This is a genomic window from Porphyromonas sp. COT-239 OH1446, from assembly GCF_000768875.1.
GTDB lineage: Bacteria > Bacteroidota > Bacteroidia > Bacteroidales > Porphyromonadaceae > Porphyromonas.
Genome location: NZ_JRAO01000027.1, coordinates 1 through 115,343 on the forward strand (window position 1 = coordinate 1; position 115,343 = coordinate 115,343).

Sequence of the window (115,343 nt, forward strand, 5' to 3'; positions counted from 1 at the left end):
AAGATACGAAAACTTGCAGATTTGGCAAAGGATTTAACCGTTTATATCACTGAATAACAAACGATAAACGACTATTTAAGGGACGACTATTTAAGGGACGACTCGGTAACGTATGCCCTAAGCAGCAAAATGCCTGCTATCCATCCCTATCGGGATGTGAATAGCAGGCACGATCTGCAGATAGATGTCCCTTCTATGGGCCGCCAAACCTGAGGGGGCTGTGCACAGCCCAAACAGGGCACAGAGGATAGCCTCTCGGCGGGAGAGCCTATTACTTGCTGAACTTCTTCAGATTGTCGAAGCCCTCCCCATAGACCCCTCGCACGACCCCATGGGAGACAAAGGCTTTAGGGTCGATCTCCTCGATGATGCGAGAGATCCCAACGGACTGACTCTTGCGCACCACGACGAGCAGCACCTTGGCAGGCTGACCTGTATAGCCACCCGTTGCCTCAAGGATCGTACAACCACGCCTAAGACGCTGCACAATGGCATCGTTGATCTCCTGATACCTATTGCTGAAGATCATAAACTGAACCGACTGACGATTGCTATTGATATACCAGTCGAGTGTCATCGAGACGAGGACGACCTGGATGAAGGAGTAGATCACTTTCTCAAAAGCTTCAGCAGGCTGCATCTTATTGACTGCCAGGTAGACATTGACAAAGTACGAAGCCAGTACGATCGTCCCATCGACGATCATGAAGATACGCCCAAAGGAGAGGTTCTTGTACTTACTAATAATCGCCACTACGATATCCGTCCCCCCCGTACTACCATTGACCGAGAAGACAAGCCCAAGACCTAGCCCGATCATTAATGAACCGAGGATCAAGGCCACTAGAGGATCATTGCCCAAGATCATGAGACGAAAGAGCTCTTCCTTGCTTTGGTCAGGCACGGCCATGTGCGTGAAAAAGGAGATACTAAAGCCTAAGAAAGTAATCCCGATAAGAGTCTTGATGAGGAAATTCTTATCTAGGAAAAAGAATGCCAGCACAAAAAGACCTACGTTGATGATATTGTAGGGGATATCGATCCCCTTCCCCGTTGTGAGCATGATGAGGTTACAGAAGCCCGACAACCCACCCGTAGTGATACGCTGAGGAAAGATGAAGAAGCTAAAACCAATCATGTAAACCAAGATACCCAAGCCTACGACGAGCATATCCTTCCAAAAATAGCGAGAGACAATCTGCTGACGAAGCTCACTGCCGAGCTCGACAAACTTATCAGCTGTCAGACGAAAGAAATTGACCTTCTGAGACATAGTCAAAGACGAATAGTTTGTTGTGTGAATGTAGGTTATAAGACGATATTAACGATACGACGGGGGACGACAATCACCTTCTTAGGGGTCTTGCCCTCCAACCAGCGAGCAGCTTCGCTCGAGGAGAGCACAGCCGCTTCGACTTCCCCAGGAGTAAGTGAGGCCGAGAGCTCCAGCGTGAAACGCATCTTACCATTGAAGCTCACTGGATAGGTAAAACTATCCTCGACGAGGTAACTCTCCTCATATTCAGGCCAACGAGCCAAGATGACAGAGCCTTCACTTCCTGTAGCATGCCACAGCTCCTCAGCAATATGAGGGGCGAATGGGCTTAGCAGCACTAAAAGTGGGCGTAGCACCTCGAGCGAGTGGGTTTTGAGACCTTGAAGCTCATTGACACAGATCATAAAGGCAGAGACGGCCGTGTTGAAAGAGAACTGTTCGATATCATGCCCCACCTTCTTGATGAGCTTATGCAGCGCCTTGAGCTCTTGACGGCTGGCAGGTGCTTCAGAGGCACGTAGCTGCTCGCCCTCCCAGTAGAGCCCCCAGAGTTTCTTGAGGAAGCGATGCACCCCGTCGATACCGTTCGTATCCCAGGGCTTACTCTGCTCAAGCGGCCCGAGAAACATCTCGTACAGGCGCAGCGTATCGGCCCCGTAACGCTCGATGATGGTGTCGGGATTGACGACGTTGTGGAAGGACTTACTCATCTTCTCCACAGCCCAGCCGCAGAGATATTGACCCTCCTCAAGAATGAACTCCGCCGAAGCAAAATCGGGCTGCCAAGCACGGAAGGCCTCTAGATCCAGCCTATCGTTGTGCACGATATTGACATCGACGTGGATCTCGGTCGTCTCGTATTCATCCTTCAGCCCTACCGAGACAAAGGTATTGGTGTTCTTGATGCGATAGACGAAGTTGCTTCTTCCCTGGATCATCCCCTGATTGACCAACTTACCAAAAGGCTCGTCGCAACAGGCGACACCTAAGTCATAGAGGAATTTATTCCAGAAACGACTATAGATCAGATGCCCTGTGGCATGCTCTGTCCCCCCAACGTAGAGGTCTACCTGTCGCCAATAAGCATTAGCCTCTGCTCCCACTAGAGCCTGGTCATTGTGAGGATCCATATAGCGCAGATAATAGGCACTGCTGCCCGCAAAGCCAGGCATTGTGCTCAGCTCATAGGGATAGCCCTCTACGGTGTGCCATCCCTCGGCTCTGCCTAGAGGAGGCTCTCCGCTCTCGGTAGGCAGATACTTGTCAATCTCAGGGAGACAGAGAGGCAGCTGGCCCTCATCTAGAGGATAGGGGATACCATCTTTGTAATAGATAGGGAAGGGTTCTCCCCAGTATCGTTGACGGCTGAAGATAGCATCACGCAGGCGATAATTCACCTTCGTGCGACCGAGGCCCTCAGCCTCGATATAGGCTTTGATCTCGTTCGCAGCCTCCTGGACGCTGAGACCATCCAGGAGAGGAGAGTGGATGAGCTGCCCAGCCTTGCTGTCTAGACTATCGCTCCAGGATGCAGGGTCAGAGGGCTCGCTACCCTTGGGGACAACCACCTGCACAATGGGCAGAGAGAAGTGTCGGGCGAAAGCAAAGTCTCGGCTGTCATGCGCTGGGACAGCCATAATAGCCCCAGTGCCGTAGCCTGCGAGGACGTAGTCGCTGATCCATACAGGGATTCGATCCTGAGTAATTGGATTGATGGCATACGAGCCACTAAAGACACCACTAACACGACGCTCGGCAATGCGCTCACGCTCGGTCTTGCGTTTGGTGGCCTCGAGGTATTCGGCGACCTTGGACTCCTGCTCAGGGGTAACCAAAGTTGCAACGTATTCGCTCTCGGGGGCTAGTACCATGAAGCTCACACCATAGATCGTATCGGGACGGGTAGTGAAGACAGTGATATAAGGAAGGCCTTCTATCCCCTCGATGGGGAAGCGGATCTCAGCTCCCTCACTACGCCCGATCCAGTTGCGCTGCGTTTCTTTCAGAGCTTCACTCCATTCGAGGCTATCAAGAGAGGCCAAGAGACGCTCAGCATAGGCACTCACTCTCAAGCACCATTGACGCATCAGACGCTGCTCTACGGGGTGGCCGCCTCGTATGCTCAGCCCTTCGCTCACCTCATCATTGGCAAGGACCGTCCCAAGGGCAGGACACCAATTGACCATGCTGTCGCCGAGATAAGCGAGGCGATAGTTCATCAGAGTCTCTTCCTGCTGTGCATGGCTCATTCCTCGCCAAGTCTCGGCACTCAGGTGTAGCTCTTCTCCCGAGGCTGCGTTGAGGCCCTCAGTCCCCCGAGTCTCGAGATGGAGGATGAGGTCCTCGATGGGGCGAGCCTGAGCAGCCGTTCGGTCGTAATAAGAACCGAAGAGGCGCAGGAAGACCCACTGTGTCCACTTATAATATTCAGGGTCGGAAGTCTTAAACTCTCGAGACCAGTCATAGGAGAAGCCGATCTTGTCCAGCTGCTCTCGATAGCGATTGGTATTGATCCGAGTGGTCTCGGCAGGGTGCTGCCCTGTCTGTATGGCATACTGCTCGGCAGGCAACCCGAAGGCATCATAGCCCATAGGGTGCAGGACGTTGAAGCCCCTGAGACGCTTGTAGCGAGAGAAAATATCCGAGGCAATATAACCCAGCGGATGCCCCACATGCAGTCCTGCCCCCGAGGGGTAAGGGAACATATCCAGCACATAATATGGAGGCTTAGTCGAGTCTTCGGTTACGCGATAAACCTCATGCTCTCGCCAATAACTTTGCCAGCGGCCTTCGAGCTCTCTGAAGTTGTATTCCATAAATATATCGTCGATGTCTAATAATATTTCTATGAGCGAATTGAGCTACAAATGTACACACTCCTCAGCGAACACCCACATGAGCCTGGAAAATTTATCCTCCATCGAGCAATCCTCTAGAGACCTTCAGGTCGAGGCATACGCTTACGCAACCAGAGCAGGGAGAGCAAGGCGGCCAATCCCTTGAGCATCGAGGAGAGGCTGATGGCCCACCAAACACCCTCGAGCCCCCAGCCCCAGGACAGGAAGAGCAGAACGAGAGGGATGCGCAAATAGTTGCCCGCAATGCTGATGACAGCAGGTAGACTAGAGCGTCCCATACCATAAAAGAGCCCTTGAGTCGTGATCTCAGCCATCATGAAAATCTGTGAATAACCACTGATACGCAGATAAATCCCTCCCGAATAATAAGCCTCGGGCTCGGGAACAATGAGAGAAAAGAAAGCCTCGCCCCAGAAGATGAAGAACAAGCCTCCCAAAAGCCCTAGAGTAAGTGTAAAGCCTAGAGCCCGACGGTAGGCTTGCCACACACGTTCGAGGCGACCTGCAGCCCAATTCTGCCCGACAATGGTGCAGAGGGCCGTCGTTATACCCTGAGAGGTATTCCAGGTCAAGGCCTCGAGCTGCCCCCCAGTGGTCAGCGTCGCCACCCCGATATGTCCACCGACACTCGAAGCCATACGCCCCATATAGATCGCTAGAGCAGCGAAGAGGACGTTGAGAGCAGCTACAGGAGTACCAATCTTGAGGATGCGCCACACCCACTGCCACCTCAGACGCACCAGCCAGGGGAAGTCGTCGAATAACCGATCTCGATAGCGCAGCTGGTAGAGGAAGATGAGCGAGACAACGACCTCGCTGATGACCGTCGCCCAAGCTGCACCAGCCACTCCCCAGCCAGCCACATGGATGAGCAGTGGGTCTAGGATCATATTGAGCAAGAGCCCTAGACCCAGCGTGCGGAAGGGGACGGAGCTGTGTCCCACGGCATTGTATAGGCCGAAGAGCATCGAGCTGAGAAACATGATCGGATACCCCAGGAGGGTAATGTACATGTAAACCAAGGCCTCGGCATGGACATCCGCCTCGACACGATAGAGATCGATCAGGTCGTTGGCGAAGAGGCCGAAGAAGAGGGCCACAACAAAGCCCAGCAGGATGGAGATCGTCGAGCAATGAGAGGCAAAGTGCCTCGCCTCGTCGCTCTTGCCCGCCCCAATGCTCTGCGAGATGGTTACCTCAGCCCCCGTCTTGGTTAGGGCCGCGATCGAGTGAGCAATCCACATGAAGACAGAGATCGTCCCCACGGCAGCCACAGACTTGCTGCTCAGCCTTCCCAGCCAAGCCATATCAGTGAAGCTGTAGGCCATGTGGATGAACGAGGTGCCCATGATCGGCAGGGCTATCGTATAGAGGTGTCGGGTAATGCTGCCGACAGTCAGATCTTTGGCTTGTCTCAAGGGTATAAGTGTTGAGCAAAGGGCCGAGGGGAGGGGGGCTATGGACGATCGTCACTGGGGCTCATCGTGCAGCTTCGGATCTTGGTCTAGACCTCTAGCCTTGCCTCCTCTATATTATGGTAGTTAAAGGGTGTCGAGGCAAAGGCCTCAGATTATCCGCACAAAGATATATCAATACTCAAGAATTCGAAAAGCATGTTTCGATAGAAACTCAGGAGAGACTCAGATAGAAGCTCCTACGAGATATAGATAGGATCACAAGTGAGACTCAGATAGGAGCTCCATCGAGGTATAAGTAGGATCGCAGGTGAGATGTAGGTAGGAACTCCATCGAGATATAGGATAGGAGCGCAGGCGAGGCTCAAATAGAACTCGAGCGAGGTCTCTCGAGACGAGCTGCTGAGGATCTCCCGAGAGCTGACAAAAAGTCTAGGGGCTGTGCCGAAACGATGGTTTCTGCACAGCCCCTAGACGTATGAACTTGGCCTTGGGGAGTCTAACACCCCACAGAGGCTATTCTTCGATACGTATCGAGCGAGAGCCTCGGGTCTTGTACACCTCCTGGTTGTGGTGGAACTTAGGGTAGCTCTTCGTGGGCATGACCTTATTCCTACGCCACAGGATGCCATCTGTACTGATGGCAAAGAGCAATGGTGTATCAAAGGTCATAAAGACATTGTCCTCTATCGTAATACCCTCGCCTCCATCTCCGTAGAAGGGACGCTTCTGAGCATCGAGATTGGGGATGATGGGAAAGATGGAAATCACAGCTTCAGTGAACTGATAGAGGCTCGTCAACACATCTATGAAGTAATTACCTCGGATCTTGAGATTCTTCGTCTGCCCTGATTCATACCAAAAGTTACAGTCCGTGCTGACAAGAATACCTGCGCCAGAGACATGGTCAAAGAGGTTATTCTCTACAATTACCTGCTGTGGCGTGTTGAAGAGCGTTCCTCGGGCACGATTGTGACGAATGGTATTGCCAACAAAGTTGACCGCTGGGGTACGAGTATAATTCTCCATCCCAATAGAGTTGTCAGGCACAACTTCCTTGGGCAAACGACGATCGAAACGGATCTCAAACTCCTTCGCTCCGAGGGTTTCGGTCGTGTCATGTGGGCGAATTCTCTTGATCTTGTAGCGACCTGGAAGCATATCGAAGGTTTTGCTTTGGATGAATTGAACCTCCTCGCCAGGCTTGGCCCACTCCATGCCCCAGGCCTGCACATGCATATAGCGGCCTACGAGCGTGTAGTCATCGAGACGCTTAGTAAGCTTGAGATAAACACCATGTACATTGATGGCATCGTCCATCATGGCTTCGAAAAGGCCATTACGTACATCGATTAATCCACTACAACCTGAGAAATGCGTCGCATCGGCTTGTGTAGTGAAGTAGCGAGGGTCGCTTGCCCCTCTGAGACGCACATCGAAGCCATCGAGTGAGATGTCGTGAGTTGCCTGTGCTAGTACCCCCATCCCCTCGGCATAATGCACGACGATGCGGTGCAGCGAGATCGAGCGGCTATCGGCTACGAAGATACCAGGGTTAGGACGCTTGTAGGTGCGCAGGGCGACGATCGTCCCAGGCACAAGGCGCTTGTCCTTCCAATGAGGAGCTAAGAGAGCTCCAGATGGCAGCACCGTGAGCTCCTTCGTCGGACAAGGGATATCGGCCGTACGGTAGAGCATCCGACGAGTATGTCCCTCGAAGGCAATACCTGCCACAGGCGTGTGATGCCAATTGTCTCCATAGGCCTCGAAAGCTCCTTGTTCGGAGCGTCTACTACGTACCCAAGGGGCTGGTTCGAAGGTTAAACCCCGATCGTCATTGGCAACAACCCGTATCTGAGCAATGTGAGGATTATCATAATCGATCGAGAGCTGGTGAAGCCGAACATTACTACAGCCTAGGATGGCCACAGGGAGCATTCTCTCGGTACAGATGAGCTCCGAGCCCATCCCCTCGAGGGTGATATTGCTTAGCCCCTCGAGTAGGAGACCGATGGGGCGAGGGCCTGTCTGGTCGTGGTTCGAGATATAAACCTGTCTCTCGTCAGCCCCTTGACTGCTGATCAGGTAGCGGCCTGGTGCTAGGACGAGGGTCAGCGTGTCTAGGCCTTGCTCTCGGCGGATCTCCTGGAGAGCCTTGGAGAGCAGAGGGGCTACGTTCGCCTTCGTGTTGGGCTCTATGCCATAGTTGATTAGATGGATTGTACGCTGACGAGCCTGGAGAGAGAAGCCTGTCGAGACGAGGACTAGGGCGGCAAGGCTCAGTCGAATAAGATGTTTCAGTCGGTTCATGGAAAGAGTGAATGTATAGAATGTGATACGTCTGCGAAAGTTATTCGGTGCTCAGGACTAGCCCCATGAATACGCAAGGCTACCTTGTGCTCGGGGGTCGGGTAACCCTTGTTTCGCTCCCAGCCGTAGAGTGGATAGCGGACGGCCATCGTCTGCATATATTCGTCTCGGTGGGTCTTGGCTAGGATCGAGGCCGCTGCAATCGCACGAAACTTCGCATCTCCCTTGACAATGCAGTGGTGCTCTAGCCCCTCGATCGGGGTGAAGCGATTGCCATCGATGAGGAGTCGCTCGGGCCTAAGGCTGAGAGCCTCAACGGCTCGGCGCATAGCCAGATGCGAGGCTTTAAGGATGTTGATCCGATCAATCTCCTCAGCCGTACACACCCCGACAGCCCAGGCCAGGGCCTCGGCCTCGATAATAGGGCGTAGCTCTCGTCGTCGATGCTCACTGAGCTGCTTCGAGTCATTGAGCCAAGGATGCTCGAAGCCCTCGGGCAGTACAACTGCTGCGGCAAAGACAGGCCCAGCGAGACAACCACGACCAGCCTCATCGCATCCGCACTCGATGCGTTCGTCCTCGATCAGTCTAGCCTGTAGCATCAGAGCATCCCGACGACACGATGGAGAGCATCGAAGAAGCGATCTACCTCTTCTCGAGTATTATACATTCCCCAAGAGGCTCGAGCGATGGCCGTATGGCCATAGCGATCGAGCAGGGGTTCGGCACAGTGATGGCCTGTGCGGATAGCGACACCCAACTGATCGAGCAATGTCCCCAGGTCAAAGGGATGGATCTCTCCGATGCCGAAGGACATGATAGCACTCTTATGCTCAGCCTGGCCCAGGATATAGCTTCCCTCGAACTCTGAGAGCAGTCGCCCACTAGCATAGCTCAGGAGCTCAGCCTCATGCTGGGCAATGGCCTCGAGGCCGATCTCTTCGACAAAATCCAAGGCTCGGGAGAGGGCATAAGTACCGATATAGTCGGGAGTCCCAGCCTCGTACTTGAAGGGTAGGACGTTGTAGGTTGTATGCTCAAAGGTTACCTTGGCGATCATCTCCCCCCCCCCCATATAGGGCGGCATGGCCTCGAGCAGCTCTCTCTTGCCGTAGAGCACACCAATACCTGTAGGGCCATAGATCTTGTGCGAGCTGAAGGCATAGAAGTCCACATCTAGCTCCTGCACATCGACCCGACTATGAGCGATGGCCTGAGCCCCATCGAGCAGTACAGGGATGCCTCGCTCATGGGCCTGGGCAATGATCTGCTTCACAGGATTTATTGTCCCAAGGACGTTGCTGGCATGGCTTATGGCGACGATCTTCGTGCGCTCGCTGAGCAGCGAGGCATAGTGGTCGAGGTCAAGCTCTCCAGACTCATTGACCCGTACCACACGCAGCTGAGCCCCCTTGCGCTGGCAGAGCATTTGCCAGGGGACAATGTTGGCGTGGTGCTCCATCGTGCTGATGACGATCTCGTCGCCAGAGCGGACAAAGGCCTCCCCGAAGCAAAAGGCTACGAGGTTAATCGCCTCAGTCGCCCCTCGGGTGAAGATGACCTCCTCATCACTGGGGGCATGAATGAAGCGGGCGACACGACGCCGAGCTCCCTCATGCAGGTCTGTTGCCCGCTGGCTGAGGTAGTGCACCCCTCGGTGCACATTCGCATTGCTTGTGCTATAGGCCTCTTGGATGGCATCGAGGACGCACTGAGGCTTCTGCGTCGTGGCTGCATTGTCTAGGTAGATGAGAGGGTGCTTGTGCACCTGGGTATGAAGGATGGGGAAAGCCCCACGGATTTGCTCTATTGGGTACATGAGTATAGTGAAGATGTTTGATGCGCCTACCAAGGCTCGAGAGGTCCAGCGACGCTCGCCCAAAGTTAGACAATCTTCGCCATAGAGCTGACCTCGACCGAGAATTGCCTCAGGGCTTCTCCCGAGGGCGAAGCCACAGATCGGCCAGCACGGGCAGGTGGTCGCTATAGCCCCCGAGGTAATGGTCGCCAGCATAGGTAGCCCGAGGGCGAAGCCTACCCAAGCGATCGGGGGCGAGGAGCTCAGGGCCAGCATAGATCCGAGCACTACCCTCTCGGTAACGCAAGCAGGAGGAGGGGGAGAGGAGGCTCTCGGAGATGATGATTTGGTCGAAGAGATACCACACTCCCGAGAAGAAGTGAGTCCCTCTAGGGCCTGCCTCGGGGGCTTGAGAGAGGAGATTATAGAGCCGAGGTCCAGTGGTCGAGAGCGAGTCCTTCAACATGAGAGGGGGCTCAAGACTAGAGCCTAACACCTCTCGAAGCTCCACCTCCCTAGCCGTAGCATTGAGGTCTCCCATGAGCACAAAATGCTGCTCCTGACCCTTCCAAGCCTGATGGAGGCTATCGCAGAGCTCCCTAGTCCTAAGGGCTGCTGCCCTGCGCCTTGAGGCTGTGGCCCTACGTCCCCCACGCCTGGAGGGCCAATGCATCGCAAAGACGTGCAAGATAGGCCCAGAGGACAAGGCGAAGGAAACCCGAAGGATATTGCGCGTCGGAGCTTCGCCTCGAGGCAAAGGGATCTCGTGCTCACTGCGCTCAAGCAAGCGAAGCAAAGGCTCTCGATAGAGCAGGGCAACGTCGATCCCTCGGGCGTCCGCCGAATGGGTCATCGTATAGCTATACCCCTGTCGCCCTAGGGCTGTGAAGGCTAGGAGATCATCGAGGCAACGCTCGCCCTCGACCTCCACGAGGCAGATGAGCCCAGGCCAATACTCCTGCGAGGCACGAGCGATCGTCTGGGCGATCTGACCGAGCTTGCGCCGATAGCGGGCGGAGGTCCACTGCTTACGGCCCTCGGGGGTGAACTCCTCGTCCCTCGTCTCAGGGTCGTCCTCTGTATCAAAAAGGTTCTCCACATTGTATGAGATGAGCCTCAGGAGGGAGAGCGAGTCCCGAACCTCAGCCCGAGCCTCGACGAGGGGGAGGAAGAGCAAGAGGAGAATCGCCTGGCGCAGCATACAACAAACCAATAAGGCGGAGGATCGCCTACCGATGACGAAGCATATCCGTCTACGATAGGCGATCTCTCGCTTGTGAAATGCTCCTAGAGCTGGGTCTCTCAGCCTAGAGGTTGGGATTTACGGTCTTCCAGTCTGCTACGGCGGGGATGATGCCCATCGAGATCACCTCGTCGCGCATGTGCACCAGGTGATCATAGCTCTTCTTCAAGGCAACCAGTTCCTCCTGAGTACCCTTGAGGTCAGAGCTGTAGTGTACCCCATCCTTGTCGATGATGGTCTCCATACCCATGACCACATTGTCCATGCCTGGCAGCTGTACCATACAGCCTGCAGGCCAGTGGAAGGGCTTGCCTCCCATAGCTGCAGCAATCATCTCGATAGAGACATACGAAGGACTCTGGAAGGAAGAGCGTCCACGCAGCTTGATGATATTTGCCCCACCTTGAGTAACACGCTTCTTGAGAGCCTCCCACTCCTCTGTGGGCAGCTTATCTGTACCGATCAATTTGCTCAAAGGCTCTCCGGAGATCGTAGCCGTACTGGCGAAGACTGCCATAGCCTCACCATGACCGCCATAGGTGCGAGCCCCTACGACCTGGCTCTGCTGCACACCGAAGTGCTTGGCCAGCTCGCTCTGTAGGCGAGTAGAATCGAGGGCCGCGAGGGTAGTGAGCTGCGAAGGCTTAAGGCCTGAGTGGATCAGCGCAACAAGACCAGTAATGTCTGCAGGGTTGAAGATGATCACCACGTGCTTGACATCGGGGCAATAGGTCTTAATGTCCTTACCGAGCTGAGCGGCGATCTCGCAATTGCCCTTGAGTAGATCCTCACGGGTCATCCCCTCCTTGCGAGGTGCACCACCAGAGGAGACGATGTACTTAGCCCCTGTCAGGGCCTCTTTGATGCAAGAGGTGAAGGTGAGGTTTAGGCCCTCGAAACCGCAATGGCGGATTTCTTCAGCCACCCCTTCGAGCCCCTGCAAGAAGGGGTCATAGAGACAGATGTTAGGGGTGAGACGCATCATGGCAGCAGTCTGTGCCATGTTAGAGCCGATCATACCGCCGGCACCGACGATTGTCAGCTTGTCTTGAGAGATAAAGCTCATAATACTATATAGGTTATTGAGTGAATGTATCCAACCTGTAGCTTCGGGCTTGATAGGGCGCGGAGCGACACACAAATATACCCTTTTTCTAGCCAAAGTGTACAGCTAGCATGGCAAAGCATGCAACGACACACTCGATCCTGGTACAAAAAGATTACTCTCGAGTCTCTAGCAATGCCCTAGGGATACAAAGATAAGGCCCATGATAGAGCGACCGTGTCCTTTAGTTGTATTTGCTAGGCCCATAACAGCTCTACAGAGACGAATAAGAACAAGAGGGGAAGAGGGGGATAAAGGAAGAGGCACAATGCGTATGCACTGCGCCTCTTGTGGTACCACCAGGATTCGAACCGGGGACACACGGATTTTCAGTCCGTTGCTCTACCAACTGAGCTATGGTACCTTGACCGTAAAGCGGAAGCGACGAGATTCGAACTCGTGGTACGGTTACCCGTACGGCAGTTTAGCAAACTGCTGGTTTCAGCCACTCACCCACACTTCCGAGCTAGTCAGCTTCTTTGACTTAACGAGTGCAAAGATAGGCATTATTTTGATACCTGCAATAGGCGGACGGTATTTTTATTATTTGACAAGAAAGAAGCCTGAGAGCTCGTAAGCGAGTTCCCCTGCCCTACCTCTAGAGAGGCGGAGCAGGGGAGACTCATCAAACGACTGATCTATCAGCCTAAGACAGGGGGCTTAGTAGCCCTTGTTTTGCTGACCAGCGAGGTTAGGATTGGTCTGCATATCTCTGTGAGGGATAGGCCAAGTAAAGCCGAAGTGGTCTGCAGGAATCTCTAGAGTTAGGCCAACCTGGCTAAGGAATGGCTTGCTAGCCTCCTGAGGGGCCGTTCTCTTCATAGGCATCTCCCAACGCTTGAGATCCCAGAGACGAGCTCCTTCGAAGGCGAACTCACGAGTACGCTCATCCTTGATCTGAGTAAAGAGGGCATCGCCAGAGCCATCTACAGGATCAAGGCCACGAGAGGCCCTAAAGGTATTCAGATACTGCTTGGCGGCAGCCTCATTATTCGTTTTGTAAGCGGCCTCGGCAGCGATCATGTAAGCCTCAGCGATACGAAGTACGAGAGGATAGTTACGAGCATCAGGTTTAGCTCCCCAAAGAGGGTCAGCAGTCGTTGCTGCCAAAGCTAAGTTACCTCGGTACTTGGATACAATCACAACCTCTCCAGCGGGGAATACGTTGGGGCTCACATGCACCTTCTCACTCTTATTGAAATAGACCCACTTGCGCAAATCCTTGTCCTCGAAGAGATCGATTATGCCCTTTGTAGGGAACCAGTCTGGCTGACAGGCTCGGTAAGCTGCATCACCCTTACCAAGGGTAATAGCAACGAAGTAGCTACCAACACCAGGAGGAAGCTCCTTCTCATCATCCTTGTTTACATACAAGCGCAGGATATCCTCAGTACTTTTATCAGAGAACCACATTCCCTCGAAACTGCTCTCAGCAGGAGCAACGAGAGGATAACGCCCACTCTTGATCAATGCCTCAGCTGCCTGAAGAGCCTTGGGATAATCACGCATCTGCAGGTAAACACGGGCCTCAAGAGCCGCCAGAGCATCTCCATTCATAGTCATAGAGCCAGGCTTACCAACAGGCTTTCCAGCCTTAGCAAACAGAGCCTTAGCCTCGGCAATATCCTTAAAGATCTGCTCATAAACCTGCTGCTGTGTCGCACGAGAAGGACGATCGTCGACGTTATAGGTCAACACCAAGGGCACACAGAGCTCCGTAGCCGCTGTGGCTGGGTTGTACAGAGGGGCGAAGCGCTTAGCCAGCTCGGCATAGTAGTAGGCTCTCACAAAATGAGCATCGGCAACATAGCTGGCCAGAGCCTTCTCCGCAGCCTCTCCATTAGCCTTAATTGAGGAGATCAACGTAAGGAATTCGTTGACATTCTTCAAATTACTGTAGTAAGAGGCATATATATCGCTCACCTCTCTAGTATCAGACTTAACTCCCCAGGTGTACAACACACCATCCCTATTACCAAAGGTTGAAGAGGGAGAGACCATATCAGCCTGATAGTCGCTAAGCCTGATGAAAGAGCCATAAACAGCACCTCGAAGCTGAGCTCGAATATTGGCATTCCAGTAGCGAGCATCCTCTACAGAAGTAAGGGATTTTTCCTTAGCAATACTCTTGTGAGGGAATCTATCAAGATTACAAGAGGCTACACCCAGGAGAAGAGCCGCCGCAACGGGCAATATCTTTATTCTTTTCATTTCCTTGAATTTATATGGGTAAGAAACTTAGAGGCCAAGCTCTAGACCGACAGACATCTGCTTAGTATTGGGGTTACCACCAATAACTAGGTTTGAGTTAGGTTCGGGGTCAGAGCCACTAAACTTCGTAAAGGTCAAGAGATTTCGACCAGTAACATATACCTTGACAGACTTGAAGAAGTTCTGCTTAGCCAGCACAGACTTAGGCATCTGATATCCGATAGTCAAGTTCTTCAAACGCATGAAGGATGCATCCTCAAGCATACGGGTATCAAACTCCATGAAGCGATTTCTTCCGAGCTTAACGATAGCTTCAACTGAGGGGAGCTGCACGATATCGCCCTTTTTCTTCCAGAAGTTTGCAGCGGCACGAGACACGTTACCATCATTGGCGAATAGCAGAGCATTCTCAGAGAAGAAGCGGTCATTGTTGATTAGGTGCTTACCCAAAGCGAAGGTAAAGTCAGCATTGAGATAGAGCCCCTTGTAGTCAAGATTGAAGCCCCAACCGCCAGTTACAGGAGCATAACGAGCAACACCAGTATTTTGGTTAAGGTTAGGACTCATATTGCTAGTAATCCTATTTGGATCCTTAGTGGTGATGTCTACATTATCTCCAGGGAGATACCACTCTGGATAACCTGTCTCTGGATTCACCTGCTTGAAGATTGGGTAGTAGAACATCAGAGGCTTACCCACCACATAGGCAACACCGGTATTGGCAATCTCCCAGCGATCACGCCCCTGGAAGAGGGAGAGTACCTTGTCCTTGTTGTAGTTGAAATTGAAGTAAGCAGCCATGTTGAGGCCATCCTTACTCTTGAGGATATTAGCATCCAACCTCAAGTCTATACCACGATTCTGATAAGAACCTACGTTAGACATCACAGTAGATACCCCTGTTGTGTAGGGGACAGGAACGTCCATAAGCATATCCGTAGTTACTCGGTTATAGAGCTCGAGGTTCACACCGAGGAAGTCAAGCATACGGAGACTGATCCCTAGAGTAGTCTTGGCCTGATTCTCCCAAGTCAGTTTTTGGTTACCGGAATTACCGATTCCCCAACCCGTTACACCACCATACTGAGTAGAAGCTACAGATGTAGCGATGTAGTCATATGGGCCTACACCGGCGTTACCCGAAGTACCGTGAGAGAGCTTAAGGGTTGCATCATCCAACCAGCTCGCATCCTTGAGGAAGTTTTCCTGCTTCATCTTCCACATCAGACCGACAGACCAGAACTGTCCGTTGCGCACGTCTGGATGGAAGCGAGAGGAGGCATCGTTACGCAGGGTAACGTCGAGGAAGTAACGATTCAAGTAGTCATAGGAGAAGCGTCCAAAGAAAGATAGGAAGGCATACTCCGACTTACTCTCATTAAGGTTCTTCTCCTTCGTTACAGCGGAGAGCATCAGGATACGGTCGTCAACGATACCGATCCCTGAGGCTGAGAAGCCCTGGTCATTGGACTCGATGTACTCATGAGCAGCAAGTAGGGTGAAGTTATGCTTGTCAGCAAGAGAGAACTTGTACTCAGCAGTGTTGGAGAAAGTCCAGTTAGCAGAGCGTCCGAAGCTCAAGCTTCTACTACCATTACCTTTTGCCTGAAAATGAGAAGGCTTACGAGAAGCATCCGCAAGATCATCCGACAAGTCCATCCCTGCGGTGGCACTCAAAGTGAGGTTTTTGATGGGCTTGAGGATAACGTTAGCCACAGAGCTCACATTGAGAGACGTCGAGCGACTAGGCAGCATATCAGCCACATAGTTAATGTCAGCGATACCTACATTGGGGATAACCTCTCCGTAGTAAGGATTGCCATCCTTATCATAGGGGGTATAGTAAGGCAGAGTCGTATGCCCCAGCCCCCCATAGAGGCTATTACGGTTACCGAAGGTTGAGCGGCTGATATCGTAGGTAACAGAGGTCTTGAGACCGAAAGAGATGTAATCGTTGAGCGAAGAATTCAGATTGACTCTCATGTTGAACCTATCATACGAAGAGCGTGGACGCAGACCTGCAGAGGAGTGAAGCCCCCCAGAGATGTAATAGTTAGTACGACCACCACCTCCAGAGATTGCCACGTCTGCATCATAAGTGGGAGCAGAATCTCGGTAGAAATACTTGTACCACTTAAAGTCATGAGGGAAAGCCTTACGATGCTTGGCCAAATCTTCTTCTGTGGCGAAGCCCTTCAGCCCCATAGAGAAGTACAGCTGACGAAGTTCCTCAGCATTCATCATGCTCTCGAAGTAGTCTGTATTGGCCAGACTAGAGGCTCCATACTTACCTCGCACGGTGATGGAGGCACGCTCCCCAACGGCACCCTTCTTCGTGGTGATGTAGATCACCCCATTGGCTGCGCGAGCACCGTAGATCGAGGTAGCGGAGGCGTCCTTGAGCACCTGTACGTTCTCGAAGTCGTTCTGGTTCATGCCCATAACAGTCCCTGCACTTACGGGGATACCATCGAGGATGTAGAGCGGAGCACTAGAAAGGCTAGAGAGCGTACCAGTACCATGCAGCTGAACAGATGAGAGCTGAGATGGTTCCCCAGATCCAGTGAATACCTGTAGACCAGCTACCTTACCCTGTAGAGCATCGAAGACGTTGGGCACAGGCTTGTCCTGAATGGTCTTGCTACTCACCTTGACGATCGAGGCCGTGGTATTGGCAATGGATTTTGCACTACCGTAGCCACTGATCACCAGCTCAACCAGTTCTGAGGTATCGCCCAGCAAGATGATACGCATCTCAGGCTTGATGGGGACTTCCTGGGTCTTGAAGCCGACGAAAGAGACCACGAGGGTTTTGGCATTGGTGGGCACATTCTTGAAGAGGAAACGCCCCTCAAGGTCTGTACTCATACCGAGCGTAGTGCCCTTGACTCGGACAGACGCACCGATTACGGGCTGATTGTCATCGGCAGAAATGACCACACCACGCACAGTCCGCTGCGCCAAGGCAACCCCTACCGTTAGGATAAGGCTCGCCATAAAGAGTGTAAATCTTCTCATTCTCTTAATAATTTAGTGAATTAATGAATAGCTTATACTTCTTTTCGTTACTTAACCCGAGGCACTGCCCCTGCTCATTCCCCAAGGCTAGGACACTCAACCCACACAATGCAATGTTAAGAGTCGCATGCCACTAATTTAGGTGTCTAAATGAGGATAGAGAGGCCAAGAAATAAAGTTCAAATAGAATATATCCTGCACCAAAGATAGAGGGTTATATTTAGAAAAACAACTCCGAGGCTATTTTTTTATCCCAAAGACTTCTTAATAGAGCTAAGACGGGCGAGGGTAAATAAATCTTAGGAGTAATAAAAGCCTTATAAGAGCAAAAGGAGGGATAAAAGGTCTGTTTTCTGCAAAGAAAGATAATATATCGTCCTCCCACAGAGCTTTCCTTCGGCTCAAAAAGTATAGTCCTATCGTCCGGGCAGACATCCATCCTTAATCGAGGTTGATCAGGCAGAGGATAGCTACAGGGGACAAAGAAGGTCTCTGGCACTCAACACCCCCTCAAAAAAGGTCTCACGAGGAGACAAAAAAAGATCCTAATAGGATCTCGAGTGAGGCCCTACTTATACCTCGAGTGAGGTCCTATCTAAGCCTCAAGAGAGATGGTATCGAGACCTCAAGCGGGGTCGTAGATAGCGTTTCGATCGAAATCCGACTGAGAGCACAACCAAACAACTAAGAGGATCATGACCGAGAAACAACACCAAGACGAAGGGAGCAACAAGGTCAAATCGTTATCTTTGTCCCAAGCGTTCCCCCTGCCACTAGACATAAGAGATGGAGAGGAGAGCCATAACGATCATAAGCGAGAGACAATGAAAAGAATAATCATCATGGGTGCGAGCTCGGGCATCGGGCTCGAGGTAGCTCGTCTGTACATAGAGCGAGGCTACTGCGTCGGGGTATGTGCACGCCGACTAGAACCCCTCGAGCAGCTACGCAGCCTAGCCCCCGAGCGTGTGTACATACGACATATAGACGTCTGCTCGGACAATGCCCCCCAAGAGCTCGGACAACTGATAGAGGAGATGGGTGGGCTAGACATCTACCTGCACAGCTCAGGGGTCGGCTGGCAAAGCCTCAGCCTCTCGGAGGAGACCTCTCGAGAGACCCTCGAGGTCAATGCCGTGGGCTTCACCCGTATGATAGACTATGTCTTCGAATATTTTGCTCGTCGAGGAAGGGGGCAGCTCTGCGCCATTACCTCCATCGCTGGCACTCGAGGCCTAGGCCCTGCTGCGGTCTACTCAGCCAGCAAGGCCTACCAGGCCTGCTACCTACAGGCTCTGAGCCAACTGCTTCGGATCAGAGAGCTCCCGGAGGTGCAGATCACAGAGATACGCCCTGGCTTCGTAGACACACCACTACTGAGTGGAGGGGGGCATTACCCGATGCTCATGCGAGCAGAGGTTGTTGCCCAAACAATCGTGCAGGCCATCAATCGAGGCGAGCGTGTCCGCACGATTGACTGGCGATACCGCATCTTGGTAGGCCTATGGAGGCTCGTACCTCGAGTGCTTTGGGAGCGTATCGCCCTCTCCTTTTGACCCGGAAGCACACGTCCGATCTCTTAGCATGCATGATATGATACAAAGACTTCGCCTCAGCTCATTGTGGTGGTTACTCCTACTGCTGCTCTGCCCTAGGCCTGCTGATGCCCAATATAGGATACACCGCCCTCTCGATCTCTCCCGAGAGACTCTGCTCGAGCTTGAGCAGGTAGCAGTACGAGGACAGGCGACGCTCCGCCTTGCCCCTGTGGGTATCGCCGAGGCTGAACGTATAGAGCGCAGTGTACCCAGCTCGCTACGCCTACTCCCCTTCGCCATACCTCGCAAGCTAGAGCTCTCGCCCACCAGTAGTGGCGTTTGGAGCGATGTCCAAGGGCAGGGCCAACTATGGCAACTGGAGATCATCAGCCCAGGGGCTCGCAGCATCGGCCTGCGCCTCGAGCAATACCACCTGCCCGAGGGCAGTGCGCTCTACCTACAGGGGGAGGACGGACGCATAAGAGGGGCATTCACCCACTACAACAATAGCCCTGATGGACTGCTACACCTAGCCCCCGTGAGAGGCGAGCGACTGCGCCTACTCTATCTAGCTCCTTCGGGGCAGGAGGGGCAAGAGCCCTTCGTCATCACTGAGCTCTATCATGCCTACAGAGACCTAGGGCAGATCCGAAGCACAGGCCTGCCTCAGAAGCCTGGAGAGCCGCCCTTCCACACTGAGCGAGTGAAAGGAGACTACAACTGTGCCCCCAATATCCTCCTACATCCTGAGGTGAAGGCACAGAGCCGCAGCGTCGTCCTATGCATCGTCCGAGGGATCTACCTCTGCTCGGGGGCACTCATCAACAATACTCGACAGGATGGCACCCCATATATCCTCTCCGCCCTACATACCTTCAACAACAATTATGACCCAGATATCGAGCTCGAGGGTATCAAAGCGCGTGTAGCCTCGACAGTCTTCTTCTTCGGCTTCGAGAGCCCCTATCCACTAGGGAATATCCATGCCAGCGAAGAGCACTCGCTCAGTGGAGGAGAGCTCACGGCCTACAACCCCGAGAGTGATATGTGCCTCATCCGCATCACGGGTCTACCAACGGGGTCTGATGGACGACCAGTCCCCATCCCCGCCGCCTACAATGCCTACTTCGCAGGCTGGAGTCTATCACCCCAGCCCTCGGGGCCTTTTTATGGGATTCATCATCCGAGAGGTCTACCCAAACGCTATTCGCAGACAGAAGACAAACGACTGGAGATCAAAGACTACACCATAGATCTAGTGCATGCCTGGCAAGGAAAGCATTGGCAGATCCGTCGCTGGGCTATCGGGACGACCGCCGCAGGCAGCTCGGGCTCGCCCCTCTTCGATGCCCGAGGACGCATCATCGGAGCTCTAACGGGCGGACGCTCCTTCTGCGATTATCCTTCGGATGACTACTACTTCGCCCTGCACACCGCTTGGCGAGGGGGCGAGGCAGAGGGCCCTGTCAGCAGCCTAGCTCCCTGGCTAGATCCCAATGCCTCGGGAGAGCTTGAGTGCCCAGGATTAGACCCACACGAGGACAGACGGATACAGCGTATCAGCGGCCTCTATGGCTCGCTCGGGACTGAGGGTCTCGGCAGCCTCTCGAGCGATAGCAGAGTCAATGGCGTTGGCAATACAATTCGCCTAAGCTCAGGAGAATATGAGCTGCTAGGAGCCTACATCGTCTTTGAGGGGAGGAAGGACTTAGAGCAAGGCATCCCGCCGCTGGAGATCGGACTCTCGAAGTATCGAGCTGATGGCAGCCTCGAGCCCGCACAATGGCAGACGCAACTACATCGCCCCACCTTCCCACAGTACCAAAGGGATCAGGGAGGCTTCAAACCAGAACCTCGTAGTCTGAGTACTGACACCCTAGAGGTATTCGTCCCCGCTCTAGCTGTGGATGGAGATCCCGAGCGAAATATTCTTAGAGAAGAGGGTACATATCTGCTCTATTGCCACCGCATAGACCAAAAAGCCATAGACCTCCCACTCCTCATGGGCCGACACCGAGCGACCTCGCCTCGTAGCTGGCGTGGGATGACGAGAGCCCCCTGGGGCACATGGGAGCCACAGAGAAAGGGGTATTACTGGATCGACCTGCTCGTGCGCAGCCGAGACAACGCTCTGGAGGCTGAGGTCGAGGAACAGCAAGGCGACGCCATTCAGCACTATTACTACTCGGGTCGGATCTATGTTTACCTCGGGGACGAGCAGCCCGAGGGCTGCCGCCTTAGGGTCTACGGCATGGACGGACGACTGATGCACACAGCCCCACTGAGCCGAGGTCAGAGCGTCGTAGAGCTGCCCTCGATACTGGCTGCTGGGGCGTATATCGCTGAGATCGTGGGCGCAAGGCGAAAGAGTGCCTTCAAGTTCATCCTATAAGCACAGTTTTTAGTACCTTTGTGCGGCTTGTTTCTCCTCGAGGCTAGGGAGAGAGGGCGCAATCTGCACAGTATGATAGAGACCATCCTCAAGGGCATCATTATCGGCATCTTCGTCTCTGCTCCTATGGGGCCGGTGGGTTTGCTGTGCCTCAGAGAGACGATGTACAATGGTCGGCGTGATGGTCTCTTGACAGGCATAGGGGCGACGATCAGCGACTTACTATACGCTCTGATGGCCTACTGGGGTGTAAGCCTAGTACTAGACTTTGTTTCGAAGTATGATGCTGTGCTGCGCCTCGTGGGCGGGGTGATCATTGTGATCTTTGGCTATGTACTCTTCCTCAACTCAGGTGCTCCGATCAAGCGTGCGGCGAGCCGTCGCCTAGGCAAGCTGCATGGGCTGCGCAAGGTCGTCATCGCCTTCTTCGTTACCCTATCGAACCCTTTCATCTTGCTGCTTTTCCTCCCCCTGTATACTCGCTTTGACTTCGTCCAATCGGCAGAGTCTTCCCCCCTAGGTATTTTGGGGGCTATGACGAGCATCGTAGCTGGATGTCTCATTTGGTGGCTGGGGCTTACCTATGCAGTCTCGCACATCGCCACACGGATGGGGCAAACGCCAGTTAAATGGATCGCACGCACCATCGCCATCGTGCTGATGGTCATTGGACTATATGGTCTAGCCTCAGGCATCCAATACTACCTCTAGAGTCCAACGCAACCCCTCGACTTCGAGAGGTCAACCAATACGAACAATATGAAACGAACGACCATCCCCTACATTCCCCACGAACAATTAGACTGGCAAAGCCTTGCCTTGCAGCTTGAAACCCAAGGGGTTCGCCTACATATCGACACACTCAATTGGGCAGAGGCCTATCCCTATCACCCCATTGTCCTAGTTGACCTAGCCTACACCAGTAAGGGCATTGCCTTGAGCTACTTCGTTCGAGGCTTGGAGCTACGCACGCTCTCCGAGGGGGATGGGCATTATGTGCATGAGGACAGCTGCGTAGAGTTTTTCATGCAGCCCTCCCGAGGCGAGGCCTATATCAACTTCGAGTTCAATGCAGCCGGGGTGTGCTATGCTTCACACCACAGCAGCCCAAAGGAGAGCGTTCGTTTCTCAGCCGAAGAATACGCTATGATCCTGCGCCAAAGCACCCACCAGGGGCAGCGGCTCAACCTCGAGGAGGGGTTACACAGCTGGCAGCTACAGGCCTTCATCCCTTGGAGGACTATGGGCTATGCCGAGGGGGAGATCCCCAAGCGTCTGTGGGCGAACTTCTACAAGTGTGCCGATGGGACGAAGCACCCCCATTACCTGAGCTGGGCTCCGATCGAGGAGGCCGAGCCAGCCTTCCACCGTCCTCAATTCTTCGGAGAGCTCACCCTCGGCCCTAGGTAAACGAAGAGCTCTAGCATACAAAGCCCCCTCACCCGAGCTGCTCCCGACAGAGAGCTCTCGAGTGAGGGGGCTGTACATTGTGCCCTCTACCACTTGAGTGGCTAACGGGCACACACTGCCGTCCCCGAGCAGGTAACCATGAGCATGCTACTCCCGATAGCTGAATAGGAGAAAGAGACCCCAATGACTGCATCCGCCCCCAAGAGGTGGGCACGCTGAGCCATCTCGGCCTTAGCCGTCTCTTGCGCCTCACGGATCACGCTCTCATACGAGCTCGAGCGTCCGCCGATGAAGTCTCGGATGCCAGCTGCGATGTCTCGCAAAAAATTTGCTCCGATGATAGTCTCCCCATGCACAATGGTGATGTACTGCTCGATGCGATAGCCCTCAAGGGTGTGGGTAGTAGATAAAATCATATGTTCGTTTGTATTGATTGAGTGGGAGCAAAAGTAAATAAAAACTCCCGAGACCTCACTCTTGGAGATCTCGGGAGTTGCGAAGCTCTTCCTCTTGGACTTGAACCAAGGACCCTCTGATTAACAGTCAGATGCTCTAACCGACTGAGCTAAGGAAGAATGAATAAGCCTTGAGGGAGCTCTTCCTCTTGGACTTGAACCAAGGACCCTCTGATTAACAGTCAGATGCTCTAACCGACTGAGCTAAGGAAGAGTGTTACTCTGCTTATTGCGCTTGCAAAGGTAGTAAGTTTTTTTGAAACTGCGAAATCTCCCCACGAATTATCTTCGTCCTATCGACTAGGGAAACTCTACACACTCTCTAGAGGCTATGTCCTAAGCACTTGGAGGGCGAGAAGCAACAGGGGTGCGATCAGCCTATGCTGACCACACCCCTGCGATATGGGTCGATGAGGCTCGAGGCCGAGCCTGGAGGCCTAGTGTCTACTTCTTGGCTCTATTACCATAGCGGCTCATGAACTTGTCTACGCGACCAGCAGTATCCACGAGCTTAGCCTTACCAGTGAAGAAGGGGTGAGAGGTGCTAGAGATCTCGACCTTGATCAGCGGATAAGTAACACCATCGATCTCGATGGTTTCCTTGGCGGGCATAGTCGAACGTGTAATGAACACATCTTCGTTGGACATGTCCTTGAACACTACAGGACGATAATTCTCAGGATGGATTCCTTTTTTCATTATGCTTTATTTTAATAACTTATTATTCTGCTAACTAACTCTACGTGCTTGGTAACCGTATATATCATGAGCCTAATGGACTGCAAATGTAGTGATAAAAATCTATACCATCAAACCTACTGCGAGCCTCTTAAGTCCAACAAAGTCCTCCGAGAGCTTGCCCTGGCCACTGTGGCAGGGGGCTACTTGGGGTCTTTTGCCTATCTTTGTAGCATCATACACAATCACTATAAAACATAGGTATTTAGTCTTATGATGGATCACCCTTTGCATATTTACAATACGCTCAGCCGCACCAAAGAGGTCTTCGTCCCTGCCCAAGCCCCCAACGTCGGACTCTATGTCTGTGGCCCTACGGTCTATGGCGACGCCCATCTGGGGCATGCACGCCCAGCCATCACTTTCGACCTACTCTTTCGCTATCTGACTCACCTGGGCTACAAGGTGCGCTATGTGCGCAACATCACCGACGTAGGACACCTCGAGCAGGATGCAGACGAGGGCGAAGACAAGATCGCCAAAAAGGCTCGCCTCGAGCAGCTCGAGCCCATGGAGGTTGTCCAGCATTACCTCGTACGCTACCACAAGGCTATGGAGATGCTCGGCGTCCTACCCCCCAGCATCGAACCGATGGCCTCGGGACATATCATCGAGCAGATCGAGCTCACCAAGCGGATCATCGAAGCTGGTTACGCCTACGAGAGCAATGGCTCGGTCTACTTCGACGTGCGCCGCTACGACGCCGACTATGGCTACGGACGCCTCAGCGGACGCAACCTAGAGGACATGCAGCACACCACCCGAGAGCTAGATGGGCAGAGTGAGAAGCGATTTGCCCTAGACTTCGCCCTGTGGAAGAAAGCTCAGCCCGAGCACATCATGCGCTGGCCTAGCCCCTGGGGTGAGGGCTTCCCTGGCTGGCACTGCGAGTGCACGGCCATGGGACGCAAATATCTAGGGGAGCAGTTTGACATCCACGGCGGGGGGATGGATCTCGTCTTCCCTCATCACGAGTGTGAGATCGCCCAGGCTGTAGCCTCCCAAAAGGGGCAGCAGATGGTACGATACTGGATGCACAACAATATGATCACCATCGGGGGGCAAAAGATGGGTAAGAGCCTTGGGAACTTCATCACCCTCGAGGAGTTCTTCACCGGAGAGCATCGTCTGCTCGAGCAGGCCTTTGACCCTATGACCATCCGCTTCTTCATCCTCAGTGCGCACTATCGAGGCACAGTGGACTTCAGCAATGATGCCCTAGTGGCTGCCGAGAAAGGCCTCTGCCGACTGCTCGATGCCGCAGCATTGCTCGAGGGGCTCAGGGCCTCGACCGAGACCAGCGTTGCCGTGTCTGGGCTACGAGAGCGTTGCTATGCAGCCCTCAATGACGACCTCAATAGCCCTACGGTCATCGCCGAGCTCTTCGACGCTGCCCGAGCCATCAACACCGTCCACAACGGTCAGGGAACGATCAGTGAAAGCGATCTAGAAGAGCTCAAGAGCACCTACCGCCTCTTCTTACATGACCTGCTGGGGCTAGTCGATCGGCGCACCGCAGAGGGTGGAGCTCATGAGGCCTTCGCAGGGGCAATGGACCTACTCCTATCGCTCAGAGCCCAGGCCAAAAGCAACAAAGACTGGACTACTAGCGACCGCATCCGAGACGAACTGACAGCCCTCGGCTTCGTTATCAAAGACACCAAGGAGGGCTCGGAGTGGAAACTCAAGTAACCCCATAGCCCCCAATGGCCATGAAGCTGAGCATCATCGTCCCTGTCTACAACCGCCCCGACGAAGTGCGGGAGCTACTCGAGAGCCTTAGGGCTCAGAGAGAAGTAGACTACGAACTGATCATCGTCGAGGATGGGTCTGAGAGGACCTGCAAGCAAGAGGTAGAGCTCATGCGCCCTAACCTCAAACACATCATCTACATGGCTATCCCCAATGCAGGGCCTTCAGGAGCGCGCAACTTTGGTTCTCGGGCAGCGACAGGAGACTACCTCATCTTCCTTGACTCGGACGTTACCTTACCTGAGGGCTATCTCAAGGAGGTAGAGCATGGCATTTGCCTCGATGGCCTAGATGCTTTTGGAGGGCCAGATGCTGCATCCAAAGACTTCACCCCGATGCAGCAGGCGATCAACTATGCCATGACCTCACCACTGACCACAGGTGGCATCCGAGGAGGGAGAGCCTCGGGGATGGAGCAGTTCAAACCTCGTTCATTCAACCTCGGGTGCAGACGCAGCCTCTTCCAAAGGCTAGGGGGCTTCGACGAGGGGATGCGCTTCGGCGAGGACATAGACTTTAGCCTCCGACTGATCGCCTCGGGAGCTCGTGTGGGGCTGATCCCCAAGGCCTTCGTCTACCATAAGCGCAGGGTCGATCTAGGGAAGTTCTTCAAGCAGGTGCACAACTCAGGCATTGCACGCATCCACATAGAGACGAGGCATCCAGGCTCGACCCGCCTGGTACACTGGCTGCCTGCCCTCTTCACCCTCCTCTCTGCCCTGTGCATCCTCTCGGGACTGGGCAGTACCCTACTTCTGCTTTTGGGTATTATCCTCTTCTTCCATGCCCTAGGCTCGGGGCTAGAACCTCGGGTGGCAGGCCTCGCCGTCGTCGCCTCATTCGTGCAGCTCTGGGGCTATGGCACGGGCTTCATTCGGGCCTGGTGGGGCAAGCATGTGATGAAGGAGGGGGAGTTCACAGCCTTCAAGGACAACTTCTACCAATAACCCCTCTAGAGAAAGGACAAGAACCCCTCCCCCGAGCTGCTGATCCAAGCAATTCATGGGAGAGGCCCTTTTACACAGAGGCCTTCGGGTCTTGGGCCCAGCAAGGGAGGGCTAACGCATCTTGAGCGTTACAACCGTTAGCACGGCAAGCATGATGCCGATAAGCAGGAAGCGCATCGTGATCTTCGCCTCGGGGATCGACCGAGCAGGACGATTAAAGAGGCAAGCAATACCATCCCTTGAGTCCTTCTGGAAGTGATGATGCAGCGGGGACATCCTCAAGATGCGCCTACCCTCGCCCGTACGACGCTTCGTGTACTTGAAGTAGGCTACCTGTAGGATCACCGAGATCCCCTCGGCGATGAAGATCCCACAGAGGATCGGTAGCAGCAGCTCCTTGCGGATGATGATCGCAAAGACCCCGATAATCCCCCCGAGGGCCAGGCTACCCGTATCTCCCATAAAGACCTGAGCGGGATAGCTATTGTACCACAGGAAGCCAAACGTCGCCCCCACAAAGGCAGCCGCGAAGATCACCAGCTCCTCAGCCCCAGGGATGAACATGATATTCAGATACCCCGCCATCTCGAAGTGCGAGGACACATAGGCCAGAATCCCCAGCGCAACGCCCACAATGGCCGAAGAGCCCGAGGCCAAGCCGTCGATCCCATCCGTTAGATTGACACAATTAGAGAGCATGGTTACGACGAAGACCGTCATAATCACAAAGAGGGTCCAGCCTACAACTCGCTTGGCAGGCCCATCTATGGGCAGTACCTCAGCATAGTCGAAGTTGTTGTTCTTAACGAAAGGGATGGTTGTCTGCGTGGACTTCCTCTCCGTTTTCTCGAAGCGCACCTCTCGAACATTACCATCGCGCACGATCTCGCTATTCTCCTTGATCACCACAGCTGGACTCATATAGAGAGTGAATCCCACAATCAGTCCAAGGAGTACCTGTCCGAGGATCTTGTATCGACCTGCAAGGCCCTCCTTATTCTTGCGAAAGACCTTAATGTAGTCATCAATAAAGCCCAGTAAACCCATCAAGATCGTTGTTAGGATCATCAGGAGGATGTAGATATTATCTAGTCGAGCAAGCAGCAGTACTGGAATGAGGATAGCCAAGATAATGATTACCCCACCCATCGTAGGAGTACCACGCTTGGAGAGCTGTCCCTCGAGACCGAGATCTCGTATGCTCTCGCCTATCTGCTTACTCTGCAAGAGAGCTATAATCCTTGACCCCAAAACCGTAGAGATAAGCAGAGCAAGCAAGATAGCCAACCCTACACGAAACGAAACATACATGAACAGGCGGCTGCCTGGCACACCCCAGTCCTGGAGCAGATCGAATAAATGATATAGCATGATGATAGTCTGATGTCTTCGTTGAGATATTACTGAGATTGTACCTCGATTAGGATAAGGCCGCCCCCTCGGCCTCAATGAAGGAACGCACGACCTCTCGATCGTCGAAGGGGTGCTTCACCCCCTTAATCTCCTGATAGGTCTCATGTCCCTTGCCAGCGACGAGGATCATATCGCCTCGCTCGGCCAGCATACAAGCTGTACGGATCGCCTCGCTCCTATCGAGGATCGAGAGCACCCTCGCAGCAGCCTCGGGGGGAATTCCTCCTCGCATCTCCTGAATGATTGCAACTGGATCTTCACTTCGAGGATTATCTGAGGTCAAGATCACCCGATCGGCCAATCGAGCAGCCTCGGCCGCCATAATGGGCCTCTTGCCTCGGTCTCGATCGCCCCCACAGCCAACGACACAGACGAGGCGATGCTGGTGCCCGATAAGCGAGCGACAGGTCTGTAACACATTGACCAAAGCATCTGGCGTATGGGCATAGTCTACGACAGCAGTATAGCCTCTAGCGGAGGAGGTGAAAGTTTCGAAGCGGCCATCAACTGAGCCAAGGCGAGAGAGCAGCACAAGAGTCTCTTGACTGGGCAAGCCCAGCAAACAGGCTGCACCATAGACAGCCAAGAAGTTGTAGGCATTGAACTCCCCGATTAGTCTCGTTGTAACCTCCTGGCCATTGACCTGAAGGAGCATGGCATTGGGATAACGCTCTAGGATAGAACCCTTATAATCGGCCATGCTATGTAGGGCATAGGTGTACTTATGGGCTTGAGTGTTTTGCAGCATTACCATACCACTCTTCTCATCGAGATTGGTCAAGGCAAAGGCCGAGGCACTGAGGCCATCGAAAAAGCGTTTCTTAGCGTTGAGATAGTTAAGCACACTGTGATGATAGTCCAAGTGATCTCGGGTAAGATTGCTAAAGATCCCCCCCCTAAAGTCGACTCCTGCGATGCGCCGCTGCTCAGCGGCATGAGAGCTCACCTCCATGAAGACATGGCTACAGCCTGACTGGCGCATACGATCGAGTAGGGCTTGCAGTTCTAGAGCCCCAGGGGTTGTGTGGGTCGAGGGGATCACCTCGTCATCGATATAGTTGCAGACCGTACTCAAGAGGCCGACGCTGTAGCCCGCAGAGCGGAAGAGGCGATAGAGCAGGGTCGCAATAGTCGTCTTGCCATTAGTCCCAGTTACTCCTACAATGCTAAGGTCTCGACTGGGGTAATCGTACCAAGCCGAGGCCAAGCGTCCGAGAGCCTCTCGACTATCTGCGACGGTGATGTAGCAGTGCTGGCTCGAGGGTGAGCTCGGAAGCTCCTCGCAGAGGATGGCGGCAGCCCCTGCCTCGAGGGCCTTATCGATGTAGATATGCCCATCCTGCACCGCTCCACGGACGGCGACGAAGAGGCTCCCTGGGCGCACACGCCGAGAGTCGTCGGTGATACTAAGGATCTCGGGGTCGTAGCCTGGAGAGGAGTTCTGATGCGGCAAGCCGAGCAATAGGCGACTAAGTAGTTGGCTCATAGATCAAGCAGAGGGAGGGGATGATGATGACTATTGGAGTTGTAGACGGATCTTCGTGCCGCTGCGAGCCTTCGTCCCTGGAGCAAGAGACTGGGCTACGACCAAACCCGAACCCTCGAGCGAGCAGACATAGCCGAGCGACATTAGGCGATAAATGGCATCGGTAGCGGTCATGCCGACGACGCTGGGGATGATGCCTCGGCTCAGCTCGGGCAGTCGAGCTTCAGATCCTGAGCTCTCGATACGAACAAATTCGTCGGGGGCAATGGTCGGATCGCCCTTGTAGGAGGGTTGCAAGCGAGCGGCCACGGACTGACTCTCACCCTTGCGCCCCGTGATGGGACGGAAGCGGTGGGCCTCGAGGTTCGGCTCGGGTAAGAGGTTATCCACTGGGATGGGGGCTTCGAGAGCTAGGAGGGCCTCGGCCAGGTCTCGCACCACAGGGCCAGCCATGCTTCCCCCACTAGGCCGAAACTCTTTGGCAGGCTCTCGGATCACGACGATGCACGAGTACTTGGGGGCTTCGCTCGGGAAGTAAGCGCAGAAGGAGGCCTCATGCTTCTTGTCCGTATTCTTGTCCTTATACCCTTGTTTACCTTGAGAGATCTGTGCCGTACCGCTCTTGCCGCTGATGGCTACGAGGTCGGAGCGTAACTTGCGCCCCGTCCCCTCGAGGACGACCTGGCGCAGCATCCCCTGGATGGAGTGCAGGGTAGCGGGCGAGCAGATCGACTCGATCATGACCCGAGGCTGGATGTAGCCCATGCTATCCTTCTGCGGGTGATAGATCGAGTCCACGAGATAGGGACGCATGAAGCGGCCTGCGTTGGCGATCGCATTGTAGAAGGCCAGCGTATAGATCGGGGGGATTTGGGTCTCATAACCATGGCTCATCCAGGGCAGGGTCGTAGCAAACCAGTTCTTGGGGTTGTCAGAGCGTTTGCGAATAGATGCCCGAGCATAGCCTGGGATCTCGAGGTCGAGGTCGAGGCCGAAGCCCAGGTCTCGCACCTTCTGCACATAGTCGTCGGGGCGGGAGGCATAGCCTCGGGAGATGATCTTGGCCACCCCCACGTTGCTCGAGCGAGCAATGATCTCCCCAGGGGTAAGCTGGCGGTGGATCGAGCCGCCAGCCCCTTCATCACGAACGACAGCCCCAGCCACAGGCCAGAGGCCATTGCCCACATCAATGAGGTCTGTCTCGTGGACAATGCCATCCTCGAGGGCCACCATCATCGAAGCTACCTTGAAGGTAGAGCCTGGATCGACCAATGCCGAGACGGCATAGTTCGTCCCCTCCTCATAACGTCCATTCTTCTTTCGCTCCAAGTTCGTCAGTCCGAGGATGCGCCCCGTCTGCACCTCCATCAGAATCGCAGAGCCTCGCTCGGCTCTGAGCTCCACGAGGCGTTGGCGCAGCACTCCCTCGAGAATGTTCTGCTTGTTCATGTCGAGGGTGGTGTAGAGGTCTACGCCGTTGATGGGGGGTGTGGTCTGATCGACCACTGTACGTCCCCCATGATAGCGCGAGAGGCCCTGGCCATCTTGGCCTCGGAGCAGGCGGTCGTAGTGCAGCTCGAGACCACTACTTCCCCAGGTCAAGTCGGGCCGCTGTATAGGATATACCCCCCCGATAGTTCGCTGGGCTAGCGAGCCGAAGGGGACAATGCGCCTGAGGCGATCTGTCCGAGAGATCATCTTCAGGAGCAAGCCGCTACGATACTTCTTCTCCTTCGGATCCCAAATGCGCAGTGGGGCTCGGTTCTTGAGCCGCTGATATTCCAAAAAAGATATTTCGTTGATGAGGAGGCTACCACGCTTCCTGCGTCTCCAATCCTTGTGCCAACGGTCGAGTAACTCTCGACGGTTCAGAGCTTTTTGTCCTGGGGCAACAGTAACCTCCTCGATGAGAGCATCGGCCAGTAGGGCGAGATGCTTCTTGAGTGTATCGGCGAGCTCCTGGCTCTTCTTAGCGAGCTTGGGGTTGGCGTTTTTGACCGTATCGTCGATGTAGAGGGGGGCAAGAATATCGGCCTGGAAGTCCAACTCGAGCTTATGATGCGGGGCCATGACAGCGATAGGTCGGGCATCGCTCGAGTAGATTGTACCCCGATGGGCAGGGATCACGACCTCAGTGGGTAAGCGTAGCTGATTGCCGACCTCACGCCAGCGACGACCTTCAGAGCCGAACATCACGACCAGAATCCGAAGTAGGATGTAGAGCAGGAGGGCAAAGAAGATGCCACCCAGGAGCGTGTATCGTCCTAGGGAGTCGAGGCTGAGGCCTGAGAAGCAATGCTTGAACTTGTCGAAGAGTTTCATCGTCGTAGGGGCTTGGAGGCTAAGGAGTGGGCTATTCCCCTCTCTCGGGCTGAGGGCTCAGGAGGTAGGGAGGGCGGGTCGATCGCTCGAGGCCTAAGCCAAGTGAAGCGACCTGCTCCTCAATACTGGAGAGACGCTCCAGGCGGATACGCTCGGCAGCTGAGAAGAAGCTCTTCTTGCGCAGGAGCTCAACCTCCTCCTCGAGCTTGGCTACGACAAGGTGCTTGTCGGAGATGGTGTAGGGCCAAAGGACGGCGAAGATCCCCAAGGCGAGGAGGTAGGAGGCAAAGGGCAAGTGCCGACGCAGCCCACGGGGATCAATACCCTCGCTCCGTCCCCGCCCCCAAAGGCTAAAGGACTCCTGCTCCTCACCCACTAGGCGGGCACGGCGGCGTTGGATCTCTAGGAGCTCACGCTCGGTATCGTCCTGCTCGAGTATGGGCTCAGCGAGCTCGCTCGAGGATAGAGGCGAAGCGGGCCGAGGATCGGGGTTGGGAAAGTTTTGCTTCATAGCGGTACCATGGGACTTAGGGGGCTACGCTCAGCCAATCAGTCGGGCGATGCGCAGCTTGGCACTGCGGGCTCGGGGATTGTGGGCAACCTCCTCCGCACTTGGGGTAATAGGCTTGCGAGAGACCATCTGCCACAGCGGCGTCTCTCGCCCATAGATCTGCGCCTCGGGGCTGGTGTCAGCTCTGCCCGAGCGCAGGAAGTTCTTGACCAGTCGATCCTCTAGCGAGTGATAGGTCATCACCACGAGCAGGCCTCCGGGGCGCAGGACGAGGCGGGTGGCCTCGAGCATCTCACGCAGGGCTCCGAGCTCGTCATTGACCTCGATGCGCAGGGCCTGGAAGATGCAGCTCAGCTCCTTCTTCTCCTGCTTCGGATGAACGAGAGGACGCACCACAGCGAGCAAATCTCCGATGGTACACAGCTCTCGTGCACTGCGCGCCTCGCAGATACGTCGGGCGATCTGTCGGCTCTGGCGCAGCTCTCCATACTCATAGAGCAAGTTAGCCAAACGCTCCTCCTCGTAGGTATTGATTACCTCTCGAGCCGAGATCCCGCTGCGAGTATTCATCCGCATATCCAGCAGCGGGGCTTCGTCCCTAAAGCTAAAGCCTCGGGAGGCATCGTCGAAGTGGTGCGAAGAAACTCCGAGGTCAGCGAGGATGGCATCGACTGCTCCGAGCTCACCGTAGTAGTCCATGAAGCGAGCTAGGTGACGAAAGTTCGCCGCCACGAAGGTGAACTGCTCGCTCGGACGAATATTGGCCATCGCATCGGGGTCTTGGTCAAAGGAATAGAGCCGCCCACCCTCGCCCAAATGGGAGAGAATGGCGGCCGAATGTCCGCCACCACCGAAGGTTACATCCACATAGCACCCCTCGGGGTCTATGCACATCGCCTCGATACACTCCGAGAGCATAACAGGGATGTGATATGTCTGATCTGTAGGCATATTCACTCTGAGAAGAGGGGCGTTATAAAATACTAAATACTGAGATGGACAAAGTTAAGATATAATCACTATACCGCCAACCACGGACAAGGAGATTATTTCGTCCCCAGGGGCTGAGCTCGACGAAACGGATGCCGCAGCCCTCGAGGGGGCGATGGGGAAACTCTACTTGGGGGAAAATGATACTTGGATAGAAGCTTGACGGAGATCTCAGTAAGAGCTCCATAGAGGCCCAAGTAGGCACTCGATAGAGATATAAGTAGGAGCTCCGCAGAGACCCAAGTAGGCACTCGATAGAGATATAAGTAGGAGCTCCACAGAGACCCAAGTAGGCACTCGATAGAGATACAAGTAGGAGCTCCGCAGAGACCCAAGTAGGCACTCGATAGAGATACAAGTAGGAACTAGGAGGGAGGGGGGCTATAGAGACATAGAAAAAAGAGCGGGAGCGGCGAAGCCTATTGCTTCGTCGCCCCCGCTTAGGTTATTGTGGTATCGAGGGAGGTGCACCTGCCCCTACCTCATCGGCAGGAGGGCAGGGGCTAGGCCCATCGAATGCTCTGTCTACTGGGCAGCGTCTACACGCTCACCTGTCGAAGAGACGGCCACCACCTTGTACTTATCTTTCGACCACTGAATCGAATCGGGAAGATAGAGCTTAGGTTTATCTGAGGCCTCGAGGATACCATCGCCAACATAGACGACCTTACCACTATCCTTTTCAATCACCTCAAAGACAACAACATTCTTCCATCCAGTAAGGGTAACGACACCATTATCAACGGTGTATTTACCAGCAACCACCTTGGGATTGGTCTTGAAGAGCGGATAGTTCACGTCGGTGATGTACTCGATGGGAATATTTCCGAGCTTAGGTAGCTTGAGATCTGCAATGCGCTTCTTCACCTCAGCAACACGAGCCTCGGAGACCTCAAGTCTTCCCTCTCCATAGTCGTTGACAACCTTATTCACAGGGCGCAGGAAGCCCCACTTAACGAAGAAGTCGGTCATATCGTAGCCCGAGATGAGAGACACCGCATAGGCGAACTCCGTCTGGTGATGACCATGCTGAGGTCGGGGAGCACTATCGTGCGTGCGGAAGTATTCGTAGAGGTCAGGGTAGAAGCCACCCTTGTCGCCACCAGGCTGGAGCGAGGGCGTACGTCCGAGTACCTTACCGAAGTAGAGCTCGAGCTGCCAGAAGGGGATCAGCTGAACGAATACATCCGACTTGCGCAAGTTCTGTCCCGAAGTCTTGTCATCATCAGGGCCGTAAGAGTGTGGCAACTCGGGGATGATGATCTCATTCCAAGCCTTAGTGTAACGGTTGTGCGGACGAGCAGAGTTCATATTCTCTACCTGTACACGACAGGGGTGATTGAAGACCGTTGTCTGTACATAGGCGGACTTGATGTTCACCGTACACTCGGTCATCCCGATCCACATCATTCCTGGACGTGTCTGATTCATATGGCCGATCTCATGGGCTGGCCCCCAGATACTCACACCCTCGATGGAGAGTACCTCCTTGGCCGTAGTAACGTTGTAGCCCGTGTGATAAGAAGTAGCATACATATACTGATGATACATTACATGCATGTACATACGATTGGCAAAGGGTCTGCGACCCTTCTGATAGAGCCCCAACAGATGCATCTCAGCATCGACGACTGCATCATATTTCTTAGCTAGAGCCTCTCCACTGGGGACAAACTCCTTATACGAACTGGTTGGGAAAGTCAGGTGTACGAACTTACCCAGCACATCGAAGTAGGGATCAACAGCCTTGTCCAGGAGCTCCTTCCAGCGACCCTTATGCTCTGGCTTCTCGTTGTCGTAGTAGCCATTGACACGACCACTGGCAAAGTGCATCTTGATGGGTTTGGCCGTCTCTGCTGCCTCGAGTGTGCTGGTGTGATACATCACATAAACGAGACCAGGTCTGGTCATGCGAATCTTATTCACCCCCTTGTGTAGCGGATAGGTGATACCATCGCCGAAACCATCACCACCAGGCTTGTTGAGATTTTGCACACGGATTGCAAGGCGATCATGACCGTGAGTTTCACCGACGAAAATTACCAGATCTTCATTCTCCTTGACCGAGATCCCTGTAGGATTGTCTAGGAGCGAATAGGGATTCGTCTTATGCGTGGCCGACATGATCCGAGGATCGGCCCAAGCCTTGAACTCTGCCACACGAAACTCTCGATCGTACCTATCCTTGAGCATATGATAGGCCAAATTGCGATAGAAAGGGTACTTGCACGCCTTCACATCCTCCTCCGTAATGCCAGGTTTGAGGTCTGTACAAAGCTCATCAGTGAAGAGGCTCTTGTAATCGAAGGCATCTGGACGCTTGGCGTAAAACTCCATCTCCGAGCAGGCTGCAAAGCCTTGACCATCTCCAGAACCACTCTTGACAACAAAACGGAAATGTTTGGCACGTATAGGCCCCCCTGCAAACTCTACTCGCGCAGGCTCTTTCGTTCCACCGAAATCCCTCTCAACAAGATCCTTATACTCGACACCATCGAGACTATAGGCAATAGCTACTCGGCGAAAGTTACCATTATCATTGCCCTTCTTACGAGGATGATAGATCAGATAATCTACCTCCGACTCATTCTCCAACGTATAGGTCAGGGTAATAGGGAAATAACCCTCCCCACCATTGCTCCAATTAGAGTGATAAATCGTCTCGTAGTTGTTGTCGAAGGAGTTCTCGATCTCTCCTCCATTGGACTGATAAGAGGTTGCAGTACCACGCACTACCTTGAGCTTGAGATCGCCCTTGATGTCGTCTGCATTAGAGGGGTCATAGTTAGAGATACCCTTCTGTGTCACAGCAATACGGACTGTCGTAGGGGCAGTCTGACCCTCAGATAGAGTGCTCGAAATTACCTCGATATTCTCCGTCCGAGGCTGATCTGATGGGTTAGGCTCAGCTACATAGTCAAACTTTAGCTTCTTCAGCTCCGCAGAGCGAGATTCGGAGGGCTTCACAATCCAGGAAGGGAGCTTGAGAGTAACATCAACATTGGTCGTAACGACAAAGTCAAGCCCGCCACCAGCTGCACTAACCATGAGGATCTGACGGTCTACAAGAATAGTAGGTTCACTACCCAACTGGCGAACTGTAATCGTCTTAACAATCTCTCCGAAGGTTAGAGTAATCTTGGCCTGACGGATCTTGAAGTCTGTGCTCCGATCTAACTGGATGTGGAGCACCTTGCCCGAGCGACGAACGTGGCACCATGATTCACTACTCTTAGCCGTCCAGTAATCTACATTGGTGCGGATAGATATCGAGCGAGGGCTCGTCTCGTCGCTCTTGAAGTCTATGACATCCTTCGGGATCTCAACATAGGGAGCGTCGGGCTTGCTGCCCCCGCCATTATCCTTCTTGCAAGAGTAGAGAATACCAGCTGTCAGGACGAGCGAGAGGGTAACAAAAAGAGAAATAAAATACTTGTTCATGAGTTGCTTGATTTAGACAAGGCGAAGGCCAGAGTAGCCCTAAGTCCGGGGCTTACCTTGACCTTCGCCTTACATATTATATACCAGGCACAGAGGAGCTCGTCCTCCGATCAATAGAGAGACCTAGATCTCTACCGTCTCACCTGTCTCAGGGTCGAAGCTATTGAGCTTATAAGTCCAAGCTCTCAGCTCTGCGAGTGTAGGCCAGTTCTTACCGCTATGTAGGGTATGGATCTCAATCCATACGTAAACAAAGGGCTCATCGAGCTGTACCACAGGGCTATTCCACTCTGAACCATTCGTGTTAGCAGGGCCACTGGCATACTCAGCTACCTTGACGGCATTGTGCTGGCTAGGATTCTTCACATTTTCTTCGCTGAATGTATTGCTGACGAGGAAATTGAAGGTCTTAGGAGCATCAGCAGCCTTATTGTGGCGAGCCTTCATGAAGATCTTAAAGGCACGAGTAGGTTGCTCGAGCTTAAGCACAATGTAGTGAGGCATCGGGCCATTACCACCATTGTACCACTGCCCGTGGTAGTAGGTGTTGGGGTTGCCATCGAAGAGCTCTGCCAGAGAACCCTCACCCACCTGCAGGGTAGATACCCAAACAGACTTACCCTCACCATCGGCTACGAAAGTCTGAGCCTTCTCGCTCTGAAGGTTTACCTTAATTGTCTTGGGTAGAGGCTGAGCTGCTGCGCTCACCGTGTGAGACTTACCCTCTACTCCAGTCTTGCTTACAGGCGTTAGTGTGAAGGCGATCTCACCATAACGACCGAGCAGACCATCGATGAGGATATAGTCAGCATGAATACTGGCTAGACGAACGATCTGCTTCTTGGTCTCAGGATGGATGAATGTAACACGCACATACTTGTGGTTGGCGTTAGCAGGGTTAGTCCAAGAGATCTTCACTGCACCTGGAGAGCTCTCGGTAGTAAAGCTAGAGGCTTCGATAGCAGTAGGAGCTGGCCCCTTGTCATCATCCTTACAGCTAGTCAGAGACGTAAGCCCTAGGACGCCCACGAGGGCATACATAAATATCTTTTTCATAATCTATTTGATGTACTTTGATAGTTTAACTAGTTACCTCATCCTCATTCCTCGAGTGGGAGACAGTATCGCCACCCACTCAAGGACGAAGACGAGAGCTAAATTAGTAACCAGGGTTATTTACAAGCTTAGGCACCTTATTAATATCCTCCAGAGGGATAGGCAAGAGGTAGTGAGCCTTCTTGTCGAACGCACGCTCCACATCGATTGTGGTGAGCTTGAAGAATTCATCTTCCGTTACACCAAGGATATTCATACCTTCGGGCTTCTTATCAAAGGCATCCCCAGCCAAAAGCCAACGACGCATATCCCAGAAGTTCTGGTTCTCAAGATAGAACTCGACCTGACGCTCCTGGCGCACGATCTGACGAAGCTTGTTCTGGTCAAGGGCTACACCAGCTAGAGCCCAAGAATCCTCTACAGTAGGAATACCTGCACGAGTACGCACACGATTGAGGTAGCTCTTAGCCTCGCCAAGCTCGTTGGTCTCTACAGCAGCCTCAGCATAGAGGAGATAGAGATCAGCCAAGCGCATTACAGACCAAGGGAATCGCTCATGGGGAGGGTACTCTCTGTCCTTAACGATGGCAGGAGAGCAAGCCTTCTTGTTGAGGTAGCCACCAGGAGTATAGTTATTAGGTCTAGGAGAGGTCCCATGAGCCTGACGACCCTGATTGCCTCTAAAGGTGAAGTCCATAATCACTCGACCATTCTCTCCTGGGTTACGATACCCTCTAGCAGGGTTATACACCTGGTCATTGAGAGCCTTGATCTCATAGTAACCTCCCTGGAAGGCAATCCATGCACGGAAACGAGGCTCACGATCGAGGTTGAAGCGTATCGTCTTCTTACCCTTAACAGCCTGGTCTGCATATTCATCCCCAATGGCTACAATCTCAAACTTGTCGAGGTTCTTGAATTCGGGGTCTTCATCCCAAGGAAGTCCATTCTTGGTGTAGAAGCGATTGAGCATTGCCCAAGTAGGACAGATACCCGTAGATCCAGCCTCAGCCTGGTCTCCAGAGCGAGGGGTAGACTTGAAGGGCACGTCATAGAAGCCAGGGCCACGAGTGTCGGCGAAGATCACCTCAGTGTGAGGAGTATCCCAGTCTACAAGCAGGGTGCGCACACGACGCTCAGGGCCCTTAAGGGGCCACTTATTGTCAGCGATCTTCCAGTCGTCGGTCATGTAGAGGGCATAGCCAGCAGCTTCGGCAGCATCGATGGCCTCCTTAACAGCCACCTTGGCTCTTACCCACTTCTGAGGGTCATAGCTCATGGGCATGAGCTGATTTCCTTCCTTATCTTTGAAGTCAGCATACATGGGGTTACCATTGAAGAGAGGCGAAGCAGCGTAAACGAGGAGCTTGGCTTTGAAGGCCTTAGCAGCAGTAGAGGTAGCTAGACCAAAGTGCTTACGCTCAGAGAGAGGACGATTCGTATCTCCCGTACCATCTCGGCGAGCGGGCAGCCCCTTAGCAGCTTCGTCGAACTGCTCCACGACCCAATTAACACACTCATCGTAGGGAGAGCGACCAGGATAATCACCTGGCTTCATGTTGATGTTAGGGGTCTCCTTTACGAGAGTTACAGGGCCATAAGAGCGGATCAGCTCATAGTGGTAATAAGCGATCAGGAAGCGAACCTGAGCCTTATAGTCTGCCTTCTCAGCCTCGGTCGTCTCGTCTGGATTGATCTTATCGATTACATCAAGGAACATATAGCACTGACGAATACCACGGAAGAGGCTATTCCAGTATGAGATGACCGTATTGGAGGAAGTGTACTTCCCCTTAGGGAATCCAGCGAAAGTCTCATGTTCAAAAGGAGTTACGACCTCATCTCCAGTCAACAAGTCAAGCCCACCAGGGGTACTAGCCGCATTGGGTAGGTAAGCATAGCAAGAGTAGAGGTAACGGATCGCCTTATCACGGTCCGCATAGGTATCCTCCTCCTTGGTGCGCTCATCGGGCACCACATCAAGGAAACTGTTACAGGAGGTAAATCCTGATACGAGTACTAGCGTAAGGGCTAGTGCCTTATATATTGCTTTCATTGTGATAATCTCTATTTAAGCTGATTACTTGAGGGTCATCTGCAGACCGAAGTTAATCGTACGCTGCAATGGATAGCTCATACCACGACCACCGCCCAACTCGGGATCCCAAAGCTTGAAGGGAGAGAAGGTCAGCAGATTGGTTGCGTTCACATATATGCGAGCAAACTTGAAGCTGTACCCAACCTCTGCATTCTTGAAGCGCAGGAAGGAAGCATCACGCAGCCAGAAGGTGGAGGGCTGCATGTTGTGGTTGTTATTGAGCAGCGTCAGACGAGGGTGTTTAGCGTTTACATTCTGGTTATCCACACTCCAGTGGTCATCAGCGATCCATTGAAGTACCTGACGACGGTTTTGTGATCCGAAAGGAGCGAAACCGCTCATCATCAAGGACACATTGGCCTGACCTTGGAAGAAGACAGAGAAGTCAAACTGCTTCCACGAAGCCGAAGCTCCGAAGCCATAAACGATCTCAGGAGTGTGAGGATAACCCATTAGGACACGGTCGTCAGAGGATATCGCTCCGTCATACTTCCCATCCTTGTCGGGCTGGTCAACGTACTTGATGTCACCTGGAGCAATAGCGATATTACCGAGTTTGCTCTTTGCATGGGCTTCGATATCAGCCTTGTCGATATAGAGGCCATCGGCTACATACATACTGTATATATTCACACTCTTACCGATACGGCTAAGGGCAGGGCGAGTACCGGGGGCCTCATCGAGCTCAAGCATGGTGTTGCGAGCGAAGGTGAAGTTACCACGGGCAGAGATAGAGAAGTCCTTGTTGACCTGCTTACCATATTCGGCCGAGAGCTCAAAGCCTTCGTTGCGCTGCTTGGCAAGGTTACCCCAAATAGTGGTACCGTCAGCACCCAGGAGCTTGGGGATAGTCTGCTTCTGCTGGAAGATGTTGGAGCGAATATCATGGAAGTATTCAGCCACGATATTGAGGCTCTTGAAGAGCTGGATCTCAGCTCCGATGTTAGACTTCGTAACCACTTCCCAAGTGATGTCATCGTTGCGCAAACGAGAGAAAGTAGGACCATTAAGATCCACTACAGCCGACCCGAAGCCTGTTCTAAAGCTTGGGTTCTGGTTGAGGTTAACTACAGGCAGGTAGACAAAGCGGTCGCCACCAATGTTATCGTTACCCACGAGACCATAAGAGGCGCGTAGCTTGAGGTTAGAGATCACGGGTTTGAGGGGCTGCCAAAACTTCTCCTGGCTGATGTTCCAACCAGCAGAGATAGAGGGGAAGACACCGAAGCGGTGTCCAGCAGCAAAGTTTTCAGAACCAGAGTAACCCAAGTTAAACTCAAGCATATACTTGCGTGCATAGTCATAAGAGGCACGGAAAGCCATGCTCACACGACGCTTGGGCAGAGAGTTAATTAGCTGAGCTGCACTATTAGCCCCACCGATAGTATTGCGATTGTACTCATTGATTTCGGCAACAGCTAGGGCTCCCACATTATGCTCTCGGAAGCTACGATCGTAGAGGAGGTTAGCACGGAAGGTATATGAACGGTCTCCGTTATTGCCAGTAGCTGTACCAAGCACAGGGTTCACGAGGGTAGAGACGTTGCTCTGCTCATAGACCTTCTTCCCATCAACCTCCTTGACGCCTGTGAGCTCGTAACTGTTATAGGCCTGATGGCGCACAACGGTCGTGGTACTCCAGTTCTTGAATGAGAAGAGAGCCTTGAAGCTAAGTCCCTTGGTCAAGAAGTCTAGCTTCTGATCGAAGTTCAGATTAGCCACCACTGTGCTCTCAAAATTATCCTTGAAACCAGAGGTTGCCACAGCCATAGGGTTAGCGATAGGAGAAGAACCTACGACAGCACCTCCCCAGTGGATCCACTTATCATCACCCTTAGGATAGAAAATGGGGAAGTCTACGGGGTTCACATCCATGATCGCACCAAACATACTATTGATCCCACCAGAGCCATTGGCTGTGGTCGAGGGACCGCGATAGTTATTGAGCTGCACATTCAGGTGCAGAGCAATCTTAGAGGCCTTGGAGAGGTTAAAGTCGATGTTGTTCTGGAAGGCATACTTCATGTAATCGATATTGTTATCGAAAGAGAAGAAGTCTTTGCTTCGTCCCTTGAGCATACCAGTTTCATGGTTTACGCTCAGGTTCATGAAGTAGGTGATCTTTTCTGTACCTCCACGAATGTTCATGTTGGCTTTTTGGTTCCAGGTAACGTCTCTAAACATCTCCTTGTACCAGTCCACGTTGGGGTAAAGATAGGGATCATCGCCACGCAGCGTACCCTGGATCTTGTCCTGAGAGTAAGGCAGTGCACCACCCGCCGAGCTGTTGGCAACGGCTTCGTTGTAGAGGCGCATGAAGTCTACTGCACCGACCGTCTTGGGGACCTTAGTTGGAGTGTTCATGTAGGTCTCTAGACGCAGACCGATGATAGGACGGTCAGAGGCAAGACCGCTCTTGGTCTGGATGATAAGTACTCCATTAGCACCACGAGCACCGTAGAGTGCAGTAGTAGAAGCGTCCTTGAGCACGGAGAAGCTCTCGATCACTTCGGGGTCGAGGGCGTTGAGGTCTCCAGCAGACACTGCTACACCGTCGAGCAGGATCAGAGGTTCCTGCAAACCATTCATAGAAGCAGCACCACGCACAAAGAAGTTAGCCTTGTTGCTACCAGGCTCACCACTACGCTGATAGGCGATCATACCACCCACACGCCCAGCAAAGGCAGAGGAGAGGTTAGAGGCTGGCACCTTGAGGTCTCCAGGACGTACCGTTTGGATAGCACCTGTTACAGTCTCTTTCTTCTGTCCCGTACCATACGCTGATATCACAAGCTCTCCGAGCTGGCTAGCATCTTCGCTGAGCTTGATCTGCAGCACACGTTGATTCCCCACCTTGATGGTCTTGGACGTGTAACCGAGGAAGCTCACCTCGAGCTCATCCTTGGGGCTCAGATCGAGCTCGAACTTACCGTCCAAATCCGTCTGAACACCTCGGGTAGTTCCCTTGATGCGGACTGCAGCCCCGATCAGAGGCTCGCCAGTAACGCCATCCACGACGACACCCACGATTTTGTTTTTCTTCGTACTACTCTGAGCAAGTGAGCTCACAGAGGCCGTACGTTCCTTTGCGATCTCGTCTCGACTAGAAGCATCTAGCGATAGAGGCAAAGAAAGCACAGAGAGGACACAAAGAGTCTTGGCTACTCCTCGTGTCGTCCTGGCTACTGAGTAATGTTGTTTTGCCATGAAACTACGTTGAATTTAAGTTATCAATCCTATTTATTTAGTGTCTCGATAGAACACGAACAGGGCGGCAGAGCCTATTCGTGGCTGCAAATATATAACTAATCCACAATAAGACAACAGACTGTGTCGTATCTAAAGCCAGACAAATTAAATTTATTAACAAAACAGCAATCCACAGACAATACATCATAAATAAAGAAAAATCAAAGGATACACTTCAAGAAAAACACAGAATGACCAAAGAGGAGAACAAAATAAGGGTAGAGGAGGATAAAAAAAACATCACCTCTCCAACAAAGGAATAAACCAAAGAAGCACACCAGTAGGGCAAGGACAGTTTTGGTTATACTATATCATTGGGGACTCATAGGATAAAAAAAACAAAAAGGGACAGCCATAAGGATAATAGATTCATTAAGGAGAAAATTTTATCAGCAGGAGGGGATTTTATTTGGCATACAATCGAAATTTTATCGCATCGCTCAAAGAAAACACAGGATAGAGGGATAGAGTATGGGTGAAAAATCATAGAGAAAGACCCTCTTTGTCCCGAAGTAGTGTACGGACATTCTTCTACAAGAGCACAAATAGAAGCATAACTATACCTCTCGACACAACTACTAAGTAGTGAAAGACAGAGATAGAGTTATATACCACATCTATAAAGTACGCGCGCGTGCGCACACGAGAGATAGAGATCCTCCCAGACAATCCACACACCACCACCCAAAAGACTCAAATAGGATCTCAAGTGAGCTCCTACTTAAGCCTCACCTGCGATCCTATCTGAGCCTCCGTAGAGATCCAAGTAGGATCTTTACGGAGCGTCTAGACGAGACCTCGATCAAGCCTCCTACGAGACCTCAGTTGAACTCCCAAGAGCTTTTCGCTCGAGACACAAGAGGGCGATCAGACAAGGGGGACAAAAGACTGGGGGTACGATGAGGCCACAGCCCCAGCGCACCCCCAACCCGAAATGGGTAGAAAGCCCCGATTACTTCTCCTCAAGAGCTGCGATCACACGCCGCAGCTGAGCTCCCAGGCCAATCGTATAGCCCTGAGAAACGAAGACAATGCGATTGAAGGTATCAGCGATGATGAAGACGGGCAGGTTGCCACTGGGCAGCTTCATCTCCTCTCGTAGGCTGCGCAGCAGCTCACCCGAGCGATCCACCCCATAGACTGCCGTACTGGGAAGACCGGGGAATTCCTCTGGACGGAAACGCCTGCGCCCAGCCTCATCAGCAAAGACGAGCACCAGGCTACGCCCCCATCGCTCGAGATCCTCCTTCACGGCGGCAATGTCTCTTAGGGCGTGATTGGTGGGTTCACCTCCAGCCCCGAGGATCCCGAGGACATAGTAACCTCGGCCCGTCGTCGAGAGCAGGGAGCGATCGACCCCTTGAGCCCGAGCCAAGGACTCAGCACTCATGAGCGAAGTAGCCGAACCTAAATACTCATAGAGGCTCTCACTATTGAAGCTACCGAGCACTGCTACCTGAGCCGTATCTCGGCGCATCACGAGCTCAATGGTCTTATGCTCTTGAGGCTTTACCCAGAAGGACTTCATATCCACCAGCACACTCCCATTAGCCAGGCGGGAGCCCGAGGTCAGGATGTACTGCCCAGCATCCACCGATGTCCCCGAGGCAAAGACACCAGACCAAGTAGCCCCCTGCTCGAGGCCCTTATCGTCCGTGTCATAGCTCAGGAGATGCCATCGGCCAGCATCCGTGAGCCGAGAGAGTGTAAACTGGTGATAGTACTTGGGATTGTCGATGATACCATTGGAGGTATAGCCCAAGCGGAGCATACCCTGCTCGGGGTTACGCTCTGCTCCCTCCCCAGCCTTGGGCAGATCTACCCAAGAACCTGCCTGATAACGCTGTAGGCGTCCCGAGGCAGAGCTCTTGCGAATACACTCGGCCTTGCCTAGGGGTACGCTAACCCAACGATCAGCAGAGAAATACTGCGCCCGACCCGTTACCTCATCAATGCGGGCGGCCCAACCCATCGTGCGAGCTAGAGCCACGAAGAAGATAGCAGCCGAATGGCGATCTGCCACACGACTACGCCAAACACCTGTGGGCGAGGTAGCATAGAGCAGTGCATTGTGCGTATCATCTATGTGCAAATGCTCGAGACACCAGCGATAGATCTCCTCAGGCGAGCGGGAGAGACGCTCCTCAAGGCCTGCCTGCTTGACGGCCTGACGCAGAGCCTGCTTATAGGGTGTGAGCAACTCATTAGCCACACGGGGATTGTACACATAAGGCATCACGAGGGTCGAGTGCTCAGCTGCCAAGAGCTTATTCACACGAGTATGCACGAGGTGGTCGGTCAGCACCTCTAGGGGGACGTCTCGCCTGTCCTTGGCCGAGATCACCCCCAGTAGGGCCTTCGCCTGCTCGGGGTCGGCTGCGCCCTCGACGAAGCGGCGTAGGGTGCGCCAATTACCTCGTGCGTCGAGCCCAGGCATTTGCTCGGTAAGGAAAGTAGCTACATAGGCATTGCGGATCGAGTCCTCCTGTCTCATGCGTCGATCATTCTCTGCCCTCATCTCAGGGGTAACCTCTGGATAGACGGCCCGCTCACGTGGGGGCGTGATGATCAGCTGAGCGGCAATAGGATCCTTGCCGAGCATCTTGTCCAGGCGCAGCTCGACCTGAGTGTCTCGCCCGAAGCGCACCTGCCTTAGGGCATAGAGCTGCTGTGCTTGAGAGCCTTGCTTCACGGCCCTCGAGCCTCGGGTCGCAGAGGCCCAAAGCAGGACATCGCCATGCCCAGCCGTGAGCTGCACACGACCCTTGAGATCCGACACGAGGCGAGCGATGCTGTAGAACTCACCATAGTTGTACAGCTTAAACTCCACCTCCACACCGGCCATCGGGCGACCGCCCTCGTCTACGACCTTGACCTCCATCGTGCTGGCCTCCGCATAGTTGCGGATCACATTGATCTCGGTATAGTTGGCCGTTCGGCTCATGACCTCCTCAGGCCCTGTATAATAGCCAAAGGCCTTCGTATGCACGAGCATAGCTCGAGAGACAGGGGCATTGAACCAGCCAAGGTTCAGCACTGGCTCAGGCTCACAAGCTCCGAGGAACATCCATCGACCATCGACCCAGGCCTCTACCCAAGCATGATTATCATCCGTGTGTGCCCATCGAGGTGTATAGACCTGTCGGGCAGGGATGCCTACCGAGCGCAGCGCAGAGACCAATAGAGTAGACTCCTCTCCACAACGACCATAAGCCGAGCGAATAGTCGCCAACGGAGACGAGGTGCGAGCATCACTGGGGGTGTAGACCACATGCTCGTGACACCAATGATTGACCTCCAGGACAGCATCGTAGAGCGAGAGGCCACGCACCCGATCCCGAAGCTCGTGATAGAACACCCTGCGGGCCGAGTCGAGATCCTCGTTATTGACACGAGGGGGGAGGACGAAGTGGCGAAACTCTCGCTCAGGTACACGCCTCCCCCAAGGCATCTCTCGGCGAGCCTCGAGGGCGAGCCTCACATGCTCGAGGAAGTATTCCCCCGATCTATCCACTAGATCGTTGGCGGGCATATAGGCATAGAGGAAGGTCATCAGATCCCGCTCCTCCTGGCTCATCTGGGCCGTCTTGAAGATGCGGAAGAGATCCCCACGGGGGAAGGCCTTGCGCTTGAGCTCAAAGCTCTGCTGGGTCGAGTGTTCACTCATTACCTCACCTCGCTGCATGAGAGGGCCTAGCCCCTGAGAGACTTTGTCTCGAGGCCGAGCCTTGAGGGAGCTCCCTGACACGAGGGGAATAGCTAGGATTAGGGCTAATAGTCGTGCATTCATAAGTTATTCGTTTGGGATCATTTCGTTCTTGGTATAGGCTTTACTCCTCGAGAGAGGCGAGGAGGTGGAGGACGGAGGCGATCTTGTCGGGGTCGGTCAGCTCACGAGAGTATTCGTCGAGGTGTACTACCCCACCCATTGACACTCCCTCGTGCCTGTAGCGCATAGGGCTCGGGTAGCTCGAGCGAGCCGAGAGGTGATACTCTCGAGCCTGGGTACGGTGCACAAGGGTTTGGATATTGGAGGCATTCACCCCACAGCCTGGCATGACGACGATGCGGCCCTGAGCTTGGTCGACAAGGCGAGCCAACTCGTCTGCCCCTTCGAGAGCAGTCGCTGCCCCGCCCGAGGTCAGCACCCGATCGCAGCCCAGCTCTATAAGTGTCTCAAGGGCAGAGACACGGTCTCGGCACATGTCAAAAGCCCTGTGGCAGGTAACCGAAAGCCCTTCGGCCGCCTCGATGAGGCGGCGCATGAGGGGTACATCCAGCTCACCCTCTGGGGTAAGGCAGCCGATGACGACTCCATCGACACCCAGCTCTCGGGCCATGCGAATATCCTCGAGCATGATCCGAGCCTCGGTCTCGTCATAGAGGAAGTCGCCACCTCGGGGGCGAATGATCACGTGTAGCTTGATCGTGAGGAGCTCACGAGCGAGCTTGATCTCCCCGAACGAAGGGGTCGTCCCGCCCTCGGGCATCCCAGCACAGAGCTCAATGCGCGAGGCTCCTGCCTCCTGGGCTCTGAGGGCACTCAGGGCACTATTGGCACAATTCTCTACGAGGAACATTACCTAAGGGTTACTTCGACAACAAAATCAATGGGATTGGCCTCGCTGGGGGCTTGGTCGAAGGTCATCGTAAGCCCATGGGCCGTTTGGGAGAAGGGCACTCGACGGCCATTCTCGAAGACCCGGACAGACTTCGCTCGCTCGACGAGGGGGATGGAGAGCATACGGCTCTTCCACTCTAGAATATGGAGGTAGAGGGTCTTACCTCGCTGAGTCGTTACGCCCCACTCCTGTGGGGGAATAAGGCCTGCACGCACGCCATCCTTGACCGTAGGGGCGAAGGTCTTGAGCCACTGTCCCATCTCGGAGAGGCGTTCGACAGCTACGGCAGGGAGTTCTCCATCGGGCTGTGGGCCTACGTTGAGCAGGAGATTGGCATTGCGCCCTGCGCTGGCTACGAGCAGGCGAATGAGCGTTGCTGTCGTCTTGTAACGCTGGTCAATGATCTTGTAGCCCCACATCCCATTCATCGTCTCGCAAGTCTCGAGGGGAAGGGAGCTGATGGCCTGGCCCGAAAGACCAGCGGTATTAGCTCCTGGGACATCACGCTCAAACATCTGAAAGTCCTCTCCCTCGATCGGGGTCTCGTGGTGATTGTTGCCGATGAGGCACGAGGGCTTGAGGCGGTGAATGCCCGAATACATACGGGGATAATTCCAGTCGAAGCCAGGGTTCTGATCTTGATCCCAATGTCCATCGAGCCAAATGGCATCGGCATCGTAGATAGAGACGAGCTCAGCGAGCTGATTGTTCATGAAATCCTCGTAGCTCTTCCAGTTACCGTGCTGCTTGCGCCCCGTGCCACGACCTGTCCGCCCAAGTGGATAATAGTCCTCCCGAGTCCAGTCTAGGAGCGAATAATAGATATGAAAGCCTATGCCCTGACGGCGACACTCATCTCTGAGTTCGGCCAAGACATCACGGCCGAAAGGTGTTGCCTTGACAATATTGTAGTCGCTGTACTTCGTATTCCAAAGGGAGAAGCTATCATGGTGGCGTGAAGTAATGGTTAGATACCCAGCCCCCGAGGCCTTGATGGCGGCAACCCAGCGGGCAGCATCGAATTTGGCCGGATAGAAGCCCCCTGCCGCCTTGGCATACTCGGCGTGATCCAAGTTGGCATTGTGCATGTACCATTCACCCTGGGCATACATACTATAGATGCCCCAATGCAGGAAGACTCCGAAGCCTTTGTCTCGGAAAGCCTCCCGAGCCTTGAGGTTGTCTGCCGAGGGCTGATAACCAGGCTGCGCTGCGACGGGTTGCCAAGAGCCAAGGGTCAGCAGAAGGCCCAGGCAGGCACACGCAAAGGAATAGATTCTGTTCATAACGTTGTGGTTTGAGGTAAATAATTGTCCTTGCGCTGTAAAGGTAATACTTTGCCCCCAATTGGTCAGTCCTCTACAGGGGCTGCTTGCCCCCGAGGAGAGGGCGAGGGGGCGGAGGTGGATCATGCCTCGGCTCTAAGCTCAAGGATCACGGACGGAAATCATGACGAGCCTCTGTATCGAGATCCTAATGGGAGGAGAGATGAGGTCTCGTCTAGATGCCCCATCGAGATCCAAGTAGGATCTCCATCGAGATATAAGTAGGATCGCACTTGAGGTCTAAGTAGGAGCTCCACCGAGATATAAGTAGGATCGCAAGAGAGGTCAGATAGAGCGGGGATGAGATCCGCAGCAAAAACGAAGAGGGGAGGGGTTGAGGGGGTGTTCCCCCTCAACCCCTCCCCACAAGAGAGAACAAGAGCGGCGAAGCCACAAGGACTTCACCGCTACATGACCCATTACTTCCTCTTGGCTGGAAGGTGTACGGCCAAGCCTAGGGCATCGGCGATCGCCTCATACAGAGCCTCCGAATAGGTAGGATGCCCGTAGATCGTAGCTAGTACCTCCTCGGCCGTGGCCTCAATCTCCATCACCAGCGAAGCCTGACTGATCATCTCTGCCGCCATCGAACCAATGATGTGGATCCCCAGGATCTCTCCATACTTATTGTCCAGGATCACCTTGACGAAGCCATGCGTCTCACCAGAGGCCAGGGCACGACCATTGGCCACGAAGGGGAACTTACCCACACGCACCTCTCCATAGTGCTCACGAGCCTGATCCTCCGTGAGCCCTACCATGGCGACCTCAGGACGGGTATAGACCACCGAGGGGGCAGAGAGGAGCTTAAGCTCCTGCTTGTTGCCATGCAGAGCATTCTCGGCAGCGATCTCCGCCATGCGGAAGGCCGTATGGGCGAGCATCTTGATGCCATTGACATCGCCTGGGGCATAAACCCCCTTGACGCTGGTCTCCATATACTTGTCCACCTTGATGCGTCCACGCTCGATCTCTAGATCCAGTTCACCAACACCCTCTAGATCAGGTACACGTCCGATCGAGAGCAGGGCCTTCTCGGCCTCAATCACACGGCCGTCCTTGAGCACAGCAGCTAGGCGACCCGAGCGATCCTCGATGCGTTCGATCCCTGCCCCAGTAAGGATAGTGCAGCCACGCTTCTCAAGGTCGGCACGCAACGTCTGCGAGACCTCCTTGTCGAGGGCGGGGATGATGTAGTCAGCCATCTCGACGATGGTAACCTTCGTGCCTAGTGAGCCAAGAGCCTCGGCCATCTCGACCCCGATCACGCCACCGCCGATTACCACGAGGCTCTCGGGGAGCTCCTGTAGCGAGAGGATGTCATCGCTAGTCAGCACCGCAGGGTGCTCGATGCCGGGGATGGGGATACGAGCTACCTTGGATCCGCCCGCCAGGATAATCTTGTCAGCCTTGAGAATCTTCGAGCCATCGACCACGACGTCCTTGTCCTTATTGATCTTGGCCACGCCCTTGAAGACCTCTACCCCATTGCTCTTGAGTAGGGCAAAGACGCCGCCCGTGAGCTTCTTCACCACGCTATCCTTGTAGGAGACGAGCTTCTTCATATCCACCGAGAAGGCCATATCCTTGAAGTGTAGGCCTCGCTCGGCCGCCTGAGCGACCCCGTCGAGGATCTCCGCATTGCGCAGGAAGGTCTTCGTGGGGATGCAGCCCTTGTTGAGGCAAGTCCCTCCGAACTCATTCTTCTCCACAATAGCGACCTTCGCCCCAAGCTGAGCAGCCTTGATCGCAGCCACATAGCCCGCAGGGCCACCCCCGATCACCACCAGGTGATACGAGCCTTCCTGACGGATCAGAGGCAGAGCCCCCGTCGTATCGCTGGGTGCAGGAGCAGGCGGATCGGGCATGATCTCCTCCTTGGTGCGTACCGTCTCTAGGCTCTCGCCTGCCGCCCCGATGTAACCGATTACCTCGGCGATGGGCACCGTAGTGCCGTCTCCGTGGAGGATCTTCAGCAGCACGCCCGAGGCCTCAGCCTCGATCTCCATGCTGGTCTTGTCGGTCATGATCTCTAGGATCACCTCCCCTTCGCTGACGCTGTCCCCTTCTTTCTTGATCCAGCGCACGATCTCGCCCTCGGTCATGTCGAGACCTGCCTTGGGCATGATAATTTCTGTTGCCATATCTTGTGATATTATCTTATTCTTTAGTTCAGTAGCCCTCGATTAGACGAGTAGCGGCAGGGGCTGCTCGAGGGCCGCCTTGAGCTCCTGCATAAACTTGGCTGCGGCCAGCCCATTGATCACCCTGTGGTCGCTCGTCAGGCTCATCTTCATGATCGGACGAATCACGACCTCTCCATTGCGCACGACAGGCATGTCCTTCGTCCCTGCAATGGAGAGGATCGCCGAGTTGGGCTGGTTGATGATCGAGGTGAAGCTCTCCACACCATACATCCCGAGGTTCGAGATCGTGAAGGTGCTACCCTCCTGGTCGGCAGGGGTGAGCTTCTTGCCCACGGCCCGCTCGGTGATATCCTTCAGGCGAAGCATCAGCTCGGTGAGGCCCATCCGCTCAGCCCCATGAACTACAGGCACGAGCAGCCCCTCATCCATCCCCACTGCCATGGCTAGATTGACGTAGTTATGCAGCTCGATCTGAGAGCCATCGGCCGAAAGCGAGGCATTGATATAGGGGTGATTCATCAGCGTACGCACTACGGCTAGCGAGATGATGTCAGTAACGGTGAGCTTCTTGCCCGTCTTCTGCTTGATAGGCTCCATCAGCTGGGCACGCAGCTTGGTGGCCTCACCCATATCGACCTCGTAATTGAGCACGAAGGTAGGAGCGGAGAAATAGCTATCACTCATGCGCTTGGCAATGACCCGACGCATCATATTCATTGGTACGATCTCGACCGCCCCGTAGGGCGAGGTCGTTGTAGCCTTAGGAGCTGAGGCTGCCTGGGGCATCACCTCGGCCTTGGGCGCAGAGGCAGCTACCTTAGGCGCAGCCGAGGGCTGCTTGATCGAGAAGGAGTCGAGGATGCCCTCGAGGTTGATCTCCTTATCTGCCTCGATGAGCATCATCACATCGCGGCGAGTAACCTTGCCTCGAAGCCCAGTGCCCTGGATCGTCTCCACATCCAGGCCATGTGCTTGGGCAATCTTGAGAGCCAAAGGGGTAATCCCACCAGGCTGGTCATAAGTAAATCCAGCCACATCTTCTCGGTGGATACGCCCCTTGTAGCCACTCCCCACGATGCGATCCAGCGCAATGCCCATGCGGTGGGCCAGGGATCGAGCCGCAGGTGTAGCTCTTAGTTTATCGTTTCCCATTATCTTCAGTAGTTTGTTATTTCTTAGAGGGATATGAGGGCAGAGGTGGGCCTTGCCCAACCTCTGGCTCCGGTCTTATCGCTTCTCGGCTAGACGTTCGATGTACTTGAGGATGCGCTCCACACTGGGGTACATGGCCTCCTCGAGGCCCTTGTTGTAAGGGATGGGTACATCCTCGGCTGCTAGGCGCAGGATGCGGTTGTCGAGATAGTCAAAGGCATCGCTCTCAGCGATCATCGCAGCCACCTCGCCGATGAAGCCCCCAGTCTTGTGGGCATCATTGACCAGGAGCACACGGCCCGTCTTCTTCACCGACTCGAGGATAGCATCCTTGTCGAGGGGAATGAGGGTAACCAGGTCTACGACCTCTACCTCGATACCCTTCTCACGGGCCATATCGGCCGCCTCTAGGACGCGGCGCAGCATGCGACCATAGGTGATGACTGTAACATCCTTACCCACACGCTTGAGGTCTGCCTTACCGATCGGTAGCACGAAGTCAGGGGATACAGGCACTTCGCCCTTGACATTGTAGTCGGACTTATACTCGAGGAAGATCACGGGGTTATTGTCTCGGACAGCAGCCTTGAGGATTCCCTTGACATCGGCAGGGGTGCCTGGGGCTACGACCTTGAGGCCAGGGATATGACAAAACCAAGACTCTAGGCTCTGCGAATGCTGAGCAGCTGAGCAGATCCCCGCCCCCGCAGCACAGCGGAAGACTACGGGTACCTGTCCCTTACCCCCATACATATAGCGAGTCTTGGCAGCCTGATTGACGATGTTATCCATCATATAAACCACGAAGTCCATGAAGGTTACGTCTACGATTGGGCGCATCCCAGTCAGGGCAGCCCCCACGGCACAGCCCGAGATCGCATTCTCGGAGATAGGGGTGTCTCGCACACGCTCCTTGCCGAACTCCTCGAGCATCCCTACAGAGGTCCCGAAGTCGCCACCATAGATCCCTACGTCCTCACCAATGAGGAATACATTCTCGTCTCGTCTCATCTCCTCGCTCATGGCTTGGATGATGGCATCACGCACAGACATGACTTTGGTTTCTTGTCCTTCTATCATGATTTTATTCTTTTGTCTAGGTTGATAACTGATCGATAGCTTACTCTGCGAATACGTCTTCGAAGGCTGACTCTGGGCTGGGCTCTGGGCCTGACATGCCGTACTTAACTGACTCCTCAACGGCCTCGTGCGAGGCTTCGGCGATAGCATCTAGCTCCTCAGCCTTGGCCACACCCTGTTCGATGAGATAATCACGAAATCGAGCGATGGGATCCTTGGCCTTCCAGGCGTCTACCTCCTCCTTGGTGCGATACTTACCAGGGTCACTGGTAGAATGGCCGAACCAACGATAGCTCACAGCCTCGACAAGCACTGGACCCTTGCCTGAGCGGACGTACTCGACTGCTTCATCGAGGACCTTGCGCACGGCTAGGAGATCGTTGCCATCCTCAACGAAAAGACCTGGGATGTCGTAGGCTACGGCACGCTGATGGACATGCTTGACCTTCATCACGCTCTTGATAGGGGTGGAAATGCCATAGCCATTGTTGATGCAGTAGAAGATCACGGGTAAGTTCCAGATCGAGGCCATGTTGAGCGTCTCGTGGAAGGTTCCCTCGTTCGTTGCCCCGTCTCCGAAGCAGCACATAACGATCTTGCCTGTGTTTTTCATCTTTTGAGTCAGAGCTGCCCCGATAGCGATGCCCATCCCTCCTCCGACGATGCCGTTAGCCCCAAGGTTGCCTGCATCGAGGTCTGCGATGTGCATAGAGCCCCCCTTACCCTTGCAAGAGCCGTTGGAGCGTCCCATGATCTCGGCCATCATCTCGTTGAGGTCGATCCCCATAGCGATGCTCTGCCCGTGTCCACGGTGATTAGAGGTAATGAGATCGCCGGGCGAGAGGGCGGAGATCGCCCCAACGTTGGCGGCCTCCTCACCGACGGAGAAGTGCGTCATGCCTGGGACGAGCCCTCGGCGCACCATCTGATTGACCTTCATGTCGAAGTTTCGGATGTCTTCCATCTGGCGAAACATCTTCAAGAGTTCTTCCTTATTCATTTTTGTCATAACTACGATTGGTTTTACATCATATACTTGCTCCAAAGAAACTACTATCCTGCGAATATTGTTCGCAGGAGACAGCTGTATATCACCCAGTTAATAAGGAATGTATTCCTTATACGAGCCCAAGTCCTTATCTAACCGAGGCTCTATAAAGGCATTAGATTTTAAGATCTCTCGCTTGTGAGCGAGAAAATACCTATCTATAGGTATGCTATCGGAGCTCGTTCTGTAGGTAATGATCTATCGTAGGAGCAAAGAAGCGATGCTCGAGATGATGGATGCGCTCGGCCAAAGTCTCGGGGGTATCGTGGGCATGGACTGGACAAGTAGCCTGTAAGAGATGCCTGCCATGGTCATAGAGCTCATCTACTAGATGGATGGTGATCCCACTAAGAGACTCCCCCTGGGCAATAACAGCACGGTGAACGTGCACCCCATACATGCCCTTACCACCAAAGCGAGGTAGGAGAGCTGGATGGATATTGATAATGCGCTGAGGGAAGGCCTCTATGTACACAGGGGTAATGAGGCAGAGATAGCCCGCCAGGACGATGAGCTCGACCCCGAGCTCTCGTAGCAGGGCGAGGGGCTTCTCTCCCTCTCGCATAGTACTATTGTCGAAGTAATAGCAGGGGATGCCCAGGCGTTTGGCTCGGTCGATGACCCCAGCGTCGGCCTTATTGGTCAGGATGCAGCCTACCGAGACATCGGGACGCTCGGAGAAGTAGGAGACAATAGCCTCGGCATTAGAACCACTGCCCGAGGCGAATATTGCTATTGTATTCATAAAAAGTACTATCTTTGTGCACAAATCTCCTCGCTCTGTGCATCTGAACACCTCTCCAAAGAGAGGATCGAGGACGCAGACGAGGGTATGCAAAGATAACTTTTTAGATATTCATATTAAACAATTCAAGACTATGTCACAGATTGAAGAAAAGGTAAGAGAAATCATCGTAGACAAGCTCAACTGCGAAGCCTCTGAAGTAACTCGTGAAGCTAACTTCGCCAGCGATCTCGGTGCAGACTCTCTCGACACTGTAGAGCTGATCATGGATTTCGAGAAGGAGTTCGACACTCAGATCCCCGACCAGGACGCTCAGCAGATCAAGACTGTAGGCGACGCTATCGACTACATCGAGAGCAAGCTCAACGCTTAATTCCTCCCTCATATTCTCTGTCATGGAACTGAAGAGAGTTGTAATCACCGGTATCGGTGCTATTACCCCACTGGGCAATACGGCCCCTGAGACATGGGAAGCCCTCAAGGCGGGGAAGAGTGGAGCAGGTCCTATTACGCTCTTCGACGCTTCCAAGCACAAGACACACTTTGCGTGCGAGGTCAAGGACTTCAAGGTCGGCGACTTCATGGATCGTAAGGAGGCTCGCAAGCTAGACCGCTTCGCCCAGTTCGCCATGGTTGCAGCTGACGAATCTCTCGTAGACTCGAAGCTGGATTTGGAGACTGTAGACAAGTGCCGTGTCGGTGTGATCGTAGCCTCGGGCATCGGGGGTCTGACGACCTTCGAGGAGGAGGTGATGGGGTATGACAAGGAGAGAGGCCCACGCTTCAACCCTTTCTTCATCCCCAAGATGATCTCGGACATTGCTGCGGGTCATATCTCGATCAAGTACGGCTTCCACGGCCCTAACTACTCCACAGCCTCGGCCTGTGCATCATCGACCAATGCGCTGATCGATGCCTGCCACCTGATCCGCCTCGGCAAGGCCGATGTAATCATCGCTGGTGGAGCAGAGGCCTCGATCTGTGCGGCTGGCGTGGGTGGCTTCAATATGATGAACGCCCTCTCCACACGCAACGAAGAGCCCGAGCGAGCTTCACGCCCCTTCAGCGCAAGCCGTGATGGCTTCGTAATGGGCGAGGGTGCTGCCTGCCTCATCGTCGAGGAGATGGAGCATGCTATCGCTCGTGGGGCCCATATCTACGCTGAGCTCGTCGGCACAGGCCTCTCGGCCGATGCCCATCACCTGACCGCCACACACCCTGAGGGGCTAGGGGCTAAGCTGGTGATGAAGAATGCCCTCGAGGATGCTGGCATGAGCGTGGAGGACATCGACTACATCAATGTGCATGGTACCTCTACGCCTGTGGGCGACATCTCGGAGGCCAAGGCGATCAAGGATCTATTCGGCGATGCCGCCTACAAGCTCAACATCAGCTCGACCAAGTCCATGACTGGACACCTGCTCGGCGCTGCTGGGGCGATCGAGGCCATGGCCACGCTCAAGGCTGTCGAGGAAGACATCGTACCTCCTACGATCAACCACGACCCTGAGGATCGTGATCCCGAGATCGACTATGAGCTGAACTTCACGTTCAACGAGGCTCAGCGTCGTCCCGTACGTGCAGCCCTGTCCAATACCTTTGGCTTCGGCGGGCACAATGCGAGTGTGATCTTCAAGAAGTTCGTACGCTAAGCACGATCTCCTAGCTACGAAGTCCCTGCTCTAAGCAAGAGAAGACTATCTATGCTGAGACAACTCATTCAAAAAGTCAAAAGGCTCTTCGGGTTCAGACCCGTAGAGCCTTTGGCTTATCTAAACCAGGTGCTCGGATTCGCCCCAACTGACCCTAAGCTCTACGAGCTGGCCATGAGCCACAGCTCCTGCGGCTTCGTGGACGAAGCGGGGCATAAGGTCAATAACGAGCGGCTCGAATTCCTCGGCGACTCTGTCCTGGCGACTGCTGTCAGCCATTACCTCTACCGAGAGCACCCTCTCTGGGACGAAGGGCAGATGAGCAAGCGTCGAGGAACCCTAGTCAAGCGATCGGTCAATAACGCTGTCGCCCGACGCATGGGTCTTGCCAAACTGCTGCAACTCAGCCGCACAGGCCCGAGCAATCGGCACAGTCCCGATGTCTATGGCAATGCTCTAGAGGCCCTTATCGGGGCGATCTTCCTCGACAAGGGTTACCTCGTAGCCGAAGAGTTTGTCATCATGCGGGTCATGCCCCTCTTCCGAGAGCTCGAGGAGAGCCTCGTCGAGCAGACGACGAACTACAAGTCCCTCCTGCTGGAGTGGGCACAGAGGCATCATCTGAGCTTCGACTTCCGCATGCTCCAGGAGCCCAAACGCAACGGAGGGGTCTTCGTCTGCGCCGTCTTCATCAACGACAAGCGGATCGGCACGGGCCGAGGCAACAACAAGAAGGAGGCCCATCAGGAGGCCGCCCACGAAGCTCTGAACGCCCTCTGCAAGGCAGATCCCAGCCTACGGGACGAGCTCGGCCTCTAACCCCTCTCATTAACACATCCCCCAGGCGTCCCGAGATCGGACTGGCAGGGAGCATCTATCCCGAGGAGTAGGGTTACTCCTCGGGATAGATATTTTCAGGGTCTACGAAATGCGAAGTGAGTAGCAAGGGTGTTTATTGCTTATTCACAATTCGGTTCAACTCCTCCTCTACCTCCTTGATGCTGGGGAGGGTAGAGCGCAGGTTGTTGGGGCTAATCTTGGTGAGTAGGCAGTCGCTAACGTCTATAGGCTGATTTTCCCAAACATTGAATTAGCGCAACAGGCTATTGCGTAATTTCAAAGAATTGATTTTCTGCATTTTGACATTAGTGCAAGAGGCTCTTGCGCCAAGGTTCGGTGGAGCTCTCGATAGGGCCTCAGATGCATGCTCCCTAGAGAGACGTATGCACCCTCGGGGGAGGCTCGATGGAGGCCTAAGTAGGAGCGCACTTGAGACTCAAATAGGACTTCACTCGAGCTCCTATCTGAGCCTCGATCGAAGTCCTACTTATATCTCCACAGGGGTATTCACTAGGCCTCGGGAGAAGCCTCCACCTCCATGCAGGACGAGTGCCCCATGATATATAGCTGAAATAGTGAAAGATAAAAAACTTACTTCAGAATACCCACAAAAAACTTGCTTATTTGATTTTTCATTATATCTTCGCTACGCATGCATGCCAACAATACAACAAACTAACATTTCAAAATTATGAGAAAACTATTTTTTGTCCTGATCACAGGAAGAGATAACTGATGCTCTCGTTCAAAACAGACACAATATGAATACTTTGGAGATTTGGGGATGCCCCTATGTGATCGCCTTTGCGGCAGTTCTTTTCGTCGTATATGCCCTGGCCTTTTGGCTCGAGCGCAATGGCTCTAGGTTGCAGTATGCACGCAATGCTTTCATCGGCTTTCTCTTCTTTGCCGTAGGGCTGGCGACCACCTATGCGGGGTGGCTGGGCCTGCTCCTCGGCGCAGTAGTCGCCATCCTCCTGATGATCACGATGAATAGCCTCGTGGTCGGGGGGAGGAAGCTGGAGGCGGAGGGAGTTCACCTCTCCCGTACCATAGCCCTCCTCGTGGGCTTCGTCCTGGGTCGGGCCTTCGACCTCTCGTTCGTGCCCTGGATCGTGATCGGTGTGGTCATCCTAGAGCGGGCCTTCTACTACCTCAAGCTCCGTCGCTAGGGGCAGAGCCCTCCGAGAAGGTCGGGCAAAGCGTAAGCCTCGAAGCACCCTCTCGTAGGGGAGGTCAGCGAAGTCGTAGGCAACCCTTCACTACGCCTCATCCATCTGTCGAGGAGGGTCCTCGGGCTCTCCTCGACACTTTTATTCTCCTAGAAACAAGAGAGATAGTCGGATGCAAAGAAATAAGGAGCAACGATTTTTGCCCCAATCACTTGTTTTTCACAAAAAACCGCATTACCTTTGCAGACGATTTGCAGTGGAGGGGTCTTCACAACATACGCAAGTATTGACTCTGTAGCTCAGTTGGTAGAGCAAATGACTCTTAATCATTGGGTCGTGAGTTCGAGCCTCACCGGGGTCACAGAAGGGACACCAAAGACCTTCGAGGGACTTCCCCCGCAAATCGAATGACTCTGTAGCTCAGTTGGTAGAGCAAATGACTCTTAATCATTGGGTCGTGAGTTCGAGCCTCACCGGGGTCACTTAGACAAGCGACGAAGCCTGACCAGATGGTCAGGCTTCGTCCGTATATAGCTCTCGGAGAGGCAGCATCCTCCCCGAGCCCTCGTCCGAGGGGGCAATTAGTCCAAATGCTCGAAGGTACGGCGGCGCAGGGTGAAGTCCTTACCCAGGTATTTCTCTCGCACGATCTCGTTCTCGGCCAGCTGCTCGGCAGTACCCTCGAAGAGCACCTTACCCTCGAAGAGCAGATAGGCCCTATCCGTGATGCTGAGCGTCTCGTACACATTGTGGTCGGTGATCAGGATGCCGATATTCTTCTGCTTGAGCTTGGCCACGATCATCTGAATATCCTGCACGGCGATGGGGTCTACCCCAGCGAAAGGTTCGTCAAGCATGATAAACTTCGGGTCGATCGCCAGGCAACGGGCGATCTCTGCTCGGCGACGCTCGCCCCCAGAGAGGCGGTTCCCGTGGTTACGGCGCACCTTCTCGAGGCGAAACTCTGCGATCAGCTCCTCGAGTCTCTGCTCCTGCTCAGCTTTGGAGCGAGCAGTGAACTCAAGGGCCGAGAGGATATTGTCCTCGACACTCATCTTGCGGTAGATCGAGGCCTCCTGAGCCAAGTAGCCGATCCCCGCACGGGCACGCTTGTAGACGGGCTGGCGGGTAATATCCTCGTCATCGAGGAAGATCCGCCCCTCATTGGGCACGACAAGCCCGACAGTCATGTAGAAGGTGGTCGTCTTGCCTGCCCCATTAGGGCCGAGCAGGCCTACGATCTCCCCCTGCCCCACCTCGATGGAGACATGATTGACGACGGTGCGGCTGCGGTAACGCTTGACTAGATTGTCCGTTCTGAGTATCATTGCGATTGAAGTGCTGAGACGACTGCAAAGATAGTGCTATCTTTGTAGAGATAATTATACAGATCATTAAATGAATATTAAAGCCTTAAAGCAATTAGGCGAATATACGCTGCTCATGCAGCGCACCTTCACATGGCCAGGGCGGTGGCGGATGTTTTACCGCAGCCTCGTGCGGGAAGTTTATGACCTCGGGGTGGGGTCGCTGGGGATTGTCTTCATCATCTCCTTCTTCATCGGGGCGGTGATCACCATTCAGCTCTCGATCAATATCACCAGCCCACTGATCCCCAAGTTCACCATCGGATACTCGGCCCGAGAGATGGTACTGCTTGAGTTCTCCTCGACTCTGATGTGCCTCATCCTGGCGGGGAAGATCGGCTCGAGCATCGCCTCCGAGCTCGGGAGCATGCGAGTAACCGAACAGATTGACGCCCTGGAGATCATGGGGGTCAATAGTGCCAACTTCCTCATCCTGCCCAAGGTCGTCGGGCTGATGCTCTTCGTCCCCATCCTCTCGATCTTCTCCATGGTCATGGGTATCGGTGGGGGCTATCTAGCGACCTTCATCACCGACACCATCCCCACCAAGGACTTCGAGTACGGGCTACAGCTCTTCTTCTCCCCGATCTACATCCTGCACTCGATCATCAAGTCGCTGGTCTATGCCTTTCTGATCGCCTCAGTCTCGTCCTACTACGGCTATTCGGTCAAGGGTGGGGCTCTACAGGTCGGTTCGGCCAGTACCAATGCGGTCGTGCAGAGCAGCGTGCTGATCCTCGTCTTCGACCTCTTACTGACCAATCTGCTGCTGACCTAGAGGCCCAGCGACCCGATCCCCTCTACACGAGAACTACTATTATGATAGAAGTCAAATCACTATACAAATCCTTCGGGGACAAAGAGGTGCTCAAGGGCATTGATGCCACCTTCGAGCCCGGCAAGACGAACCTCATCATTGGCCGTAGCGGCGCAGGCAAGTCCGTCTTCGTCAAGTGTATGATCGGCCTCATCCCCCCAACCAGTGGACAAATCCTCTACCATGGGCGAGACATCGCAGCCATGGACAAGCGAGAGCTCCTTGGCCTCAGACGAGAGATGGGGATGCTCTTCCAGGGCTCAGCCCTCTTCGACAGTATGACCGTGCTGGAGAACGTGATGTTCCCCCTCGAGATGTTCTCCACCGATAGCTACAACGTCTACCGCCAACGTGCCAAGGATTATCTCGAGCGAGTAGGCCTTACCGAGGCCGCACACCGCTACCCTAGCGAGATCAGCGGAGGGATGATGAAGCGCACTGCCATTGCCCGAGCTATCGCCCTGGGGCCCAAATACCTCTTCTGCGACGAACCCAATTCGGGCCTAGACCCCAAGACCTCCAAACTCATTGACCAGCTCATCCAAGAGCTCACCCGAGAGTACAATATCACAACCATCGTCAATACCCACGATATGAACACCGTGCGCAGCATCGGCGACAAGATCATCTACGTGCACCAGGGGCGCAAGGAGTGGGAGGGTAGCAGTGAAACCATCGAGATGACAGGAACCGAACGCCTGCGCCACTTCATCGATGCAGGCCTGGACAACCAACCCGATACTAGCGAATAAGGGAGACCCCCAATATCCTCACAGCAAATATGAAAAAGAACTCTATACTCTTCAACCTCCTCCTCATGCTCCTGCTCTCCAGCGTTCTGCTCTGGGGCATCATTTGGGGGCTCAAGGTCTACACCAAACACCATATCAACATCCCTATCCCAGAGGTTAGGGGCAAGACCCTAGAGCAGACGAGCTTGATCCTCTCGAGCAGTAACCTCTTCTACGAAGTGGTAGACTCGGTTTACTCCCGAGAGGCCGTCCCAGGCACAGTCTTCGACGTTATCCCCGCCCCGGGGCACGAGGTCAAGCCTGGACGCACCATCTTCGTCAAGATCTACTCCAGCCAGCAGAGACGTGTGGCCCTACCCTACGTCAAGGACATGTCTGCCCGACAGGCCCTTGCATTGCTCCGAGGCCTCGGCTTCGAGCGAGTAGACCAACGCATCGTCTCAGGCCCTTACATCAACCTGGCTCAGGGCTTTGAGCTGCGCAACGGACAGCCCCTCAAGGCAGGCGATATGCTCAGTATCGACACCCCTATCGTCCTCCTGGTCGTGGGCAATGTGGCCGATACCCTCCCCCCTGTAGAGGGACTAATCGAGGACGAAAATGCCACTTGGACACCCGAGGAGACACCGACGAAGAAAGCCGAAGAAGAACCCGAACCAAATGAGTGGTGGTAGTATGACTGGCGAACCTATAGAGGCTGACTGGCTCGAGGAGCTAGAGGCAGAGGTAGACGACGAATTGGAGCTCGACGAAACTGATCAAACCCTAGGCGAAGAGGCCGAGGGACAGCTCTATGAGCACTACCGCATCGTCGCTGATGCAGGGCAGGGATTGCTCCGAGTGGACAAGTTTCTCGCTATCCACATGACTCGCACTACTCGCAGCCGCATTCAGCAGGCTGCAGAGGCAGGTTACATCTTCGCCAACGGGCAACCCGTGCGCAGCAACTATCGAGTCAAACCCCTCGATGTCATTACCCTACAGCTCAGACGCCCTCGCAGAGAGATTGAGATCATCCCTGAGGATATCCCCCTCAATATTGTCTACGAAGACGACCATCTGCTCGTCGTCAATAAGCCTGCGGGCTTAGTCGTCCATCCAGGCCACGGCAACTATACCGGGACGCTACTCAACGCTCTAGCTTACTATCTCAAGGATGACCCTCTCTACGACCCTAGCGACCCACGCCTAGGGCTGGTACACCGTATTGATAAGGACACCAGTGGACTCTTGGTCATTGCCAAGCGGGCTGAGGCGAAGGCACATCTGAACAAGCAATTCTTCGACAAGACAACCCACCGCTCCTATCGAGCCCTCGTATGGGGTCGCTTCAAAGAGCCCCGAGGAACTATTGTCGGTAATATTGGCCGCGACGAGCGAGACCGCCTACAGATGGCCGTCTACCCCGAGGATAGCGAGCGCGGTAAACACGCTGTAACGCATTACGAGGTCCTAGAGGAACTCGCCTATGTGAGCTGGATAGAGTGCCGTCTAGAAACGGGGCGAACGCATCAGATCCGAGCACATATGAAGCACATCGGGCATACCCTCTTCGCAGACGAACGTTATGGGGGGGATAAGATCTTGTGGGGCAATCAATTCTCTCGCTACAAGCAGTTCGTCTCGAATTGCTTGAAGATCTGCCCTCGACAGGCATTGCATGCTAAGACCCTCGGCTTTGAGCATCCAGCCACAGGCGAATGGATGGTCTTCGACTCGGAACTTCCCGAGGATCTCTCGACCCTACTCGACCGCTGGCGCACGTATGCGGCCCAGGTGGATGAGCAGTAGCGGCCGAAGCCTCTGAGTAGCAGAGGGTTAGTCCTCTGAGCGATCGACTAGGCGAGCCCTGAGTACCTCTCGCTTGCCTCGAGGCCCAGGCAGACGCTCGACGAGGAAGCCTGATCGCTGTAGGCGTCGCCTCACCTCCCCCTTGGCGCAGTAAGTGGCGAGGATCGCCCCAGGGGCTGAGGCCTCGGCCAGTCGGGCAAAGACCTCCTCGGCCCATAGCTCTGGCTGTGCCTCGGGCGAGAAAGCGTCGAAGTAAATGAGGTCGTACCCCTGCCCCAGCTCTACCGAGAGCAGATCTGCTCGACGCTTGTGGAGCGTCATCCATTCGTCAAGGGGATAGGGCTCGTCCCAAGGGGCTTGGTGCAGACGAAGGAGGAGCTCTGCCGCCTCGGCCCTGGGCTCGAGGTCGAAGTTCAGAAGCCGATAGACCTCCGGCTCGATGGGATAGAGCTCCAGCGTCGTGTAATCAATAGGAGCACCACAGCGGGCCGCCTCGAGGCGAGTGAGCAAGGCATTGAGGCCCGTACCGAAGCCAACCTCAAGCACCCTCAGAGGCTCTCGACGAGGCTCAGAGAGCGCAGGCAGGAGGCCATAGCCGATGAAGATATGACGGCTCTCCTGCAGAGCCCCATGGGTCGAATGGTAGTGTTCCCCCAGGGCCTCATGGTAGAGCGTAGGACTACCATCCTCGGTCATACGTAGCAGCGGCTTATGCTTCATCGTCAGGATCTCGATCTAATCAACAGAAACACCCCAGCCCTAGATCTGCCCGAGCCAAGGGCGAACGATCTGCCAAAGGGCTACTCCAGTGGCGACAGACACGTTGAGCGAATGCTTCGTACCCAGCTGAGGGATCTCGAGGCAGCCATGGCAGCGATCTAAGGCCTGCTGCGCCACGCCATGCACCTCATTCCCAATGACTAGAGCATACCGCTTGGACAGATCTGCCTCGAAGGCCTCGAGGCTCTGGCTACCGTGTGCCTGCTCGAGGGCATAGACCTCATAGCCCTCAGTGCGAAGGGCCTCGACGGCTTCGAGGGCTGTAGGGGCATAGCTCCAGGGGACGCTATCCTCCGCCCCAAGGGCTGTCTTGTGGATGTCGGGGTGAGGCGGGCGGGCGGTGATGCCGCAGAGGACTAGTCCCTCGAGGCGAAAGGCGTCTGCCGTGCGGAAAACCGAGCCCACATTGTTCATACTGCGCACACTGTCGAGGACGACGACCACAGGGATCTTCGTACTCTGAACGTAGGCCTCGGGGGCGAGGCGTTGCATCTCGGTGATCTTGAGCTTCCTCATGGCTTAGTCTAGGGGAAGGAAGAGCTCCTCGGGATAATCTACCCTCTCGAGATAGAGGGCATGGGCGGGGGCAGAAGAGCCTGCCAAAGATCGATCCTCAGCCTCGATGACACGGGAGAAGTCCTCAGGGCTCATGCGCCCCTTACCGACCTGAAAGAGCGTGCCGACGATGGCACGCACCATATTGCGCAGGAAGCGGTCTGCCGTGATCGTAAAGACCAGCATACCCGTCTCGGGATCACGCCGCCAATAGGCCTCCTGCACGTGGCAGATATTGGTCTTGACGTCGGTGTGCAGCTTGCTGAAGCTGGTGAAGTCGGTGAAGTGGGGCAGGAGCGAGGCAGCCTCATTCATCCGCTCTATATCGAGGTCGAAGTACATGCGCAGGACGAGGTCTTGGGCGAAGGGCATCTTCTCTCGAGAGACATAATAACGGTAGGTGCGTCCCACAGCCGAGAAGCGTGCATGTGCCTCTGGTACAACGGGGACGATGCGGCTCAGAGCAATATCCTTGGGCAGCAGCCTATCGGCTCGGAAGATCAGATGGCGAGCCTCCTCGAGGTCGAGGGGGAGGTCTATGTGTGCGACCATCTCTCGGGCATGCACTCCAGCATCCGTTCGCCCTGCGCCGAGGATGGCGGTGGGCTGCTGTAGGATGGTCGAGAGGGCTCGCTCGATGGTCTCCTGCACACTGGGGGCATTGGGCTGGGTCTGCCAGCCGCTGTAGGCTGTACCGTTGTAGCTGAGGTAGATGAAGTAGCGCATCGCTTAGGCCTTGCTCTTGGCTCGTCTAGGGGTCTTGGAGCGAGGGGTACTGGCCGAGGCTGTCTTGGCCGCTCTACCCTTGCGGGCCGAAGGGGCGGGGGCAGCCTGGATGAGCCTCATGCAGTCCTCATAACTCAGCGAGGTGGCCTCCACCTCCTTGGGGATCTTGTAGTTTGCCCCTTGGTACTTGATATAAGGGCCGAAGCGACCGCTGCGTACCTGTAGGTCGGCATCCTCGTCGTAGGCCCGCAGGAGGCTCTTGCGCTCGGCCTCCTGCTTCGCCTCCATCAGCTCGATGGCCTCAGCGAGGGTGATAGTCATCGGATCGGCCTCCTTGGGCAGGCTGGCGAACTTACCATCGTGGCGCACATAAGGGCCGAAGCGACCAATGGCCACGGTTACGACCTTGTCTTGGTAGAGGCCCAGCTGACGAGGCAGCTCAAAGAGCTTGAGAGCCTCGGAGAGGGTGATCGTATCGAGCTGCTGACCAGTGCGTAGGGAGGCGAAGCGAGGCTTGTCCTCATCCTCGGCCGAGCCAATCATCACCATCGCTCCATAGCGGCCGATGGTGGCCGAGACGGGCTTACCTGTCGCAGGGTCTGTGCCTAGGAGACGAGTGCCCACACGCTGCTCGCCCTCGTGGCGTTCGGAGGCCTGCTCGACGGCTGGGTGGAAGTCTTGATAGAATTCGTCGATCAGATCCTGCCAGCGCATCGCTCCCTCGGCTACCTGGTCGAAGCCCTCCTCGACACGTGCCGTGAAATTGTAGTCTACAATACGGGGGAATTGCTCCACGAGGAAGTCATTAACCACGATGCCGATGTCAGTGGGGATGAGCTTACCCTTGTCTGCACCATAGAGCTCGGTGCGCTCCGAGCGACGTATTTGCCCCTCTTCGAGCCTAAGCTCAACGAAGCGACGCTCCCTCCCCTCTCGATCCGCCCGCTCGACATAGCCACGAGCCTGGATGGTTTGGATCGTGGGGGCATAAGTAGAGGGTCGGCCAATGCCCAGCTCCTCGAGCTTGCTCACCATCGAGGCCTCTGTATAGCGTGCAGGACGCTGGGCAAAGCGTTCGACAGCATCAAGTTGAGAGAGTGTGAGAGCCTGGTCCTCGCTGAGGGGGGGCAGGAGCTTGGCGGCACTGGTAGCCACGGGCTCGTCCTCGCCCGAGGACTCCATGTAGAGCTCGAGGAAGCCCTTGAAGATGACCACCTCGCCCTGTGCTACGAAGCTATGAGGTGAGCCCGAGACGGGGATGCTGACAGTCGTACGCTCGAGCTCGGCATCGGCCATCTGCGAGGCAAGGGTGCGGCGACGAATGAGCTGATAGAGTCGTTGCTCCTGCGGTGTGCCGCTGATCGCCTCCTTGTCCATGTAGGTGGGACGGATGGCCTCGTGGGCCTCCTGAGCCCCCTTGCTCTTGGTCTGATACTTGCGGGCCTGATAGTAACGCTCGCCATAGGTCGTCTTGACAACCTCGGCGATAGCCCCCATCGCCATCGACGAGAGGGAGACCGAGTCGGTACGCATATAGGTGATATGCCCCGACTCGTAGAGGCTTTGGGCCAGGCGCATGGTCTGCGTTACGGAGTAGCCAAACTTATGCGCAGCCTCTTGCTGTAACGTAGAGGTGGTGAAGGGGGCTGCGGGCGATCGCTTGCCCGAGCGACGGTTGATCGACCCAATGGAGAAGGCTTGCCCCGAGCACAGGGATAGGAAAGTCGAGGCCTCAGCCTCCTCCTCGAAGCGATGATTGAGCTCTGCTGAGAGCGAAGCCCCACCCTCGAGGGCAAACTCTGCCTGAACCCTAAAGCTCGAACTCGACACGAAGGCATTGATCTCCCGCTCACGATCGACGACTAGACGTGCAGCCACTGACTGCACACGCCCAGCCGAGAGGGAGCGGCGAATGCGCCGCCAAAGCACGGGCGAGAGCTCGAAGCCCACGATACGATCTAGGACACGCCTAGCCTGCTGGGCATCGACCAAATCCTGGTCGATCGAGCGAGGATGCTCGAGGGCGTGTAGGAAGGCCTCGGAAGTGATCTCATGGAAGACAATGCGTCTCGTCTTGGCCGGATCAAGATCCAAGGCTTGGCTCAGATGCCAAGCGATGGCCTCCCCCTCACGGTCTTCATCGGAAGCGAGGAAGACGAGGTCGGCACGCTTAGCTGCGGCCTTGAGCGAACGCACCAGCGCACGCTTGTCCTCAGAGATCTCGTACTCGGGGGCATAGTCATTGGCTAGATCGACGCTGAAGGCCTTCTGCTTGAGGTCTCGCACATGGCCTGCACTGGCCATAACGGTGTAGCCGGTGAGTTTTTTCTTGTTGAGGAAGCCTTGGATGAGCTCTGCCTTCTTGGGCGACTCGACGATGACTAGATTGTTTTGCATTCGTTCCAGCTGTATAATGGATTCGACGGCAAAGGTAATGAGAATAAACAAAATGACTGACGAGCGTACACTTCGCTGTGCAGGGCAGGTCCGCTTGGGCTCTCCCAGCCTCCGAGATCGCAGCCCGATCCGTAGCCCAGCCTCCCTCTCTCGGGACTCTAGCGTAGGGTACAGAAGAGGCAGCGGCGGATCGGGCGGATAGATCCAAGTAGGATCTCACCATCGATCCTATTAGGATCGATGGTGAGACTCAGATAGGAGCTCGGGTGAAGTCCTACTTAGATCTCTACAGAGGCCTCGGAAGGCTCGCAGTCGAAGCCCTCCCCAGCACGCACCTGAGCTCTCGATAGGCTCTCCGATGAGGGGAGCTAGAGGGACACATCCCAAAGTAAATCTCCCACCCCAGCACAGGCCGAGGTGGGAGATCATCTACGAGGGTATAGCCTCCAGGGGAGGACTACTTGAGGGGCTTAATATCCAGCTTCACGGGGTGGATCATATTCTCGGGCGAGAGGATCGTGTCGAGATCCTTCTTCGAGAGGATGCCATGCTCGAGCACCAATTCGTATACACCACGACCCGTTTCCATGGCTTCCTTGGCGATCTTGGTCGAGTTCTTGTAACCGATAATGGGGTTCAGGGCGGTAACGATCCCGATGCTCTGCTCGATGTAGGCACGGCAGGTCTCTTCATTGGGCGTAATGCCGTCGATACAGAGCGTACGCAGGGTATCGAAGCCGTTCATCAAGAGTTCGGCAGACTCGAGGCAGCACTGAGCCATCACGGGCTCCATCGCATTGAGCTCCATCTGTGCAGCATCGCCAGCTAGGGTTACGCAGAGGTCGTTGCCCATCACCTTATAGCACACTTGGCTCATCACCTCGGGGATGACGGGGTTTACCTTCCCGGGCATGATGGACGAGCCTGGCTGCATCGCAGGGATATTGATCTCACCCAAGCCGCAGCGAGGGCCACTCGAGATGAGACGAATGTCGTTGGAGATCTTGTTCACTTTGACCGCCACACGCTTCATCGCCGAGCTGTAGCCGATCATCTCGCTGGTATCGCTTGTCGAGCCTACCATATCTGCAGCCTTGCGGATAGGCCAGCCCGTGATCTGTGCCAGGGCAGCCGTGCAGAGATCAGCATAGCCAGGCTCGGAGCAGATCCCCGTACCGATGGCCGTAGCACCCATGTTCACCGTGAGGAATTGCTCAGCAGCATGATCGAGGTTGATGAGTTCATGCTCGAGGATAGAGGCAAAGCCCCCGAAGGTCTGACCCAGCGACATGGGTACTGCGTCCTGTAGCTGCGTGCGGCCCATCTTCAAGATGTGTGCCATCTCTTGGCTCTTGGCCCTGAGGGAGGCAATGAGCTGCTCTAGATGCTTGCGCAGCTCGAGGTGCGTGGCATAGAGAGCCATGTGGATGGCCGTAGGATAGGCATCGTTGGTAGACTGAGAGCAATTGACATGATCGTTGGGCGAGAGGTACTGAAACTCCCCAGCCTCATGCCCCATGATCTGTAGCGCACGGTTACAGATCACTTCGTTGGCATTCATGTTGGTCGTCGTCCCTGCCCCACCCTGGATCAGATCCACGGGGAAGTCCTCATGGTGCTTGCCATCCAGCAGCTCATGGCAAGCCTTGATGATCGCCTGCGCCTGCTCCTCTGTCAGCAGACCAAGCTGACGATTGGCCATAGCTGCTGCCTCCTTGGTGAAGGCAAGCCCTCGGATGAAGAGCGGATAATCGCTGAGTAGGAAGCGGCTGATCTTAAAGTTCTCCATGCCTCTGAGCGTCTGTACGCCATAGAGGCGATCAGCTGGTAGCTGACGCTCGCCCAGGAGGTCGCTCTCTAGGCGAAAGTGTTTGTCTGTTGCATTCATAAGACAACGGATTTGAGGGGTATGCGGAATATGAAATTAAGTCATAGCACAAAGGTAGACCTTTTTTCTACCTCAACCAATCTTTATTCGGTCTATTGTTCCCTCCTCCAGTAGAGCGAGAGGGCCGTAGCGACAGAGGGCAGGGCATCGACCACATAGATCGCTGCACTGCCCTCTAGAATACCTAATACAGAGCCTCTAATACTGGATGAGCTCTGTGATGGGCTTGCCGATACAACCGCTAGGCAACTGAGTACTTAGCATAAAGGCCAGCGTAGGGGCAATATCTGTCATATAGACCTCACGATAGAGATGCCCAGGCTTCACCCCATGACCCATGAAAATCAATGGGATATGTGTGTCATAGGGAGACCAAACAGAGTGGTCTGTACCACGAGGATTCTCCGAGCTATTCAAAGCCCAACCTGGATGCAAGATGATAAAGATCTGGCCACTACGATGGCGATTATAACCATTGATCACCCTCATGCGTAGCTCCTCGGGCAGAGCATATTCGTTCACTCGCTCCGAGGGTACTGCATAGGCAACACCTGGGACAGCGACTAGATGCTCACACAAGAGATCAATCAGCTCGCGACGCTCCTTAGCCTTGAGCCTAGAGAGCTTGCCCTCATCAAGTACTAACTGATAGTTAGACACCCCCTTGACGATGGAGCTATCCACATCGAGAAATTCTCTAGCCAAGCTATCCAGCTGCTTCACCACAGTAGAGGCTTTAAACGAGCGACCTGGCAGACGATGGTGCTTAAGGAAGGTAATGTTGTGTCCCGCAGCATGGTCAGCAGTAATGAAGAAGAGATAGCCATCCCGACCATAAGTCCTATCGAGATAGGAGAAGAAGTCTGCCAGCTCCTTGTCTAGGCGTAAATAGGTATCCTCCGTCTCGATCGCAAAGGTTCCGTAGCGATGCCCAATGTAGTCCGTAGACGAGAGACTAACGGCCAAGAAGTCTGTATGACCCCGAGTCATGCCCAGCTTCTCTCCCTCGATCGCAGCCCGAGCCATCTCGAGGGTAAGAGTATTACCCATGGGAGTGGTGCGGATTACCCCTATACCCCTGTCCTGAGCAAGAGCCTTAGTATCGAGAGGAAGGGTAGGCTTACCGTCCTTCGTCCAGGGAGACTCGAAGGGAGTATCGTCTGCCGTGCTCTCCAGGTAAGTGGAGATTGGATATAGGGTCCTCCACCCATCACGCAAGAGCCTCTCTGCTCGCCTCTGCTCGTTGAAGCGGCGAGCCCATCGAGGCAGCTCACTCATGTAATACGTGCTCGAGATGAAGTTACCTGAGGCATCATCGAACCAGTAGGCCGCATGGGCACTATGGCCTGCGGGCAGGATCGAACCTCTATCCTTGAGGGCTACGCCAACGACCTTGGTGCGGAAGTTCGTCGCTATGCGCAGCTCGTCCGTGATGGTAGTGGCCAGCATGTTGCGCGGAGACATCTGTCCGCTGCGACCGTTATCGGCCCCGACGGTCTGTACCGAGTTGTCCTGCGTACAATAGACAGGCTGCCCATTGATGCGGAAGTTATTGCCTGCGATGCCGTGGATCGAGGGAACAGAGCCCGTATAGACCGTAGCATGCCCGATGGCCGTTACGGCAGGCAGGTAGTTGATCCGTGCATTGTGGCAATTGAAGCCCTCGCCTAGAAGACGGCGAAAGCCCCCCTCACCGAAGCGATCGTTGTAGCGGTAGAGATAATCCCAACACATCTGGTCTACCACCATGCCCACGACGATACGAGGACGTTCGGGGCGAGATTGGGCCTCAAGGGGAAAGGCTGTCAAGAGCAGCACGAGGCAGAGCCCAAGACGGCGAAAAAGATTTGTTTGCATACGAAGTGTCGATTTAGGTTGTCAATAGGGTTTATAGGTTCATTTGCTCCTTGGTCGAGAGCATCCCGCAGGCAGCGGAGATGTCCTCCCCTCTGGAGGTGCGTATCGTCGTAACATACCCCCGCTGCTCGAGTAGAGCCTTGAAGGCCTCCATACGCTCGGCCGAGACGGGCCTTAGGGGGACATTGGGGATCTGATGGAAGGGGATCAGATTGATGCGGCAGGGGATGCCTCTGAGGATGCGAGCTAGCTCTGCCGCATGAGCAGGGCTGTCATTGACCCCGTCGAAGACGATGTACTCGAAGGACACTCGCCTTTGGCCACTGAAGTCTACTTGGCGAATCATTTCCAAGGTCTCCTCGAGGCTAGTACCTCGCTCGGCAGGCATGATCTGCAGGCGACCCTCAGCGAAGGGGTTGTGCAGGCTCACGGCTAGATGACACTTGGTCTCCCGAAGAAATCGCTCGAGCCCTCGCCTCACCCCTACGGTCGAGAGGGTGAGCCGCTTGGGGCTCCAACCCAACCCCCACTCGGCGGTCATGACCTCGATACTAGAGAGGACATTGTCGGGGTTGTCCAATGGCTCTCCCATGCCCATGTAGACGATGTTGGTGAGACGCTCGCTCTCCTCGACCGAGAGGACTTGGTTGATGATCTCACCGACCGAGAGGTGGGCCTTGAAGCCTTGCTTGCCTGTCATACAGAAGAGACAGTTCATCTTGCACCCTACCTGCGAGGAGATGCAGAGCGTAGCTCGGTCGCCTTCGGGAATAAATACCGACTCGACGAGCCCTCCGTTGCTCACTCGAAAGAGATACTTACGCGTCCCATCGATCGACAGCTGCGAGGTTACGGGTTGGGAGCGACCGACCTCGAAGTGCTCGGCCAGGAGGGCTCGATTGGCCTTGGAGATATTACTCATCTCGTCGATGGTGGTAGCCCTCTTGTGGTAGAGCCACTGAGCTATCTGCTTACCCGTAAATCGGGGCATCCCGAGGGCGATGACCTCTTGAGTCAGCTGATCCAGGGTGAGGCCCAACAGTGGGCGTTTGGTTGTTATAATTTCGTTCATGTTAGGATGATCTACCCAGCCTCAAGGGCCTAATGAGGGCAAAGTTACCAAAAAATCAAGGCCATGAGAGGCAGCTTCCCCTCATGGCCTTGCTCTCTGTTTAAGAAATCTTCTTTAGAAGAAGCGAGCCCTATTGTCCGTAATCTTAAGCGACTGAACTAGGTCGAAGAAGGCACGGCGAGAGATCTGACTGCTCGTAGCACTCTGCTGCTGCTCGGCCTGGCTCTGTGCTACCTCTTTGGCTAGAGGCTCTGCCGAGATAGGACGCACGACCATGACCTCGGTGCGAGCGACGAAGGGTTTGGAGAGCGAGCCCAGGGCGGTGGTCATCGCCTTGGCGTTGAAAGCTGCCCCCTCAGAGCCACGCACGATATAGTTGACTCCCACAAGGGTATCTACCTGGGTGGAGAGCTCGGCTGCATAGGCCTCGAGGCTTGAGAGGCCCTTGGCAGAGAGGCTCTCGGCGAGTGCTTCGGTGCGCTTGGCGGCCTCGACCTCGGCGATCACCTGCTCACGCACCATAGACAGAGGAGCGAAGCCTGCGGCGATATGCCTATTCACCTGAGCGATGACCAGGTGGTCGTTGGAGCAGCGGAAGATCTTGTCCGTTACCTCGCCCTCATCGGCATTCAAGGCCCAAGAAACGATCTGGCGAGAACTGGGGATGAAAGAGAGCTGAGGGCTCTCTGCTGCTACAGCGACATCACGAGAGACGTTGAAGCCCTCCTTGACAGCCTTCTGCTCCATGGCATCGAAGCCTCCACCCTCGTTGAGGATGGTATTGAGAGCGTTGTAACGCTCGTCGAAGGTCTTGTCGGAGAACTCTACTGGGATCGAAACGAAAGCCACCTGGTACTTGTCCACCACGGGCTTGGGATTAACAGCCTTGACGAGGAATTTATTCTGTCCACGATCTATCGTGATCACTTGACCGATGGGGGCTTTGTAGAGCGTATCAAGGCCCATCTGTGCTGCACCGAACTCGGTGATCGCACTGTCGAGCATCCCATACTGACCAGGGAAGGTGATCAGACCGCCATTGGCAGCCGTAGAGGTATCGACGCTGAGCTCCTGAGCCAGGGCGGCAAAGTCGCGACCCGAAGCCAGGAGTCTCTGGATGCTGTCTACCTGTGTTGAGCGCAGGCTATCGAGGGCAATCAGACGCACGTTGATGCTCTCTACACCACGCTTCTTATCGACGAGCTTGATGAGGTTGTAACGGTCGCTCACGAGCTGAGGAGCATTGACCTGACCAATCTGAGCAGCCTTAGCAAAGGCGATCTCATCATTGCTCACCCCTACCTGAGCGAGCATATCTAGCTCCGAACCAATGAGGTAAGTGGGGCGGAAGAACTTGTTGCCATGGTGGGCACGTAGAGCCTCCTCGACATCCTTGCGTGTGCTGGCGGCCAAGAGGGCACTCATCACCTCGTCCTTGGTGGTCTCGGCGGCACGATAGTCATCGGCCGAGGGGACTACCTGCACACTGATAAAGCTCAGCTCCGTCGAGGGAGACTGCATACGGAAGTAGTTCTTGTGCTCGTCATAGTATTTCTTGATCTCCTCGTCTGTAGCACGATGGGTGCTGTCGGTGATGAGCGAGGGTGTCGTACGCACGAGGGCGACAGTGCGAGAGCCATCGGAGAGAGCAATCTCACGATCTAGATCGGTGAGCTTGTAGGTGCGACGCAAGAGGGCCTCGAGCTTCTGCTGTAGGCGAGTATTGACGATGGCCTTCTGCACACCGATCCAGCGAGACTGTAGCATGCGCATCTGCTCCTGAAACTCCTGTGGCTGTGCCTCGATCTGACGATCGCTCATCTGAGCGATGAAGTCATTGACCATCTTGCTATCCGAGGCATCGATCCCCATGCTAGAGAAGAATTGGCTGGCCACGGGCGAGGGTGCGACTCCCTTGCCCCCGATGAGCAGGGCATAGAATTCATCCGCCGTAACCTTCAGACCTAGATCCGAGGCGATCTTATTGAGGGCATAATCCGTGATGTACTCCTGTGAGAGCTGGTTGTTGATCATCATACGCTGCTCATCGGTGGGCTGTGCACCGATACGCTCCTGAGCCATGCGCTCCATATCCTGCAGGCGGGCCTGGTAGTCGTGTATCGACACATCCTCTCCGTCGATAGAGAGGACAATCTGCTGGTTACGCTGCCAGATGCTAGTACCCTGCTGCAGGGCATCTCCTACGATGAAGGCGAGCAGGGCGATAGCGATAACGACCACGATCAGCACTGCGCTGTTTCTGATTTTCTCTAAAACTGCCATTGTATTATTTGATTATTGTATTCCTACATTTATCGGAGGGCAAAGATACAAACTGTACGTGATATAACAGTGATTTTACAGCAAGTGCCTTCCCCATCGGGGGGCTTCGTCCGAGCCTTAGGGCACAGAGGCAGAGCGGTGAGGTCAAGATAGGCCTATGGATGAACCCTCGGGAGAGAGTCTGATGAGCTCTCGGGGAGAGCTGCGTGGAGACTCAAGTAGGAGCTCAATGGAGATCCAAATAGGACTTCACTCGAGATCCTAATAGGATCGAAACTGAGGCTCAAATAGGAGCTCAATAAGGCAGTAGACGATGTCTATATCTAACTTATAATAAGCAATATACAAAAAAGACTCAGGAGAGTCTAAAAGAGTGGTTCTCATCCCCTACCGAGGGGCTACATGCCCAGCTCTCGGGCATAGAGGCGGGCATAGTCCTCGGCCATACGCCGATAGTCGTAACGCTCGGCCCAGAGGCGCAGCAGCTGGGCTCGTAGAGGGTCTTCGGCAAAGTCGCCCAAGGCCTCAGAGACTCGCTCAGCCATCGCCTCCGGCTCGAGCGAGGAGAAGTAGTACGCAGCCTCGCCACCGATCTCGGGCAACGAAGTCGCAGGGTTGAGCAGTACGGGACGGCCCATAGCCATCGCCTCCACAGGTGGGATGCCGAAGCCCTCCGCCAGCGAGGGATGTAACAACATCTGGCAATGCCCCAGGAGATAGGCCTTGGCCTCGGAGCTGACCCGGTGGAGCAGATGCACCCGAGCCTCAAGCCCAAGGCGGTGGATCGTCTCTCGGAGCTGACCAAGGTACTCCGCCCTCGAAGCCGAGTAGACGAGCACCAACTCCAACTCTCGAGGCAAGTGGGGCAACATCTGTACGAGCAGGTGCTGCTGCTTCTTGGGCGAGAGCACCCCGATCGAGAGGAGGTAAGGTCGCTGCCCCAGGCTCTGTATCGAGGCCTCGGCCGCCCCGAGGCTAGAGGGCGGCTCTGTGGATAACAGAATACCATTGTGGATAACCTCGAGACTTATACTCGGCTTGAGGTCGAAGAGCTCTTGATGCTTGAGCAGCGTTTCCTGGGCGAAGTGGGAGATCGAGACGATGCAGTCCGCTCCATTCAGATTGCGCCGAGCCTTGCTGAGCTCTCGCTCATAACGTCTGGAACTGAGAGGCTCGTAGAGGAAGTTAAGATCGTGCAGCGTAACCATACGCCGCTCACCGTACCGCCCAGGAAAGTAATCCTGCTGCTGATGGGTCAGATGCAGCAGATCATAGCCTCGTGGAGTACGGTTGATAACCTTGTGCATAAAGTGATAGGGATGCACATCCACCTCCTCAGCCCTACGAGGACGATAGTAATGCAGCTCTAGGGGGATCTGTAGCGTGCGCAGGCCCAGCTCTAGGCAGTGGCAGTAGTAGCCGAGGCCAGAGTGAGGATAGCGAGTGCGCTCGAGATCGACAAGGATGCGCCTAGGGGGAGTCATACAGTCTCAAAATAAGGACACCCCCCACGAGCCGAGCGGAGAGCCATAGGGATCGTGGGAGGTGTACAAGTGAAAACATAGCAGACCTCAACGAGCTATTTGTCGAGGATCTGTGGAGCTTTGTCCTGCGAAGCATATATGCCTGTACGCTTGAGAGCAATGCCCAGCCAAAGGTAACCCGAGAGAGCCGAGATGATCGTCCCAGCAAAGATCCCGAGTTTGGCCTGATTGAGCAGATCTTCGTGCCCCACCCCATAAGAGAGGCTGGCGATGAAGAGCGATACGGTGAAGCCAATACCGCCAAACTTGGCCAGAGGCACAAGGGTAATGAGGCTCATCTGACTGGGCCAAGAGCACAGGCGCAGCTTAATGGCTGACCAGGTGAAGAGGCTGATGCCGATCGCCTTGCCCAGGAAGAGGCCACAGAAGATCGCCAGCGGTAGACCCATAAGCCCATCCGACGAGATCCCCTCAAATGACACCCCCGCATTGACAAAGGCGAAAACAGGCAAAATGAAGTAACTCACGAACGGAGCGATCATGTGCTCGATCGTCTGCACAGGGCTGATTGAGCGACCTAGAGCACGGCGAAGAGCCTCGGTTACATGCATCTGATCCGACGAGAGTACGAGAGCCCCCTTAGCCTCTCGATAGTCGGTAGGGTTGAGGCGGTTGAACTCTCGGCGCATGTGCGCACGCAGATCTTCGATACGGATCTTCGTCGAAATGGGCACGCAGAGAGCGATCAGCACCCCAGCGATAGTTGTATGTACCCCTGACTGCAAGAAGAGCAACCAGACAACGAAGAAGGCGACATAGTAGAAGAATGGATTGCGCATCCCCAATCGACCAATGAAAGACACCACGAAGAGCAAACCAAAAGCCAAGAGCAGGGGCACCCAAGCTACATGAGAGCTATAGAAGATGGCGATGATGATGATCCCCCCGATGTCATCCGCCACTGCTAAGGCCATCAGGAATACACGGTAAGAGCTAGGCACGTGCTTACCTAGAGCCCCCAGCAAGGCCAGGGCAAAGGCAATATCCGTGGCCATCGGGATCGCAGCCCCACGCATCGCAGGCCCAGGAGGACAGACTAGGGAGAAGAAGAGAACAGGAACGATCATCCCCCCCATGGCAGCGATGACAGGGAGCATGGACTTCTTGACTGTAGAGAGCTCACCAACAGTCATTTCCTGCTTGATTTCAAGCCCCACAACAAAGAAGAAGATCGCCATCAGGCCATCATTGACGAACTGTGCTAGGGTCATCGTCTCGCCATGATGGGCAAAGAGCTCAAAACCCAAGATCTTAACCTCGATCGGATAGGCCAGCAAGGCCTCATAGTATTCGCTCCATGCAGAGTTGGCCACAGCCACAGCAATCAGCGAAGCCATGAAGAGCAGCACCGAAGCACTGGGACGCGGGATGGATATGCGTCTCAGAGGAGAGAGTAATTGGTTGATAACGTTCATACGATAGAGTTAGAGTTTATTATATTACTGTAGCCAGGCCTCAGGCACAAAAGAAGGGCCTTAGGTTAGCCACCATATTCGCTGATATGTTGCAGCTGACGCAGATTGACGATCTTGATCTGACGCCCCGTAGTGGCGACGATCTGCTCTCGGGCAAAGCTGGAGAGCGTCCGAATAGCATTGTGCGTGGTCATATTGCTCAGAGAGGCCAAATCAGCCCGAGTGGGACAGATATTTAGGGTTACCCCATCAGCAGCGAGGCCATATTGCCCCACCAGCATGATAAGCGTATCAGCTAGGCGACCACGCAGGTGCTTCTGCGTGAGACTGAGAATACGCTCCTCTGAGTGATGGATATCGATGGACAACCGCTCGAGAAAGAAGATCCCTAACCGAGGATTGCCCTCGAAGAGCTCCATGAGTGTACCTGTAGGCGTCTCCAGCAGTACTGTCTCCTCGTAGGCAGTTACCTTAGCCATCATGGGCATACCCGCCAAGAATGAGCGAATACCGAAGAACTGCTTAGGTCCGAGAATGCGGGCAATATGCACCTGTCCCGAAATACCATTGCGCACGACCTTCACCTTGCCTGAGAGCAGGATGTAGATGTGCTGAACTGGGTGGCCCTGATCGATCACGACCTCCCCCTTCGAATAGGTACGCATATAAGAGTCAGCGCACAATAAGCTGCGCTCTCGCTCATTGGCCAAGACACTCCATAGGCCAGCCAGCTGAGTGGAGATGATCCTCTTCTTCCTATCCAATTGATTCAGGCTCTAATGCGGACAGCCGAGAGACTTCTTTCTCACTGCCAGGGTTCTTGTGCAAAGATAACTATTCCGCTACAATTCCTTCGGCTATAAATGCTCAGGAAGAGGGATATGGGAGAATTGATTACTTTTGTAACGCCTCGCCTACCCTAGAGCAGGACTCGAGGCCGCCCAGCAAGAGCATTCACCATAGAACTATAGACGATTTTATGATCATAGCAGTAGACTTCGACGGGACTATTGTACGCCATCGCTATCCCGAGATCGGCGAGGAGATCCCCTTCGCCACGACAACCCTCAAGATGCTCCAGCGAGAGCAGCATCGACTCATCCTCTGGACTGTACGAGAGGGGAAGCTCCTCGACGAGGCTGTCGCTTGGTGTCGTGAGCGAGGCTTGGAGTTCTACGCCGTCAATAGAGACTTCCCGGAGGAAGATATGAGTGGCAGTGGCTTCTCCCGCAAGCTCAAGGCCGACCTCTTCATCGATGACCGTAGCTTCGGGGGCTTGCCCGACTGGGGGCTCATCTACCATCGCATCAAGGAGGGTAAGGCCTTGACAGCCGACTGGCATCTAATCGCAGGCGTAGAGCGCATAGATGCCGAGCCCGAGCGCAAAGGTTTCTTCGCCCGCCTGAGAGGCAAGTAATAGGCCTAAGAGGCAACCAACAACAAAGGATCACCCCCGAGCATAGCCGATCGGCTCGCTCGGGGGTGATCCTTTGCTCGTTCGCTAGGGCCTTAGAGGGCGCAGCTCAGCCCTAGGCGCACAAGGCTATACTCCTTGAGCTGGTGTGTTTGGTAGGCCACATCGAGCATCACCCCACGCAGAGCAAAGCCTAGGCCTAGGCTGATCTGATTACCCACTGGCAGCACAGAGTAGCCTACACGCACGGCCACAAGGTCGATGGGGCGGTATTCTCCCCCGACATAGTAGGAGAGCTTCTTGTCGCCCGCCTGCTTGCTCATAGCATAGTGGAGGCCAGCCCCCAAGGTGAGGCGACGGCCATCGAGCAGAGATATCGCCCCCGAGAGTGAGGCTCGTGCAGGCAGACCCACTTGAGACTTCTGCTTGCCACTGTACTGCAGCTCAGAGCCCAGGTGCTGGATCGAAGCCCCGACGATATAGTCTCCGAAGGCAAGCCCCCCCCGATAATCCAACCCTAGAGAGAGGGCAAAGGCTGTCGCAGTAGACGAGATATAGGACTGGATATAGCTACCTCGCCCCCAAAGCGAGAGTCCCCCTCCGAGGGCATGAGCATAGCCTAGGTCTAGCGACCAGTCTACAGGGCGCACAACGCCCAGGTCATTCCCCGACCCATTGATATATCGGGTCTCGATGCCTCCATAGGTCCTCCACCCAAGGGCGAGGGCCTGCTTGCCAAAGCTATAGCTTAGAGCTGCTTGATGATAGCTAGCCCTGCTCTTACTCTCGGCCGAGGGATAGGAACCATAAATGTAAGACCCTCTGAGCCTATCCTGAGAAACAGGTGAGAGCAACGCTGTGAGAGAAGAATAGAGATTGGCCTGTGCACTGCTCGAGGGCTGCACCCCAGCCATACCAGCCGAGCGAACATCCCCCCCTAGCGAAAGCATGGGTACGACATGACCCTGCGCAGAGGCACTTGTACCGAGGCCAAGGGCTAGAAGGCAGGGGAGTATGATTTTCTTGATCATGAGATGATGAGTGGTGTTAGCGTTTGATGAATGTCTGACGGTAGATCTTGCCCTCAGCTTCAGCGTAGAGCGTGTAGGTACCTGGGGAGAGCTTGCTCACCTGTATCTTGACGATCTGATTGCCAGGGGCGAGCTTAGCCCTTTGGCTGAGAAGCTCTCGCCCATCTGCCCCCAAGATCCTGAGGCTGATGCTGCGAAGATACTCGGCTACACGCACATTGAGTGTCGAGAGGACTGGCGTGGGGTAGACCAGGTGGACGATCTCGTCAGGCACGATCTCCAGCTGCAGCGTGGCCACAGCCTTCTGTCCCCTGGGGTCTACGGCCTCGATAACGATGACGCTAGGGCCCAGCTTCTCCTCTCTGATCGTGAGCCGACTGCCAGTGAGCTGTATGCGCACGGAGGGGTTGTCCAGTAGCTTAACCGTATAGACCAACTCATCCCCATCGGGGTCTGTAAAGAAGTCGTCGAGGTCGTAGCTCGTCTCGGCCTTGCCCTGGGGGAGGTATCTCTTGGCGAAGGGCCTCTCTAGGCTCGGAGCAGCATTGCGGTAGATCTCGAAAGGAATGCTAAGCTCTTCGCTCGCCCCATGCTGGTCTGAGATCTTCAGGCGCAGGGTATACTCACCCACATAGGCCACCACTCGAAAGATCAGCTCGAGTCCCTTGTCCGTACGGCGCACGATCGTACCCTGAGCTGAACCGAGGATCTCATAGTGCCAAGTATCTCCATCAGGGTCTGAGATCTCGATAGGTAGCTTAATTGTTTCGTCGCCAGAGACACGGATAGGCTCATGCTGAGGCACTCGGACGATGGGGCGACGATTGGCGTGGGTCTTGGCCGAGGTAAGGCTAGGTGCGCTCTCATTGCCCCAGCGGTCGTAGGCGGTGAGGGCCAGGTGGTAGGTCGTCGAAGCCTCTAGACCCTCCAGCAAGCGGGCGATCTGCTCGCCGACCTTAGTCTCAGGCTCAATCACCTTCTGATATTGAGCCTGGGCGAGGTTCGTCTGGCTGAGGGACTGAGTCGAATAATAGACCTTATAACCAAAAGCCTTCTCGTCATCTGCGTCCTCGACAGCCAGCCAAGAGGCCTCAAGACCTCGGGGAGTAACCTCTACGCTCTGCCACTGAGGGATCTTGGGGGCTACCGCACCGGGGTTAGAGGTTACAGCTGCGAAGGCATCTACATAGCCGATACCGAGGCGGCCAAAGAAGCGAGGGTTGTGTCGGTTAATATCCTCCGAGAGGATGGCTGTCGTTAGGCGTTTCTTGAGTTCCTCGTTCGTGAAGCCCATCTTGCCAAACTCCGATACGATTAGGGCTGCCACTCCAGAGACATGGGGGCAGGCCATAGAGGTACCCTGCATATAACCATAGCTTCCTCCTGGCAAGGTACTAAGCACCTGACCATTGTGCTGGTAGATATCTCCTCCTGGGGCCATGATCGTAACCCAAGTGCCCCGATTGGTATAGGGTGAAGCCTCGAAGTTGGTACTCATCGCAGCTACAGAGATAATGGGTGCATAGGCTGAGGGCATCGCTCTATACTCTAGACCGTCATTGCCTGCAGCGAAGATCACCACCCCTCCCTTCATAGGAGAGCCTGGGAGCTGATTGCCATCGTTGTCGCAGCCTGCGTACTTGATGAAGTAATCAACAGCATCCTTGAGCGAAGCGTCAATCTTCTCATAACCTGGTATGCCCCAAGAGTTTTGACTGATGACAGCCCCATTGTCCGCCCCATACTTGATCGCAGCCTCGAAGCCTCCATTACGGGATTGACCACTAGTAGGATCTGTATGGAAGGTCTGACAGGACATCAGGCGAACCCCCGATCCAGGAGATCCATCTCCCCCAGCGACTCCAGCCACACCACGGTTGTTGTTGGATCGGGCTGCTACAGTACCGGCCACATGTGTGCCGTGGCTGTGAGGGGTGATGCGGCCCTGCTCGAGGGCGAAGTTGTAGCCATACACATCATCGACGAAGCCATTGCCATCGTCGTCTCGGCCGCTCACACCTCGCATCTCGGCAGTGTTTATGAAGAGGTTCTCTCTGAGATCCTCATGCTGTACATCAATCCCTCCATCGACGATCGAGACGATGACGTCGGAGCGACCCATCTCGACACCCCAAGCCTTGTAGAGATTTATGTCCGCACCCCTCTTGGCTCGAATGAGAGTACCATCGTTGTGGTAATGCCACTGCTTGCTGAGCAGAGGGTCATCGGTGGGTAAAGTACCACTCGTACGGGTCTGAGCGGATAGCTCCGAGGCTGAGAGCTCGGTAACACTGGTCTTGGGTAGTCGGGGGATGCGGATCAGCTCGACGATGTCTACCCCACTAGACTGCTGGGCAATCTCTATAGCTCTCTGACGAACTTGCTGGGCAGCAGCGGTGGAGATCTCTCGCTCAAAGACAACGTCGTACCAGAGGTGCATCCCCTCTCGACGAGTTCGAGGTTCGAACTTACCAGCATAGGGGAAGACTCGATAGAGATAGACGGCCTTCATCTCTTTGAGGAAGGGGATCGAGGAGAGATCCATACGAGGCTTACCAGCCTGTTCCTTGACGATGCGCTCGACCTGGTCAATCTGATTGGGGGCGAACTTGAGGCGGACAGCATGGAGGACGGTCTTGCGGTTAGGCATTTCGCTAGCTTGCTCCATCTCCAGGGCGGAGGTGTCCTGCGAAGGGGCTTCCAGCTCAGCCTTGCGACAGCCTGTACCGAGGGCAAGGGTCGCAAGGGCGGCCGAGAGGAGGATATATCGGATATTCATTGCTTCTATAGATTGATTGGATGCTTGTCTCTAAAGGCTTAGTAGGGGAAGATGCTCACGCGCATTCTATGCTTACCGCCAATATGCATGATACCAGCGGAGAGTCCTAAGTGCTCGGCATCATTAACATAGATATAGGCTTGACTGACAGGATTGTAGGAGTGGAAGGTGAAGCCCTCGTCCTGCAACAGCTGTCTAAACTCTGCCGTCAAATAAGGCATATCGCCATAGAGGTAAGCCCCTACCCTGTAATCTGAGTAGAGGGTAAGATACTCCTGGAGAGTCTGTGGAGAAGCATTCTTCTTGAAGAAGTAAGCTCGGGCATATAGGGGATCGGGGAGGAAGTAGGCTGGGATGCCGAAGGCTCTACTGAGATCCTGACTATAGATCCCCGACTGGGTCTTCTCCCAAGCCTCCACATCTCGACTCGTAGCCTGGCCAAAGCGACGGATACCTAGATCCAGTCTGGGTAGTGTGGGCATAGAGCCTGGCTGCTCGGCTAGATAGCGACAGTACACATAACCCAAATCGCCCTTTGTTGTAATATGCAGCTGGGTCTTACGATCATTATGCACATACTCGATAGCTCCACGAGTATTGCCCACCGGAGTAATGCGCACGAAGCCTTGATCGACGAGGTAGTTGTGGTAGGCAAGGCTATTGATCGTAGAAGAGCTTCCGATCAGGGTCGCTAGATAGAGCATTCGGTCGCTGTAGTCGAGAAGCTCATACTTGATCGTATGCAGCTCGCTATTGGTCGTGCTGAAGGTATAGTCAGGGATACGGGGCCTCGAGCGACGGTTGGGGAGTGTGGTTAAGCGGCTTCCTCGAGCTCGCTCTGCCTGCTCTACATCGGCCAAATCCATCCCCCAAAGGCACTGGGGCAGGAGGTACTGCTCATAGGCAGCCTGATGCACCTCGACGGGGTAATTCTTGCCTCCTGATAAGATCTGTAGCTGGGCCGATCGGGCCTGCTTGGCGGCATTGTTTCGGGCACGGATGAGGATGTAGCCAGCCTGGGGCATCGGGGAGGTCTCGAGCCAATCTACCCCTTTGGAGGGCTGTACCTGCCAGTCGCCCCCACCAACGGGGGGGACAAGGCGCACCTCGCCACCGAGAGCAGGCAGGAAGACCTCGGTACTCGAGCCATCTCGATTCAGGTTTAGGGTCGGAGAAGACTCTTGCTCGACGAGAGCCCGACGGGTCGTGCGGCCAGAAGAGATCTGCACCTCAGCTCGTCTCTTCATGCCCGTAGTGTTGGGCTGGGCATAGATGAAGAGATAGTCGCCCACAGGCTTGAGCTCTAGCCAATCAGCCGTAGTATTGGCTGTCCACTTAAGAGGGCTGGACAGGACAGAGATCCTAGTATAACCTGAGGAGGAGTCCAAAGTAATGATCTTGCTAGTATCGACCTCGAGTTTCTCCGTCGTGTCAATGCTATCGCTCTGACAAGAGGATAAAAGCAGGAGGCTACCCAAGATCCACGAAAAGAAGACTTTTATTTTCATTCCATAAATCAATTTGAGGATGTGCGGTTCTAAAAAGTTACCTAAACCAGGAAATGGCATATAGACAACGGAAGCAAATGTATAAATTTCCTAGACATATCACATCATTTCGATCCATCCATATCAGGTATTTGTATCATCTCCCAAAGGAGGGCTTCTTCGGTGGCTATACTCAGCGTGTGCGACAAAATGGCTACATTTGTGCCGAACAAACGTTTTTCAAAAGAAAGTAAAAGACAATGACACTGCACAAAGAGGGCAAAGGACTGCTCTTCGGCATCGGTACGATCCTGCTAGCTATCAATGCCTTCATCTACTTACTGGCTGGTACAGGGACGGCCTTCTACATCGTACTCGGACTATCAATTGTACTCTATGCCTTAGTGCTCAACTTCTTCCGCTACGAGGATCGAGAGCATCCCCTAGCAGCTGAAGCCAACACTGTAGTTGCCCCTGCCGATGGCAAGATCGTAGTGATCGAAGAGGTCGATGAGCAGGAGATCCTAGGCTGTCGGTGTCTGCAGATCTCTGTCTTTATGAATGTCTTCAACATACATGTCAACTGGTTCGCTGTCAATGGGCTAGTTGAGTATGTCTCACATCACAAGGGACGCTTCCTAGCAGCCCATCTACCCAAGAGTAGTACCGACAATGAACGCTCGGCTGTCGTGCAGCGCACCTCCGCTGGGCATCGCGTCCTGACCCGACAGATCGCTGGAGCTGTGGCCCAACGTATCGTTACCTACCCCAAAGTAGGCGATCAGGGACGGATCAACCAAAACCTCGGCTTCATCAAGTTCGGCTCTCGTGTCGACGTCTACCTCCCTCTCGGCTCTGAGGTATGCGTTTCACTCGGACAAAAAGTCGAGGGCAACATTACCCTACTGGCTAAGATGCCTGAGTAGCCCCCAACAACCCTTCCTAGAGCTCCATCCCTATGAGTATCCAGCGACACCTCCCCAATGCAATTACCTGCCTCAACCTCCTCTCCGGGAGCTTGGCCATCGTCGTAGCCCTAGCGCAGGGCGATCTTACCCTAGCTGCTGGACTGGTGGTCCTCTCGGCCGTCTTCGACTTCTTCGACGGATTGGTCGCACGTGCCCTCGATGTCTCCTCTCCAATAGGCAAAGACCTCGATTCGCTGGCCGATGTGGTGAGCTTCGGCCTCTCCCCTGCCATCATCATGATCGAGGCCATGTGGCAGCTAGGCTTCAGCACCTATACACCGCTCCCCCTACTGCTCATCGGGGCTTTCGCTGCGCTGCGACTAGCCAAGTTCAACAACGACAGTCGCCAGACAACCTCCTTCATTGGCCTGCCAGTACCAGCCAATGCCCTCTTTTGGCTGGGTCTCATGGCCTCCCTGCCCGAGCTCTATCGGATGGCCCCTGACCCTACGGCTCTACTGATCGGCGTGTATGTCTGCATCGCACTACTCTCGTATCTGATGGTTAGCGAGATCCCCATGTTCTCCTTCAAGGTCAAGGGTCTCTCGCTCTCGGCCCTACACCGGCAGATCATCCTCGTCGGTGGTTCGCTCATCTTCGTCCTTTGGCTCGGCTTTGCAGGACTATCGCTCAGCGTGCTACTCTATGTAGCCCTATCGGTGATGCGCATGAACCGTAAGCCCTAGAATCAAGGTTATACACCTGTGAGGAGGCACTACAGCGGCACATGCCCCCTCGTGTCTAAATCTTATCGTGCATTAAATCATTCTGTTTATGGAAGTCATTCTTATTCTCCTAGTCATCCTCTTCGTGCTCTCGCAGCCCAGCGTGCGTGCCTGGATTGCGATTAAGCTCTTCGGCTACGTCCAGCAGCGAGTACAGAGGCAGATGCAGGAGCAGATGCGTGCACGCTCCTCGGCTCAGCAGCGAGCCTCAAGGGAGCAGTCAGGTGGCAAACGAGATAAGGTAGACCTCGGGCAAGTCGAGGCACGCAAATTCGACAAGACCAAGGATGCCGAATATGTAGACTTCGAGGAGCTACCCAAGTAAGGTACTCCCTATTCACCTCGGGGGTGTGGTAGGCCAACGGCTCGCCACACCCCCGAGCTCTATCTATACCCAGCATAGGTGCAGATAGGATCTCGACCGAGGTCTCGGATCTCTCACCGATGAAGGGTAAGATAGGATCACTCTCGAGACTCAAATAGGAGCTCCATCGAGGCTCAGATAGGACTTCAGCCGAGCTCCTATCGAGATCGATTTGAATCTCCCAATGAGGTTTTCTAGAGACGAATTAGGGGTAGAGCCTCAACCCTACCCCTAAGCAGCATCTATATCTCGTCAGCTAATAGGACTCAGCCCCGATCATCCTCCTCGAGGCGCAAATGCAGCACCGATCTCGTCCCCTCTCCGATGCCATAGCGTCGGTCTGCCAGGCGACCCACGAGCCAGATCGGCTCATCCTCGAGGCAGAGCAGTAGGGCCTCCTCCCGCTCTCGGTGGCTCATCCCCGAGTCGATGAAGATGCGTCTGAGGAGCTTGCTCCCCGGCATCCCATAAGGGTAGAGGCGATCGCCCTCCTTGCGCCCACGCAGCGTTGTCCGCCGCCCTCTCGATAGGAGCAGCTCGGCATCCATGAGGGCCTCTCTAGGAGGTACTCTGAGGTCCTTGACACTCGAGCGATCCTCCAGCCACCAGCTCAGCCGTCCCAACGGGGTCTCGAGTGCTCCCTCCCGGGTCAAGTCTAGAGGCTGCTCACTCCACTGGCTACGCTCTCTCGATAGGAGCTCTAGAAGGTGTCGCCCTTCAATGAGCTCGTATGCCTCGCAGCGATAGCGTCGCCCTGGCTGGGGATTGGCCAGGTTCGAGGCGATGAGCTGACACATTGGCCCGTCAAAGCCATAGGGCTGTAGAAGCTCATAGAGCATCGTCTCAGGATCGGGCGAGGCTATGAGGGGCTCTAGCCGAAGCCCCTCGGGACACTCGATCTCTCCTCGCAGATGCTCCACAGCATAACGATAGAGGGCCTCCGCCCCTCGCAGATGCTCGAGGGTGCTGAGAGCTGAGGAGCGAAACGAGGGGTTCAGCTGCTCGAAGGCTGGGATGATTCTGTGGCGGATGTAATTACGTTTGAAGCTCAGGTCGTTATTGCTGCTGTCATGCCTTGCAGGCAAGCCTTCGGCAGCAACGAAGGCTTCGATCTCGCTGCGATGGGCCTGCATCATCGGACGAATAACCCCATCCTGCCGAGCATAGGGCATACCGCTCAATCCCCTGAGCCCTGTCCCCATGGAGAGGTTAAGCAACTGTGTCTCTAGGGCATCATCGGCATGGTGGGCAACAGCGATCGGGGCTCCCGAATACCGCTGCATCCTAATCTCGGCGAACCATCGATAGCGGAGCTCCCGAGCTGCCATCTCGATCGAGATCCCTCGCTGACGAGCATAGGCTCGGGTATCGAAGTGCACCACCTCGAGAGAAAAGCCCAGCTGCTCGGCCAGGCGACGGACTGCCGCCTCGTCCTCATCACTCTCCGCCCCTCTGAGGTGGAAGTTGCAGTGTAGCCCCACTACCTCGTACCCGAGCAAAAGAAGAACCCTCAGCAGAGCTACCGAGTCGGTACCTCCGCTGAGGGCTATAAGTATGAGGCCCTGCCCCTGTCGGATCAGCTGATATTGGCGGATCGTCTCCGCAACACGAGAGACCAGTGGGTGCATGGGACGATGATTTTCGGCTCATCTAGGCCTCTGCCTCTGCACCTAGATCTGCGTCCACCATGATGCGGCCGCAGTATTCGCAGACAATGACCTTCTTATGGAGCTTGATGTCGAGCTGCTTCTGAGGTGGGATCTTGTTGAAGCATCCTCCACAAGCATCACGATCTACACTCACGACAGCTAGACCGTTACGAGCACCCTCACGGATGCGGTGGAAGGCCTTGAGCAGTCTCTCCTCGACCGAGGCTTCGATCTCGATCGTGCGAGCACGCTGCACCTCCTCCTCTTGCTTCGTCTCGCTCTTGATCAAGTCTAGCTCTTCACGCTTGGCTTTCAGGTCAATACGACGCTCGTCGATATTGCCCTTGAGCGTAGCAATGCGAGTCTTGCGGGTCTTAGCCTCCTCGGCAAACTCTGTGATGCGCTTCTGTGCGAGCTCAATCTCCAGCTCTTGGAACTCTATCTCCTTCGACAGGTTATCGTACTCGCGGTTATTCTTCACCCCTCCGAGCTGCTCCTTGTATCGCTCGATGAGAGCCTGAGCATTGGCGATCTTAGCCTTCTCACCAGCAGACACCTGGGACTGCTTCTTGTTCTCCTCCTCGAGGTTCGCCAGTCTCGTCTCCATCCCAGCGATCTCGTCCTCGAGGTCTTGTACTTCAAGGGGTAGCTCGCCACGCAGCGTCTTGATACGGTCAATCTCGGAGTAAGCGTCTTGGAGGTTACGCAGATCAATGAGCTTCTCTTCTATGCTCTTCTCTGCGGGATTATTATTGATTGTCTTAGCCATATTGTCTTGCTCTATAATGATGTTATCGGATTGGAGTCTAGCGCACTCTCGTGGAGTGCAAAGTTAGCGAATTTTCGTGAGATAATCTGTCGAAATAGCCGAGTAGCAATACGTTCGCTCTCATAATGACCGACCGTAGCCAAGATCGGTTTGCCCTCTACATCGAAGTAATCGTTGTACTTCGCCTCGCCCGTGATGAAGAGGTCTGCCCCCTGGCCGCGCGCCGCCCTCCAAAGGAAAGCTCCAGCCCCCGAGCAGATGGCTACCCTACGGACTTGCTCCAACGGACTGCGGGAGAAGCGCAGCTGCTTCGTCTCGAAATAGTCCTTGAGCCTCTGGAGCATCTGCCTCGTAGGCACAGCCTCGGGGAGGTCGCCGATGATCCCACTCCCCATACCAGGCAGCGGGTTATGCAGCGGGATAAGCTCATAGGCTGGCACTTCGTAAGGATGAGCTGCCAGGAGAGCTGCCTCTATCTGAGGAGCATCCGCTGAGGCGAAGACACAGCTGAGGCGCGTCTCAGGCTCCCGATGCAGCTCACCCATGGCTCCAACGAAAGGCCTTGCTCCATCGAGGGCTCGGAAACTCCCTACCCCTTGGCTGGCGAAACTACAGCAGTCATACGAGCCGATCCTCCCAGCCCCAGCCTGCCAGAGAGCTTGCTGCACCTCCTCGAGGTGGGCATGGGGGACGTAGGTCGTCAGCCGCATCAGCCTTGCACTGCTGGGGGAGAGGGGGGTGAGGTGCTCTAGGCCTAGATCCTGGGCCAGGAGGTAATTCAGCCCCGAGGCATGGTTGTCTGCATTGGTGTGGGCCGCATAGACTGCAATATCATGTTTGATCGCAAAGCGAACACAACGCTCTATATACGAGCTCTCAGAGATACGCTTGAGGCCCTTGAAAAGTAGTGGGTGATGCGCCACGACAAGATTACAGCCTAGGGAGCGAGCTTCCTCTAGTACAGCCTCAGTAATGTCTACTGCCAGCAGGGCCCCTTGGGCTTCGGCATCAGGCGAGCCGACCTGTAGGCCACAATTGTCATACTCCTCCTGTAGCCACAAGGGAAGCTCCTGCTCTAGGGCATGGATAATGTCTCGAATTGTCATCGTCGTTGGGGTTTCTTATGGCGAGGCTGCTCCCTCTGCCCTCCTCCCTTGGGATCGGAGAAAAGAGCTCGGGCGAGGTCGGGCCTGCCCATACGTCTTAGGCTCTGAAGGATGCGGGTGCGCTCGCTGGGTTTGTACCAAAAGAAGAATTGGTGCTGCTCACCCTTCTCCTGCTCGCTAATAGCCGTATACACAGGCTCGAGGGTGTAGGGGTGCAGACCAGTGTAGTAGATCTCCGAGGCCAGGGTCATGGGCGTGGGGGTGAAGTCCTGGATCTGCTCCAGGCGAAAGCCAAGCCGCTTCGTCTCTACCGCCAGCTCGGCCATATCCTGAGCCTCACAGCCTGGGTGGCTGCTGATGAAGTAGGGGATGAGCTGCTGATTGAGCCCTTCCTCTCGATTAACCTCGTCGAAGAAGTTCTTGAACTTGTAGAAGAGCTTGAAGGAGGGCTTACGCATCAGCATCAACACCCTATCGCTCGTATGCTCAGGGGCTACCTTGAGCCTCCCCGAGACGTGATGCGCCACGAGATCCCGAGCATAGACAAGGGCGGCCTGGCGCAGCCGCTCATCCTTGTACTCTCCGAGCAGTAGGTCGTAGCGGACGCCACTACCGATGAAGCTCTTCTTGATCCGAGGGTGTCGATCGATCTTGCGCAGCAGCCTGGTCGTAGGCCCATGGTCTGCATTGAGATTGGGGCAGATAGAGGGGTGAATACACGAGGGACGGCGACAATGGGCACAGATACTAAGATCCTTGCCCCGCATCTGATACATATTGGCCGAAGGTCCTCCGACGTCGCTGAGGTAGCCCTTGAAGTCCTCCATCTGCGTAATCTCGTCCACCTCTCGCAGGATAGAGCCCTCGGAGCGACTGGCAACGAACTTACCCTGATGGGCACTGATCGTACAGAAGGCACAGCCGCCGAAGCAGCCTCGGTGCATATTGACCGAGAACTTGATCATCTCATAAGCCCCGAGCTTCTTGCCCCGATAGCGGGGGTGGGGCAAGCGGGTATAGGGCAGGTCGAAGCTAGCATCGATCTCCTCCTGTGTCATCGGGGGGAAGGGAGGATTAACGACCACGACCCTACGCCCAACAGCCTGCAAGATGCGCTGGGCGTGCATCATATTGCTCTGGATCTCAATGTGCTTGAAGTTCGATGCCTGCTTGCGTTTATCCCTCAGGCACTCCTCATGCGAGTGTAGGAGTAGGTCTCCCTCCTGGGGAGATATCTCCCCCTCTCGGGCAATGAAGACAGTCTGACGAACATCCCTAAGATCCTCGAGTCTCTCACCAGCGAGCAATCGAGAGACGATCTCCCTCAGGGGTTGCTCGCCCATGCCATAGATGAGCAGATCGACAGGAGCTTGGGCCATCATGCTGGGCATAAGCTTGTCGCTCCAATAGTCGTAGTGGGTCAGCCGGCGCAGGCTCGCCTCGATGCCTCCGAGGACAATGGGCACATCGGGGTAGATGGAGCGCAGGCACTGAGCGTAGACGATGGAGGGATAGTCGGGGCGCATATCATTGCGTCCGTCAGGAGTGTAGGCATCCTCCTTGCGCAGACGCTTACGAGCCGTGTATTTATTGACCATCGAGTCCATCACCCCAGCCGAGACACCGAAGAAGAGGCGTGGCCGCCCCAGCTTCTTGAAGTCCCTAAGATCATCTCTCCAGTTGGGCTGTGGGACGATGGCCACCCGAAGGCCCATAGACTCAAGGAAGCGACCCACAACGGCATTGCCGAATGAGGGATGATCGACATACGCATCCCCTGAGAAGAGGATCACATCGAGCTCATCCCAGCCTCTTGCCTCAACCTCCTTTTTGGTCGTAGGCAACCACTGCCGCCGCACCCCTACAGTCTGCTCTGCCATACGAAACACTGCTCGAAATGAGACGCCAAGCCCTCTACCTCTCGATCGAATAGGCCATAGAGGGCAGCCCCCGAGCCCGTCATCGAAGCGTATACAGCCCCAAGGCTGTAGAGACGCTCCAAAAGGTTCGAGAGGATAGGATACTGAGGGTAAAGGCTACGCTCGAAATCATTGACCAGCCTCCCTCGCCAAGAGCTCGGATGCAAGCGAATAAGCTCCTCGAGGGTCTCCTCGGGAGTCAAGAGCTCCCCTAGCCCAGCGAAGGCCTCCCGAGTACTGATGTGTAGATCGGGCTTGACCACGACCAAGTGCCACCCAGCAAGAGGATCGAAGCCTAGGGGTTGTAGCTGCTCTCCAATGCCCTCACCCAAGGCTGGGGTATTGCGAATGAAAAAGGGGCAATCCGCCCCGAGGCTTAGGGCTAGGGTCTCGAGCTCCTCGTCTGAGAGATCGGGGGCGAACTCATCCCTGAGCCCTCGGAGCATAAAGCTCGCATCGGCACTCCCACCGCCCATCCCTGCACCCGAGGGAATGGCCTTGTGCAGGTAGATATGCAGATAGGGAATGGGGCGCAGACAGCGCAGGGCCTTAGTAGCCTTGAGGACGAGGTTGTCCAGCTCGACGGCAAGGCTGGCATCGCCACGCACCTCGAGGCTATCCTCCGTGCCTCCATCGACCCGCACAACGAACTCGAGGCTGTCGTACAGTGGCACTGGGCAGAAGACAGTACGCAGCAGATGATAGCCATCTGAGCGACGCCCGACGATCTGTAGACCAAGATTGATCTTGGCATTGGGGAATACAATCATACGAATATATAGCTACGAAACGACAATGGCCAGCTTGGGTTGCTGACCATTGTCCTATCAAGTACGCGGGATGAGATTTGAACTCACACGCCGGAACCGGCACTACCCCCTCAAAGTAGCGTGTCTACCAATTTCACCACCCGCGTAAATATGTCTGCAAGATGTCTCCGCCAGAGGAGTGCCCAGGACAGGAATCGAACCTGCACGTCTTTTGAACACTCGCACCTGAAACGAGCGCGTCTACCAATTCCGCCACCTGGGCTTCATCTTTGCGACTGCAAATGTAGCACACTTTTTTCGTTCCTGCAAATATCTACTCAATTTATTTCTCGAGTGAGGTGTGGGGATGCCTGAGGACTAAGGTCTAGGGCTCTAGGGGCAGGATGAGGGCCACGGCATAGCAGGACATTCCCTCACGGCGACCTGTAAAGCCCAGCCGCTCGGTCGTGGTGGCCTTGACAGAGATCTGCGAGAGGTCGATGCCGCACACCTCGGCAATGCAAGCACGCATCTGAGGGATGTGTGGGTTGAGCTTGGGGGCTTCGGCTGCGATCGTAGCATCGAGGTTGCCAATGCGATAGCCAGCCTCATGGATGAGGCGACAGACCTCACGAAGCAGGATCTTGCTGTCGATGCCCTTATACTTCATATCCGTCGGGGGGAAGTGCACCCCAATATCCCCGAGGGCCGCTGCCCCGAGGAGGGCATCGCAGAGGGTGTGCAGCAGGACATCGGCATCCGAATGCCCCTCGAGCCCGAGCTCATGATCAATCTTAATGCCACCGAGCCACAGCGGATAGCCGGACTCCAGGCGATGTACGTCATAGCCAAAGCCAATACGATAGGGTAAGTGTACCATAATAAATAATCTATTACTTGAGCATCGCCTGGATGCCGTCTATACTGATGGTTAGGGAGAAGCGGAAGGTTCTGTCCAGCGGACTATACTTGCCTAGGCTTGCGAGATAGGCTACGTCGATCGTGAAGGCTCGAGCCTTGAAGCCTACACCAAAGTTGAGGGACTCTATATCCCCCTTGTCGGGATGCAGATAACTATAACCCAAACGACCGAAGAAGCGGTCGAGATAGCTGTACTCTAGCCCCAAGCCCCAGCGCACCTCTCGCAGCTCCTCGGCGAGCCCCCCTGGGGCGTCGCTCCAGCTTGAGACAAGGGCTTCGATGGGGCTGGTACTGTGGTAGGCTCGACGAAGATCCTCCCACTCAAGCGCATTCAGCTCTCTAGAGGGGAGCGGAGGCGTGGGGACGAGGAGCTTCGAGAGCTCGAAGCTCGCCAGGAGTCTGTGCTCTGGGGCTAGATCGAGGCTGAGGCCACTCCCGAGACTGAGGCTCGTGGGGAGGAAGTGGTAGGTCTTCCCTAGGTCATAGCTTACCTTGTCGCCGAGATTCTTGAGGGCAAGGCCTGCCATCCACTGCCCAGAGCGACCCACTAGGTGCACCGAACGCTGCATATACAGCCCTAGGTCGCCCGAGAGGGCCGAGGCGGCGCGACGAACCGACATATCGTAATCCGAATGAATATAGCGCAGCGTCAGGGCTGCCGAGAGTGTCGGGAGGAGGCGATAGCTATAGCTCAGATCGAGGGCATACTCTCGAGGGTTCACGAGATCTATCTCTGCCCCCTCAGCATTCCATAAGACGACCTCGCCGATGTTGAAGTAGCGCAGCGAAGCCCCGAGGCTATGCCGACGGGCTGCATCGAGCTGCACATAGCCTGCAAGCTGCATGAGGGCAATATCGCTGACGAGCTTGGTGAGCCAGGGAGTATAGGCCAAGGCCACCCCTTGTGGCTCGAGGGCGAAGGAGTACTTGGCCGCATTCCAATACTGAGCGTATGCGTCTGCCCCCGTAGCCACCCCTATATCTCCGAGGGATGCGCCTCGGGCATCGGGGCTAATGCGCAGCGAGGGGATGGCCGTCGGGATGGGGTTCAGACGGGAGCTCTGCGCCGAGGCCACAGCCCCGGAGGCCAGGGCTAGAAGCAGCCCGAGGGAGCGTATCGCTAGAGGGATCTGTATCTTCACTGCCTTACGTCTTAGTCTACTAAAATAATAGAGGGAGCTCCACCAACTGACCGAGGGCAACCCAAGGTCTCGGGCGAGGTCTTGGGCAAAGATAACCATTCCGCCCCCCTCTTGTCAAGCCCCCCAAGCTAAAGCATCCATGAGTATAAGCTACTCAGACCGGTCTATTATTCCCTTGAAAACAAATTGCCTATGAAAATCCAAATAGGCACAACGCTCATCATCCAATGGGAGTCTTTGAAAGAATTTATTATCACTCACGCCGATACGCCTATAGTTTTCGGGAGAAATCCAATTAGACAAAACAATCCGTCGGTTGTTAGTGAAGGTAATGAAACCTCTATCAAAAAGTTTATCGTACACTGGGGATAGTATAAGACCATTCTTGGGATCGACTTTTTCTCTATCGTCAGAGAGTACCCAGGGCTTTATGTGGCTTGCTATCAAAAGACGCTCATCGTTAATTCCTGTGATGGGGCAATATGGGCACTCTTGCAACAGACCTTCTCTATACTGACCTTGGCCGACTCTCGCAGAAGCAATTTCGAAGTCTTTCTTCTCCCTTTTCTTGTCTCCGCCCTTGGGTAGCTCGGCAGATTTAATGCTCTCTGCATGACCATATTTGAATACCAATGGCCCATTTTTAAGCTCTGCTATTGCATCGAAGTCAGCGAACAACTTCCAATAATACACGACTTTGTCTCGACACCTCAATTCCATTGCAGAGATAAAGCTAACTAGCGGGAGAGAGAGCTCTCGTATAAGCTGGTATCCTGGATCAGAAGTATTCACATATCCACGATCTCCTACAATCTGCGTTTGATCATAAATCGTGAATTCAATGATGTCTTCGGCCTCTAAAATCTTATCCATACGCTCCTGCCATAGTGAAGGCATCAACTCACCACCTCTATAGTTTTGGGATGGATGCATATACTCAAACTTCATCGCGTTCATATACGCAATCAAGTCTGATTTAAGCAGTATTACCTTGGCTGCAAACCCTTCTCCCCCATAGAATTCTCGCATGTATTGCTTATTCCCCAGGTATATTTTCGCTTCACCATTACCCTTGCCTAACTTGTTTCTATTTGTTACCCAACAGTCGGGAACTGTCGTGAAAGTATCATAGGCATTCTCGACCTTGAACCTTTTTCCGTCAATAATCATACTTCTTCACCGTATTGAGTTATATCCATCTGCTTTAGTAGTGCAATCAAAACATCTACAACAATACTGTTTCCAGCCTGCTGATACATAGCGGTATCAGAAACAACAATCCGAAAGGAATCCTTAAAACCCATCAACCGCAGGCATTCTCTCGGAGTAAGTTTTCTAATCCGTCCCTTATGGGTTACATAGTTATCAATACCAGCACGATGCATTTTATGCATTGATTGCAAAAGAGGTCTTGCGACGTCTAGATCTGTTTCAGTAGAAGTTTTGAAGCTTTTTGTCCCACTTGCTAAAACGTAACGCTCAACCTTTTCGGATAAATAATACTTTTCTTCTACATCCCTGACATCAAAAATAAATTCATCAAATCTCTCATTATCACTCGTCAGCTCTGAGTCTGGGTGATATATGAAATCTCCATGCCAATTAAACTGCTGATTGCGTTTTTGGCACAATTGAATGTCCCCATTGATTTGAGTATAACTCTTACTTCTATTTTTATGACTGGTAACAAACTTCACCCCTTTCTCTTTTAGAAAGTACTTTGTATCAATAAAGTCCTCCAAAAAATCATACATCCTATACTCTAGATCCACAGGGGCTGGATACTCGAAGTTGGTTTTTTGCCTAAAACCAATACAGAAGATGCGCTCACGATGTTGAGGGATACCATAATCACAACTATTCAAAACTCTGAACTTTAAGTCATATCCTAGCTCTTCAAATATGTCATGCATAACCTGCCAAGTACGTCCTTTATCGTGATTTAGCAGCCCCCTAACATTTTCAAATAGAAACACCTTTGGGCTGGTTTCCTTAACAACACGAGCGAATTCATAAAAAAGAGTCCCTCTTGCGTCCTCAAATCCTAACCTATGTCCAACCATTGAAAAGGCTTGACAAGGAGCTCCTCCGACTACAAAATCGACTTTTCCGAAGTATGGTCTAGCATCAAACTCTCTAACGTCGGAGAACCAATTTTCTTCAGAGATATTGTAATTTGCAAAATAACTCGCTTTGCATTTCGGCTCAATATCTCCAGCAAACACAATCTCATGCTTGAGGTTTAACCTCTGAAAGGCATGCTCAATAGCACCAATACCACTAAACAATGTTCCGACCCTAACAGTCTTTTCAGGGTATAAGAAATCAACATCCCTCCAGCAAGTACCACCCGTTGAAATGGGGGTTTGAGACGTCAATGTCCCATTTAGGTTTTCGGCCTTCTTCTTAACTAACTTCTTAACCCTGTTAATTTTATCTGATTGTTCCCTTATATCTTTCTCTACAGTTGTCATATTCTTCTCTTCATAAGTTCTGCGAAGAACCTATCATGTTTGCTCAATTTTACTACTTACGATAATACCCTTCCTCTTGAAGTACTAGGTTTAACGCGCTAGAGGCTATAGCTCGATGCTTGGACATCAGCTCCACAATCTGATCGGCCAGCCATAAAACAAGAAGAGACTCGGAGCTAACCTCAAATATCTCTGACAATACAGAGATATACTCTTCTTTCGCTTTACGCTCTCCTTTCTCTATCTTACAATAGGTTGCCGTATCTATTTCTAGAGCCGATGCGATGACCCTTTGTGGCAGTTTTTTATGAACTCGAAGCTCTCTTATATGCTCTGAAAACATTCTATTTCAAACAAACGTCTTGACATCATTTGGCAAATATACAACATATAAACACCATAGGAAACCTCCTTGCTCTCATACAGAGAGGATGTATTCGTCGTCATACTCCTTCCGAATAATATGTGTATCGTGTGCCTCCAAAGATAATACATTCCTAAGAGAGGGGAGGGCCGGGAGCAGGGCTGACGCAGACGATCCGAGGAAAAAAATAGCCCCAAACTTGCAACAATCAATAAAAAGGGGTAAATTTATGGACGAAATGAGGTTGGGCAAGAGCATTAAGTAGCGGAGAGCGGGCGAGCAAACAGCTTTTTTAACAACATGATTAACTTAACTCTAACGGAAATGGCAAAGACAAAATTCTTANGCAGGCAAGACGCTTGCACTCGCTGCAGCAGTAATGGCGGTGGGCCTGGTGCTCTCGGCGTGCTCGAAAGACAAAGATACGCCCCAGCCCGTCAAAGAAAACTTCGTGATGATTGATGGACAGAGGCTAGAGATTAAGCTTGTAGAGGCAGAGCATGAGCCCGACCCCGCACCAGGAAGGAGAAGCCTCATCGTCTACTTCCAGTTCTCAGAGGAATACGCCGATCACTTCTTGCTCGTGGAGGGTAACTCAGCTGAGCTGCATGGCAAGACGATTGACCTAACGAAGTTGAATGAGAAGGCGGATTGGAGGTTTAGGTATTGTAAGAGAGATGAAGGGGGTAACATATTCATCCTGGAGTCCAGCAACAAGCAGGTTTTTAGTAGCGGAAGCCTCTACACCACCGTAGACCGCAGTACGCTCGACACCGAGATCAACCTGACCAACGGCAAGCTAACCTACGAGGGCAAGGAGCACACCATAAGCCTCTACTACAAGGGGAAGGCAAGGCCATGCTCAGACTAACGATCGCCGAGGCTAGAGCACCGCTCTACCCTGGGGCTTGGTGCTCATGTATTCATTAAGGTGGAGAAGTGGCTGAGAAGCATCAGCCACCTCTCCCCCTTCATTATGGCGCAGGAGAGGGAGGGCCTCAGGCGTGCGGCTATTCGGTAGGAGCGGCGAATACACCTTTGACAATTAAACCTCCACGTTCCCGAATCATAGAATACCCTCTTACCTCTCTCTCCATAAGTTCGTACCTTTGCGGTGAGATAGAGATGGCATAGATTTGAGACTAGAGAAGAAGTTCTAAATAAGAAATTACCTCAGATATAGCTTGATTTATAGGCTACCTTCTCAAGTATTGTGGCATATTTCCTTTCAATTTATTTAATTAAAACGCAGAATGAATATAAGCAAAGACGTCAGGGCAAACTTTCTGAAATCCGGTAAAAAATATCGGCTTCTATCTTTGTTTTCTGGCTGTGGAGGAATGGATCTTGGATTTGAAGGTGGGTTCAAAGTCCATCCCAAGGCCTTTCGAAATAGGAAGTCTGATGTCTCTAACACTAAGGATTGGATCACTCTGCCACGAACCCCATTTCAGTTAGTATTTGCCAATGATATATCAAAGGATGCTAGAGTTTTATGGCAAAACTATTTTCATAATAAATATGGGTATAATCCCGAGATATACATGCAATACAGTATCGTGGATTTAGTTAAGCGACACAAAAATGGAGAACCTATTTTTCCTGATGATATCGACATTGTTACGGGTGGGTTTCCCTGTCAAGACTTTAGTTTGTCAGGGAAACGTAGGGGATTTTCCTCTCATCGAGACCACAATGGTGATTTAGTCCAAGAAGATACGGCTTCCGAGGAAACTCGAGGGAAGCTCTATATGTGGATGAAGGAGGTCATCGAAATAACTAAGCCCAAGATATTTATCGCAGAGAATGTCAAGGGGCTAGTAAATCTCAGCAACACAAAAGATATTATCCAAAAGGACTTCTCTTCTGTTGGCAAAGATGGGTATATTGTGCTAGAGCCTAGAGTACTACATGCTGCAAGATATGGGGTTCCACAGGCAAGAGAACGAGTTTTCTTTATCGGGATTAAACGCTCAGCATTACGGGAAGAGGCTGTAATTAAATTAACTCAAGAAAACATTCCAGTCATGTATGACCCCTACCCTCAACCGACACATAGTGTAGACTTTGAAGAGGAGAACCTACTAGAAATACTTTCTGTGGGCGAGGTTTTGTCATCTCTAAAAGAACCAGAAGAAACTGATGATCTAAGTCAGCAAGTCTATTCGAAAGCAAAGTTTATGGGAAGACACTGCCAAGGGCAAAATGAAATCAATCTTGCAAAACTATCCCCAACTATCCGCTCAGAACACCACGGAAATATCGAGTTTAGAAGGCTCTCAGAGTCCAATGGAGGCAGATATTATGAAGAACTTAGCATCGGTTTAAGAGAAAGGAGACTGACACCCAGGGAGTGTGCCCTCATTCAAACATTTCCCTATGATTATGAATTTGTAATGCGCCATCCATTGCAGGCGAATCGATATTTAGTTAGCCCTTCTGCTGCATACAAGGCTATAGGAAATGCAGTCCCTCCATTATTAGCATATCACATAGCGAATAGGCTTGATGAGATTTGGTCATTATACTTCAATTAATCTGCTTTATGTTAATTTCTACGAATAGAGAGGCGGAAACCAAAGAGTTTGAAGGGTTACTAGAAAGGATGGTACTGGAGCTGAAAACTCAAGCAGTAGGAGATTACGAGACCATAAAATCCCTACATGGATCAAAACTTGAGAGGTATGCCTACGAGATACTCTTGGAACAGTCTCGATCAACCAATTTTGAAGGTAGCATAGAGTTGGTATCTGGGCAATTCTTCCCGGACATCATTGCCAAGAGATTTTATGGAGTAGAGGTAAAAACCTCTAAAAGTGGCACATGGAGGACTATAGGGAGTAGTGTAGCTGAAGGGACTCGCATCAAAGACATAGAGCGAATCTATTTGCTTTTCGGGAAATTGACATCTCCTATTGACTTTAGATGCCGATTGTACCAGGAATGCCTGTCTAATGTGGCAGTTACACATTCTCCTCGTTATACGATAGATATGGATCTTCCTATGGGGGAGACCTTCTTTGATAAATTGAACATCCCATATGATGTTCTACGCAAGCAAGAATCCCCTTTGGATACTGTGATTTCTTACTTTAGAAATAATCTTAAACCAGGAGAAACAACTTGGTGGCTCTCTTCCAACAGCAGCAAAGCAACAAATGCTATTGTCCGGCTGTGGTCTAGTTTGGACAGAAAAGAAGCAGAAAACTTGAAGATCAAAGGGTTCTGCCTATTCCCAGAGCTGCTCGGCCGTAGCCAGCACAAGTTTCATAGAATGTTACTTTGGTTATCCACGGAAGAGGGGGTAGTCGTTGGCAATCTTCGAGATCAGTTTACTGCCGGAGGGAAGGAATTGTTTGAGTATAAATCTCAAGAATATAAGATACCTCAAATTCTATATCGATTAATTTTGCACTTAGAGGCAATTTCCAAAAGCCTCAATAGCATGGACATTACACTTCTAGAAGAATATTGGGGGACAACACTAGGAGAAAATGATCGATTTGAAATGTGGAGTGAATTGGTATCTCGGAGTGCATCCGAAATCTCAGACTTTCCTCTTTTATCTTATATTTTGGAGAAGTATCAATCTGATTGAATTTCGATTAGGACCAGAGGAATAAGAAGCATTCACAGAACCCTAAAGTTTTGGAGCAAAAGTTCGATCGAGATATAGGTGAGACCTGAAGAAAAACATACGTTCAAGGCCTCAGGCGTGCGGTGGAGAGATCCATGGGGATGCCTTCGAGGCTTAGGGCGGAGCTCCATCGAGTCCTCGTCTAGAGCCTCCATCGAGATCCAGGTAGGAGCGCAGTGGAGACTCAAGTGGGAGCTCGATTGAGGTGTAAGTAGGGGCGCAAGTGAGACCCAAATAGGAGCTCCGTCGAAGCCTCGTCTAGAGCCTCCATAGAGACCCAAGTAGGAGTTCAATTGAGGGTTAAGTAGGATCGCAACAGAGACCCAAGTAGGAGTTCAATTGAGGGTTAAGTAGGATCGCAATGGAGATCTAAATAGGAGCTCCATCGAGGGTTAAGTAGGAGCGCAGTGGAGGGGAGGATAGAGCCGAGAGAGAGGGAGTGCCGAGGCTTCGCCCGAGAGGGTGAGGCAGTCGAGATGAGGCACTCGCCAGAGGGACGAGGTTCGCCACAGCAGAGAAGAGGCTCATTGAACGGCGATGCGGGGGATCGGTCTCTCGGGGAGTTTACCTACCTTTGCCTAAGCTATTCATCATTATCCAACTAAAGCTATGAAGCATGGATTTGTCAAGGTGGCTGCAGCCGTCCCCTTCGTTCGGGTAGCCGACTGTCAGTACAATATCGAACGCATCGAACGCATGATCCACCAGGCCGAGAGCCAAGGCGTGGAGATCCTAGCCCTACCAGAGCTCTGCATCACGGGCTACACGTGTGCAGACCTATTCCTACAACCCTTCCTGATCGAGGAGGCCGAGCATGCCCTGCTGCGCCTGGTCGAGCGCACCGCCTCGACCCGTGTCATGGTGCTGGTGGGGATGCCCGTTCGGGTTGAGGAGAAGCTCTTCAACGCTGCTGTGGCCTTCCAGTCGGGCAGCATCCTCGGAGCTATCCCGAAGACCTATCTGCCGAACTACAGGGAGTTTCAGGAGGCCCGCTGGTTCTCCCCCGCCAAGGATCTACAGTTTACGCTGACGAAGCTCGGCGGCTTCGACGTGCCGATCGGGCACAACGTGATCTTCCGAGCCGGCGAGGTCGCCATCGGGATCGAGATCTGCGAGGATATGTGGACGCCCTACACGCCGGGCACGAGGCTCGCACTGTATGGGGCGCAGATCATCTTCAACCTCTCGGCCAGCAACGAGAGCATCGGCAAGCACAACTACCTGCGCTCGCTCATCAGCGGCCTCTCGTCGCAGAACCTCTGCGGCTACGTGTACTGCTCGTGTGGCTATGGTGAGAGCTCGACAGACCTCGTCTATACGGGCAAGGCCTTTGTGGCAGAGATCGGGCGCATCGTCGAGGAGATGCCCCGCTTCGTCTACGAGGAGCGTTTGCTGGTCAATGACATCGACGTGAGCCGCATCCAAAGCGAGCGTCTGTGCAATAGTAGCTTCCGAGCCTCGGTGTCGGATCACACGCAGCGAGGCTTGCTGACCGAGATCCCCTTCGTCCTGAGGAGTGCGGAGGAGTCTCAGCAGATCAATCGGCACATCGAGTCCAATCCGTTCCTACCAGCCGATCAGCGCAGCGAACGCTGTCAGGAGGTTATCGATATGCAGATCTGCGCCCTCTCGCAGCGGCTGAGGCATATCGGGGCGCAGCATGTTGTCATTGGGGTGTCGGGGGGCTTAGACTCAACGCTGGCTTTGCTCTCGACGGTGGCGACCTTTGACTTCCTTGGCCTGCCACGTGAGCAGGTCATCGGGGTAACGATGCCTGGGCTGGGGACTTCGGCCCGCACGCTGGAGAATGCCCTCTCGCTGATGCACCTCTTGGGCGTAACGAGCTACAACATTGATATTCGCCCTGCTGTCGAGCGACACTTCGCCGACATCGGGCACGACCCTCAGCTGCAGGACCTGACCTATGAGAATAGCCAGGCTCGTGAGCGCACACAGATCTTGATGGATCTAGGCAATCGCTTCAACGCTCCAGTCATCGGCACGGGCGACCTCTCGGAGCTAGCCCTTGGCTGGTGTACCTATGGTGGCGACCACATCTCGATGTATTCGGTCAATGCTGGTCTACCGAAGACCTCTATTCAGTACATCCTGCGCCACTTGATCGAGACGAATGCCTTCGGTGTGGCTCTAGCCCCCGTGCTGCATTCGATCCTAGAGACTCCGATCAGCCCCGAGCTCAAGCCCACCGACCAAGAGGGGCAAATCGCTCAGCATACGGAGGCGACAGTAGGGCCTTATGAGCTGCATGACTTTTTCATCTACAACTTCCTCTCCTATGGGTTCACGCCGAGCAAGATCCAGTATTTGGCGCACGTGGCCTTCGAGGGTAAATATAGTGCTGGGACAATCAAGCGTTGGATGCGGGAGTTCTATCATCGCTTCTTCACGCAGCAGTTCAAACGCAATTGTATGCCCGATGGGCCGAAGGTAAGTCGCATCAGCCTCTCTCCTCGGGGCGACTGGCGTATGCCCAGCGATGCAGTAGCCAAGGCTTGGCTCGCAGAGATCGAGGCCCTACCAGAGGAGCTTTGACGGGTGTCCATTCACCGAGTATATGCTGGCATAAATAATATAGATTGGAGGCTCAGCAGAGCTGTAGTACCTTTGCCGGCGTAATTTAATCACCAACAGCCCCCTAGGGGGAGGTTAAAAACAAATCAAGACAATGAGCATCATCAACAGCGCAATGCCCGAATTCAAGGTACAGGCGTACCGCAAGGGCGAAGGATTTATCACCGTAACGAACGAAGACCTCAAGGGCAAGTGGGCTATCTTCTTCTTCTACCCAGCCGACTTCACTTTCGTATGTCCTACGGAGCTCGTAGACCTAGCCGATAACTACGAGGAATTCAAGAAGCTCGGTGTAGAGATCTACTCGGTGAGCACCGACACGCACTTCGTACACAAGGCTTGGGCCGATGCTACGGAAACGATCAACAAGATCCAGTATCCTATGCTAGCAGACCCCACGGGACATCTGGCTCGTGCCATGGGCGTCATGATCGAGGAGGAAGGTATGGCCTATCGTGGGACGTTCCTCTTCAACCCCGATGGCGTGGTGAAGGTAGCTGAGATCCACGACAATGGTATTGGCCGCGACGCTCAGGAGCTGCTGCGCAAGGTCAAGGCTGCTAAGTTCGTCTACGAGCACCCAGGTCAGGTGTGCCCCGCTAAGTGGAAGGAAGGCGACGCTACCCTCAAGCCTAGCATCGACCTCGTAGGTAAGATCTAATCAACGATCTGCCGACAAGATCAAGACAAACATTTGGGCAGGGAGTACACAGGCATAGCCTCGGGCTTCCTGCCCAAATTACATCCAAACAGATAAGTTCTGAAGCACTCAGAGAATAGTATATACTATTGAGTCGAATAGTACGTACTATTGGACAGAATAGTATATACTATTTCGACAAATAGTTATAACTATTTCGCTGAATAGTTAGAACTATTTACCCGAATAGTTATAACTATTTTGCCAGGGCCTCAAGAGGAGGCTAAGCCCTCACCTCGAAGAGAGTCCCACTACTCCCTCCAAACTATTTAACATCCAACAAACTATGAAGCTTGAACAAGCAATGATTGATCAGCTCCGAAGCATATTCTCTGCCCTGGAGCACCACTATACCCTCAAGATTACTCAGAGTGAAGACGCCAACGGCCAGGCTATGGTCGAGATGATTACCGACTTTGCCTCCTCCTCAGATAAGCTCTCCGTCGAAGTAAACCCAGGCACAGAGCTGCGCCTAGAGCTACTGCGAGACGGCGAAGCTACTGGCGTGAGCTTCCGAGGCATCCCCACGGGGCATGAATTTACGAGCCTGATCTTGGCCGTCTTCAACGCAGATGGCAAGGGGAAGAACCTACCCGACGAAGTTCTTGTGCGCCGCATTCAGTCGCTTAAGAAGCCTTTCCAGCTGACAACCTACGCCTCCCTCTCCTGCACCAACTGTCCCGAGGTCGTCCAAGCTCTCAACCTCGTGGCCCTAATTGCTGGAGAGGGGGCTCAGCACGAGATGGTCGACGGAGCTATCTACAAAGAGGAGGTAGAGCGTCTCGACATCTCCGCCGTGCCCACAGTCTACCTCGGCGACCAAGTCCTGCACATCGGCCAGAGCAACCTCGGTGAGCTCGTCCTCAAGCTCGAGGCCGCCGTCGGCAAAGAGGAGACGGAGAGCCAAGAGCCCATCCGCAAGTCCTACGACCTCATCGTCATCGGAGCTGGGCCTGCAGGTACAGCCTCGGCCATCTATTCCGCTCGCAAAGGGCTGCATGTCGCCCTAGTAGCAGAGCGTGTCGGCGGACAGGTCAACGACACCACTGCGATCGAAAATATCCCCTCCGTAGCCTCTACCACTGGGACACAGCTAGCTGCCGACCTGAGAGCCCACGCCCACGAATACAACATTGATATCCTAGAGCAGAGACGCATCGAGGGGATCGAACTCGCAGGCACTAAGAAAGAGGTTAAGACATCCATGGGCGAAGTACTCGAGGCCGAACAGATCATCATCGCCACAGGAGCAGCCTGGCGCAAGCTCGGTGTACCTGGCGAGGCCGAGCATATTGGCCGTGGAGTAGCCTTCTGCCCCCACTGCGACGGGCCCTTCTTCAAAGGCAAGGATATTGCCGTGGTCGGCGGAGGTAATTCGGGTATAGAAGCTGCTATAGATCTAGCTGGGATCTGCAAGAGTGTAACAGTGCTCGAATTCGCAGAGACCCTCAAGGCCGACACTGTCCTACAGGAGAAGCTCATGAGCCTACCCAATGTAACCGTCCACACCTCTGTAGCCACCCAAGAGGTCGTAGGCGATGGGACGAAGATCAGCAGCCTAAAGGTCGCTCCTCGTGATGGCAAACCAGCCTTTGACCTGCCTGTCGCTGGCGTATTTGTACAGATTGGCCTGGCGGCCAATACGCAGTTCGTCGATGGACTTGTCGAGCGTAACCGCATCGGCGAGATCGTTATCGACGAGCGTTGTCGCACCTCTGTAGAGGGCATCTACGCCGCAGGCGACTGTACGACTGTCCCTTACAAGCAGATTGTCATCGCTATGGGTGAGGGTGCTAAGGCCGCTCTGACCGCCTTCGACGAACGAATTCGAGGCGGACAGCACTAACCTCCCCAGCCGATCCTCCCCAAAAGCATAGCCCCAGATGCCTCTCGGCATCTGGGGCTATATCATTCGTATAAGCTAAGAGAAGTTCATTCGTTGGGTTGGCTGGCATAAAAAGCCAGGATACGAGCCTTGAGGATGAAGTCATGCTGGGCACGACTGAGTTCCATACGGGCATTGATCGCTCTGAGAAGTGCCTCATCGTATTCGAAATGTGCACTGCGTCCGACGATCATCTGCTCGTAGAGGTGCTTGCTAGAGAGTGATGCTGCTTCGGCTGCCGCACGAGCGACCTCGATCTTACTCTTGGCTAGCAGAGCATTCATACGGGCCTGATGGATCTCCTTGTAGAGGCTCTTGTGCATGCGCTCTCGCTCGAGCTTACGCTCCAGCACCCCGAGGCGGGCCATACGGATGCTATTGGTTGTGGCAAAGCGATTGAAGATAGGGATACTCATACTCAATCCAATGTACGAACGCCCATTGCTACGCAGCTGCGACGAGAAAGAGGGATTAAGGGCGGCATAGGCCTTACCCAGCTGGTAGTAATAACTATTCGAATAGCCAGCACTCAGAGAGATTTGAGGCAGATGAGCCGAGCGAGCTGAACGGACTGCCTCCTCGGCAGAGGCAATAGAGAGCTCGAGAGCCTGCATCCCTGGTCGATGGAGCAAAGCCTCTCGATAAATCTCCGCCTCACTGAGCAGGTATCGCTCTGCCTCTCGGAGCTCCTGCTCGAGAGACAGGGGGGCAAGCTCGACAGAGGTCTTTGTCTGATCGGCCTCCATGGCTTGTAAGAGCTCTAGCTCTGCGGAGGCTCTCTGCCCCTCAGCCTCCTCGAGTCGCAGAGCACGATCGGCCTGCTGAGCACGAGCTTCGAAGAGCTTGACCTCGGGCCACTTCCCCTCGGCAACCATTGCCTGTGCCCTATCCGTTAGCCGCTTGGCTTGATCGAGCTCACCTCGCATGATCTGGCAAATATCCTTCTGATACAAGACAGCAACATAGAGTTGTGTAATGCGTAGACCTAGATCTTCCTTGGCCTTACTCAGCTGAGCCATTGCAGCCTGCACATTGAGTCGAGCAGCCTTGAGCTCATGCAGACGACGCCCTCCTGTGAAGAGCGGTAGATCAGCACCGATCGAGAAGGATGAGCTGGACGAGGAGCGATCGACATAGACTCCTGCTTGGTTCTCCGATCGACCGAAGGACCAGCCTTGACCTAGGTTCGCTGATACGCCAGGAAGGAAAGCATTACGCTGAGAGGCCTGCTGGATCTTGAGCTGCTCGAGGCGCAAGCGTTCGCCCTGCAGCGTGAGGCTACGCTCCTGAGCCAGGCGAATGCAATCCTCGAGGCTTAGCCTCTCGGGCAACTGCGAGCCCTGCGCTCGGGCCTCCATCGCAAAGGCTAATCCCGAGAGGAAGAGGGGGAGCAGAATGCTAGATATTCGTTTCATGAGGTTTTGGACTAGGAATTAACGATTGAATATTTGGTTGCCACGCAGGCGTTCACCCTGCTTGAGTCCCTCCTTGACCACGACCTTAGAACCGTCAGAGGTCCCGAGGCGCACATAACGCTCCTCGGAGGTGAAGGGCTCTTGACTCGTAACAACCTGGACGAAGGTCGAGTCGGAGCGATAGCTCACACAGGTCTCAGGGATGGTCATCACACCTGTCTCTCGGACGATAATGATCTCGGCATTGGCACTATAGCCTGCTCGAAGCTGCGAGATGAGGCTATCGGGCAGGTTGAGTAGCTGACCCTTGACCTCGAAGAGGGTTGCTCCGCCCGATGGTGTTCCCTGGGGGGAGATGTATTCGAGTCGAGCGGCATGGCGACCCTCACCCATTGCTCCGATGCTCAGGAGCATCTCTTGGCCGACGGAGAGCTTGCCGACCTCGGTCTCGTCGGCATCGCCACGGAAGAGGAGGTCTCGCATATTGGCAATGCTGGCAATAGTCGTCCCCTCGTTGAAGTTATTAGCCTGGATGACGGAGCTACCGACCTTGACAGGGATGGAGAGGATCTTACCCGATACGGTAGCTCGGATGAGGGTAGGGCTCTCCTGTACGTTACTCAGACCAATCCCCTTGCGGATAATCATGAGCGACTCCTCGGCACTGCGCAGCTCATTGCGGCGCATCTCGTAGTTGGTCTTGCTACGCTCGAACTCCTCGGCCGAGACAATGCTCTGCTCATGGAGCTTCTGGTCTCGCTCGAAGACCTGCTTGGCCTGCTCGAGGTTGAGCCGTGCCTGACGGATGCTCTGCTCGGCATTGCTGATCTGCATGATCTCGGGACGAACGGCCAGACGAGCAATGATGTCGCCGACCTTGACCTCGTCGCCAGGCTTGCAGAGGATCTCGGCGATGATGCCTGGGATGCGGGGCTTGATGGCCACCTCATTGCGAGGCATGATCGTGCCAGCTAGAACAAGTTTCTTGACGATGGAGTCGCTGAGCTTAGGCTCCTCGATCTCGTAGCGGGTCTCGGGCGTAGAGTTCTGCCGCCAGAGGTAGCTGAAGGTCAGCACTACGGCGAGGGCAAGCAAGGCCCAGAGGGCGATTTTGAAGAACTTTTTCATATCACTTAGTTTATTCGATGTTGCTATATACTGCTTGAGGGAGGAGGGGCTTACTCCTCACGGATGGCATCGATGGCCTTGATGTCGAGGGCTCGGCTGGCAGGCAATGCTCCTGCCAGTAGCCCTCCGAGGATAACGATCAGGAGCGAGATGAGGAGGATCGCAGGGTTGATCGTCGGGTTGTAGAAGGGTAATCCATCGCCTCTACTAGAGGCGGAGTCATTGAGGCCCGAAGCCTCGACGATGAGGCTCATCAGAGCGACCCCGAGGATGATCCCGATGAGGCCCGAGATGAAAGTTAGGAAGACCGACTCGGAGAGGATCTGCACGATGATATCCAGCGGCTTAGCCCCGATGGCTCGGCGCACGCCGATCTCCTGGGTGCGCTCTCGGACGGTTACCAGCATGATATTGCTGACCCCTACGACGGCTGTGAGCAGAGTGCCTATGCCGACGATCCACACGAGGATGTTGATGCCCAGGAGGATACTCTCGAAGAGGGCGAGCATCTCCTCGACCATGAAGATCTCAAGAGCCTCATTATCTTCAGGGGCAATGTGATGTCGCTCCTGGAGGAAGGCCTTGATACGTCCCTGTACATCCCTCGGATGCACTGAGGGATAGAGGTCTACGGCAATGGAGTTGATACGGCCACGCAGCCCCTCAGCCTTGTTCATGAGCCCAAAGGGGATGTAGGCCGACTCTGGCACCCAGGTGCCGATATTGATCATTTGCGAGACGGGGCGTACGATACCGATGACTGTGTAGTAGCGGTTGTTGAGCTGGATGCTCTTGCCGATGCCCTGGGAGAGCTCTTTCCCGAAGAGCTCCTCAGCCGTTTCATTGCCCAGGATGCATACCTTGCGCTCCTCTTGTATATCGGCCTGGCTCATCAGGCGACCATGGATGAGCTGCACCCGATGCACGTCAAAGAAGCCTGCATTGATACCCACGACGGTGGCATTACTCCGCTTGATGCCGAAGGTCGCACTCTTGTTCCTTCGCTGGCGAGAGTAGTTGTGGTAGGCTACAGCCTGGATCTCGGGGATACGCTCGGCGAGCTGCTCGGCATCCTCGACACGAAAGCCGATGTAGCGGCCTGCCTTGAACCCCTTGTAGGGTTTGCTGGTAGAGCCAGACCAGGCGGCGATGGCTCGGGGGGAAACGCCCAATAGCTCTCGGGCAATACCATTCTCGAAACCTCGACTGATGCTCAGGAGGATCACCAGCATGAAGAGCCCCCAGAAGACCCCAAAGGCCGTAGCAATGCTTCGCCTGCGGTTACGACGGATCGACTGCCCAATCTCTTGGAGGCTATCTCTGTCCAATAATCTAAGTCTCATACGATGAGGTTATTTGTCTATAAAAGATGTGAGATTAGGAGCGCATAGCCTCGACAGTAGGGATCTTGAGAGCCTTGCGGGCAGGCAGATAACCAGCGAGCAAGCCTCCCAAGGTCATAACGAAGATGGCCGAGATGGCCGTCTCTACCGTAATGACTGGGTGCATGAAAAGCTGTAGGGTAAACTCTCCATTGGCAATACTCTGCTGCCCGATGCCCGTGCGCTGCATAATGCTGTCGATCAGAGCCATGAGCCCCACTCCAATGCACAGGCCGACGAGCCCCGAGATGAGGGTGATCAGGACGGACTCGGTAAGGATCATCGAGAGAATGCTACGAGGCTTCGCCCCGAGAGCCTTGCGGATGCCGATCTCTCGTCTGCGCTCGGTAACCGTGGTCTGCATGATGTTGATCACCCCCACCAGGCCAATGGTCAGCGTACTGAGGCCGATGACCCAAAGGAAACCAGTGATACCGCTGCTCACCTTCTGAAAGATCTTCAGATCCTCGGCACGCGAGCGAACGGAGATCACACTCATATCGTCGGGGGCAAAGCCCTTCAGCGGTGCGAAGAGGGCGAGGAGCTCCTCCCGCAGCCCCTTAGTGGCCTGCTCTGTATCGATCGAGGGGGCGAGGACCTCTACACCTCGAATAGCATTGGTTTGCTTGCGGGAGGAGTAGTCCAGGTTTAGTGCGTGCATTGTGCCGAGGGGGATATAGTTGTCGCTCCAGCGTCTGCGGTCTCCCTTGTAGACCCCCACGACACGGAAGGCGATCTTCCAGAGATGCACCTCCTTGCCGATAGCCTCCTCTGCCGAGCCGAAGAGGTTGTTGGCAATGAAGTCGCACAGGACAATGACCTTGCGCTTGTCATTGTGGTCGCTAGCGTTGATGAAGCGTGAGCTCTTCGTCTGTAGCTGAACATGCTTGACCTGCTTCAGTGCCTCTGTGCAGCCAGTGAGCTGTAGCTCTGCCACTCGCTCCTGATACTTACCCTCTGCCCAGCTCGAGCTGTAGGGGGCGATGCCCTGGATCCTATTGCCCATCATCTGCTGGATGAGAGCCGCATCCTCGAGGATGAAGTTCGGTTGGTAGTAGCGAGGCAGGCCGTTGTAGGGCTTGGACATCCAGCCGAAGCGGATGCTCACGGCGGCGTTGTCCATCCCCGAGATGCCCATATTATGGTAGATGCCGTTGCGAATGCCTGCGCCTGAGCTCAAGAGGATGATGAGGATGAAGATCCCCCAGCCGACCGCAAAGCCCGTCAGGATCGTGCGGATCTTATTGGCCGAGAGGGTGGCGAAGATCTCCTTGAGCTGTTCGTTATGGATCATGGTCTTGAGATTTATTCGCTGATGATCATGCCGTCGCGCATGTGTACGATGCGGGAGCATTGCTCGGCGACAGCTCGCTCGTGGGTTACGATGATGATGGTCATCCCTCGGCGGTTCATCTCCTGGAAGAGCTGCATCACCTCCTCGGTAGTCTTCGAGTCGAGAGCCCCCGTAGGCTCATCCGCCAGGATCACACTAGGCTGGGTAACGAGGGCTCGGGCAATGGCCACACGCTGCTTCTGCCCCCCCGAGAGCTCGCTAGGTAGATGATGGGCCCAGTCCCCTAGGCCTACATAGTCAAGATATTCCTTGGCCCGCTTCATACGCTCACGATACCCCATACCTCTGTAATAGAGGGGCAAGGCAATGTTCTCCAATGCGTTCTTGAAGGGGATGAGGTTAAAGGATTGGAAGACGAAGCCGATCTTGCGGTTACGCATCTCGGCGGCTTGGTTCTCATTGAGGTCTCTGACAGCCTCGTTATCGAGCATGTAGTGCCCTTGGTCGTACACGTCCAGGATACCCAGGATATTGAGCAGGGTACTCTTGCCAGAGCCCGATGCACCCATGATGGCAATCAGCTCGCCTCGCTTGATCTCTAGATCTATGCCCTTGAGGACGTGCAGCGGCTGTGCCCCTGGGTAGGTCTTGTGGATGTTCTTCAGTCTAATCATCATCTTGCGTATGTTTATGTAATCAATCGCATGAGCCCCGTAGAGAGGGTTCGACAATGCAAAAGTAGCAATAATATCTTGCCATGCAAGCAAAAAAGTATAATGTATTGCATCGAAGAGAAGAGATTCCCCCTCGGGCACTAGAGCAAAGGACCTCGCAAACAACTAATAATTAGGATATTAGTCCAATCCTAGAGGGATAACGCACGAGAGGGCAAATCATTGTATGGCTAGCCCTCCCGAGGGCACTCTCTAGAGCTCGGCCTAGTGGCACAGCCATCGAGACCTCGGCTGCATGCCTGTCGAGACTTCGACTGAGATGGAGCTCAGAACTCGCTCGAGGCATAAGTAGGACTTCACTCGAGCTCCTATTTGAGTCTCACTTGCGATCCTACTTAGACCTCACCTGCGATCCTATTAGGATCACCCAGTAGGGATAGCGGGGCGGTGGGGAAGTTCATCCTTCCCTAGAGGTCTCCAATAAGATATTGTTCGTACCTTGCATATGCCCGAGCAATCGGAGTGCAACGAGCCTCCACCCTACCTTCGGGCAGTCGAAGCTATGCGATATCTACTCATCATCCTCGGTCTTAGCCTACAGCTAGGCCTTGCCCAGGCGCAGGACAATATTGGACTACGCCTCTTCGGCCTGAGCATCCACCCACACTCGGAGCGGGAGAATGCCTCTATCATGCCCTTAAGGCTCGACCCCGAAGCCTACCTAGTACAGAACCTCGGGGCGATCCTCTCATACGAAAAGTTCATCTACCGAGACCTCTTCTCGGCCAAGCTGGCCCTAGCCCTCTACTCAGACTGTGCTGCACGCCTCGGCGGCTTCGTGCACCTCGGGCTCAGGGGGCGGATCTTTCAGTTCCGTCGGCACAGCTTCTATGGGGGGCTCGGGCCGACCTTCATCTTCCGCCGCAATTGGCTCGAGATCGAGGCCTACAAGGATCAGAAGCTCTTCAAGGGCTCGAGAGACGATCGCTACCAGTACCTCTTCCTCTGGTACGGCGGCGAGTTCGAGTACCACTACAGACTGAGCGAACGGCTCGATGCCATCCTGAGCCTTATCCCCGGCTATCCCGATCTGATGAGCCTCTCCGTCGGGCTTAACCTTCGCCTCTAGAGCGAGGGCCCTCCCCCACGAAACGACGAGGGTGCGGCAGACGCTTACGCTGCCGCACCCTCGCCCCTCTCTAAAGGGGAAACTCTCGCCTAGTGCTTCACCTCCTCTACATCGCCCCGATAACGGAAGAAGACGGCGAAGAGGACTGCGATCAGCAGCGAATAGCCAGCGAAGATATACCAACTCGTAGACCAACCCTCGATCACAGCAAGAGGATCAGTCTCGGAGAAGACAAACCGATCGACCACGAGCTGAGCCCCCAGAACCCCGAGTGTCGCCCCGATACCATTGGTCATCAGCATGAAAAGCCCCTGAGCACTCGAGCGCATACTCTTGTCCGTCTCCTGGTCTACGAAGAGCGAGCCCGAAACATTGAAGAAATCAAAGGCCAGGCCATAGACGATCATGCTCAGCACGAAGAGCCAAACCCCTGGGCCTGGATCGCCAACAGCAAAGAAGCCGAAGCGAAGCACCCAGCCCATCATTGCCATGAGCATCACCCTCTTGATACCAAATCGCTTGAGGAAGAAGGGGATCAGCAAGATACACAGCGTCTCGCTCATCTGCGAGAGAGAGATCAAGGCATTAGCATGATTAGCCCCGAAAGAGTCAGCAAACTCCGGGATCTTCTTAAAGTCTGTGATGAACGAGTTGGCAAAGCCATTACTTACCTGTAGACTCACCCCCAGGAGCATCGAGAAGATGAAGAAGAGGGCCATCTTGCGCTCTCGGAAGAGCGAGAAAGCCTTCAGTCCAAGAGCCTCAACAAGCGTCTTCTGCCCCCCAGCTGGGGCTACGGGGCAGTGGGGCAACACGAACGAATACATGAAGAGCAGCAAGCCAAAGGCCCCTGAGACGGCAAACTGATAGCTCGTCTGCTGCAGGCCCGCAAAGTCGATCAGCAGCATACAGCAAATAAAACCAATCGTCCCGAAGATGCGGATCGAGGGGAAGTCCTTAACAATATCATACCCAGCCTCCTCAAGTGCATAGTACGAGACCGAATAGCTCAAGGCCAGCGTAGGCATGTAGAAGGCCACACTAAGGCTATAGAGCAGGATCATAGGCACAAAATCGAGACTAGGACTCAGGAGCGTATAGCCACACAGGCCCAGCATCATCAGGGCAGCGATCAGATGACACAACCCCAGGAGTCGCTGGGCAGGAATCCAACGATCTGCCACGATACCCATCAGGGCAGGCATGAAGATCGAGACAATACCCAACATCGCATAGAAGAGGCCAATATGTCCGCCGAGACCATGCGTGCCGAGATAGTTACCCATAGAGGTAAGGTAGCTCCCCCAAACTGCGAACTGGAGGAAGTTCATAATCGTTAGCCGTAGCTTAACGCCGTGCTTACTTGTCTGCATAAGATAAAGACAAAATAAAACCGAGTAGCATCAACCCCCAACAAAAACGGGGCATGCTACTCGGTCATAGGATTAGAATGTTATAGTTTGAACTCTGTAGAGACGATATCGAGCTTCAGCTGCTTCTCCTTCTTGCTCAGTCGGACAAAGGTGGGAGCAAGATGCTCACTCAGACCCGTAGTGGCATCTCGGGCTTCGGTACGGGACACTGGTA

At 54.3% G+C, this 115,343-nt stretch carries 87 protein-coding genes and 8 tRNA genes (1 of these 95 running past the window's edge); 28 read left to right on the forward strand and 67 right to left on the reverse strand.

What is annotated here, in order from left to right:
- Nucleotides 1-271 precede the first annotated feature (271 nt).
- From HQ37_RS05685 to HQ37_RS05740, 12 genes are all read right to left on the reverse strand, one after another.
- Nucleotides 272-1,273 (reverse strand): YitT family protein, encoded by a 1,002-nt coding sequence (locus HQ37_RS05685; protein WP_081951782.1) that lies wholly within the window; start codon nucleotides 1,271-1,273, stop codon nucleotides 272-274.
- Nucleotides 1,274-1,308: 35 nt separating this feature from the next.
- Nucleotides 1,309-4,092 carry a leucine--tRNA ligase gene (leuS, locus tag HQ37_RS05690; RefSeq protein WP_036881384.1) on the reverse strand — a complete coding sequence of 928 codons (2,784 nt, stop codon included), beginning with the start codon at nucleotides 4,090-4,092 and terminating at the stop codon, nucleotides 1,309-1,311.
- Between the two features lie 116 nt (nucleotides 4,093-4,208).
- A complete protein-coding gene (locus tag HQ37_RS05695; protein WP_036881385.1) occupies nucleotides 4,209-5,552 on the reverse strand; it encodes an MATE family efflux transporter in 1,344 nt (447 codons plus the stop codon).
- Between the two features lie 513 nt (nucleotides 5,553-6,065).
- A complete protein-coding gene (locus HQ37_RS05700; protein ID WP_052080801.1) occupies nucleotides 6,066-7,859 on the reverse strand; it encodes a right-handed parallel beta-helix repeat-containing protein in 1,794 nt (597 codons plus the stop codon).
- On the reverse strand, nucleotides 7,856-8,461 hold the full coding sequence (locus HQ37_RS05705) for a ribonuclease HII (RefSeq protein WP_036881386.1): 606 nt from the start codon (nucleotides 8,459-8,461) through the stop codon (nucleotides 7,856-7,858). The genes HQ37_RS05700 and HQ37_RS05705 overlap by 4 nt, the downstream gene beginning before the upstream one ends.
- Nucleotides 8,461-9,678 carry an aminotransferase class V-fold PLP-dependent enzyme gene (locus tag HQ37_RS05710; RefSeq protein ID WP_036881387.1) on the reverse strand — a complete coding sequence of 406 codons (1,218 nt, stop codon included), beginning with the start codon at nucleotides 9,676-9,678 and terminating at the stop codon, nucleotides 8,461-8,463. The genes HQ37_RS05705 and HQ37_RS05710 overlap by 1 nt, the downstream gene beginning before the upstream one ends.
- Before the next feature lie 109 nt (nucleotides 9,679-9,787).
- Nucleotides 9,788-10,858, reverse strand: coding sequence for an endonuclease/exonuclease/phosphatase family protein (locus HQ37_RS05715; RefSeq protein ID WP_052080802.1), 1,071 nt, complete (start codon nucleotides 10,856-10,858; stop codon nucleotides 9,788-9,790).
- Between the two features lie 106 nt (nucleotides 10,859-10,964).
- Nucleotides 10,965-11,966, reverse strand: coding sequence for a malate dehydrogenase (locus tag HQ37_RS05720; RefSeq protein ID WP_036881391.1), 1,002 nt, complete (start codon nucleotides 11,964-11,966; stop codon nucleotides 10,965-10,967).
- A 330-nt stretch (nucleotides 11,967-12,296) separates the two neighbouring features.
- A tRNA-Phe gene (locus tag HQ37_RS05725) sits at nucleotides 12,297-12,369 on the reverse strand.
- Nucleotides 12,370-12,381: 12 nt separating this feature from the next.
- A tRNA-Ser gene (locus HQ37_RS05730) sits at nucleotides 12,382-12,468 on the reverse strand.
- Between the two features lie 197 nt (nucleotides 12,469-12,665).
- The gene (locus HQ37_RS05735) at nucleotides 12,666-14,216 is read right to left on the reverse strand and encodes a RagB/SusD family nutrient uptake outer membrane protein (RefSeq protein ID WP_081951783.1); all 1,551 of its coding nucleotides are present in this window, start codon (nucleotides 14,214-14,216) and stop codon (nucleotides 12,666-12,668) included.
- Between the two features lie 27 nt (nucleotides 14,217-14,243).
- A complete protein-coding gene (locus HQ37_RS05740) occupies nucleotides 14,244-17,234 on the reverse strand; it encodes a SusC/RagA family TonB-linked outer membrane protein (RefSeq protein WP_036881397.1) in 2,991 nt (996 codons plus the stop codon).
- 824 nt (nucleotides 17,235-18,058) lie between these two features.
- Between HQ37_RS05740 and HQ37_RS05745 the strand changes: the two genes are divergently transcribed.
- From HQ37_RS05745 to HQ37_RS05760, 4 genes are all read left to right on the forward strand, one after another.
- Nucleotides 18,059-18,790, forward strand: coding sequence for an SDR family oxidoreductase (locus HQ37_RS05745; RefSeq protein ID WP_036881541.1), 732 nt, complete (start codon nucleotides 18,059-18,061; stop codon nucleotides 18,788-18,790).
- Nucleotides 18,791-18,827: 37 nt separating this feature from the next.
- Nucleotides 18,828-21,164, forward strand: coding sequence for a trypsin-like peptidase domain-containing protein (locus tag HQ37_RS05750; protein ID WP_152566805.1), 2,337 nt, complete (start codon nucleotides 18,828-18,830; stop codon nucleotides 21,162-21,164).
- Nucleotides 21,165-21,236: 72 nt separating this feature from the next.
- Nucleotides 21,237-21,875 (forward strand): LysE family translocator, encoded by a 639-nt coding sequence (locus tag HQ37_RS05755; protein WP_036881543.1) that lies wholly within the window; start codon nucleotides 21,237-21,239, stop codon nucleotides 21,873-21,875.
- Nucleotides 21,876-21,923: 48 nt separating this feature from the next.
- Complete coding sequence (locus tag HQ37_RS05760) at nucleotides 21,924-22,574, forward strand: carbohydrate-binding family 9-like protein (RefSeq protein ID WP_036881401.1); 651 nt, start codon at nucleotides 21,924-21,926, stop codon at nucleotides 22,572-22,574.
- Between the two features lie 101 nt (nucleotides 22,575-22,675).
- Here the strand turns inward: HQ37_RS05760 and HQ37_RS05765 are convergent, their stop codons facing one another.
- From HQ37_RS05765 to HQ37_RS05780, 4 genes are all read right to left on the reverse strand, one after another.
- Nucleotides 22,676-22,990, reverse strand: coding sequence for a YbjQ family protein (locus HQ37_RS05765; protein ID WP_036881545.1), 315 nt, complete (start codon nucleotides 22,988-22,990; stop codon nucleotides 22,676-22,678).
- 85 nt (nucleotides 22,991-23,075) lie between these two features.
- A tRNA-Asn gene (locus tag HQ37_RS05770) sits at nucleotides 23,076-23,149 on the reverse strand.
- Between the two features lie 20 nt (nucleotides 23,150-23,169).
- Nucleotides 23,170-23,243, reverse strand: a tRNA-Asn gene (locus HQ37_RS05775).
- A 230-nt stretch (nucleotides 23,244-23,473) separates the two neighbouring features.
- The gene (locus HQ37_RS05780; protein ID WP_036881403.1) at nucleotides 23,474-23,728 is read right to left on the reverse strand and encodes a type B 50S ribosomal protein L31; all 255 of its coding nucleotides are present in this window, start codon (nucleotides 23,726-23,728) and stop codon (nucleotides 23,474-23,476) included.
- 255 nt (nucleotides 23,729-23,983) lie between these two features.
- Between HQ37_RS05780 and cysS the strand changes: the two genes are divergently transcribed.
- Complete coding sequence (gene cysS, locus HQ37_RS05785; RefSeq protein ID WP_036881547.1) at nucleotides 23,984-25,459, forward strand: cysteine--tRNA ligase; 1,476 nt, start codon at nucleotides 23,984-23,986, stop codon at nucleotides 25,457-25,459.
- A 20-nt stretch (nucleotides 25,460-25,479) separates the two neighbouring features.
- A complete protein-coding gene (locus tag HQ37_RS05790) occupies nucleotides 25,480-26,466 on the forward strand; it encodes a glycosyltransferase (RefSeq protein WP_036881550.1) in 987 nt (328 codons plus the stop codon).
- A 111-nt stretch (nucleotides 26,467-26,577) separates the two neighbouring features.
- Here HQ37_RS05790 and mraY read toward each other — a convergent pair whose 3' ends face one another.
- The 17 genes from mraY to HQ37_RS05875 all read right to left on the reverse strand — a co-directional run bounded on the left by mraY (nucleotide 26,578) and on the right by HQ37_RS05875 (nucleotide 55,151).
- Nucleotides 26,578-27,837, reverse strand: a complete 1,260-nt coding sequence (gene mraY / locus HQ37_RS05795; protein WP_036881405.1) for a phospho-N-acetylmuramoyl-pentapeptide-transferase — start codon at nucleotides 27,835-27,837, stop codon at nucleotides 26,578-26,580.
- Nucleotides 27,838-27,886: 49 nt separating this feature from the next.
- Entirely contained in the window at nucleotides 27,887-29,365 is a 1,479-nt protein-coding gene (locus HQ37_RS05800; protein WP_081951784.1) for a UDP-N-acetylmuramoyl-L-alanyl-D-glutamate--2,6-diaminopimelate ligase, read from the reverse strand.
- A gap of 30 nt (nucleotides 29,366-29,395) precedes the next feature.
- A complete protein-coding gene (locus HQ37_RS05805; RefSeq protein WP_052080806.1) occupies nucleotides 29,396-31,687 on the reverse strand; it encodes a penicillin-binding protein in 2,292 nt (763 codons plus the stop codon).
- Between the two features lie 31 nt (nucleotides 31,688-31,718).
- Nucleotides 31,719-32,198 (reverse strand): FtsL-like putative cell division protein, encoded by a 480-nt coding sequence (locus HQ37_RS05810; protein WP_036881407.1) that lies wholly within the window; start codon nucleotides 32,196-32,198, stop codon nucleotides 31,719-31,721.
- 30 nt (nucleotides 32,199-32,228) lie between these two features.
- The gene (gene rsmH / locus HQ37_RS05815; RefSeq protein WP_036881409.1) at nucleotides 32,229-33,149 is read right to left on the reverse strand and encodes a 16S rRNA (cytosine(1402)-N(4))-methyltransferase RsmH; all 921 of its coding nucleotides are present in this window, start codon (nucleotides 33,147-33,149) and stop codon (nucleotides 32,229-32,231) included.
- A 564-nt stretch (nucleotides 33,150-33,713) separates the two neighbouring features.
- Entirely contained in the window at nucleotides 33,714-36,629 is a 2,916-nt protein-coding gene (locus HQ37_RS05820) for a M60 family metallopeptidase (RefSeq protein ID WP_036881410.1), read from the reverse strand.
- 123 nt (nucleotides 36,630-36,752) lie between these two features.
- On the reverse strand, nucleotides 36,753-37,685 hold the full coding sequence (locus tag HQ37_RS05825) for a DUF4959 domain-containing protein (RefSeq protein ID WP_036881412.1): 933 nt from the start codon (nucleotides 37,683-37,685) through the stop codon (nucleotides 36,753-36,755).
- 103 nt (nucleotides 37,686-37,788) lie between these two features.
- On the reverse strand, nucleotides 37,789-39,741 hold the full coding sequence (locus HQ37_RS05830) for a RagB/SusD family nutrient uptake outer membrane protein (protein WP_036881414.1): 1,953 nt from the start codon (nucleotides 39,739-39,741) through the stop codon (nucleotides 37,789-37,791).
- A gap of 24 nt (nucleotides 39,742-39,765) precedes the next feature.
- Nucleotides 39,766-42,990 (reverse strand): TonB-dependent receptor, encoded by a 3,225-nt coding sequence (locus tag HQ37_RS05835; RefSeq protein ID WP_081951785.1) that lies wholly within the window; start codon nucleotides 42,988-42,990, stop codon nucleotides 39,766-39,768.
- Nucleotides 42,991-43,984: 994 nt separating this feature from the next.
- Nucleotides 43,985-46,822, reverse strand: coding sequence for a transglutaminase domain-containing protein (locus HQ37_RS05840; RefSeq protein WP_081951786.1), 2,838 nt, complete (start codon nucleotides 46,820-46,822; stop codon nucleotides 43,985-43,987).
- A 40-nt stretch (nucleotides 46,823-46,862) separates the two neighbouring features.
- Entirely contained in the window at nucleotides 46,863-47,612 is a 750-nt protein-coding gene (locus tag HQ37_RS05845) for a copper homeostasis protein CutC (protein WP_036881416.1), read from the reverse strand.
- Nucleotides 47,612-48,940 (reverse strand): alpha-L-fucosidase, encoded by a 1,329-nt coding sequence (locus tag HQ37_RS05850; protein WP_036881417.1) that lies wholly within the window; start codon nucleotides 48,938-48,940, stop codon nucleotides 47,612-47,614. The genes HQ37_RS05845 and HQ37_RS05850 overlap by 1 nt, the downstream gene beginning before the upstream one ends.
- Before the next feature lie 458 nt (nucleotides 48,941-49,398).
- Nucleotides 49,399-51,123 carry a dihydrolipoyl dehydrogenase gene (gene lpdA, locus HQ37_RS05855; RefSeq protein WP_036881419.1) on the reverse strand — a complete coding sequence of 575 codons (1,725 nt, stop codon included), beginning with the start codon at nucleotides 51,121-51,123 and terminating at the stop codon, nucleotides 49,399-49,401.
- Between the two features lie 42 nt (nucleotides 51,124-51,165).
- Nucleotides 51,166-52,278, reverse strand: coding sequence for a dihydrolipoamide acetyltransferase (locus HQ37_RS05860; RefSeq protein WP_036881421.1), 1,113 nt, complete (start codon nucleotides 52,276-52,278; stop codon nucleotides 51,166-51,168).
- Between the two features lie 75 nt (nucleotides 52,279-52,353).
- Nucleotides 52,354-53,358, reverse strand: a complete 1,005-nt coding sequence (locus HQ37_RS05865; RefSeq protein ID WP_036881423.1) for an alpha-ketoacid dehydrogenase subunit beta — start codon at nucleotides 53,356-53,358, stop codon at nucleotides 52,354-52,356.
- Between the two features lie 40 nt (nucleotides 53,359-53,398).
- The gene (locus tag HQ37_RS05870) at nucleotides 53,399-54,358 is read right to left on the reverse strand and encodes a thiamine pyrophosphate-dependent dehydrogenase E1 component subunit alpha (RefSeq protein ID WP_235264644.1); all 960 of its coding nucleotides are present in this window, start codon (nucleotides 54,356-54,358) and stop codon (nucleotides 53,399-53,401) included.
- Nucleotides 54,359-54,575: 217 nt separating this feature from the next.
- A complete protein-coding gene (locus HQ37_RS05875) occupies nucleotides 54,576-55,151 on the reverse strand; it encodes a phosphoribosylglycinamide formyltransferase (RefSeq protein WP_036881427.1) in 576 nt (191 codons plus the stop codon).
- 133 nt (nucleotides 55,152-55,284) lie between these two features.
- Between HQ37_RS05875 and HQ37_RS05880 the strand changes: the two genes are divergently transcribed.
- The 6 genes from HQ37_RS05880 to HQ37_RS05905 all read left to right on the forward strand — a co-directional run bounded on the left by HQ37_RS05880 (nucleotide 55,285) and on the right by HQ37_RS05905 (nucleotide 59,297).
- Entirely contained in the window at nucleotides 55,285-55,524 is a 240-nt protein-coding gene (locus HQ37_RS05880) for an acyl carrier protein (protein ID WP_036881429.1), read from the forward strand.
- A 22-nt stretch (nucleotides 55,525-55,546) separates the two neighbouring features.
- Nucleotides 55,547-56,803, forward strand: a complete 1,257-nt coding sequence (gene fabF, locus HQ37_RS05885; RefSeq protein WP_036881431.1) for a beta-ketoacyl-ACP synthase II — start codon at nucleotides 55,547-55,549, stop codon at nucleotides 56,801-56,803.
- 51 nt (nucleotides 56,804-56,854) lie between these two features.
- Nucleotides 56,855-57,622: a ribonuclease III gene (gene rnc / locus HQ37_RS05890; RefSeq protein WP_081951787.1), complete on the forward strand. Its 768-nt coding sequence runs from the start codon at nucleotides 56,855-56,857 to the stop codon at nucleotides 57,620-57,622.
- A 782-nt stretch (nucleotides 57,623-58,404) separates the two neighbouring features.
- Nucleotides 58,405-58,815 (forward strand): hypothetical protein, encoded by a 411-nt coding sequence (locus tag HQ37_RS05895; protein WP_036881433.1) that lies wholly within the window; start codon nucleotides 58,405-58,407, stop codon nucleotides 58,813-58,815.
- Nucleotides 58,816-59,103: 288 nt separating this feature from the next.
- Nucleotides 59,104-59,176: transfer RNA gene (locus HQ37_RS05900), tRNA-Lys, on the forward strand.
- A 48-nt stretch (nucleotides 59,177-59,224) separates the two neighbouring features.
- A tRNA-Lys gene (locus HQ37_RS05905) sits at nucleotides 59,225-59,297 on the forward strand.
- A gap of 99 nt (nucleotides 59,298-59,396) precedes the next feature.
- Here HQ37_RS05905 and lptB read toward each other — a convergent pair.
- Nucleotides 59,397-60,143: an LPS export ABC transporter ATP-binding protein gene (gene lptB, locus HQ37_RS05910; RefSeq protein ID WP_036881436.1), complete on the reverse strand. Its 747-nt coding sequence runs from the start codon at nucleotides 60,141-60,143 to the stop codon at nucleotides 59,397-59,399.
- A gap of 70 nt (nucleotides 60,144-60,213) precedes the next feature.
- Between lptB and HQ37_RS05915 the strand changes: the two genes are divergently transcribed.
- Genes HQ37_RS05915 through HQ37_RS05930 form a run of 4 tightly spaced genes read left to right on the forward strand, consistent with a single transcriptional unit; the run spans nucleotide 60,214 to nucleotide 63,542 of the window.
- On the forward strand, nucleotides 60,214-60,960 hold the full coding sequence (locus HQ37_RS05915; RefSeq protein WP_036881437.1) for an ABC transporter permease: 747 nt from the start codon (nucleotides 60,214-60,216) through the stop codon (nucleotides 60,958-60,960).
- 41 nt (nucleotides 60,961-61,001) lie between these two features.
- Nucleotides 61,002-61,751, forward strand: a complete 750-nt coding sequence (locus HQ37_RS05920) for an ABC transporter ATP-binding protein (protein WP_036881438.1) — start codon at nucleotides 61,002-61,004, stop codon at nucleotides 61,749-61,751.
- Nucleotides 61,752-61,780: 29 nt separating this feature from the next.
- On the forward strand, nucleotides 61,781-62,425 hold the full coding sequence (locus HQ37_RS05925) for a PASTA domain-containing protein (protein WP_052080808.1): 645 nt from the start codon (nucleotides 61,781-61,783) through the stop codon (nucleotides 62,423-62,425).
- On the forward strand, nucleotides 62,412-63,542 hold the full coding sequence (locus HQ37_RS05930) for an RluA family pseudouridine synthase (RefSeq protein ID WP_081951788.1): 1,131 nt from the start codon (nucleotides 62,412-62,414) through the stop codon (nucleotides 63,540-63,542). The genes HQ37_RS05925 and HQ37_RS05930 overlap by 14 nt, the downstream gene beginning before the upstream one ends.
- Before the next feature lie 27 nt (nucleotides 63,543-63,569).
- On the opposite strand, the gene mnmD is transcribed toward HQ37_RS05930, so the two are convergent.
- Genes mnmD through topA form a run of 4 tightly spaced genes read right to left on the reverse strand, consistent with a single transcriptional unit; the run spans nucleotide 63,570 to nucleotide 68,000 of the window.
- Nucleotides 63,570-64,262: a tRNA (5-methylaminomethyl-2-thiouridine)(34)-methyltransferase MnmD gene (mnmD, locus tag HQ37_RS05935; RefSeq protein ID WP_036881440.1), complete on the reverse strand. Its 693-nt coding sequence runs from the start codon at nucleotides 64,260-64,262 to the stop codon at nucleotides 63,570-63,572.
- Nucleotides 64,263-64,301: 39 nt separating this feature from the next.
- Nucleotides 64,302-64,838: an RNA methyltransferase gene (locus HQ37_RS05940; RefSeq protein ID WP_036881441.1), complete on the reverse strand. Its 537-nt coding sequence runs from the start codon at nucleotides 64,836-64,838 to the stop codon at nucleotides 64,302-64,304.
- Nucleotides 64,839-64,841: 3 nt separating this feature from the next.
- The gene (gene truA / locus HQ37_RS08340) at nucleotides 64,842-65,603 is read right to left on the reverse strand and encodes a tRNA pseudouridine(38-40) synthase TruA (RefSeq protein WP_036881442.1); all 762 of its coding nucleotides are present in this window, start codon (nucleotides 65,601-65,603) and stop codon (nucleotides 64,842-64,844) included.
- A 3-nt stretch (nucleotides 65,604-65,606) separates the two neighbouring features.
- Nucleotides 65,607-68,000, reverse strand: coding sequence for a type I DNA topoisomerase (gene topA / locus HQ37_RS05950; RefSeq protein ID WP_036881443.1), 2,394 nt, complete (start codon nucleotides 67,998-68,000; stop codon nucleotides 65,607-65,609).
- Between the two features lie 37 nt (nucleotides 68,001-68,037).
- On the opposite strand from topA, the gene HQ37_RS08385 reads away from it, so the two are divergent.
- The gene (locus tag HQ37_RS08385; RefSeq protein WP_160215069.1) at nucleotides 68,038-68,202 is read left to right on the forward strand and encodes a hypothetical protein; all 165 of its coding nucleotides are present in this window, start codon (nucleotides 68,038-68,040) and stop codon (nucleotides 68,200-68,202) included.
- Nucleotides 68,203-68,457: 255 nt separating this feature from the next.
- Here the strand turns inward: HQ37_RS08385 and HQ37_RS05955 are convergent, their stop codons facing one another.
- The 7 genes from HQ37_RS05955 to HQ37_RS05985 form a co-directional block, all read right to left on the reverse strand.
- Entirely contained in the window at nucleotides 68,458-69,888 is a 1,431-nt protein-coding gene (locus tag HQ37_RS05955; protein ID WP_036881444.1) for an aspartate ammonia-lyase, read from the reverse strand.
- A gap of 198 nt (nucleotides 69,889-70,086) precedes the next feature.
- Nucleotides 70,087-71,745 carry an alkaline phosphatase PafA gene (gene pafA, locus HQ37_RS05960; RefSeq protein ID WP_036881445.1) on the reverse strand — a complete coding sequence of 553 codons (1,659 nt, stop codon included), beginning with the start codon at nucleotides 71,743-71,745 and terminating at the stop codon, nucleotides 70,087-70,089.
- Nucleotides 71,746-71,776: 31 nt separating this feature from the next.
- Nucleotides 71,777-72,817 (reverse strand): 23S rRNA (adenine(2503)-C(2))-methyltransferase RlmN, encoded by a 1,041-nt coding sequence (gene rlmN / locus HQ37_RS05965; RefSeq protein ID WP_036881447.1) that lies wholly within the window; start codon nucleotides 72,815-72,817, stop codon nucleotides 71,777-71,779.
- A 114-nt stretch (nucleotides 72,818-72,931) separates the two neighbouring features.
- A complete protein-coding gene (locus HQ37_RS05970) occupies nucleotides 72,932-75,100 on the reverse strand; it encodes a peptidylprolyl isomerase (RefSeq protein ID WP_036881454.1) in 2,169 nt (722 codons plus the stop codon).
- Between the two features lie 398 nt (nucleotides 75,101-75,498).
- The gene (locus HQ37_RS05975; RefSeq protein WP_036881455.1) at nucleotides 75,499-76,584 is read right to left on the reverse strand and encodes a glycosyltransferase family 1 protein; all 1,086 of its coding nucleotides are present in this window, start codon (nucleotides 76,582-76,584) and stop codon (nucleotides 75,499-75,501) included.
- A 95-nt stretch (nucleotides 76,585-76,679) separates the two neighbouring features.
- Entirely contained in the window at nucleotides 76,680-78,059 is a 1,380-nt protein-coding gene (nhaA, locus tag HQ37_RS05980; RefSeq protein ID WP_036881456.1) for a Na+/H+ antiporter NhaA, read from the reverse strand.
- 65 nt (nucleotides 78,060-78,124) lie between these two features.
- Nucleotides 78,125-78,823: a Crp/Fnr family transcriptional regulator gene (locus HQ37_RS05985; protein ID WP_052080809.1), complete on the reverse strand. Its 699-nt coding sequence runs from the start codon at nucleotides 78,821-78,823 to the stop codon at nucleotides 78,125-78,127.
- A 215-nt stretch (nucleotides 78,824-79,038) separates the two neighbouring features.
- On the opposite strand from HQ37_RS05985, the gene HQ37_RS05990 reads away from it, so the two are divergent.
- Nucleotides 79,039-79,476 carry a BT0820 family HAD-type phosphatase gene (locus HQ37_RS05990; RefSeq protein WP_036881460.1) on the forward strand — a complete coding sequence of 146 codons (438 nt, stop codon included), beginning with the start codon at nucleotides 79,039-79,041 and terminating at the stop codon, nucleotides 79,474-79,476.
- Between the two features lie 92 nt (nucleotides 79,477-79,568).
- Here the strand turns inward: HQ37_RS05990 and HQ37_RS05995 are convergent, their stop codons facing one another.
- The 3 genes from HQ37_RS05995 to HQ37_RS06005 are packed head-to-tail and all read right to left on the reverse strand — an operon-like array spanning nucleotide 79,569 to nucleotide 84,791.
- Nucleotides 79,569-80,504 (reverse strand): PorV/PorQ family protein, encoded by a 936-nt coding sequence (locus tag HQ37_RS05995; protein WP_036881462.1) that lies wholly within the window; start codon nucleotides 80,502-80,504, stop codon nucleotides 79,569-79,571.
- Between the two features lie 16 nt (nucleotides 80,505-80,520).
- A complete protein-coding gene (locus tag HQ37_RS06000) occupies nucleotides 80,521-83,283 on the reverse strand; it encodes a S8 family serine peptidase (protein ID WP_052080810.1) in 2,763 nt (920 codons plus the stop codon).
- A 38-nt stretch (nucleotides 83,284-83,321) separates the two neighbouring features.
- The gene (locus HQ37_RS06005) at nucleotides 83,322-84,791 is read right to left on the reverse strand and encodes a BACON domain-containing protein (protein WP_152566806.1); all 1,470 of its coding nucleotides are present in this window, start codon (nucleotides 84,789-84,791) and stop codon (nucleotides 83,322-83,324) included.
- 239 nt (nucleotides 84,792-85,030) lie between these two features.
- Between HQ37_RS06005 and HQ37_RS06010 the strand changes: the two genes are divergently transcribed.
- The 3 genes from HQ37_RS06010 to HQ37_RS06020 all read left to right on the forward strand — a co-directional run bounded on the left by HQ37_RS06010 (nucleotide 85,031) and on the right by HQ37_RS06020 (nucleotide 86,788).
- Nucleotides 85,031-85,696, forward strand: a complete 666-nt coding sequence (locus HQ37_RS06010; protein ID WP_036881466.1) for a phosphatidylserine decarboxylase family protein — start codon at nucleotides 85,031-85,033, stop codon at nucleotides 85,694-85,696.
- Between the two features lie 32 nt (nucleotides 85,697-85,728).
- A complete protein-coding gene (gene pssA, locus HQ37_RS06015) occupies nucleotides 85,729-86,424 on the forward strand; it encodes a CDP-diacylglycerol--serine O-phosphatidyltransferase (RefSeq protein WP_036881468.1) in 696 nt (231 codons plus the stop codon).
- Nucleotides 86,425-86,512: 88 nt separating this feature from the next.
- Nucleotides 86,513-86,788 carry a DUF4834 family protein gene (locus HQ37_RS06020; RefSeq protein WP_036881470.1) on the forward strand — a complete coding sequence of 92 codons (276 nt, stop codon included), beginning with the start codon at nucleotides 86,513-86,515 and terminating at the stop codon, nucleotides 86,786-86,788.
- A gap of 305 nt (nucleotides 86,789-87,093) precedes the next feature.
- Here the strand turns inward: HQ37_RS06020 and tilS are convergent, their stop codons facing one another.
- From tilS to HQ37_RS06080, 12 genes are all read right to left on the reverse strand, one after another.
- Nucleotides 87,094-88,455 (reverse strand): tRNA lysidine(34) synthetase TilS, encoded by a 1,362-nt coding sequence (gene tilS, locus HQ37_RS06025; RefSeq protein ID WP_036881472.1) that lies wholly within the window; start codon nucleotides 88,453-88,455, stop codon nucleotides 87,094-87,096.
- A 22-nt stretch (nucleotides 88,456-88,477) separates the two neighbouring features.
- The gene (locus HQ37_RS06030; RefSeq protein ID WP_036881475.1) at nucleotides 88,478-89,245 is read right to left on the reverse strand and encodes a zinc ribbon domain-containing protein; all 768 of its coding nucleotides are present in this window, start codon (nucleotides 89,243-89,245) and stop codon (nucleotides 88,478-88,480) included.
- An 11-nt stretch (nucleotides 89,246-89,256) separates the two neighbouring features.
- Nucleotides 89,257-90,351, reverse strand: coding sequence for a Nif3-like dinuclear metal center hexameric protein (locus tag HQ37_RS06035; RefSeq protein WP_036881476.1), 1,095 nt, complete (start codon nucleotides 90,349-90,351; stop codon nucleotides 89,257-89,259).
- Nucleotides 90,348-92,231, reverse strand: coding sequence for a YgiQ family radical SAM protein (locus HQ37_RS06040; RefSeq protein WP_052080811.1), 1,884 nt, complete (start codon nucleotides 92,229-92,231; stop codon nucleotides 90,348-90,350). The genes HQ37_RS06035 and HQ37_RS06040 overlap by 4 nt, the downstream gene beginning before the upstream one ends.
- Nucleotides 92,213-93,040 carry a 4-(cytidine 5'-diphospho)-2-C-methyl-D-erythritol kinase gene (gene ispE / locus HQ37_RS06045; protein WP_036881477.1) on the reverse strand — a complete coding sequence of 276 codons (828 nt, stop codon included), beginning with the start codon at nucleotides 93,038-93,040 and terminating at the stop codon, nucleotides 92,213-92,215. Before ispE ends, HQ37_RS06040 begins: the two co-directional genes overlap by 19 nt.
- A gap of 62 nt (nucleotides 93,041-93,102) precedes the next feature.
- A tRNA-Leu gene (locus tag HQ37_RS06050) sits at nucleotides 93,103-93,186 on the reverse strand.
- Nucleotides 93,187-93,219: 33 nt separating this feature from the next.
- Nucleotides 93,220-93,302, reverse strand: a tRNA-Leu gene (locus HQ37_RS06055).
- Between the two features lie 102 nt (nucleotides 93,303-93,404).
- The gene (gene ispF / locus HQ37_RS06060) at nucleotides 93,405-93,899 is read right to left on the reverse strand and encodes a 2-C-methyl-D-erythritol 2,4-cyclodiphosphate synthase (RefSeq protein WP_036881478.1); all 495 of its coding nucleotides are present in this window, start codon (nucleotides 93,897-93,899) and stop codon (nucleotides 93,405-93,407) included.
- Nucleotides 93,900-93,912: 13 nt separating this feature from the next.
- Entirely contained in the window at nucleotides 93,913-95,181 is a 1,269-nt protein-coding gene (gene porV / locus HQ37_RS06065) for a type IX secretion system outer membrane channel protein PorV (protein ID WP_052080812.1), read from the reverse strand.
- Nucleotides 95,182-95,232: 51 nt separating this feature from the next.
- Nucleotides 95,233-96,252 (reverse strand): HNH endonuclease, encoded by a 1,020-nt coding sequence (locus tag HQ37_RS06070; protein WP_036881479.1) that lies wholly within the window; start codon nucleotides 96,250-96,252, stop codon nucleotides 95,233-95,235.
- Nucleotides 96,249-97,556 (reverse strand): DNA cytosine methyltransferase, encoded by a 1,308-nt coding sequence (locus HQ37_RS06075; protein ID WP_036881480.1) that lies wholly within the window; start codon nucleotides 97,554-97,556, stop codon nucleotides 96,249-96,251. The genes HQ37_RS06070 and HQ37_RS06075 overlap by 4 nt, the downstream gene beginning before the upstream one ends.
- A 52-nt stretch (nucleotides 97,557-97,608) precedes the next feature.
- Nucleotides 97,609-97,899, reverse strand: a complete 291-nt coding sequence (locus HQ37_RS06080; RefSeq protein ID WP_036881481.1) for a helix-turn-helix domain-containing protein — start codon at nucleotides 97,897-97,899, stop codon at nucleotides 97,609-97,611.
- A gap of 400 nt (nucleotides 97,900-98,299) precedes the next feature.
- Between HQ37_RS06080 and HQ37_RS06085 the strand changes: the two genes are divergently transcribed.
- The 6 genes from HQ37_RS06085 (at nucleotide 98,300) to ahpF (ending at nucleotide 106,695) form a co-directional block, all read left to right on the forward strand.
- Nucleotides 98,300-98,791, forward strand: coding sequence for a hypothetical protein (locus HQ37_RS06085; RefSeq protein WP_036881483.1), 492 nt, complete (start codon nucleotides 98,300-98,302; stop codon nucleotides 98,789-98,791).
- A gap of 382 nt (nucleotides 98,792-99,173) precedes the next feature.
- Nucleotides 99,174-100,457 carry a DNA cytosine methyltransferase gene (locus HQ37_RS06090; protein WP_036881485.1) on the forward strand — a complete coding sequence of 428 codons (1,284 nt, stop codon included), beginning with the start codon at nucleotides 99,174-99,176 and terminating at the stop codon, nucleotides 100,455-100,457.
- A gap of 8 nt (nucleotides 100,458-100,465) precedes the next feature.
- Nucleotides 100,466-101,518, forward strand: a complete 1,053-nt coding sequence (locus HQ37_RS06095) for a hypothetical protein (RefSeq protein ID WP_036881486.1) — start codon at nucleotides 100,466-100,468, stop codon at nucleotides 101,516-101,518.
- A 648-nt stretch (nucleotides 101,519-102,166) separates the two neighbouring features.
- Nucleotides 102,167-104,110 carry an NAD(+) synthase gene (locus tag HQ37_RS06100; protein ID WP_036881488.1) on the forward strand — a complete coding sequence of 648 codons (1,944 nt, stop codon included), beginning with the start codon at nucleotides 102,167-102,169 and terminating at the stop codon, nucleotides 104,108-104,110.
- 133 nt (nucleotides 104,111-104,243) lie between these two features.
- Nucleotides 104,244-104,810 (forward strand): alkyl hydroperoxide reductase subunit C, encoded by a 567-nt coding sequence (gene ahpC, locus HQ37_RS06105; RefSeq protein ID WP_036881490.1) that lies wholly within the window; start codon nucleotides 104,244-104,246, stop codon nucleotides 104,808-104,810.
- 325 nt (nucleotides 104,811-105,135) lie between these two features.
- Nucleotides 105,136-106,695, forward strand: a complete 1,560-nt coding sequence (gene ahpF / locus HQ37_RS06110) for an alkyl hydroperoxide reductase subunit F (RefSeq protein ID WP_036881491.1) — start codon at nucleotides 105,136-105,138, stop codon at nucleotides 106,693-106,695.
- An 86-nt stretch (nucleotides 106,696-106,781) separates the two neighbouring features.
- Here the strand turns inward: ahpF and HQ37_RS06115 are convergent, their stop codons facing one another.
- The 5 genes from HQ37_RS06115 to HQ37_RS06135 are packed head-to-tail and all read right to left on the reverse strand — an operon-like array spanning nucleotide 106,782 to nucleotide 112,627.
- A complete protein-coding gene (locus HQ37_RS06115) occupies nucleotides 106,782-108,149 on the reverse strand; it encodes a TolC family protein (protein ID WP_036881493.1) in 1,368 nt (455 codons plus the stop codon).
- Between the two features lie 18 nt (nucleotides 108,150-108,167).
- Complete coding sequence (locus tag HQ37_RS06120; protein WP_036881494.1) at nucleotides 108,168-109,277, reverse strand: efflux RND transporter periplasmic adaptor subunit; 1,110 nt, start codon at nucleotides 109,275-109,277, stop codon at nucleotides 108,168-108,170.
- Between the two features lie 50 nt (nucleotides 109,278-109,327).
- Nucleotides 109,328-110,620: an ABC transporter permease gene (locus HQ37_RS06125; protein ID WP_036881495.1), complete on the reverse strand. Its 1,293-nt coding sequence runs from the start codon at nucleotides 110,618-110,620 to the stop codon at nucleotides 109,328-109,330.
- Between the two features lie 34 nt (nucleotides 110,621-110,654).
- Nucleotides 110,655-111,953, reverse strand: a complete 1,299-nt coding sequence (locus tag HQ37_RS06130; protein WP_036881496.1) for an ABC transporter permease — start codon at nucleotides 111,951-111,953, stop codon at nucleotides 110,655-110,657.
- A gap of 11 nt (nucleotides 111,954-111,964) precedes the next feature.
- Nucleotides 111,965-112,627 carry an ABC transporter ATP-binding protein gene (locus tag HQ37_RS06135; RefSeq protein WP_036881562.1) on the reverse strand — a complete coding sequence of 221 codons (663 nt, stop codon included), beginning with the start codon at nucleotides 112,625-112,627 and terminating at the stop codon, nucleotides 111,965-111,967.
- Between the two features lie 562 nt (nucleotides 112,628-113,189).
- Between HQ37_RS06135 and HQ37_RS06140 the strand changes: the two genes are divergently transcribed.
- Entirely contained in the window at nucleotides 113,190-113,756 is a 567-nt protein-coding gene (locus tag HQ37_RS06140) for a hypothetical protein (protein ID WP_036881563.1), read from the forward strand.
- A gap of 89 nt (nucleotides 113,757-113,845) precedes the next feature.
- On the opposite strand, the gene HQ37_RS06145 is transcribed toward HQ37_RS06140, so the two are convergent.
- Nucleotides 113,846-115,129, reverse strand: coding sequence for a nucleoside permease (locus tag HQ37_RS06145; RefSeq protein ID WP_036881497.1), 1,284 nt, complete (start codon nucleotides 115,127-115,129; stop codon nucleotides 113,846-113,848).
- 80 nt (nucleotides 115,130-115,209) lie between these two features.
- A protein-coding gene (locus HQ37_RS06150) for a DUF4270 domain-containing protein (protein WP_036881498.1) crosses the window boundary here: on the reverse strand, nucleotides 115,210-115,343 show its 3' portion. 1,240 nt of this gene lie beyond the right edge of the window; 134 of the gene's 1,374 nt are visible here — the last part of the coding sequence; its start codon lies beyond the right edge, outside the window; its stop codon occupies nucleotides 115,210-115,212.

Excerpts from the sequence above, each read along its gene's own strand:
- HQ37_RS05685 (WP_081951782.1), bottom strand. The coding sequence starts at position 1,273 with ATGTCTCAGAAGGTCAATTTCTTTCGTCTGACAGCTGATAAGTTTGTC.
- leuS (WP_036881384.1), bottom strand. The coding sequence starts at position 4,092 with ATGGAATACAACTTCAGAGAGCTCGAAGGCCGCTGGCAAAGTTATTGG.
- HQ37_RS05700 (WP_052080801.1), bottom strand. The coding sequence starts at position 7,859 with ATGAACCGACTGAAACATCTTATTCGACTGAGCCTTGCCGCCCTAGTC.
- HQ37_RS05705 (WP_036881386.1), bottom strand. The coding sequence starts at position 8,461 with ATGCTACAGGCTAGACTGATCGAGGACGAACGCATCGAGTGCGGATGC.
- HQ37_RS05710 (WP_036881387.1), bottom strand. The coding sequence starts at position 9,678 with ATGTACCCAATAGAGCAAATCCGTGGGGCTTTCCCCATCCTTCATACC.
- HQ37_RS05715 (WP_052080802.1), bottom strand. The coding sequence starts at position 10,858 with ATGCTGCGCCAGGCGATTCTCCTCTTGCTCTTCCTCCCCCTCGTCGAG.
- HQ37_RS05720 (WP_036881391.1), bottom strand. The coding sequence starts at position 11,966 with ATGAGCTTTATCTCTCAAGACAAGCTGACAATCGTCGGTGCCGGCGGT.
- HQ37_RS05735 (WP_081951783.1), bottom strand. The coding sequence starts at position 14,216 with ATGAAAAGAATAAAGATATTGCCCGTTGCGGCGGCTCTTCTCCTGGGT.
- HQ37_RS05740 (WP_036881397.1), bottom strand. The coding sequence starts at position 17,234 with ATGAGAAGATTTACACTCTTTATGGCGAGCCTTATCCTAACGGTAGGG.
- HQ37_RS05745 (WP_036881541.1), top strand. The coding sequence starts at position 18,059 with ATGAAAAGAATAATCATCATGGGTGCGAGCTCGGGCATCGGGCTCGAG.
- HQ37_RS05750 (WP_152566805.1), top strand. The coding sequence starts at position 18,828 with ATGATACAAAGACTTCGCCTCAGCTCATTGTGGTGGTTACTCCTACTG.
- HQ37_RS05755 (WP_036881543.1), top strand. The coding sequence starts at position 21,237 with ATGATAGAGACCATCCTCAAGGGCATCATTATCGGCATCTTCGTCTCT.
- HQ37_RS05760 (WP_036881401.1), top strand. The coding sequence starts at position 21,924 with ATGAAACGAACGACCATCCCCTACATTCCCCACGAACAATTAGACTGG.
- HQ37_RS05765 (WP_036881545.1), bottom strand. The coding sequence starts at position 22,990 with ATGATTTTATCTACTACCCACACCCTTGAGGGCTATCGCATCGAGCAG.
- HQ37_RS05780 (WP_036881403.1), bottom strand. The coding sequence starts at position 23,728 with ATGAAAAAAGGAATCCATCCTGAGAATTATCGTCCTGTAGTGTTCAAG.
- cysS (WP_036881547.1), top strand. The coding sequence starts at position 23,984 with ATGGATCACCCTTTGCATATTTACAATACGCTCAGCCGCACCAAAGAG.
- HQ37_RS05790 (WP_036881550.1), top strand. The coding sequence starts at position 25,480 with ATGAAGCTGAGCATCATCGTCCCTGTCTACAACCGCCCCGACGAAGTG.
- mraY (WP_036881405.1), bottom strand. The coding sequence starts at position 27,837 with ATGCTATATCATTTATTCGATCTGCTCCAGGACTGGGGTGTGCCAGGC.
- HQ37_RS05800 (WP_081951784.1), bottom strand. The coding sequence starts at position 29,365 with ATGAGCCAACTACTTAGTCGCCTATTGCTCGGCTTGCCGCATCAGAAC.
- HQ37_RS05805 (WP_052080806.1), bottom strand. The coding sequence starts at position 31,687 with ATGAAACTCTTCGACAAGTTCAAGCATTGCTTCTCAGGCCTCAGCCTC.
- HQ37_RS05810 (WP_036881407.1), bottom strand. The coding sequence starts at position 32,198 with ATGAAGCAAAACTTTCCCAACCCCGATCCTCGGCCCGCTTCGCCTCTA.
- rsmH (WP_036881409.1), bottom strand. The coding sequence starts at position 33,149 with ATGCCTACAGATCAGACATATCACATCCCTGTTATGCTCTCGGAGTGT.
- HQ37_RS05820 (WP_036881410.1), bottom strand. The coding sequence starts at position 36,629 with ATGAACAAGTATTTTATTTCTCTTTTTGTTACCCTCTCGCTCGTCCTG.
- HQ37_RS05825 (WP_036881412.1), bottom strand. The coding sequence starts at position 37,685 with ATGAAAAAGATATTTATGTATGCCCTCGTGGGCGTCCTAGGGCTTACG.
- HQ37_RS05830 (WP_036881414.1), bottom strand. The coding sequence starts at position 39,741 with ATGAAAGCAATATATAAGGCACTAGCCCTTACGCTAGTACTCGTATCA.
- HQ37_RS05835 (WP_081951785.1), bottom strand. The coding sequence starts at position 42,990 with ATGGCAAAACAACATTACTCAGTAGCCAGGACGACACGAGGAGTAGCC.
- HQ37_RS05840 (WP_081951786.1), bottom strand. The coding sequence starts at position 46,822 with ATGAATGCACGACTATTAGCCCTAATCCTAGCTATTCCCCTCGTGTCA.
- HQ37_RS05845 (WP_036881416.1), bottom strand. The coding sequence starts at position 47,612 with ATGTTCCTCGTAGAGAATTGTGCCAATAGTGCCCTGAGTGCCCTCAGA.
- HQ37_RS05850 (WP_036881417.1), bottom strand. The coding sequence starts at position 48,940 with ATGAACAGAATCTATTCCTTTGCGTGTGCCTGCCTGGGCCTTCTGCTG.
- lpdA (WP_036881419.1), bottom strand. The coding sequence starts at position 51,123 with ATGGCAACAGAAATTATCATGCCCAAGGCAGGTCTCGACATGACCGAG.
- HQ37_RS05860 (WP_036881421.1), bottom strand. The coding sequence starts at position 52,278 with ATGGGAAACGATAAACTAAGAGCTACACCTGCGGCTCGATCCCTGGCC.
- HQ37_RS05865 (WP_036881423.1), bottom strand. The coding sequence starts at position 53,358 with ATGATAGAAGGACAAGAAACCAAAGTCATGTCTGTGCGTGATGCCATC.
- HQ37_RS05870 (WP_235264644.1), bottom strand. The coding sequence starts at position 54,358 with ATGAATAAGGAAGAACTCTTGAAGATGTTTCGCCAGATGGAAGACATC.
- HQ37_RS05875 (WP_036881427.1), bottom strand. The coding sequence starts at position 55,151 with ATGAATACAATAGCAATATTCGCCTCGGGCAGTGGTTCTAATGCCGAG.
- HQ37_RS05880 (WP_036881429.1), top strand. The coding sequence starts at position 55,285 with ATGTCACAGATTGAAGAAAAGGTAAGAGAAATCATCGTAGACAAGCTC.
- fabF (WP_036881431.1), top strand. The coding sequence starts at position 55,547 with ATGGAACTGAAGAGAGTTGTAATCACCGGTATCGGTGCTATTACCCCA.
- rnc (WP_081951787.1), top strand. The coding sequence starts at position 56,855 with ATGCTGAGACAACTCATTCAAAAAGTCAAAAGGCTCTTCGGGTTCAGA.
- HQ37_RS05895 (WP_036881433.1), top strand. The coding sequence starts at position 58,405 with ATGAATACTTTGGAGATTTGGGGATGCCCCTATGTGATCGCCTTTGCG.
- lptB (WP_036881436.1), bottom strand. The coding sequence starts at position 60,143 with ATGATACTCAGAACGGACAATCTAGTCAAGCGTTACCGCAGCCGCACC.
- HQ37_RS05915 (WP_036881437.1), top strand. The coding sequence starts at position 60,214 with ATGAATATTAAAGCCTTAAAGCAATTAGGCGAATATACGCTGCTCATG.
- HQ37_RS05920 (WP_036881438.1), top strand. The coding sequence starts at position 61,002 with ATGATAGAAGTCAAATCACTATACAAATCCTTCGGGGACAAAGAGGTG.
- HQ37_RS05925 (WP_052080808.1), top strand. The coding sequence starts at position 61,781 with ATGAAAAAGAACTCTATACTCTTCAACCTCCTCCTCATGCTCCTGCTC.
- HQ37_RS05930 (WP_081951788.1), top strand. The coding sequence starts at position 62,412 with ATGAGTGGTGGTAGTATGACTGGCGAACCTATAGAGGCTGACTGGCTC.
- mnmD (WP_036881440.1), bottom strand. The coding sequence starts at position 64,262 with ATGAAGCATAAGCCGCTGCTACGTATGACCGAGGATGGTAGTCCTACG.
- HQ37_RS05940 (WP_036881441.1), bottom strand. The coding sequence starts at position 64,838 with ATGAGGAAGCTCAAGATCACCGAGATGCAACGCCTCGCCCCCGAGGCC.
- truA (WP_036881442.1), bottom strand. The coding sequence starts at position 65,603 with ATGCGCTACTTCATCTACCTCAGCTACAACGGTACAGCCTACAGCGGC.
- topA (WP_036881443.1), bottom strand. The coding sequence starts at position 68,000 with ATGCAAAACAATCTAGTCATCGTCGAGTCGCCCAAGAAGGCAGAGCTC.
- HQ37_RS08385 (WP_160215069.1), top strand. The coding sequence starts at position 68,038 with ATGAGAATAAACAAAATGACTGACGAGCGTACACTTCGCTGTGCAGGG.
- HQ37_RS05955 (WP_036881444.1), bottom strand. The coding sequence starts at position 69,888 with ATGAATGCAACAGACAAACACTTTCGCCTAGAGAGCGACCTCCTGGGC.
- pafA (WP_036881445.1), bottom strand. The coding sequence starts at position 71,745 with ATGCAAACAAATCTTTTTCGCCGTCTTGGGCTCTGCCTCGTGCTGCTC.
- rlmN (WP_036881447.1), bottom strand. The coding sequence starts at position 72,817 with ATGAACGAAATTATAACAACCAAACGCCCACTGTTGGGCCTCACCCTG.
- HQ37_RS05970 (WP_036881454.1), bottom strand. The coding sequence starts at position 75,100 with ATGGCAGTTTTAGAGAAAATCAGAAACAGCGCAGTGCTGATCGTGGTC.
- HQ37_RS05975 (WP_036881455.1), bottom strand. The coding sequence starts at position 76,584 with ATGACTCCCCCTAGGCGCATCCTTGTCGATCTCGAGCGCACTCGCTAT.
- nhaA (WP_036881456.1), bottom strand. The coding sequence starts at position 78,059 with ATGAACGTTATCAACCAATTACTCTCTCCTCTGAGACGCATATCCATC.
- HQ37_RS05990 (WP_036881460.1), top strand. The coding sequence starts at position 79,039 with ATGATCATAGCAGTAGACTTCGACGGGACTATTGTACGCCATCGCTAT.
- HQ37_RS05995 (WP_036881462.1), bottom strand. The coding sequence starts at position 80,504 with ATGATCAAGAAAATCATACTCCCCTGCCTTCTAGCCCTTGGCCTCGGT.
- HQ37_RS06000 (WP_052080810.1), bottom strand. The coding sequence starts at position 83,283 with ATGAATATCCGATATATCCTCCTCTCGGCCGCCCTTGCGACCCTTGCC.
- HQ37_RS06005 (WP_152566806.1), bottom strand. The coding sequence starts at position 84,791 with ATGAAAATAAAAGTCTTCTTTTCGTGGATCTTGGGTAGCCTCCTGCTT.
- HQ37_RS06010 (WP_036881466.1), top strand. The coding sequence starts at position 85,031 with ATGACACTGCACAAAGAGGGCAAAGGACTGCTCTTCGGCATCGGTACG.
- pssA (WP_036881468.1), top strand. The coding sequence starts at position 85,729 with ATGAGTATCCAGCGACACCTCCCCAATGCAATTACCTGCCTCAACCTC.
- HQ37_RS06020 (WP_036881470.1), top strand. The coding sequence starts at position 86,513 with ATGGAAGTCATTCTTATTCTCCTAGTCATCCTCTTCGTGCTCTCGCAG.
- tilS (WP_036881472.1), bottom strand. The coding sequence starts at position 88,455 with ATGCACCCACTGGTCTCTCGTGTTGCGGAGACGATCCGCCAATATCAG.
- HQ37_RS06030 (WP_036881475.1), bottom strand. The coding sequence starts at position 89,245 with ATGGCTAAGACAATCAATAATAATCCCGCAGAGAAGAGCATAGAAGAG.
- HQ37_RS06035 (WP_036881476.1), bottom strand. The coding sequence starts at position 90,351 with ATGACAATTCGAGACATTATCCATGCCCTAGAGCAGGAGCTTCCCTTG.
- HQ37_RS06040 (WP_052080811.1), bottom strand. The coding sequence starts at position 92,231 with ATGGCAGAGCAGACTGTAGGGGTGCGGCGGCAGTGGTTGCCTACGACC.
- ispE (WP_036881477.1), bottom strand. The coding sequence starts at position 93,040 with ATGATTGTATTCCCCAATGCCAAGATCAATCTTGGTCTACAGATCGTC.
- ispF (WP_036881478.1), bottom strand. The coding sequence starts at position 93,899 with ATGGTACACTTACCCTATCGTATTGGCTTTGGCTATGACGTACATCGC.
- porV (WP_052080812.1), bottom strand. The coding sequence starts at position 95,181 with ATGGTTATCTTTGCCCAAGACCTCGCCCGAGACCTTGGGTTGCCCTCG.
- HQ37_RS06070 (WP_036881479.1), bottom strand. The coding sequence starts at position 96,252 with ATGATTATTGACGGAAAAAGGTTCAAGGTCGAGAATGCCTATGATACT.
- HQ37_RS06075 (WP_036881480.1), bottom strand. The coding sequence starts at position 97,556 with ATGACAACTGTAGAGAAAGATATAAGGGAACAATCAGATAAAATTAAC.
- HQ37_RS06080 (WP_036881481.1), bottom strand. The coding sequence starts at position 97,899 with ATGTTTTCAGAGCATATAAGAGAGCTTCGAGTTCATAAAAAACTGCCA.
- HQ37_RS06085 (WP_036881483.1), top strand. The coding sequence starts at position 98,300 with ATGGCGGTGGGCCTGGTGCTCTCGGCGTGCTCGAAAGACAAAGATACG.
- HQ37_RS06090 (WP_036881485.1), top strand. The coding sequence starts at position 99,174 with ATGAATATAAGCAAAGACGTCAGGGCAAACTTTCTGAAATCCGGTAAA.
- HQ37_RS06095 (WP_036881486.1), top strand. The coding sequence starts at position 100,466 with ATGTTAATTTCTACGAATAGAGAGGCGGAAACCAAAGAGTTTGAAGGG.
- HQ37_RS06100 (WP_036881488.1), top strand. The coding sequence starts at position 102,167 with ATGAAGCATGGATTTGTCAAGGTGGCTGCAGCCGTCCCCTTCGTTCGG.
- ahpC (WP_036881490.1), top strand. The coding sequence starts at position 104,244 with ATGAGCATCATCAACAGCGCAATGCCCGAATTCAAGGTACAGGCGTAC.
- ahpF (WP_036881491.1), top strand. The coding sequence starts at position 105,136 with ATGAAGCTTGAACAAGCAATGATTGATCAGCTCCGAAGCATATTCTCT.
- HQ37_RS06115 (WP_036881493.1), bottom strand. The coding sequence starts at position 108,149 with ATGAAACGAATATCTAGCATTCTGCTCCCCCTCTTCCTCTCGGGATTA.
- HQ37_RS06120 (WP_036881494.1), bottom strand. The coding sequence starts at position 109,277 with ATGAAAAAGTTCTTCAAAATCGCCCTCTGGGCCTTGCTTGCCCTCGCC.
- HQ37_RS06125 (WP_036881495.1), bottom strand. The coding sequence starts at position 110,620 with ATGAGACTTAGATTATTGGACAGAGATAGCCTCCAAGAGATTGGGCAG.
- HQ37_RS06130 (WP_036881496.1), bottom strand. The coding sequence starts at position 111,953 with ATGATCCATAACGAACAGCTCAAGGAGATCTTCGCCACCCTCTCGGCC.
- HQ37_RS06135 (WP_036881562.1), bottom strand. The coding sequence starts at position 112,627 with ATGATTAGACTGAAGAACATCCACAAGACCTACCCAGGGGCACAGCCG.
- HQ37_RS06140 (WP_036881563.1), top strand. The coding sequence starts at position 113,190 with ATGCGATATCTACTCATCATCCTCGGTCTTAGCCTACAGCTAGGCCTT.
- HQ37_RS06145 (WP_036881497.1), bottom strand. The coding sequence starts at position 115,129 with ATGCAGACAAGTAAGCACGGCGTTAAGCTACGGCTAACGATTATGAAC.